The sequence below is a fragment of the Arthrobacter sp. 05N429 genome (assembly GCF_056397045.1).
The window spans coordinates 1-99,153 of record NZ_JBFTMQ010000012.1 but is presented as its reverse complement, the minus strand read 5'-3'; the positions used below and the strand labels follow the sequence as shown (position 1 = coordinate 99,153).

At 65.0% G+C, this 99,153-nt stretch carries 83 protein-coding genes, 1 tRNA gene, 3 pseudogenes and 3 riboswitches; of the genes and pseudogenes, 27 read left to right on the top strand and 60 right to left on the bottom strand.

The annotated features are described in order from the left end of the window. The 4 genes from AC1DF4_RS16555 to gcvP form a co-directional block, all read right to left on the bottom strand. A partial coding sequence (locus AC1DF4_RS16555) for a PLP-dependent aminotransferase family protein (RefSeq protein ID WP_476913896.1) occupies positions 1–531 on the bottom strand: 531 nt, incomplete at its 3' end. Continuing rightward, entirely contained in the window at positions 528–911 is a 384-nt protein-coding gene (gene gcvH / locus AC1DF4_RS16550) for a glycine cleavage system protein GcvH (protein ID WP_476913895.1), read from the bottom strand. The genes gcvH and AC1DF4_RS16555, both read right to left, overlap by 4 nt. Positions 912–986: 75 nt before the next feature. After that, positions 987–2,114, bottom strand: coding sequence for a glycine cleavage system aminomethyltransferase GcvT (gene gcvT, locus AC1DF4_RS16545; RefSeq protein ID WP_476913894.1), 1,128 nt, complete (start codon positions 2,112–2,114; stop codon positions 987–989). Positions 2,115–2,124: 10 nt separating this feature from the next. Beyond that, positions 2,125–4,977: an aminomethyl-transferring glycine dehydrogenase gene (gene gcvP / locus AC1DF4_RS16540; protein WP_476913893.1), complete on the bottom strand. Its 2,853-nt coding sequence runs from the start codon at positions 4,975–4,977 to the stop codon at positions 2,125–2,127. Between the two features lie 54 nt (positions 4,978–5,031). Beyond that, positions 5,032–5,138, bottom strand: a riboswitch (glycine riboswitch). A 1-nt stretch (position 5,139) separates the two neighbouring features. Beyond that, positions 5,140–5,237: riboswitch (glycine riboswitch) on the bottom strand. Positions 5,238–5,684: 447 nt separating this feature from the next. Here gcvP and AC1DF4_RS16535 point away from each other — a divergent pair. The 5 genes from AC1DF4_RS16535 to AC1DF4_RS16515 all read left to right on the top strand — a co-directional run bounded on the left by AC1DF4_RS16535 (position 5,685) and on the right by AC1DF4_RS16515 (position 10,085). After that, positions 5,685–6,290 (top strand): helix-turn-helix domain-containing protein, encoded by a 606-nt coding sequence (locus AC1DF4_RS16535; protein ID WP_476913892.1) that lies wholly within the window; start codon positions 5,685–5,687, stop codon positions 6,288–6,290. Then, entirely contained in the window at positions 6,283–7,023 is a 741-nt protein-coding gene (locus AC1DF4_RS16530) for a B3/B4 domain-containing protein (protein WP_476913891.1), read from the top strand. Before AC1DF4_RS16535 ends, AC1DF4_RS16530 begins: the two co-directional genes overlap by 8 nt. A 120-nt stretch (positions 7,024–7,143) precedes the next feature. Then, positions 7,144–8,001 carry an EamA family transporter gene (locus tag AC1DF4_RS16525; RefSeq protein ID WP_476913901.1) on the top strand — a complete coding sequence of 286 codons (858 nt, stop codon included), beginning with the start codon at positions 7,144–7,146 and terminating at the stop codon, positions 7,999–8,001. Positions 8,002–8,149: 148 nt separating this feature from the next. Next, positions 8,150–9,046, top strand: coding sequence for a dihydrodipicolinate synthase family protein (locus tag AC1DF4_RS16520; protein ID WP_476913890.1), 897 nt, complete (start codon positions 8,150–8,152; stop codon positions 9,044–9,046). Then, positions 9,024–10,085 carry an MFS transporter gene (locus AC1DF4_RS16515; RefSeq protein WP_476913889.1) on the top strand — a complete coding sequence of 354 codons (1,062 nt, stop codon included), beginning with the start codon at positions 9,024–9,026 and terminating at the stop codon, positions 10,083–10,085. Before AC1DF4_RS16520 ends, AC1DF4_RS16515 begins: the two co-directional genes overlap by 23 nt. Positions 10,086–10,217: 132 nt before the next feature. Here the strand turns inward: AC1DF4_RS16515 and AC1DF4_RS16510 are convergent, their stop codons facing one another. The 3 genes from AC1DF4_RS16510 to AC1DF4_RS16500 are packed head-to-tail and all read right to left on the bottom strand — an operon-like array spanning position 10,218 to position 12,422. Further along, the gene (locus tag AC1DF4_RS16510; protein ID WP_476913888.1) at positions 10,218–10,937 is read right to left on the bottom strand and encodes a GntR family transcriptional regulator; all 720 of its coding nucleotides are present in this window, start codon (positions 10,935–10,937) and stop codon (positions 10,218–10,220) included. A 52-nt stretch (positions 10,938–10,989) separates the two neighbouring features. Continuing rightward, positions 10,990–11,859, bottom strand: coding sequence for an HpcH/HpaI aldolase/citrate lyase family protein (locus AC1DF4_RS16505; RefSeq protein ID WP_476913887.1), 870 nt, complete (start codon positions 11,857–11,859; stop codon positions 10,990–10,992). Then, positions 11,856–12,422: a MaoC family dehydratase gene (locus AC1DF4_RS16500; protein ID WP_476913886.1), complete on the bottom strand. Its 567-nt coding sequence runs from the start codon at positions 12,420–12,422 to the stop codon at positions 11,856–11,858. Before AC1DF4_RS16500 ends, AC1DF4_RS16505 begins: the two co-directional genes overlap by 4 nt. A gap of 186 nt (positions 12,423–12,608) precedes the next feature. Between AC1DF4_RS16500 and AC1DF4_RS16495 the strand changes: the two genes are divergently transcribed. Then, positions 12,609–13,784, top strand: a complete 1,176-nt coding sequence (locus AC1DF4_RS16495; protein ID WP_476913900.1) for an acyl-CoA dehydrogenase family protein — start codon at positions 12,609–12,611, stop codon at positions 13,782–13,784. A 300-nt stretch (positions 13,785–14,084) separates the two neighbouring features. Here the strand turns inward: AC1DF4_RS16495 and AC1DF4_RS16490 are convergent. From AC1DF4_RS16490 to AC1DF4_RS16445, 10 genes and pseudogenes are all read right to left on the bottom strand, one after another. Next, positions 14,085–15,550: pseudogene (locus tag AC1DF4_RS16490) on the bottom strand (carboxyl transferase domain-containing protein); the annotation flags it as partial. A 383-nt stretch (positions 15,551–15,933) separates the two neighbouring features. Continuing rightward, on the bottom strand, positions 15,934–17,235 hold the full coding sequence (locus AC1DF4_RS16485) for an MFS transporter (RefSeq protein ID WP_476913885.1): 1,302 nt from the start codon (positions 17,233–17,235) through the stop codon (positions 15,934–15,936). Between the two features lie 100 nt (positions 17,236–17,335). Then, a complete protein-coding gene (locus tag AC1DF4_RS16480) occupies positions 17,336–18,148 on the bottom strand; it encodes an enoyl-CoA hydratase/isomerase family protein (protein WP_476913884.1) in 813 nt (270 codons plus the stop codon). Continuing rightward, on the bottom strand, positions 18,138–19,499 hold the full coding sequence (locus tag AC1DF4_RS16475) for an MFS transporter (protein ID WP_476913883.1): 1,362 nt from the start codon (positions 19,497–19,499) through the stop codon (positions 18,138–18,140). Before AC1DF4_RS16475 ends, AC1DF4_RS16480 begins: the two co-directional genes overlap by 11 nt. A gap of 4 nt (positions 19,500–19,503) precedes the next feature. Beyond that, entirely contained in the window at positions 19,504–20,799 is a 1,296-nt protein-coding gene (locus tag AC1DF4_RS16470; RefSeq protein ID WP_476913882.1) for a CaiB/BaiF CoA transferase family protein, read from the bottom strand. A gap of 48 nt (positions 20,800–20,847) precedes the next feature. After that, positions 20,848–22,161 carry an MFS transporter gene (locus AC1DF4_RS16465; protein WP_476913881.1) on the bottom strand — a complete coding sequence of 438 codons (1,314 nt, stop codon included), beginning with the start codon at positions 22,159–22,161 and terminating at the stop codon, positions 20,848–20,850. 32 nt (positions 22,162–22,193) lie between these two features. Then, positions 22,194–22,511, bottom strand: coding sequence for an EthD family reductase (locus tag AC1DF4_RS16460; protein WP_476913880.1), 318 nt, complete (start codon positions 22,509–22,511; stop codon positions 22,194–22,196). Between the two features lie 27 nt (positions 22,512–22,538). Then, positions 22,539–23,318 carry an enoyl-CoA hydratase/isomerase family protein gene (locus AC1DF4_RS16455; protein WP_476913879.1) on the bottom strand — a complete coding sequence of 260 codons (780 nt, stop codon included), beginning with the start codon at positions 23,316–23,318 and terminating at the stop codon, positions 22,539–22,541. 48 nt (positions 23,319–23,366) lie between these two features. After that, positions 23,367–23,924 carry an OsmC family protein gene (locus AC1DF4_RS16450; protein WP_476913878.1) on the bottom strand — a complete coding sequence of 186 codons (558 nt, stop codon included), beginning with the start codon at positions 23,922–23,924 and terminating at the stop codon, positions 23,367–23,369. 51 nt (positions 23,925–23,975) lie between these two features. Further along, positions 23,976–25,403: an aldehyde dehydrogenase family protein gene (locus tag AC1DF4_RS16445; protein WP_476913877.1), complete on the bottom strand. Its 1,428-nt coding sequence runs from the start codon at positions 25,401–25,403 to the stop codon at positions 23,976–23,978. A 290-nt stretch (positions 25,404–25,693) separates the two neighbouring features. On the opposite strand from AC1DF4_RS16445, the gene AC1DF4_RS16440 reads away from it, so the two are divergent. Further along, positions 25,694–26,869 carry a PucR family transcriptional regulator gene (locus AC1DF4_RS16440; protein WP_476913876.1) on the top strand — a complete coding sequence of 392 codons (1,176 nt, stop codon included), beginning with the start codon at positions 25,694–25,696 and terminating at the stop codon, positions 26,867–26,869. 927 nt (positions 26,870–27,796) lie between these two features. Here AC1DF4_RS16440 and AC1DF4_RS16435 read toward each other — a convergent pair. From AC1DF4_RS16435 to AC1DF4_RS16425, 3 genes are all read right to left on the bottom strand, one after another. Further along, positions 27,797–29,278 (bottom strand): NAD-dependent succinate-semialdehyde dehydrogenase, encoded by a 1,482-nt coding sequence (locus AC1DF4_RS16435; RefSeq protein ID WP_476913875.1) that lies wholly within the window; start codon positions 29,276–29,278, stop codon positions 27,797–27,799. 183 nt (positions 29,279–29,461) lie between these two features. After that, positions 29,462–30,322, bottom strand: a complete 861-nt coding sequence (locus tag AC1DF4_RS16430; protein WP_066438522.1) for an alpha/beta fold hydrolase — start codon at positions 30,320–30,322, stop codon at positions 29,462–29,464. An 18-nt stretch (positions 30,323–30,340) separates the two neighbouring features. Next, positions 30,341–30,748 carry a hypothetical protein gene (locus AC1DF4_RS16425; protein WP_026536895.1) on the bottom strand — a complete coding sequence of 136 codons (408 nt, stop codon included), beginning with the start codon at positions 30,746–30,748 and terminating at the stop codon, positions 30,341–30,343. A 217-nt stretch (positions 30,749–30,965) separates the two neighbouring features. On the opposite strand from AC1DF4_RS16425, the gene AC1DF4_RS16420 reads away from it, so the two are divergent. Next, positions 30,966–31,928, top strand: coding sequence for a LysR family transcriptional regulator (locus tag AC1DF4_RS16420; RefSeq protein ID WP_476913874.1), 963 nt, complete (start codon positions 30,966–30,968; stop codon positions 31,926–31,928). A gap of 91 nt (positions 31,929–32,019) precedes the next feature. Here AC1DF4_RS16420 and trxA read toward each other — a convergent pair whose 3' ends face one another. Genes trxA through dnaK form a run of 6 tightly spaced genes read right to left on the bottom strand, consistent with a single transcriptional unit; the run spans position 32,020 to position 38,784 of the window. Beyond that, positions 32,020–32,448 carry a thioredoxin gene (gene trxA, locus AC1DF4_RS16415; protein WP_476913873.1) on the bottom strand — a complete coding sequence of 143 codons (429 nt, stop codon included), beginning with the start codon at positions 32,446–32,448 and terminating at the stop codon, positions 32,020–32,022. Further along, positions 32,445–35,081, bottom strand: a complete 2,637-nt coding sequence (gene clpB, locus AC1DF4_RS16410) for an ATP-dependent chaperone ClpB (protein WP_476913872.1) — start codon at positions 35,079–35,081, stop codon at positions 32,445–32,447. The genes trxA and clpB overlap by 4 nt, the downstream gene beginning before the upstream one ends. Next, positions 35,078–35,395 carry a chaperone modulator CbpM gene (locus tag AC1DF4_RS16405; protein ID WP_476913871.1) on the bottom strand — a complete coding sequence of 106 codons (318 nt, stop codon included), beginning with the start codon at positions 35,393–35,395 and terminating at the stop codon, positions 35,078–35,080. The genes clpB and AC1DF4_RS16405 overlap by 4 nt, the downstream gene beginning before the upstream one ends. Further along, complete coding sequence (locus tag AC1DF4_RS16400) at positions 35,392–36,342, bottom strand: DnaJ C-terminal domain-containing protein (protein ID WP_476913870.1); 951 nt, start codon at positions 36,340–36,342, stop codon at positions 35,392–35,394. The genes AC1DF4_RS16405 and AC1DF4_RS16400 overlap by 4 nt, the downstream gene beginning before the upstream one ends. After that, positions 36,335–36,877 (bottom strand): nucleotide exchange factor GrpE, encoded by a 543-nt coding sequence (locus AC1DF4_RS16395; RefSeq protein ID WP_476913869.1) that lies wholly within the window; start codon positions 36,875–36,877, stop codon positions 36,335–36,337. Before AC1DF4_RS16395 ends, AC1DF4_RS16400 begins: the two co-directional genes overlap by 8 nt. Positions 36,878–36,885: 8 nt before the next feature. After that, positions 36,886–38,784, bottom strand: coding sequence for a molecular chaperone DnaK (dnaK, locus tag AC1DF4_RS16390; protein WP_476913868.1), 1,899 nt, complete (start codon positions 38,782–38,784; stop codon positions 36,886–36,888). Between the two features lie 795 nt (positions 38,785–39,579). Here dnaK and AC1DF4_RS16385 point away from each other — a divergent pair. From AC1DF4_RS16385 to AC1DF4_RS16365, 5 genes are all read left to right on the top strand, one after another. Further along, complete coding sequence (locus AC1DF4_RS16385) at positions 39,580–39,843, top strand: UBP-type zinc finger domain-containing protein (RefSeq protein ID WP_476913867.1); 264 nt, start codon at positions 39,580–39,582, stop codon at positions 39,841–39,843. Between the two features lie 22 nt (positions 39,844–39,865). Further along, positions 39,866–41,593 carry an FAD-dependent oxidoreductase gene (locus AC1DF4_RS16380; RefSeq protein WP_476913866.1) on the top strand — a complete coding sequence of 576 codons (1,728 nt, stop codon included), beginning with the start codon at positions 39,866–39,868 and terminating at the stop codon, positions 41,591–41,593. A gap of 1,406 nt (positions 41,594–42,999) precedes the next feature. Beyond that, on the top strand, positions 43,000–43,914 hold the full coding sequence (locus AC1DF4_RS16375; protein ID WP_476913865.1) for a PucR family transcriptional regulator: 915 nt from the start codon (positions 43,000–43,002) through the stop codon (positions 43,912–43,914). Between the two features lie 132 nt (positions 43,915–44,046). Then, positions 44,047–45,156 (top strand): hypothetical protein, encoded by a 1,110-nt coding sequence (locus AC1DF4_RS16370; protein ID WP_476913864.1) that lies wholly within the window; start codon positions 44,047–44,049, stop codon positions 45,154–45,156. Positions 45,157–45,701: 545 nt separating this feature from the next. After that, positions 45,702–46,748 carry a helix-turn-helix transcriptional regulator gene (locus AC1DF4_RS16365; RefSeq protein WP_476913863.1) on the top strand — a complete coding sequence of 349 codons (1,047 nt, stop codon included), beginning with the start codon at positions 45,702–45,704 and terminating at the stop codon, positions 46,746–46,748. Positions 46,749–46,778: 30 nt separating this feature from the next. Here AC1DF4_RS16365 and AC1DF4_RS16360 read toward each other — a convergent pair whose 3' ends face one another. The 4 genes from AC1DF4_RS16360 to AC1DF4_RS16345 form a co-directional block, all read right to left on the bottom strand. After that, on the bottom strand, positions 46,779–47,081 hold the full coding sequence (locus AC1DF4_RS16360) for a DUF4193 domain-containing protein (RefSeq protein WP_476913862.1): 303 nt from the start codon (positions 47,079–47,081) through the stop codon (positions 46,779–46,781). A gap of 113 nt (positions 47,082–47,194) precedes the next feature. Then, positions 47,195–47,923: a hypothetical protein gene (locus tag AC1DF4_RS16355; RefSeq protein ID WP_476913861.1), complete on the bottom strand. Its 729-nt coding sequence runs from the start codon at positions 47,921–47,923 to the stop codon at positions 47,195–47,197. A gap of 110 nt (positions 47,924–48,033) precedes the next feature. Then, positions 48,034–49,257 carry a sensor domain-containing phosphodiesterase gene (locus tag AC1DF4_RS16350; protein ID WP_476913860.1) on the bottom strand — a complete coding sequence of 408 codons (1,224 nt, stop codon included), beginning with the start codon at positions 49,255–49,257 and terminating at the stop codon, positions 48,034–48,036. Positions 49,258–49,657: 400 nt separating this feature from the next. Further along, positions 49,658–49,876 carry a hypothetical protein gene (locus AC1DF4_RS16345; RefSeq protein WP_476913859.1) on the bottom strand — a complete coding sequence of 73 codons (219 nt, stop codon included), beginning with the start codon at positions 49,874–49,876 and terminating at the stop codon, positions 49,658–49,660. 525 nt (positions 49,877–50,401) lie between these two features. On the opposite strand from AC1DF4_RS16345, the pseudogene AC1DF4_RS16340 reads away from it, so the two are divergent. The 3 genes and pseudogenes from AC1DF4_RS16340 to AC1DF4_RS16330 all read left to right on the top strand — a co-directional run. Next, positions 50,402–50,626, top strand: a pseudogene (locus AC1DF4_RS16340) (type I restriction enzyme subunit R domain-containing protein); the annotation flags it as partial. Positions 50,627–50,835: 209 nt separating this feature from the next. Next, the gene (locus tag AC1DF4_RS16335) at positions 50,836–51,999 is read left to right on the top strand and encodes a low temperature requirement protein A (RefSeq protein WP_476913858.1); all 1,164 of its coding nucleotides are present in this window, start codon (positions 50,836–50,838) and stop codon (positions 51,997–51,999) included. A 1,370-nt stretch (positions 52,000–53,369) separates the two neighbouring features. Beyond that, positions 53,370–53,666 carry a hypothetical protein gene (locus tag AC1DF4_RS16330; protein WP_476913857.1) on the top strand — a complete coding sequence of 99 codons (297 nt, stop codon included), beginning with the start codon at positions 53,370–53,372 and terminating at the stop codon, positions 53,664–53,666. Between the two features lie 213 nt (positions 53,667–53,879). On the opposite strand, the gene AC1DF4_RS16325 is transcribed toward AC1DF4_RS16330, so the two are convergent. Both AC1DF4_RS16325 and AC1DF4_RS16320 read right to left on the bottom strand, forming a co-directional pair. Beyond that, complete coding sequence (locus tag AC1DF4_RS16325) at positions 53,880–56,369, bottom strand: ATP-dependent Clp protease ATP-binding subunit (protein WP_476913856.1); 2,490 nt, start codon at positions 56,367–56,369, stop codon at positions 53,880–53,882. 1,346 nt (positions 56,370–57,715) lie between these two features. Then, on the bottom strand, positions 57,716–58,615 hold the full coding sequence (locus AC1DF4_RS16320; RefSeq protein WP_476913855.1) for a response regulator: 900 nt from the start codon (positions 58,613–58,615) through the stop codon (positions 57,716–57,718). A gap of 428 nt (positions 58,616–59,043) precedes the next feature. On the opposite strand from AC1DF4_RS16320, the gene AC1DF4_RS16315 reads away from it, so the two are divergent. The 7 genes from AC1DF4_RS16315 to AC1DF4_RS16285 all read left to right on the top strand — a co-directional run bounded on the left by AC1DF4_RS16315 (position 59,044) and on the right by AC1DF4_RS16285 (position 66,864). Next, positions 59,044–59,592: a hypothetical protein gene (locus AC1DF4_RS16315; protein WP_476913854.1), complete on the top strand. Its 549-nt coding sequence runs from the start codon at positions 59,044–59,046 to the stop codon at positions 59,590–59,592. A 5-nt stretch (positions 59,593–59,597) separates the two neighbouring features. Continuing rightward, positions 59,598–60,737 carry a DUF4331 family protein gene (locus tag AC1DF4_RS16310; protein WP_476913853.1) on the top strand — a complete coding sequence of 380 codons (1,140 nt, stop codon included), beginning with the start codon at positions 59,598–59,600 and terminating at the stop codon, positions 60,735–60,737. A gap of 2 nt (positions 60,738–60,739) precedes the next feature. After that, positions 60,740–62,080 (top strand): Dyp-type peroxidase, encoded by a 1,341-nt coding sequence (locus tag AC1DF4_RS16305; RefSeq protein WP_476913852.1) that lies wholly within the window; start codon positions 60,740–60,742, stop codon positions 62,078–62,080. A 26-nt stretch (positions 62,081–62,106) separates the two neighbouring features. Further along, positions 62,107–62,973, top strand: a complete 867-nt coding sequence (locus AC1DF4_RS16300; protein WP_476913851.1) for an enoyl-CoA hydratase/isomerase family protein — start codon at positions 62,107–62,109, stop codon at positions 62,971–62,973. Positions 62,974–62,998: 25 nt separating this feature from the next. Further along, positions 62,999–64,078, top strand: a complete 1,080-nt coding sequence (locus tag AC1DF4_RS16295) for a sulfite oxidase (RefSeq protein WP_476913850.1) — start codon at positions 62,999–63,001, stop codon at positions 64,076–64,078. 157 nt (positions 64,079–64,235) lie between these two features. Continuing rightward, positions 64,236–64,907, top strand: a complete 672-nt coding sequence (locus AC1DF4_RS16290; RefSeq protein WP_476913849.1) for a GAP family protein — start codon at positions 64,236–64,238, stop codon at positions 64,905–64,907. Positions 64,908–65,628: 721 nt separating this feature from the next. After that, a complete protein-coding gene (locus AC1DF4_RS16285; protein ID WP_476913848.1) occupies positions 65,629–66,864 on the top strand; it encodes a DUF2254 family protein in 1,236 nt (411 codons plus the stop codon). A gap of 1,438 nt (positions 66,865–68,302) precedes the next feature. Here AC1DF4_RS16285 and AC1DF4_RS16280 read toward each other — a convergent pair. Next, positions 68,303–68,384, bottom strand: a tRNA-Leu gene (locus AC1DF4_RS16280). Positions 68,385–68,589: 205 nt separating this feature from the next. On the opposite strand from AC1DF4_RS16280, the gene AC1DF4_RS16275 reads away from it, so the two are divergent. Then, a complete protein-coding gene (locus tag AC1DF4_RS16275) occupies positions 68,590–69,195 on the top strand; it encodes an ANTAR domain-containing response regulator (RefSeq protein WP_024368455.1) in 606 nt (201 codons plus the stop codon). Positions 69,196–69,260: 65 nt separating this feature from the next. Here AC1DF4_RS16275 and AC1DF4_RS16270 read toward each other — a convergent pair whose 3' ends face one another. The 3 genes and pseudogenes from AC1DF4_RS16270 to AC1DF4_RS16260 form a co-directional block, all read right to left on the bottom strand. Further along, a complete protein-coding gene (locus tag AC1DF4_RS16270) occupies positions 69,261–69,644 on the bottom strand; it encodes a DUF202 domain-containing protein (protein ID WP_476913899.1) in 384 nt (127 codons plus the stop codon). Further along, positions 69,644–69,787, bottom strand: a complete 144-nt coding sequence (locus AC1DF4_RS16265; RefSeq protein WP_476913902.1) for a hypothetical protein — start codon at positions 69,785–69,787, stop codon at positions 69,644–69,646. Before AC1DF4_RS16265 ends, AC1DF4_RS16270 begins: the two co-directional genes overlap by 1 nt. Positions 69,788–69,860: 73 nt before the next feature. Continuing rightward, positions 69,861–69,956 (bottom strand): annotated as a pseudogene (locus AC1DF4_RS16260) (DUF202 domain-containing protein); the annotation flags it as partial. A gap of 213 nt (positions 69,957–70,169) precedes the next feature. Between AC1DF4_RS16260 and AC1DF4_RS16255 the strand changes: the two are divergent. Beyond that, a complete protein-coding gene (locus AC1DF4_RS16255) occupies positions 70,170–70,610 on the top strand; it encodes a DUF302 domain-containing protein (RefSeq protein ID WP_476913847.1) in 441 nt (146 codons plus the stop codon). A gap of 87 nt (positions 70,611–70,697) precedes the next feature. Here the strand turns inward: AC1DF4_RS16255 and pyk are convergent, their stop codons facing one another. The 11 genes from pyk to hisI all read right to left on the bottom strand — a co-directional run bounded on the left by pyk (position 70,698) and on the right by hisI (position 86,170). Then, positions 70,698–72,197, bottom strand: a complete 1,500-nt coding sequence (gene pyk / locus AC1DF4_RS16250; protein WP_441407004.1) for a pyruvate kinase — start codon at positions 72,195–72,197, stop codon at positions 70,698–70,700. Positions 72,198–72,269: 72 nt separating this feature from the next. Then, positions 72,270–73,727, bottom strand: coding sequence for a glutamate synthase subunit beta (locus AC1DF4_RS16245; RefSeq protein WP_476913846.1), 1,458 nt, complete (start codon positions 73,725–73,727; stop codon positions 72,270–72,272). After that, on the bottom strand, positions 73,720–78,330 hold the full coding sequence (gltB, locus tag AC1DF4_RS16240) for a glutamate synthase large subunit (protein ID WP_476913845.1): 4,611 nt from the start codon (positions 78,328–78,330) through the stop codon (positions 73,720–73,722). The genes AC1DF4_RS16245 and gltB overlap by 8 nt, the downstream gene beginning before the upstream one ends. A gap of 265 nt (positions 78,331–78,595) precedes the next feature. Further along, entirely contained in the window at positions 78,596–79,939 is a 1,344-nt protein-coding gene (gene lgt, locus AC1DF4_RS16235; RefSeq protein WP_476913844.1) for a prolipoprotein diacylglyceryl transferase, read from the bottom strand. 4 nt (positions 79,940–79,943) lie between these two features. Continuing rightward, on the bottom strand, positions 79,944–80,777 hold the full coding sequence (gene trpA / locus AC1DF4_RS16230; RefSeq protein ID WP_476913843.1) for a tryptophan synthase subunit alpha: 834 nt from the start codon (positions 80,775–80,777) through the stop codon (positions 79,944–79,946). Continuing rightward, complete coding sequence (gene trpB / locus AC1DF4_RS16225; RefSeq protein ID WP_476913842.1) at positions 80,774–82,096, bottom strand: tryptophan synthase subunit beta; 1,323 nt, start codon at positions 82,094–82,096, stop codon at positions 80,774–80,776. Before trpB ends, trpA begins: the two co-directional genes overlap by 4 nt. Positions 82,097–82,193: 97 nt before the next feature. Further along, entirely contained in the window at positions 82,194–83,012 is an 819-nt protein-coding gene (trpC, locus tag AC1DF4_RS16220) for an indole-3-glycerol phosphate synthase TrpC (protein WP_476913841.1), read from the bottom strand. A 2-nt stretch (positions 83,013–83,014) separates the two neighbouring features. Next, the gene (locus AC1DF4_RS16215) at positions 83,015–83,305 is read right to left on the bottom strand and encodes an HGxxPAAW family protein (protein ID WP_476913840.1); all 291 of its coding nucleotides are present in this window, start codon (positions 83,303–83,305) and stop codon (positions 83,015–83,017) included. 87 nt (positions 83,306–83,392) lie between these two features. Beyond that, positions 83,393–84,028: a Trp biosynthesis-associated membrane protein gene (locus tag AC1DF4_RS16210; RefSeq protein WP_476913839.1), complete on the bottom strand. Its 636-nt coding sequence runs from the start codon at positions 84,026–84,028 to the stop codon at positions 83,393–83,395. After that, a complete protein-coding gene (locus AC1DF4_RS16205; protein ID WP_476913838.1) occupies positions 84,025–85,590 on the bottom strand; it encodes an anthranilate synthase component I in 1,566 nt (521 codons plus the stop codon). Before AC1DF4_RS16205 ends, AC1DF4_RS16210 begins: the two co-directional genes overlap by 4 nt. Before the next feature lie 88 nt (positions 85,591–85,678). Then, entirely contained in the window at positions 85,679–86,170 is a 492-nt protein-coding gene (hisI, locus tag AC1DF4_RS16200) for a phosphoribosyl-AMP cyclohydrolase (protein WP_476913837.1), read from the bottom strand. A gap of 154 nt (positions 86,171–86,324) precedes the next feature. Between hisI and AC1DF4_RS16195 the strand changes: the two genes are divergently transcribed. Next, positions 86,325–86,969, top strand: coding sequence for a TIGR03085 family metal-binding protein (locus AC1DF4_RS16195; protein ID WP_476864488.1), 645 nt, complete (start codon positions 86,325–86,327; stop codon positions 86,967–86,969). A 10-nt stretch (positions 86,970–86,979) separates the two neighbouring features. On the opposite strand, the gene AC1DF4_RS16190 is transcribed toward AC1DF4_RS16195, so the two are convergent. The 13 genes from AC1DF4_RS16190 to def form a co-directional block, all read right to left on the bottom strand. Next, positions 86,980–87,318 carry a hypothetical protein gene (locus AC1DF4_RS16190; protein ID WP_476913836.1) on the bottom strand — a complete coding sequence of 113 codons (339 nt, stop codon included), beginning with the start codon at positions 87,316–87,318 and terminating at the stop codon, positions 86,980–86,982. 16 nt (positions 87,319–87,334) lie between these two features. After that, positions 87,335–88,111 (bottom strand): imidazole glycerol phosphate synthase subunit HisF, encoded by a 777-nt coding sequence (gene hisF, locus AC1DF4_RS16185; RefSeq protein ID WP_441407017.1) that lies wholly within the window; start codon positions 88,109–88,111, stop codon positions 87,335–87,337. 44 nt (positions 88,112–88,155) lie between these two features. Next, positions 88,156–88,998 (bottom strand): ATP phosphoribosyltransferase, encoded by an 843-nt coding sequence (gene hisG, locus AC1DF4_RS16180; protein ID WP_476913835.1) that lies wholly within the window; start codon positions 88,996–88,998, stop codon positions 88,156–88,158. Positions 88,999–89,103: 105 nt separating this feature from the next. Continuing rightward, positions 89,104–89,367: a phosphoribosyl-ATP diphosphatase gene (locus AC1DF4_RS16175; protein WP_024367461.1), complete on the bottom strand. Its 264-nt coding sequence runs from the start codon at positions 89,365–89,367 to the stop codon at positions 89,104–89,106. A gap of 128 nt (positions 89,368–89,495) precedes the next feature. Continuing rightward, a complete protein-coding gene (gene ribH, locus AC1DF4_RS16170) occupies positions 89,496–89,981 on the bottom strand; it encodes a 6,7-dimethyl-8-ribityllumazine synthase (RefSeq protein WP_441407019.1) in 486 nt (161 codons plus the stop codon). A gap of 85 nt (positions 89,982–90,066) precedes the next feature. Beyond that, positions 90,067–90,765: a GTP cyclohydrolase II gene (gene ribA, locus AC1DF4_RS16165; RefSeq protein ID WP_476913834.1), complete on the bottom strand. Its 699-nt coding sequence runs from the start codon at positions 90,763–90,765 to the stop codon at positions 90,067–90,069. An 11-nt stretch (positions 90,766–90,776) separates the two neighbouring features. Beyond that, positions 90,777–91,424: a 3,4-dihydroxy-2-butanone-4-phosphate synthase gene (ribB, locus tag AC1DF4_RS16160; RefSeq protein ID WP_476913898.1), complete on the bottom strand. Its 648-nt coding sequence runs from the start codon at positions 91,422–91,424 to the stop codon at positions 90,777–90,779. Between the two features lie 83 nt (positions 91,425–91,507). Then, positions 91,508–92,176: a riboflavin synthase gene (locus AC1DF4_RS16155; protein WP_476913833.1), complete on the bottom strand. Its 669-nt coding sequence runs from the start codon at positions 92,174–92,176 to the stop codon at positions 91,508–91,510. After that, a complete protein-coding gene (ribD, locus tag AC1DF4_RS16150; protein WP_476913897.1) occupies positions 92,176–93,246 on the bottom strand; it encodes a bifunctional diaminohydroxyphosphoribosylaminopyrimidine deaminase/5-amino-6-(5-phosphoribosylamino)uracil reductase RibD in 1,071 nt (356 codons plus the stop codon). Before ribD ends, AC1DF4_RS16155 begins: the two co-directional genes overlap by 1 nt. Before the next feature lie 257 nt (positions 93,247–93,503). Further along, positions 93,504–93,654, bottom strand: a riboswitch (FMN riboswitch). 81 nt (positions 93,655–93,735) lie between these two features. After that, positions 93,736–94,392, bottom strand: coding sequence for a ribulose-phosphate 3-epimerase (gene rpe, locus AC1DF4_RS16145; protein ID WP_476913832.1), 657 nt, complete (start codon positions 94,390–94,392; stop codon positions 93,736–93,738). Positions 94,393–94,467: 75 nt separating this feature from the next. Further along, the gene (locus AC1DF4_RS16140; protein WP_476913831.1) at positions 94,468–96,096 is read right to left on the bottom strand and encodes an RsmB/NOP family class I SAM-dependent RNA methyltransferase; all 1,629 of its coding nucleotides are present in this window, start codon (positions 96,094–96,096) and stop codon (positions 94,468–94,470) included. Next, positions 96,093–97,013 carry a methionyl-tRNA formyltransferase gene (gene fmt / locus AC1DF4_RS16135; RefSeq protein ID WP_476913830.1) on the bottom strand — a complete coding sequence of 307 codons (921 nt, stop codon included), beginning with the start codon at positions 97,011–97,013 and terminating at the stop codon, positions 96,093–96,095. The genes AC1DF4_RS16140 and fmt overlap by 4 nt, the downstream gene beginning before the upstream one ends. After that, positions 97,010–97,606, bottom strand: a complete 597-nt coding sequence (def, locus tag AC1DF4_RS16130) for a peptide deformylase (RefSeq protein ID WP_476913829.1) — start codon at positions 97,604–97,606, stop codon at positions 97,010–97,012. The genes fmt and def overlap by 4 nt, the downstream gene beginning before the upstream one ends. A gap of 594 nt (positions 97,607–98,200) precedes the next feature. Between def and AC1DF4_RS16125 the strand changes: the two genes are divergently transcribed. Next, on the top strand, positions 98,201–99,153 hold a 953-nt coding region (locus tag AC1DF4_RS16125), incomplete at its 3' end, for a DUF222 domain-containing protein (RefSeq protein ID WP_476913828.1).

The window sequence follows — 99,153 nt, the reverse complement described above, 5'->3', positions numbered from 1 at the left end:
CACCTCGGCCATGTCGATCCGGTGGTCCTCTTCGCGGACCTGGTACGGGATGACGTTGTAGAGGCGGCCGGAGAAGTTGATCTTCATGCCGTGGGTGAGGTGCCCGCCGTGGGCCAGGTTCAGGCCCATGATGGTGTCGCCCGGACGGATCAGGGCGTGCATCACGGAGGCGTTGGCCTGCGCGCCGGAGTGCGGCTGGACGTTGGCGTACTCGGCGCCGAACAGGGCCTTGACCCGGTCGATGGCGAGCTGCTCGATGACGTCGATGTGTTCGCAGCCGCCGTAGTAGCGCTTGCCCGGGTAGCCCTCGGCGTACTTGTTGGTCAGCACGGAGCCCTGCGCCTGCATGACGGCCCTGGCGGTGTGGTTCTCCGAGGCGATCATCTCCAGGCCGTCCCGCTGGCGGGTCAGCTCGGCGTCGATCTTCGCGGCGATCTCCGGATCCAGCGCGGACAGGTCCGCGTCCAGGGAAGGGGAGACTACCTGCTCGAAGCTGACGGTGCTTGTGCCTGCGGCCGCCGCGGCGCTCACAGTTCGCCACCGTTGGCTTCGGCGTATTCCTGCGCGGACAGCAGCGGACCCTCATCGGTCACGGTGACCTTGAAGAGCCAGCCGGCGCCGTAGGGGTCGCTGTTGATCACTGCCGGATCGCTGACGACGCCGTCATTGACTTCCGTGACCTCACCGGTGACCGGGGAGTACAGGTCCGAGACGGACTTGGTGGACTCGATCTCACCGCAGGTCTCCCCCGCGGTCACGGTGGAGCCAACCTCGGGCAGGTCCACGTAGACGATGTCGCCCAGGGCATCGGCGGCAACAGCGGACACACCGATTACGGACGGGCCAGAGCCATCAATGGCGATCCACTCGTGCTCGGCGGAGTATTTCAGTTCAGCGGCAACCTTGGCCATTTGTGTGTTTCCTTAAGTTTTGGAGTGCAATGGTGAGAGGGCATGGGAGAGGTGGTACCGGACTCAGTGAGGTCTTTACTTCTGTCGCTTGTAGAACGGCAGAGCGACGACTTCGAAGGGTTCTGCTTTGCCGCGCAGATCGATGTCCAGGGCGGTGCCCAGTTCGGTGACCTCGACGTCGACGTAAGCCATGGCGACCGGGTAGCCCAGGGTCGGGCTGGGCTGGCCGGAGGTGACTTCTCCAACCACGTTGCCGTCCTTCAGGACTGGGTAGCCGCCACGGCCGGCACGGCGGCCGAGACCCTTCAAGCCGACCAGCTTGCGCTTTGAACCGGCCTCCTTGTCTGCTTCCAGGGCGGAGCGGCCCACGAAGTCGCCTTCCTTGCTCTTGAGTGCCACAACGGGGCCCAGGCCGGCGTCGAACGGTGAGCGCTCGAGGGACAGCTCGTTGCCGTACAGCGGCATGCCGGCTTCGAGGCGGAGAGAGTCGCGTGAGGCTAGGCCGCACGGGACAATGCCGAACTCAGCCCCCGCTTCGGCGACAGATGCCCACAAGGGGGCAGCGGCGTTGTTGGCTACAAAGAGCTCGAAGCCGTCCTCGCCGGTATAACCGGTGCGCGCCAGAATGACGTCGTGGCCGGCCACGGTGAGCTCGTTGAACGCGTAATACTTCAGGTCGGTGACAAGCGCGTGCTGGGCCTCATCAGTCAGCTTGAGCAGGATGGCCTCAGCCTTGGGACCCTGCACGGCTACGAGGGACATCTCCGCGGAGACGTCCCCGACAATGACGTCGAAGCCACCGTCTTTGCCGGAACGGGCCCGTTCTGCCAGGGCAGCAGCGACGGTGGGTGCGTTGCCCGCGTTGGGGACCACCAGGTACTTCTCGTCACCGAAACGGTAGGTGATGAGGTCATCGACGATGCCGCCGTCGGCGTTGCAGATGAGTGAGTACTTGGCCTTGCCATCGGCAATGGCGGAGAGCTTGCCTACCAGGGCGTAGTCCAGGAACGCACCGGCTTCCGGGCCAGTGACCCACACTTCGCCCATGTGGGACAGGTCGAACAGGCCAGCGGCGTTACGGACGGCGTGGTGTTCGGCCAGCTCGGAGCTGTACTTCAGGGGCATCTGCCAGCCACCGAAATCGGTGAAGGAGGCGCCGAGTTGCTTGTGCTCTTCGTAGAGAGCCGTGTACTTCTCAGACATGTCGGGATCCTTAGTTTTCAAACTCGGAAAGCGGCGGGCAGGAGCAGATCAGGTTCCGGTCGCCACCGGCGCCGTCGATCCGGCCGACCGGGGGGAAGTACTTGTCCTGCTTGAGGTGGTGGACCGGGAAAGCGGCCTGCTCCCGCGGGTACTGGCGGGTCCAGTCAGAGGACACGACGGCGGACGCGGTGTGGGGTGCGTTGCGTAGCGGGCTGTCCTCGACGGTGAAGTCACCGGCGGCTACTTGGTCGATCTCGGCGCGGATGGTGATCATCGCGTCGATGAAACGGTCGATCTCCGCCAGGTCCTCGGACTCGGTGGGCTCCACCATCAGCGTCCCTGCCACCGGAAACGCCAAGGTGGGGGCGTGGAAGCCGAAGTCGATCAGGCGCTTGGCCACGTCTTCCGCGGTCACGCCGGTCTTGGCCGTCAGTTCGCGCAGGTCCAGGATGCACTCGTGCGCCACGAGACCACCTTCGCCGGTATAGAGGACGGGGAAGTACTCGTTGAGACGGGCGGCAACATAGTTAGCTGCCAGGAGCGCGGACTTGGTGGCCTCGGTCAGGCCTTCGGCGCCCATGAGCTTCACATACGCCCAGGAGATCGGGAGGACGCCTGCGGAGCCGAAGTTGGAGGCCGAGATGGCCACGCCGTGACCCTCTTCGTGGGCTGCCTTGTTCGCGTCCCCTGGCATGAAGGGTGCCAGGTGGGCCTTGGCCGCGACCGGGCCGACGCCTGGTCCGCCGCCGCCGTGCGGGATGCAGAAGGTCTTGTGCAGGTTCAGGTGCGAAACGTCGCCGCCGAACTTACCCGGCTGCGCCAGGCCCACGAGGGCGTTGAGGTTGGCGCCGTCCACGTACACCTGGCCGCCGGCAGCGTGCACTGCCTCGCAGATTTCTGTGACGTCGGCGTCGTACACACCGTGCGTAGACGGGTAGGTGATCATGATCGCCGACAGACCGTCCTTGTGCAGCTCGATCTTGGCGTTCAGGTCAGCGTGGTCGATGGTGCCGTCCGGAGCGGTGGCCACCACAACAACCTTCATCCCGGCCAGGACAGCGGACGCGGCGTTGGTGCCGTGCGCGGAGGCCGGAATCAGGCAGACGTTGCGCTGGGCATCACCGCGGGAGCGGTGGTAGCCGCGGATGGCCAGCAGGCCCGCGAGCTCGCCCTGGGAACCGGCGTTCGGCTGCAGGGAGACTTGGTCGTAGCCGGTGATCTCGGCAAGGTCAGCTTCCAGCCCGCTGATCAGTTCGCGCCACCCGACGGTCTGGGATTCCGGGGCGAACGGGTGAATGGAGGCGAACTCCGGCCAGGATATGGCTTCCATCTCCGCCGTGGCATTCAGCTTCATGGTGCAGGAGCCCAGTGGGATCATGGTGCGGTCCAGCGCGAGGTCCCGGTCGCTCAGCTTGCGGATATAGCGCAACAGTTGGGTCTCGGAGCGGTGCGTGTTGAACACCGGATGCTGGAGGTACTCGGAGGTGCGGAGCACCGGTTCAGGCAGTTCAAAGCCCTTCGCTTCAGCAACCGGACCGGCACCGAAAGCGACGGCAATGGCGGAGAGGACCTCTGTCGTCGTGGTTTCATCAGCGGAGACGCCGATGGTGTCCGCGTCGATCCGGCGCAGGTTGATTCCACGAGCCTCTGCGGCCGCGATGACCTTGGCTGCCTTGCCGGGGACGCGGACGGTGACGGTGTCGAAGAAGGTCTCGGTGACCAGTTCGCGGCCGGCGATCTGGAGCGTGGTGGCCAGGGTGCGGGCGTTGTTGTGGACGCGCTCGGCAATGGCCTTCAGGCCGTCAGGGCCGTGGTAAACGGCGTAGAACGAGGACACGATCGCCAGCAGCGCCTGCGCGGTGCAGATGTTGGACGTGGCCTTCTCCCGGCGGATGTGCTGCTCACGGGTCTGCAGCGCCAGGCGGTACGCCGGGACTCCGGCGAGGTCCTTGGAGACACCGACCAGACGGCCGGGCATGGACCGCTCCAGGCCCTTGGCAACGGCCATGTAGGCCGCGTGCGGGCCGCCGAAGAATAGCGGGACGCCGAATCGCTGGGTGGAACCGACGGCGATGTCGGCGCCCTGCTCGCCGGGCGGGGTGATGAGGGTCAGCGCGAGCAGGTCAGCGGCGACGGTGACGAGGGCGCCGCGTTCCTTGGCATCGGCGATCACGGCGGTGTGGTCGAACACGCGGCCAGAGACGCCGGGCTGCTGCAGGACGATGCCGTTGATGACGCCCTCAGGCAGTCCCTTGGAGAGGTCGGCAACCTCGACCTCGAAGCCGAGGGCCTCGGCGCGGCCCTGGACGATCGCGATGGTCTGCGGCAGGCAGTCGGCGTCGAGGACGGTCTTGCCGTCGTGGGCCGTCTTGTTTTTGTTGGCGCGGCGCATCATCAGCACGGCCTCGGCGACGGCGGTGGCTTCGTCCAGCAGCGAGGCGTTGGCGATCGGGAGGCCGACGAGGTCCTGGACCATGGTCTGGAAGTTCAGCAGCGCCTCGAGCCGGCCCTGGGAGATCTCCGGCTGGTAGGGCGTGTACGCCGTGTACCAGGCGGGGGCTTCGAGGATATTGCGGCGGATCACGGCCGGGGTGACGGTGTCGTAGTAGCCCTGCCCAATCATCTGGACCGCGGTCTTGTTCTTGGCGGCAAGCCGGCGGAGCTCGGCAAGGACCTCGACCTCGCTGAGGGCGTCCTTGAGGGCCAGCGGCTTGGCCTGGCGGATGGAATCAGGGACGGCGACGTCCACGAGGCCGTCAACGCTGTCATAGCCCACGGCCTTGAGCATGGCGCCAATATCGGCCTGGCGCCGCGCACCAATATGCCGATCGGCAAAGGTTAAAGGGGACGACTGGATGGTCATGAAGGAACTCCATAATTCAGGTGGCGCATTGGGTGCGCCACATTGATTTGGGTTCCTCCCCGCTCTGTATTGGACCTGAGAGTTTCCGCGCCCCCTGCTGTTAGCAGGGTGACCCTTGCACCGTCGGTGAGTCCGAATATCCGGACTGCTTTCCAGAGTTGCCTTGCCGCGGCGGTACGTGGGCCTGAGAGATTCCTGGGGAGGATTTGCTCCTACGGCGCCTGCAGAACGTACCGGCAGGACTCTCCCGCCGCAGATCATCAGCACATGTCACTTGGTTGGTGACACGCCTCACACTTTAGCCTTTGCTCGGACAGGGACGCAAGAACCGACTCCGAATGTGTCTTTTGCCGAGCTGCGGTGAACCGCCACTAGGGAATTGCTGGCCACGTCAGAGAAATGGCATCGCCTCCCGCAGCCTCGCCAGCCGCTGGAAGCACCTCGTGGATCCACCGGCCCCCTGACATTCACCGCCATGGGCCTTCAGCCCGTGGACTCATTCGGCGGAGTCCGTCGTCGGGCGAGCAACTGAAACTGGCCCCAAACGGTGACGATCGTGACGGTCGAAAAACGAGCCACGGTTACAGCTATCCCGTGGGATCAGGGGGAGCCGCATGCGCTGCCCCATAAGACGATGAGGGACCGCGAGCTGGACAGCGCATTTAGGTGTTCTAGATAATGCACTCACAGTGCACTATGATGCACTTATGGATCAGAGTACAACGAGCTTGGCGCTGGCAATTGGCGCCCGGGTTAAGCAGGAGCGGCAGTCGCGGGGCTGGACGCTTGATCAGCTGGCGGAGTCTGCAGGGGTAAGCCGCAGGATGGTCGTCAACGTGGAGCAGGGTGCCGCGAATCCCAGCGTGGGAACGCTGCTGAGGATCAGCGACGCGCTCGGTGTGGGGCTGCCGGCGTTGGTCGAGCCGCCTCGGCAGAAGCCGGTGAAGGTCACCCGCAGTGGTGAGGGCGCTGCGTTGTGGAATGGTGAGTCCGGGGGTCGCGGGGTGTTGGTGGCCGGCACCGAGCCGCCGGACGTGGTTGAACTGTGGGACTGGACCCTGGGTCCCGGTGACCGTCATGTGAGCGAGGCCCACATGCCCGGCACCAAAGAGCTTTTGCAGGTCCAGCAGGGCACGGTCATGGTGGAGGTCGCAGGCCAATCGGTCACCCTCGAAGCAGGCGACGCGGTGACGTTCCCGGGCGACGTGGCACACTCTTACTCCAATCCGGGCACGGAACCGGCCAGGTTCTCCCTGGCCGTCTTCGAACCGGGCGTAGGGACAGGACACCGGCCGGAGGCGTCCGATGCCTGAGCAGGGCATGCTTCAGGAATTCCTTGACGGCGGCCGGGTTGACGCCGCCGTGTTCGCGCTCCGGCCCGACTACCGGGCCTTGCTGCTGGCCGTGGACGGACTCGTCCCGGGCCCGAGCGACCAGGCCGGTGACAAGATGCTCCAGGCGGCGGCGACCGCAGCCCGCGAGTTGCTCGGCGACCGGCCAGTCGAGCAACTCCCGCACGTGGCTGCTTGGCGGCAGGCTTACCAGGGCTTCGGAGCCAAACCGAACCGCACACGCAACAGCCTGGAGGCGCTCCTGCGCCGTGCGGTGTCCGGGCTGCCCCGGGTGAACCGTCTCACCGATCTCTATAACGCGGTCTCGGTGCTCCACCAGATCCCGCTGGGCGGGGAGGATCTCACCCGCTACATCGGTGCGCCACGGCTGGTCCGCGCCACCGGCAAGGAACCCTTCGATACCGCCGCCGACGGCGCCGCGGTGATCGAACACCCGGAACCCGGCGAGGTCGTGTGGTGCGACGACGCCGGAGTGACCTGCCGGCGCTGGAACTGGCGCCAGACACGCCGCACCCAGCTCGGCGAGGACACCACCTCCGCGCTGTTCATCCTCGACGCGCTCGAACCCATATCCGACGAGGCGCTCCACGCCGCAGCCGAGGACCTGCTCGCCCGGCTGACCCGGCTCGGTCCCGACGTCAGGGCCGCCCGCCGCCTGATAACCGCCGCCACAATCATCGATGAAGGACACTGACATGCTCATCCGCTCCCGGCCACGCGCGATCGGTGACCGGCAGCCCCGAAAGGGCCAGCCGTGAGCCAGCGCGTCCCCAACAATGTTCCCGTGCCGCCGTGGGGGCTAGCCGTGGCCGCCATGCTCTCCGTCCAGCTGAGCTCGGCCCTATCAGTAGATCTGATTGCAACGGTGGGGCCGGCCGGAACCGCCTGGCTCAGACTCAGCGTGGGAGCACTCATCTTCCTGGCCATCGCCCGACCCCCATTGCGCACGCTACGCCGCCACGACGTCCCCGTTCTCCTGGGGCTGGGCGTCGCCACCGGACTGATGACCATCGCCTTCCTCGCCTCCATCGAACGGATCCCGCTCGGCACCGCCGTCGCGATCGAGTTCCTCGGTCCGCTGACCGTCGCCGCGGTGCGCAGCCACAGCGCACGGGCGCTTATCTGGCCAGCCCTGGCGCTGCTCGGAGTCGTCCTGCTGACCGAACCCTGGGCCGGCGACATCAACCTCGCCGGTATCGGCTTCGCAGGACTCGCGGCCATCGGATGGGCCGCCTACATCGTGCTCACCCAACGGATCGGCGACCGCTTCACGGGCATCGGCGCACTTTCACTCACCGTTCCCGTCGCCGCCGCCACGGCAGCTGTCGTCGGCATCCCGCAGTCCGCAGGACACCTCAACCTCGGTATCCTCGCCGCCGCCTTCGGACTGGCCGTCCTGATGCCGGTGCTGCCGTTCGTTCTCGAGATGCTCGCCCTGCGCCGGATGACGCCCACCGCGTTCGGTACCCTAATGGCCCTCGAACCGGCCATCGGCGTGCTCCTCGGGCTGCTCGTGCTGCACCAGCAACCCTCGCTCACCCAATTCGGCGGCATCACGCTCGTCGTCCTCGCCGGCGCCGCCGCGCAACGCGGCGGCCGACGGCAACCGCACACCCGCGAACCCGCCGCCGCCCGCACCGACCCCGACCTCATCGGCCAAGGACCAAAGTAGGCCACAGTCCTCCAAATAGGCGCGTCCGACAGAACTGTCGCTGCGCGGGAAATACCTGCTGACAGTTGCCCCCGCAGATCAGCCCGCCCAGCAGCGGCAGGTGGCTCAGACTTTGCTTCCCCGCTATTCAAACAAAGGAGTTATACCCATGTTCACCGGCTTGAGCGCCTTCCCCCTGACCCCTCTGGCACATGATGCTGTTGACGAGCATGCCTTCGTTCGTCTGATCGAACGGCTCTCGGAGGCGAAGGTTGACTCCATCACCGCGCTCGGATCCACCGGCTCCTACGCCTACCTGAGCAGCGAGGAACGAAGCCGTGTCGCCCGTCTCGCCGTCGAACACGCCGTCGAAACACCCGTGTTCATTGGTATCGGGGCCTTGCGGACCTCACACGTCCTCGCGAACGCTGAAAAGGCAGAACAGGCGGGAGCGTCCGGGCTCCTGCTTGCTCCCATGACCTATCAACCCCTCACCGACGATGACGTGTTCGAACTCTTCCAAACCGTCACCGCGAACTCGTCGCTGCCCGTCATCGTCTATGACAACCCGGGCACCACCCACTTCACCTTCACGACCGAGCTCTACGGACGCATCGCGGAACTGCCCGGAATCGCTTCCATCAAAATCCCCGGCGTGCCGGCCGATCCGGCGCAGGCGCAGGCGCTGGTGCAGGAAATCCGGGCAGCCGTCCCTGCGCACGTGACCATCGGAGTTTCCGGTGACGCCAAGGCCGCCGCCGGACTGGCTGCCGGGTGCGATGCCTGGTACTCGGTCATTGGCGGCACTTTACCCGCCCTGGCGATGCGGATCACCCGGGCCGCCCTGGAAAGGCGGGTCTCCGAAGCGTCCGCCGAGTCCGAACGACTGGCACCGTTGTGGCAGCTATTTGCCGAGTTTGGCGGGAGTATCCGGGTTGTTGCGGCAATAGCGGAACAGCTGGGACTGGCATCACCATCGTGCCTGCCGCTTCCCCTCCAAGGATTGACCGAGAAGCAACGTGCCCGTGTTGGCAGGATTGTCGATGAGCTCGGGCTCAACCCGTAGCGCTGGCCTCGGCGTTCCCTGCAGGGAGGACCGCCGGGTAGGGGCGTTGGCCCGCTACGTCTTCGCCGCGACTCTGGTTCGCAGCGCCGACGGCGGCGCAGTAGTCGCCGTCGTGCTGCTCGCGAACGCCTGCGGGATGCCGGGCTGGCTGGCCGGACTCCTGGGAGCATCAATCACCGCACCCCACCTGCTCGGCCCGTTCATCGCACGACGCCTCGATAAAGCACGTGACGGACGCAAAGTGATCGCGTGCTCCGCCGTCCTCCACGGGTTGCTGCTTGCTGCTGCTGCACTGCTCCTGCCCGTCGCCTGGCCGGTCTGGCCAGCCATGCTGCTCGTTGCCTCGGGCATCTTCGGGCCGATGCTCACCGGCGGGATCAGTAGCCGCCTGCCCTCTATCGCCGGCCCCGGGCAGCGCAGCCAACGCAGAGCACAAGGCTGGGACGTCGCAAGCTACGGGCTCAGCGGCACCCTCGGCCCCGCAGCAGTGGCATGGATCGCGGCAGCCTCTGACGCACTCACCGCGACGCTGGTTCTGGCCGGAGCCGCCGTCGTTGGTGCGGGAGCCGTCCTCGCACTCCCCAGGCAAGAGCCACTCGACAAGGCAATTGACGTGCCGTCGCCTGGTCGAACACTGAGACTCATATGGAAACGCGGTCCGCTGCGCCGCACACTCGGGCTCACCGTGACCGTCGCATTCTCGGTCGCCGCGTTACCGATCTACGCCGTTGCCACAGCTCCCGCGCTCGGCGGGGCCGCAGCCGCCGGAACACTGGTCGCAGCCTACGGGATAGGAAATCTTCTCGGATCAGCAGCGCTTATGGTCCGGCCCCTTCGCCGCGACGCAGACCCTCTCATGAGCTCCCTCGCCGCACTCGTCGCGGCAGCACTGATACTGGTGATGCTTACTCCGGCACTCCCCGCATCCCTCATGGCCTTCTGCCTGGCAGGGATCGCCAACGCGATGTTCTTCGCGGCAACCCTCGCCGCGCGCAGTGAATACGCAGGTCAGCGCGTTCCTGTCCCGGGACATCCATAGGCGCCGCTTGCCAGGCACTGGGCATCCCCAGAGCCGTGACCAGGCGGCGTTGTCTACGTCCACTGTTTGGGCGTCGGTGGCTACCGAACCTTGGCCAAATCCGCTCAACCGCTATTTCTCCACTGAACGGGGTCAGGCGGAAGTGAAGCCCACGGCTTCAGTCTTTTCCGCATCCCTTTCCGCAGCTGCGACGCGCGCGTCGAAGTGGGCAGCCAGCAGCTCGCCGGCGTGGACGATGTGCTGGTGCATCGCGTCCCGGGCCGCCTCCGGGTCTTTGGCCTGGATGCCGTGGAGCAGTTCGGCGTGGTCCTCCATGGTGGCGCGGGGCCAGCCCGGGATGGAGGAGTAGAACTGCCTCGGGACGTACCGGGTGACCAAACCCAGAACCCAGACGGTCTTCCGGGAGTCGGCCATCAGGTTGATCTCGCGGTGGAAGGCGTGGTTCTTCTCTTCGAGCCGGTCGTGGTCATTTCGGGCGGCGGCCGCGATCAGCTCGTGGTGCAGTGCCTCTAGTTCGGCCACGTCCTGCTCGCTCGCGTTGGCCGCGGCCCGGGCGGCGAGTTCCCCGCCAATAAGGGCCTGGACCTGGAAAAGGTCCCGGATGTCCTGGCCGGTCAGCGGCGCCACGACGAACCCGCGCCGGGGCACCAGTTCCAGGAAGCCCTCCACCCGCAGGGCCTGCAACGCCTCTCGCGCTGGCGTGGTGGAGATTCCCAGGTCCTCGCCAATGGCCTCGGGACGGACCAGGGCCCCGGGCCGCAGCTCACCGGACATGATCAGGCCCCGGATATGGGCGGTCGCCTTCTCGCTCAATTGCGGGCGTGCGCTGCTGCGGGGACTGCGGCTGGTCATGGTCTGCGGCTCTTTCTGATCATTTTCCCACCCAACATACGGCAACCGGAGCCTAGCTGTACTGTTCCCTTCCCGCGCGCTGCAGGATCCGTTTGGCCCGCTCGGTCACGGGCCGGTCGATCATCTGGCCGTCCACCTGCACGGCGCCGCCTTCGGCACCGATCACGGACAGCGCCCACTCGACGTCGGCTTGGGTGGGTGCGAAGGCCCCGCGCACGGCGGGCAGCTGGGCCGGGTGGATGCACAGCTTGCCGCCGAAGCCGAAGTTCCGGGCGAGCCGGGCCGAGTCCGCCACCTTGCCGGCGTCCTTGATGTCGGTGGAGGGCGAATCCAGCGGCGCGGCTATGCCGGCAGCGCGGGAGGCGAGCACCAGCTGTGCCCGGGCGTGGTCCAGGAACCGGTCACCGCCGTCGGCATCGATGTCCAGGGCGAAGTCGATGGCGCCAAAAGCCAGCCGGGTCACGCCGGGCACCCGGGCCAGCTCCAGTGCGTTCACCACGCCGAGGGCGGACTCGACCAGCGGAACCAGGGCCAGGTGTTTCGGCATGTCCGCGCGCAGCTGCCGCAGGGCTCCGGCGCCTTCGGCCTTCGGCACCACGATGCCGAGCAGACCGGACCCCGGCGCCTCGGCACCAGCGAGCAGCGCGGTGGTCTCTGCGTCGTAATACTGGGACTCGACCGGGTTCACCCGTACCAGAGCCTGCACGCCGCCGGGGGCCAGAGCTTCCAGCACCGCGGCCAGCGCGCCGGCCTTGGCGTCCGGGGCGACGGCATCCTCCAGGTCGATGATCACGACGCCGGCACCCGCGGCGGCGGCCTTGGCGAACCGCTCGGGACGGTCACCGGGGACGAACAGGGCGGTGTCCGCGGAGGCCACGGTGTCCGCCCCGGTTGCGGCGGCGGCCTGCGCGGACGCGGTCACGCGAAGTCCCCGATCGAGGGCAGGGTGGACTCGTCCGGGCGGGCGGACTCGACGCCGGGCAGGTGGCCCTGCCGGTACACCATGAAGGTGCGGCGGTAGCTGATCACGATTTTGCTGTCCTGGTTGAAGCCCTCGGTAGCCACGGTCACCAGCCCCAGGTTGGGGCGGGAGTTGGATTCGCGGACGGCGAGGACCTTGGAGCGCGAATAGATCGTGTCGCCCTCATAGACCGGGTTGGGCATGCGGACCTCGTCCCAGCCTATGTTCGCGAAGACGTTCATGGACAAATCGATGGTGGACTGTCCCGTGACCAGTGCCAACGTGAAGGTGGAATTGACCAGCGGCAGGCCGAACTCGGTGCCCTTGGCGAAATTGGCGTCCACATGGGTCTTGGCCACATTCTGCGTCATCAGCGTGAAGGACTGGTTGTCCGCCTGGGTCACGGTCTTGCCGAATGGATGGTAGTAGATGTCCCCGGGGGAAAAGTCCTCGAACAAACGGCCCGTCCAGCCCTCTACTACCCGGCTCTCGTCCGCCGCTGCCTGCGTCGCTTCGTCGGTCATCACTGCTCTCCTTGGCTCAATATATTAATTGCTTCCCGCAAGCCTGGGCGTGACATCGGCCTATTGTCAAGGTTTTTGGCCACTTATGGATGTGACAGTTGCCTGTTGCCAATTGCTAATATATTGACGTATCGTCCAATCCCAGCGGGGACACAGGGTCGCCCGGACCGATTTCAAGGAGCAACGATGCCCACCCTGACTGCCGAATTGGAACAGCTGCGCGAGAAGACCCGCCTCCTGTGCGCGGGATTTCCGGACGAGTACTGGCGCGAAACGGACCGGAACCGCCGCTACCCCCAGGAGTTTGTGGACACGCTCACCGAAGCCGGCCTACTGTCCGCGCTGATCCCGGCCGAATACGGCGGCCTGGGACTGGGCCTGACCGAGGCTTCCGTCATCATGGAGGAAATCAACAAATCCGGCGGCCACTCGGCGGCGTGCCATGCGCAGATGTACACCATGGGCGCCCTGCTGCGGCACGGCAGTAACGCGCAGAAGCAGGAATACCTGCCGCAGATCGCCGCCGGCACCCTGCGGCTGCAGGCCTTCTCCATCACCGAGGACAAGGCCGGCTCGGACACTACCAGCATCGAGACCGCAGCCGTGCGCGACGGCGACGATTTCATTATCACCGGGCACAAGAGCTGGACCAGCCGGATCGAGGAAACCGACCTCGCGTTCGTCCTGGCCCGCACCTCGGCCAAGCCCGAGGGCAAGGGCTCGGACAAGACCCACGGCCTGACCTTGTTCCTGGTGGACCTGCGCCAGGTCCGCGAAGAACAAGCCGAATCCCTCAAAGTGGTCAAGGTCCGCACCATGTTCAACTACGCGACCAACCAGGTCTTCTACCAGGGCATGCGCGTGCCGGCATCGGCCGTGATCGGCGAGGCCGGCAAGGGCTTCCGCTACGTCATCGACGGCTGGAATGCCGAGCGCATCCTCCTGGCCTCCGAAGCCATCGGCGACGGCTATTGGTTCACGCGACGCGGGGTGGACTATGCCAACAGCCGCGAGGTGTTCGGCCGGAAAATCGGCACCAACCAGGGCGTGCAGTTCCCCATCACCGATGCCTACATGAAGGTCCGGGCCGCGGACATGATGCGCTATGAAGCCGCCCGCCTCTTCGACGCCGGCCAGCCCTGCGGGGCCGAGGCCAACATGGCAAAACACCTCGCCTCCGAGGCCAGCTGGGCCGCAGCCAACGCCTGCCTGGACACCCACGGCGGCTATGGATTCGTGGACGAATACGACGTCGAACGGAAGTTCCGTGAGACCCGCATGTTCCAGGTTGCACCCGTCAACAACAACTTGATCAAGAGTTTCGTGGCCACTAAAGTTCTCGGCCTGCCCCGGTCCTACTGACCGGTTGTGGACGCCCCCGCCAATCCATCTCGGTAGCGGGGGCAAACCCCTCATCAGCACCAGCCGGACGCGGAACCGGCGCCGGACCCGGGCGCACCAACGGGGCCAGCACCCAAAAGGGCTTGTGGAACAAAATGGCGCGGCAGGCACCTCCCCAATGCTCCCGGGCCGGCCACCGCCCCACAGACCGTCTTGCATCCGGCGGGATATGAGACAGTCCGGCGAGACAGTAGTGCCATCCCGGAACTCCACGGCACCGGGTGTCTTGCACCATGTATCCCAGCCTCCTGCCAGTTTTGGCTGGTCCTCGTACTGGGCTTTGATGGGGGCTTTGAAGGCTTCCTCGTCCTCGGCGGACCAGTCCTGGCCGGCGGCCTCGTACTGGTCGCGTTTGACGGTGGCCAGGACGCTGGAGGCCTGGTTGCCGCCCATCACCGATATCCGGGACGCCGGCCACATCCAGAGGAACCGCGGTGAGTAGGCCCGGCCGCACATGGAGTAGTTGCCGGCGCCGAAGGACCCGCCGATCACGACGGTCAGCTTGGGAACCCGGGCGGTGGCGACGGCGGTGACCATCTTGGCGCCGTTCTTGGCGATGCCGCCCTGCTCGTAGTCCTTGCCGACCATGAAGCCGGAGAGGTTCTGCAGGAAGATCAGGGGGATGCCGCGCTGGTCGCAGAGCTCGATGAAGTGGGCTCCCTTGAGGGCGGATTCGCTGAAGAGCACGCCGTTGTTGGCCACGATCCCGACGGGGTGGCCATGCAGCTTCGCGAAGCCGGTGACCAGGGTGGTGCCGTAGTTCTTCTTGAACTCGTGGAAGCGGCTGCCGTCCACCAGCCGGGCGATGACCTCGCGGACGTCGTACTGCGCGTTCACGTCCACCGGAACCACGTCATAAAGTTCGTCCGGGTCCGCCAGCGGCGGCAGCACGACCCCGGCGATGTCCCAGGCGGGGGCGGCCGGCTGGGGCAGGGTGGCGACGATGTCCCGGACGGTCTGCAGGGCGTGCTCGTCGTTTTCGGACAGATGGTCCGTGACCCCGGAGATCCGGGAATGGACGTCCCCGCCGCCGAGCTCCTCCGCGGTGACGATCTCCCCGATCGCGGCCTTCACCAGCGGCGGCCCGCCCAGAAAGATCGTGCCCTCGTTGCGGACGATCACCGTCTCATCGCTCATCGCCGGGACGTACGCGCCGCCGGCGGTGCAGGAGCCCAGCACGGCGGCGATCTGCGGGATCTTCGCCGCCGACATCCTGGCCTGGTTGTAGAAGATCCGGCCGAAGTGCTCCCTGTCCGGGAAGACCTCGTCCTGCCTGGGCAAAAACGCGCCCCCGGAGTCCACCAGGTAGATGCACGGCAGCCGGTTCTCCAGCGCGATTTCCTGGGCCCGGAGGTGCTTTTTGACCGTCAGCGGGTAGTACGTGCCGCCCCTGACCGTGGCGTCGTTGGAGACCACCAGCACTTGGCGGCCGTGCACCAGCCCGATCCCGGCGATCACCCCGGCGCCGGGGGACTCATCGTCATAGATGCCGTGGGCGGCCAGCGGCGCGATCTCCAGCAACGGGCTGCCCTCATCCAGCAGCCGGTCGATCCGCTCCCGCGGGAGCAGCTTGCCCGCGCCACATGGCGCCGGCGGGACGCCTCGGGCCCGCCCAGCGCCGTGGCCGCGAGCCGTTCCTTCAGCTCCCGGGCCAGGCCCAGCTGGGCCTCCCGGTTCGCGGCAAGGGCGGAGCTTGCCGCGTCCACGCTGCTCGTCATTGTATTCATGTGTCCTCTTTCCAGTGTCGGGTGGGCAGATCCGGGGATCAGCACCAAGTCGTTAGGCCAGACTGCGTTGGGCGGTGGCGGTGGTGTGGTTTCGCTGTCGAGTCCGGTGGGGAGCCTGACGTAGTCGATTCTTTCCAGTGCCGAGGGGTCGACGGAGAGGATTTTGCAGGCCAACCCGACGAAGAACCACTGGACGGCGGGTTGCTCAAGACGGCCGTGTGGTTCGATACCTGTGGGCCACGCCGGTGCCCATTCCATGATGGCCAACTGGGCCACGCGTTGGCCGGGTTCCAAAACTTGGGCGAAGTGCCCAATGGCATCGGGGGACGAACGGCCCCTCGGACAGAGACGTGAATGGCCGCCTCCAGACGCACAGCCCGGCCTCAGCTGTCGTTGCCATTGCTGCCACCACCAAGGGGGAGGACGTCTTTGGCCCGTCGGTCCATGTGGGTTTGTGGTCCTGTATGCCGGGCCGGGATGTGAGTTCGCGCTTCAAGATTCCCTTTTCGGTTCAGGGCGTGCATTGAGACCGCGCCTACCACCGGTCCGACCGCCAGCAGCAGGAAGGCGTATTTCCAGCCCAGAAGATCTGCAAGCATTGGCACGATTTGAATGGTAATCACAGTCACGAAGAATCCAATCGCTGTCTGAGCGGTGAGGGCTGTGCCGAGATAGCGGCTATCCGAGATTTCGCTGAGCGCTGTAGAAAAGACTCCGGAGTCCGCAATGGCAGATGCCCCCCAAATCAAGGTGAAAGCTAACATGGTCGGCCAAGGGGCCGAGAACATGACCGGCGAGACCAGGCAGCATGTGCCGCTAACGGCTAGTGCGGCAACCGCGGTCGGTGCCCTTCCGAAACGATCCGAGGCCCATCCTCCGAACAGGCAGCCGGCGACACCCGCTATGCCTATCGCTGCGAACAGCCAGAGTCCTATTCCCGAATCGCGAGACTCTGCTTCGCTGCCTTGGCTAGCCATAATGAAAGACGGAAGCCATGTCCACAGGGCATAGAGCTCCCACATATGGCCAAAGTATCCAAGATTCACCAGCCTGGAGCCGCGGTCCCGGAAGATCTCAAGCAGATGTTTGGGCTTGAGCCGGACGGGGTTCGCATTAAGGTACGGTCCCTGCCGGACGCCCAGCAATGCCATGAGGGCGCCAGTCCCGGAGATAATTGCGGCCGTACCCATGACGTATTCCCATTTCAGGAAGCCAAGCCCGCTGATCAAGTGGGGCAGAGCGGATCCGAGGGTCAGCGCCCCCAGTAACAGACCGAACGCCATTCCGCGACGGGCAGAGGGCGACCATGACACCATCAACTTCATGCCCACCGGATAGATCCCTGCCAGGAACAGACCGGTGAGGAACCGGAGCGGTATGGCTGAGGAGACGGTATGGACAACGAGAGCGAGAACCCCCGTGCACGCAGCTGCACAGAAACCACTCAACGCCAATAGCAGATGGGGCGCCATACGGTCTGCGAGATTCGTCAGGGACGAAACTATGGCCCCGACCACAAACCCGATCTGCACCGACGCTGTCAGCCATACCGCCTCGGCCGAGGTCATCCCCCACTCCAACCGGAGAGTGGGAACTACGGCAGAGGCTGAGAACCAGACCGAAAGCGATAGAACCTGAACGAGCGCAATAAGTCCACGCTGCCGATTCCCTCTTGAGCCCAGCATTTTTCCTCACTCTGAATGACAGTCCGGCCAGAGACTGGGAAGCGGTTGATCGTCGCCCTGGCATCGGTGGCCCCACGCGAATCGGGGCCACCGACGTTAGCTAACCGAGGGTTTGAGTGGAACCGGCTGCTGCTGTGGCACGGGATCTGAACCTGCCGGCGTAGGCAGCGCCACTGGCTTGCGACTCCGGATCTAGATTTGCCGCCATGAGGGCAACCAACTCGTTGCGTTGACCGGAGAGAATGTCGTCCGATGCTTCCCGAATTTGCCTGACGGTCTCCATCAGCATGAGCGGTGAACGGGAAGCAATGACGGCCGCGACTTCTGAGACACGTTCTTCCAAACTTTCCGGTCCGACCACTTCGTTGAAGAACCCGCTCTCCTTGGCCTCGGCTGCCAACATTGGCCGTCCGGTGAGAACAAGATCGGCCGCCCGGGTCAGTCCTATGAGGCGCACGAGTCTGGGAAATCCACCCATGGAAAAGGGAGCGCCAAGGTCAAGCTCTGACACCCGAAGCGCTGCATCCGGAGACGCATACCTGAGCTCGCACAGCGCAGGCAGGACGAGGCCGCCTCCTACAGCGTGTCCATGGACTTGGGCGATTTTGACAACGGGGGCTCTTTCGATGTCGAGGAACATCTGCTGGAACTGGGAGTATTCCAGCAACCGATCCCTGGCAGTCTCGGCCCGCCACGGCGCACCAAGGTCGTGTCCGGCGCAGAATGATCTGCCTTCGCCGCTGATGATCATGACCTTCGCGTCGCTGCGGTAGGCGTAGTTCTTCACCGCGTAAGAAATGTCGCTGCCCATCTCCAAGCTGAGCGCATTGAGCCTCTCTGGCCTGTTCAGTCTGAGCCTGACAATGCCGTCATCGATGCTGACCAATACGTTTTCCAGGGTCTCAGCGTGCATTAGTCGCCTCCTCGGGAGAAGAGAAGACTGAGAGCTGAAGGTCTCTGCCGTTGGTTTCGGGTATTTTTTTGACAACGACAATGACGATGAGGCAAACGGCGATCAGGTAGAACGCCGGTGCAATATGTGATCCGGTTGTGTCCACCAGAATCTGGCTGATGAACGGCATGGTCCCGCCAAAGATTGCGTAGCCGAGGTTGTACGAGAGGCCAATACCCGTCGACCTCACACTCGTGGGAAAGAGTTCGTACAGCGTGACGTAGCCGCCACCCCCGAAGACCGCGACACCCACGGCAAGGAGCATCTGTGCTGCTACGGCGCCTGCGAACGTACCTGTGGTGCACAGGAAATAGGCGGGGAGCGCTGCTGCTGCGAGGTAAATGGTGCCGACCAACATAAGAGGCCGCCGTCCGACGCGGTCCGCGAGCTTACCGCAGGGGGGCAAAAGAACGACCACGGCGAGGACCGAGAGCGAAGTGCTCAGCATCGCCGGCACGGTGTCCATTCCTATGGTCTTTACCAGATAAGTGAACATGTAGCTGTGGACTGTATAAGCGCCAAGGGCCAGAACGCTAATGATGAGGCAAACGAAAACGATGGCTTTCTTGTGATGGGATGTGGCTTCACGGACTGGTTGCTGGGAAATCGAGCCTTCGTGAGCCAGGGCAGTAAATTCGTCTGATTCCTCCACCTTGAGTCGAATGATCAGCCCAACGACGGCCATGACGCCGCCGAGGATAAACGGGACCCTCCAAATTCCTTCGTTGTAGGCGGTTGTGCCGAAGACGCCATTCAGGCCGAGAATGAAAAAGCCAGCGAACGCCGACGGTAGAAAACTCGCAGCGAACGTAATGCCGATCCACAACCCTCGTTTCGACTTGGGCGCCGATTCGATGACGAGGGGCCCCATGCTGGAGGCCTCGCCTCCTGCTGAGAATCCCTGCACCAGTCGACAGATAAGCAACAATGCGGGTGCTGCCAAACCGATCGAGGCGTACGTCGGAAGCAGACCACAGGCCAACGTTGCTGCACCCATGATGAGGATAGTTATGGCGAGTACGTTACGCCGTCCGAGCCGATCACCGTACCGGCCACAGACGATGCCGCCGAGGGGACGCATCAGGAAGCCTGCCCCGTAGACCGCGAACGTACCCAGCACTGCGGCTGACGGGTTGTCCGAGGGGAAAAAGTTTACGGCAAGGACCGGCGCCAGTGCGGCGTAGACCAAAAAGTCATACCATTCGACGAACTGCCCGACGGCGGCGCCTCGGATAACGCGCTTTTCGCGGAGGCTCATGCCGGGCGAAGGGCTGGGTGTGAGGTCTTCCTGGGCCTGTGATGCTGTGGTCATCCACTTACTCCTGATCTTCTTTGAGAGGGGTGAGGATCTCTTCATTGTGTTCACCGATGGCCGCAAAACCATCGGCGTGCGACATGGATCTCGGCTCGATGCGAATCGGGTTTCCGGCCAGCTGGATGGACGACCCCGCGCTCACCTTCATGTCCACCACCATCTCTCGGAGAGCGGCCTGGTCAGACTCAAGAAGGTCTTCCGCCCGCTGCAACGACGACGAAGGCACGCCCGCTTCGGCCAGGAGCTTCGCTGTTTCGGCACGGGTCCTTGTTGACAACCAACGTTCAATTCCGGGTTCCACGAGGCTCTTCAAATTCTGCGCCCGCCCGCTTCCATGCTCCAGCCGAGGATCCGCGGCGAGGTCCTTCATCCCGGCTACCCGGCAGAGCGCCTGCCATTGGTCATCGCTGATGACGCAGATGCAAAGCCATCCATCCGCGGCCTGAAAGAACCCGAACGGAGCGAACCACTGATGATGGTCTGCACCAAGTTCAAGGTCAATGTCGGCCCCGGACTTGATGGCGATGCTCCATTCGTTCATGGACAGCATCGCATCGTACATTGCGATATCCACTCGGGAACCGACTCCTGTGATCGCGCGCCGAACGAGAGCCATGGAAATCCCGGCCGTCGCGTATACAGAAGAGATACTGTCTCCGAAAGGGAGACCGACAGCCTTCGGCCGACCCCCATCTGTCGGCAGCTGGCTGACGACCCCAGCCATGGCCTCGGCAACGAGGTTGAATGCCGGCCACTCGCGGTAGTCGCTCTTCGTATGTCCGAATCCGCTGATAGAGGCATAGATCAGCCGCGGGTTGATCCTCTGCAGGTCTTCCCAACCAAGCCCCCAGGCCTCCATCGCACCAGGGCGGAAGTTCTCCACCAGGACGTCCGCTGACTTGATGAGGGCCTCGACCAGTGGCCTCTGCTCCGGAGAACGGATATCCAAGGTCGTCGATTTCTTGCCGCGGTTGTGGCGCAGGAAGTAAATACTGATCTCTTCGTCATCAGGAAGTGACATCATTTGGGGTAACCCACGATTGACTTCACCCTTAGCTGGCTCTACTTTAATGACTTCGGCACCGGCATCGGCCAGGAGCATTGTGCAGTACGGACCGGAAAGATACCGGGTCAGATCAAGCACGCGGATGCCTTGGAGGGGTGGGGAGGCGGGATCCACTTGCGGGTTCTCTAATTGCGTGGTCATGCGCTGAAATCCTTTCACGTCGTTGTGAACAACACTGAAGATCAAAGTCAAATTTGCCGCTTCGGTTTTGTTGTTGCTGATGTCAATCATGATTTGCATCACATGGCCAGTCACTGGCGTGCTGATCAGACACCGTGCCTATTTCCTGTGGAATCTCACAGTTCGACGTCGCGGCAGCATCCGGGAGTCCCTGTGCTCCTTACCGGCAGGTTGGAGAACTTTTCCCCGTGATCTGCCCTGCTCCCGAAAATTCCCGTAACTGGGAAGATGTCTGCGGTAGTTGATAAGAACGGACACCACCGAGCCCAGGCACAGAACGGCGACGGCGAGAATCAACGATTTTCTGTCGAACCAGTTGCCCAGGAATGCCAGTACAGTCGGAGTCAGGAAACCAATGTAGACAATCGAATAGTAGATGCCGGTGAGCGCCCCGAGTTCCTGCGGGGGTGCAATCCGTTGGACCTCCAGCAGTCCTGTCACGAAGGCCAGCCCGTAACCTGCACCCAGCGCAGCAGCGGCCGCGGCGCCGACCCATGGATCCTGCATCACCGCAGCCAGGAACGCCATAAGAAGCCCTACCAAAGTCACCAGAAGTGCGGTCAGGATTCCACGCCCCGACTCTGCTGTGTCCAGCCGGCGGGCAACTGTCTGGACCAGCAACCCCGCGCCCAGAGTCAGTGTCACAACCCCCGCAGCATAGGGCAGCTGGCCGGTCCCTGGCTGTTCCGAGAGCAGCGGAACGACTGCATAGCCGATGGTACTGGCCGCGAAAGCCCAGGGCGCCACCGGACCCACGACCCGACTAAAACGCGGGTGCCGTGCCGATGATGCTCGCCATCCTGCCGGAATTGACGACCTTGTCCGCCTTTGCAAGGTTTCCGGCAGGCGCCTTACAAGGATTAGGAACGGCGCCAACAGGAGAATGTGAAGGACGTATGGCAGCACCTCCGGCAGGGGTGCCACCTGAGCCAGAACCGCGCTGATCACCGGTCCGATCAGGAATCCGGTCGCCATCAGCAGCGACGAACGGCGTGCGCCCGCGCCGGCCGACGCGTGCAGATCATACGGGGGTTGGGACAGCTCCTTGATCCACCCGGTGGTCGCCGCCATCGCGATGCCGGTGGCGACTCCGGCGATCAACCGTCCCGCGTAAATGGCTTCTGCAGCCAGACCTCCGAAAGCCATAACGAAGCTGGCAAAGAGTGAGAGGACCACCGCCAGCAGAGTCAGGCTGCGGCGCCCGATCCGGTCAGACAGCGGACCGCCCACTAAAAGACCCGGCATGAGGCCGAGTACGTAGATCCCCAACATAGACGCCACTGCCAGCTCGGTGAATCCGTGTTCTACGCGATAGAGGGTCATCAAGGCTGCAAATTGATTGGCGCCCCATCCCACAAGCATCAGTGACAGGGCCGCCGGGAGCCACGGCTTCATCGGCTTCATCGGCTTCATCCCGAACAATCCCTGATCCAGGACCGAATTCTTCAGGCCGCCCGGAACTGCGAAACCTCCGTCGCCATGAAGGAGAGGTGCTCAACACTATATGCTGTCTCGATGTGTTGGGCGTCGGCAGCAACTGCCTGCCCGGCACCGGATTCCATGGCGGCGCGGAGCGTTGCCGCATCCTCAAAATGCAGTTCGGCCATCCTCGAATAGACCTTGGACCGGAGCTCATGAGTGACAATTCCCAGGAGTCCGGGCAACTGACGTGCCAAGTGCAGATGACGGGTGAGGTAGTACCTGTTCATGGATTCAGGATCACTGGGAATTGCCCAGAGTACGACTAATTTTACAGTCGGCATTTCAGAAGCTACCTCTCAAGTTTTCACCTAACGACCGTGGTAAACAGGTTCACGCTTTTCACTGAAGGCGGTGCTTCCTTCAACGGCATCTTGCGTCCGCATAATGGCTAGGAAGTGTCGATATTCGTTTTTTAGTCCCCGGGCCAGGCCCTCCGCTTCGCCTTCAAGTACAGCTTGGCGGACGGCCCGCACCGCCAACGGTGCTCGATGGGCGATCCTCTTGGCTAGATCCATCGCCTCAGACGTCAGATCGTCCCGGGGAAGGATACGATTTATGAGACCCCATCGCAGGGCGTCCTCGGAGCCAATCGGGTCTCCGGTCAGCAGCATCTCCATTGCGGGCCCGGATGGCATGGCACGCGGCAGCCTTTGGCTCCCCCCTGCGCCAGGGATCACCCCCCACTTCGTTTCTGCCAGCCCAAATGTCGCGTTGTTCGATGCCAAACGAATGTCACACGCAAGCGCCAGTTCCAGGCCACCGGCCAAGGCATGCCCGTTTATTGCGGCGATGATTACGATTCGATCCACGTCGTGGCCGGTAATCCCACCGACATTCCACTCGGGCGATTCTCCTGCGCGGATACGGTCCCGCCTGGGTGGAAGAAACGTTTTCAGGTCGACGCCCGCGCAGAACGACGAATTCCCCGCGCCCGTGATGACTGCTGCACGAATTTTTCTGTCAGCGTTCAGCCCGGCAATGGCCGAGGCCAGGTCTCCGTTATGCTCATCATCCAGAGCATTGCGTGCCGAGGGTCTGTTGATCGTAACCAAGGCAACTGATTCATCCCTCGTGACATCAATACTCATGACGATTTCCTTTCCCAAGCGTCAACAGGCCCTCAGCGGCAACCATGGTTAGGAGATATGTAGCGTCGTGACGACGTCGACGGCCCGGGTTAGCGTGTCCCGAATAGGGGACCTCTGTTCCAACAGAGTGATCAGTTCGCGCAGTTGCAGGGAGTCGCTACCCGGCGCATCCAGCGTCACCTGGGCACGAATCTGACGCGCACCCACAGGCGTATTGGTCTCTATACCCAGAAAGGCCCGAAGATCAAAATCGACTTCAATATCGAGATCCATTGATCGCAACTCGATGCCCAGTGCGGCGGCGTTTGCCGCCAGTGTCACGGCATAACAGCCGGCCAGGGCCTGGGCCAGGTACTCGGCGGGCGAGACTGCGGTGTCTGTCCCCAGTAACGCGGCGGGTTCGTCGCTGGACATCTCGAACCGCTGCGTTCGGGTCTCGTCAAGGATGCCGGCCTGACGCAACGCGCCAGTGGCAGAATTAAGGCGAAATCCTCCGGCCCATTTCCCTGCGACCGCGAAGGTAACCTGCCCCAGCGGCGGATTGTCACGTACCGCTTCGATAGTCTCCCCGAGCGCGATCAAATTGATGTCATTTACTACAGTCACGGTGTCCTCTTATCTGATTAGTGATTATTGGTTTGTAAATATCACGGTGAGCTAGAGCTGAATTGACTTGATCTCCAGAAACTCTTCCAACCCTTGGCGTCCCATTTCACGCCCGTTGCCGGACCTCTTATATCCGCCAAAAGGTGCCTTCGGATTGTACTGACCGCCGTTAATATCGACCGATCCGGTGCGCATTTGCCGGGCGAAGGACATAGCCCGCCCCTCGTCCCTGGACCAGACCGCGCCGTGAAGTCCGTACTGGGAGTCGTTGGCGATCGCCAGAGCATCATCGTCGTCGCGATACTTCATGATGGCCAAGACCGGCCCGAAGACCTCTTCTTGGGCAAGGACCGATGTCCGATCGACATCGGCCAACACGGTGGGGCGCACAAAGTACCCTTTGTCCATGCCGGTCGGAGAAGCCGACCCGCCCGTGACCAATCGGGCACCGTCTGCCAGGGCGTTGTTGATATAGTCCCGCACCCGCACCATTTGGGCTCGGGACGCAAGCGGTCCGAGCTTTGTCCCGGGCTCAAGGGGATCCCCAACCACAAAGCTGTCAGCGACTTCGGCAGCTTGGCGCACTGCTTCTTCGTATTGATCCTCGTGGACGAGCATCCGGGTCCACGCATTGCAGGTTTGTCCGGAGTTCAGGAATGCGTTTGCGACGCCGACCTTGACGGCGGCAGCCAGGTCCGCATCGTCGAGAATCACGTTAGCGGACTTACCTCCAAGTTCCAGCACGACCCGGGTCACGTTGGGCGCAGCCACCTGTGAAACTCTGGTTCCAGCACCAACTGAGCCCGTGAAGGAGACAACGTCAATGTCCGCATGGGCTGCGATTGCCTCCCCGACCACGGCTCCATAGCCTGGCACCAGATTTAAGACTCCCGGTGGAAAACCGACCTTGTGAATGGCTTCAAAGAGTTCGTAGGCAACCAGGGGAGTAATCTCACTCGGTTTCAGCACGACAGTGCACCCTGCAGCCAATGCCGGAGCAAGTTTGGCAACAATCTGATGCAGCGGATAGTTCCACGGAGCGATGGCTCCAACTACTCCCGCAGGCTCCCGAACGATTCGGCTATTTTCGACCTGTCCTTCGAAAGGATATTCCTCGATCAGCTCCGCGTAATAACCCAAAACCGTCTGCGGCAACGCGGCCTGGATCCGGGTCGACATCCGGATAGGGCAGCCCATCTCCTCGGTGATAATCCTTGCAACATCTTCTTGACGGACAGCCAGTTCGTCTCGCAGCAGGCGCAACAGATGGGCCCGTTCGCCTACGGAAGTGGCAGCCCACGCAGGGAATGCCCTGCGCGCGGATTCCACCGCACGATCCACATCCGCAGTCGTGCCCTCCGGAATGCGACCTACGATGGTCTCATTGGCAGGATTTTCAACCTCGATGACGCCCATGCCTGATGAGCTAACCCACGCACCGTCAATATAAATCTTTGAGTGACTGCGGAATTTATCCACGTTCATCAATCTCCCGTCTCGCAGGGTGTTCGCTCACTTCACCAGCACACCGGGTCTTCGGCTGCCTGCTTGAATTCAGGCCGGTTGCCTCAGATGCCGCTGATCACGGCCGCTAGCTCGTTCCCCTGCTAAGTCTGTCCCGCGTACGCCGATGCGTCCTTGGTGTCCACCCAAGACATTTAGCGCTCTTATTGGGAAACTCCACAAAAGAGTGTGGCGCATCTCGTCTGGAGTCACCCCGCCGGCGTCACAGACCGCTACCCCTGCTTCTGCCATGCGACACTCCTTATGTGACTGATCACACACGCGCCGAACTGTTGGAAGCGATACGCCGCCATATCCCTGACATATCCCAAAGGATTGTGGCAGCCACGATGGCAATCCCGGCCTATGCAGGCTTCGAAGACGAGCTCCGAGCGACGACACCGCTGACCATCGATAGCTTCCTACAGCATGCCAAGGGCATCCGGAAGGAGCTCGATCCCCGGCTCATTGAAAACGCTCGGCGCCGGGCGCGCCAAGGTTTCGACGGGAGTACCATGACGCACGCCTGGCGAGTTGTTAACCGTCAGCTGTGGAATTGGCTCACGACAGAGTGCCCTGTCGAGTTTGACCTTCGTGGCGCCGGGTTGATCGTGTGGAACGATTTTTTGGACATGTCAGAGCGCTATGTCAGTGCCATCATGGACGCCTTTTTCGCAGCGCAAAGCGAGCTCCAGGCAGGCCAGCTTAATTCTCGAAGGGCAGCGTTGGATGTCCTACTCGACGGACGGTCGTCCGACCAAACCGGCAAGATCTTGCATGGCATGGGAATCCGGTCAGAGCGGATCCTTATCGCTGCCTGCTCCTTCTCCGGCCACGGTCCGGCTGATCTGGCTGAGCCGTCGTTCGCGTTTGAGTCACTGCTGCGGGAAATGAAAGCGCACATCCGGCAGCTTCCCTGGACGGTGTTTCACAAGCGGCTGATCCTGTGTCTTCCATACAATGCGCACACTCGGGAAAGTCTCGCCCAGTTGCCCGATCGGTTGGAAACAACAATGCACATTGGCATCAGCCGACCATCGCCCATCACGGGAAGTCTTAGGATCCCGACTAGGCAGGCCGAACTTGCTCTTCGTGGAGCTGATGGAGCGACACGTTTGGTAGATTTCGGCAGGCTGTCATTAGTACAAATTGGCGCGCTACAGGCCGACCTGCAAGTGAGTGACGTGCCTCCTGACCTTGAGGCATTCATAGCCGAGGATGCCAAGGGCGGGCACGAATGGGTCCGAACGGCTCAAGCACTGACAAATTCGCAAGGCAACATCTCGCATGCAGCAAGCTCCCTACAGGTCCACCCCAACACCATCTACTACCGCCTCACAGCCGCCCGGGAAATCTGTGGACTGGACCTTCGAAGCCCGAGCGTATTAGCCGATATCCAGTTCATCCAAGCGTGTCGTGATTTTGGGACATACGTCCCCTGACTTCGTGCTAGCTCCGCACCCATCTGGGACGCGACGTCGAGGAACTCGGCAACGCTCAGGGTTCACTGGCCGGAAGAGGCAAAGGACCGGGCGGCCGTCAGACGATCCGCGCATGCTTTCCGAGGTGGTGGAATGGCAGTATCTCAACTGCCTCTTCACATTTGGGAGCAGCACCGCTCCCCCTTGCCAGCGTCCTGTCATGCAGTTAGCGACCCTCCCCGCCATGAACAGATAACCAGCACCAACGCCACCAAAACACGAAAGGAGGCAACGGCCCACCAACAAAAATAGGCCCCGAAGGGGCCCATCAGTGAACAGTTTGTGCACACTCAGAGGCCCACAAGCCCCTGAACAGGGAAAACACGTGCCCGAGGTGGGACTCGAACCGGGTTCCCTCCCCCGCAAACACTGGACTCCCGCCGAACATACGGAATCCGGCCCAGTCCGGGACCCAAAGTGTGGACACTGTCCACACCCCATTTCTCCCCACCAAAGACCTCCCCCAAACAGCCGCACACGGATCGAAAGAGTGCGGCAATTCTCGGTCGCGACAAAGTTGAACAAGCCGTAGGACTCCACGAGCGGCAGCGACCTGGTCCTGCCCAGGCTCATTGCGGGCTCTTGGGCTGACCGCAGGGCTGTAGGTCGCTAGCCGCCTCATGACTATTCCACCTCCGTTCATCCCCTTCATGGTCCGTAGCGTCGAGAGCCGCATGACCGGGTGGTGCCCCTCAGACAAATGCATTGTAGGTGATGGGCGCGTGCAGCTTGTTGAGTCCAAGACTCTTTTTAGTGCGCCACCTTTTACCGTTTCACGGCTATTTGTGGCCCGCACTCGATGTCCAGAACCGTGTACGCAGCAAAGGGCCTCCCATGTTGCGGGGACGGGAGACCCTTGCGGTTTGGGGTGTAAGGCGGCCGTCGTGGTCAGCCGGCGAAGGGGTCGGCGATGCCGATGTACTGGGTGTAGAGGTATTCCTCGATGCCTTCGGGGCCGCCTTCGCGTCCGAGGCCGGACTGCTTGACTCCGCCGAAGGGCGCCGCGGCGTTGGAGATGACGCCGGCGTTCAGGCCCAGCATGCCGGTTTCGAGGCGTTCGCCCATGCGGATGCCCCGGTTCAGGTCCCGCGTGAAGACGTAGGCCACCAGGCCGTACTCGGTGTTGTTCGCGAGCCGGATGGCCTCGTCCTCCGTGTCGAAGGTGATGATCGGGGCGACGGGTCCGAAGATTTCTCGGGACAGGATCCGGGCGCCTTCGCGCACGTCGAGGAGAAGGGTGGGTTCGTAGAAGTATCCTGGACCGTCCACCGGTGCCCCGCCTGTAATTAAAACGGCACCATCGATCACGGCGTCGGTGACGAGCTCGTGGACCTTGTCCCGGCTCTTGGCATCGATCAGAGGACCGACCTTGGACTCCGGTTCGGTGCCGCGGGCGATGGTCATCTCTGCCATCCCGGCGGCGAACTTCTTGGCGAACTCCTGCGCGACGGACTCATGGACAATAAACCGGTTCGCCGCGGTGCAGGCTTCGCCCATGTTCCGCAGCTTCGCCAGCATGGCCCCCGCGACGGCGGCGTCGACGTCGGCGTCCTCGAACACCACGAACGGCGCGTTTCCGCCGAGCTCCATCGAAGTCCGCAGCACCGTCTCGGACGCGTCCGAGAGCAGCCGGCGGCCCACCTCGGTGGAACCCGTGAAGGAGAGCTTCCGGAGCCGGGAGTCCTTGATCAGGGGCCCGGTGGTGGCACCGGCGGTGGACGTCGGGATGACATTGAGCACACCGGCGGGCAGCCCGGCCTCCAGCATGACGGCCGCGAACAGCTGCGAGGTCAGCGGGGTCAGGTTCGCGGACTTCAGCACCATGGTGCAGCCGGCGGCGACGGCCGGGGCGACCTTGCGGGTGGCCATGGCCAGCGGGAAGTTCCACGGCGTGATGAGCAGGCACGGGCCCACCGGCTTCTTCGTCACCAGCAGCCGGGACTTTCCGTCCGGGGATACCGAATACCGGCCGAAGGCGCGCACGGCCTCCTCGGAGAACCAGCGCAGGAACTCCGCACCGTAGGTGACCTCGCCGCGGGCCTCGGCCAGCGGCTTGCCCATCTCCAGGGTCATCAGCAGCGCGAAGTCCTCGGCCCGTTCGGTAACGAGTTCGAAGGCGCGGCGCAGGATTTCCCCGCGCTCCCGCGGGGGAACCTTCGCCCAGGAATCCTGCGCGGCGGCCGCGGCATCCAGTGCCGCCGCCCCGTCTTCCGGCCCGGCGTCGGCAAGGCTCAGCAGGACCTTGCCGGTCGAGGGATCCTCCACGTCAAAAGTCTTGCCAGACGCGGCCGGGCGCCACTGACCATTGATCAGCAGGCCCGTCGGGACAGAGGCCAGCAGGGCGCGCTCATGCTGGGCGTTTGTTGACATCGTTAACTCTCCAGGTGTTTTGAAGGAAGCCGTGGCTGTGTGCAGCACGACCTTCAGCAGTTTCGTGCGGTAGGGCCGCCAAAAGCAGTGCATGAGAACGTCAAACCTTCTGGCGCCTCTTGCACCCATTGGCGTCGGCGCCGACCCTCTTGGGTCGGCACCGACGCCTTAGGTGAGAATCGGCTAGGCTCCGACCGTTGTCTTGGTGCGGATCAGGTCCAGAGCCTGAACGAGGTATCCCTTGAAAACCGGGTAGTTCTCGCTCATCGGGAAGTGCCCGATGGCCTTCATCTCGATGAACTCGGCACCCGGGATCTGGCTGGCCGTGCGGGCTCCGTCTTCGGGGGTGGTGAGGTAGTCGTACTCGCCGGTCATCAGGACCACCGCGCATTTGTCGGTCTGGATTTCGCCCAGTTTGCCGCGCAGATCGTGGTCCACCGAGTAGAAGTACAGGTCACCCTTGAACGCCTCGGAACCCTGAGTGTAGTAGAACCACGTTTTCCAGCGGTCCGCCTCCGGCGATTGCGGGGCCATGAGGTCCCAGGTGCCGCTGCCGCACACCTGCGCGGCATTGGCATGGGGGTGCTGCCACCAGTCGAGGTAGAAGCCCGGTGAGTGGTCCGCTCCCTCCACGGGGATGACGGCGTCGAACCTCTCCGGGAAGCGGTGGGCGAGCTGCAGCGCTATGTTGCCGCCGAAGGAGGATCCCATGAAGATGGGGTCAACCAGTTCCAGTGCATCGACGAGGGCGACGATGAAGTTAGCGAAGTGGTCCGCGCTGAGCTGGTACTCCTCAGTCCACCACTCCGTGTTTTCAGGGGGGTCGGATTTGCCGTGGCGGGGGAGGTCGTAGGCGATGACGCGGTACTTGGCGGTGATCTCCGGGTCCTCCAGCAGACCGCGCCACTGGTGGTTGTGGGCTCCGGCGGTGTGCTGGCAGACCAGGGGCTGGCCCTGGCCGTTTTCGAGGTAGAAAACCTTGTATTCGAGGCCGTCCACGTCGACGGTGACGTAGTGGCCGGTGACGGGGGAAATTTTGCTCATGTCAGGAACTCCTATGGTCTAGACGGGTGCGCCGGTGGAGCGCAGCAGTTCGATTTGGCGGGTGAGGCAGCGCAGGTTCTGCATCAGGACCAGAACATCGCCTTCCAGCTTCATGTCGCGCTGGAAAGTGGCGGCCCAGATGCCGTGGTACATGGGAGCCGGGACGGGCTTGCCGAATTCACCCCAGGTGTGGGCGCTGGCTCGGATGGCGAACTGGTAGGGCACCTCGATGGGTCCCGGGTCCACGGAAATCTGGGCGATGGTGCCGGACACCACCCGGACAACAAAGGTGTGCGCCTCCATGTCCAGCAGGTAGGAGCAGGTGAAGTACTTTCCGTGGGCCTGAATTTCCGGGTCCTGGTTGTTGGCCTCGGTGAAGCTCTGAACCCAGGATTCTACAGAAGGGGCACGTGTTGCGACCGTCATTTCGTTGTTCCTCTCATTGGTCTCGCGGAGGGTCGGGCTTCTCTGTCCGAGCCTCGAAAGCGGGGTTCCTGGAGCGCCTTTGCGGCTGTCTCCGATGGCAACCCTTCGCTGGTTCCATTGCAGCCCCCGTTGCCCCGAACGGTCCAATACCTGTGCCCTATCCACCAATAGGCCGAAACTATTGGACCCCGATTGTGGCGGAGCTTAGAGTTGAACGATGCAGCAGCCACAGCTCGACCTGCGTGTCCTGCAGTACTTCGTCGCCGTTGCGGAAGAGCTGCATTTCGGGCGAGCCGCTGCCCGACTTCATATCGCGCAGCCATCCCTCAGCGTCCAAATACGGAAGCTTGAACACTCACTCGGCACTCCCCTGCTGATCCGGACCAGCCGAAGTGTCTCCCTGACCAGCGCAGGGGATGTCCTGCTGGGTGAAGCTAAGCGCCTTTTATCCGCCGCGGAGCGCGCCGTTTCGTTGACGCGTGAGGTCGCGAGCGGTGTGCGGGGCACGCTGATAGTCGGCTTCCAAGCCAACGCGGCCGCCGAACTGACCCCGCGAATCCTCGCCGCGTTCAAGAACAACCACCCGGAAATTCACGTGCAGATGAGGTCTTTCGATTTCGCTGATCCCACAGCGGGGTTGGCCGATGGAAGCGCTGACGTGGCATTTGTGCGGCCGCCCCTGCCGGCGGCTGACTGGCTCGCCATGGAAACACTGTTCATTGAGCCGCGGGTCCTCGTAGTTGCCAGCAGTTCCCGTTTTGCCGGGCTGTCTGAGGTGTCGGTGGAACAGGTCGTTGATGAGTCCTTCGTCGCCCGCAAGGCTCCGGATAAGTGGAGGGATTTCTGGCTCGCAACCCAGGCCCGCGGCGGGCAGCCGGTCCGTCTGGGCACTCAGGTAGCCACCGTCGACGAGTGTTTCGAAGCCATTATGGGTGAGCGCGGCATTGCGTTCACCCAGGCCTCCACCCAGCGTTTCTATGACCGTCCGGGGCTATCTTTCATCCCGGTCAGAGACGTCCCGCCCTCTCCGCTGTCGATTGCATGGCGCACTGATGTCAATGACGGGCTGGCACGTGAGTTCGTGGAGACCGCCCGGACCTTGGCCTCCTTCGGGGGCGTACCAAACCTCGTCGACTCCCCTCCGCCTGCCTCGCTGTCCTCTTCGCTCCAGTCCAATTAGCGCCACTGACGATCGCAGTGCGGCCAAGAAATGCCGCCGATTTTGCCAACGCCGGGCGGGAAACCGCTCGGCGTCGTCCGCTGTTCTTTAGCTACTTCGTGAGGGCCCCCTCCAACCAAGACCTCAGCACCGGGGCGGGAGCTGCGCCGGCCTGCCTCGCGACGATCTTGCCGTCGACGATGACCATCAACGTTGGAACTGCCTGAATGGCGAATCTGGCGGAGAGCTGCGGCGAGTGGTCCACATCGACTTTCACTAGTTTGATCTGCCCCGGGCGTTCGTGTGCCAACTGGTCCAGCACGGGGCTCACCATCCGGCAGGGTCCGCACCACACCGCCCAAAAGTCGACCAGTGCTGGAACGCCGGACCGTTCGGCGATCTCGCTGAAGTCGTCGTCGCCCGCTTCAACCACCCAGGGAAGCTCCCGGTGGCAATTCCCGCAACGCGGCCGGCCGTCGGCGGCTGCCGGAACGCGGTTGGATTTGGCGCAGTGCGGACATTTGATAATGGCCTTGTTCATGCGGTTCCGGCCCCTTCCAGCTCCATTGTGGTGTAGTCAACCACCAGTTCCCCTCCGGATGCGGTCACCGTGACCACTCCGCCCTCGGCGATGCTGCCCCGCAGCAGGGCCCGGCCCACCTGCGTTTCCACCACATGGGAAATATAGCGGCGCAGAGGCCGGGCTCCGTATACCGGATCGAAGCCCCGTTCGGCTATCAGAAGGCGCGCCTCCTCGGTTAGTTGCAGCTCTATTTGCTGCTCGGCCAGCCGCTGCCGCAGCTGTTGGAACTGCAGATCAACGATGCGTTCGATTTGCGGCAGTCCCAGGGGTGCGAACAGGACCGTATCGTCCACGCGGTTGAGGAACTCGGGGCGGAAATGCGCTCGGAGCTCACCCATCACCATGCCGCGCGCTTCCTCAGTGACCGCCCCGCCCTCGGCCGAACCCTCCAGGAGATACTGGGAGCCGATATTGGAGGTCATGATGATGACGGTGTTGCGGAAATCGACGGTCCGGCCCTGCGAGTCCGTAATCCGTCCGTCGTCGAGCACCTGCAGCAAGGTGTTGAAAATGTCTGGATGGGCCTTTTCCACCTCGTCGAACAGCACCACCGAGTACGGCTTCCGGCGTACTGCCTCCGTGAGCTGTCCTCCTTCGTCGTAACCGATGTAGCCAGGAGGTGCCCCCAGCAGGCGGCTCACGGTGTGGCGCTCCTGGTACTCACTCATGTCCAGCCGGATCATTGCGTTCTCGCTGTCGAAGAGCGCCGCAGCCAGAGCCTTGGCAAGCTCGGTCTTCCCGACGCCGGTCGGGCCGAGGAAGATGAAGGAGCCGATGGGGCGGCGGGGATCCCGGATACCGGAGCGGGCGCGGATGATGGCGTCCGTCACCGCGCTAATCGCTTCTTCCTGCCCCACGACGCGGGTGCGCAGGATTTCATCCAGGTGCAGGACTTTTTCACGTTCGCCCTGCTGCAGCCGTGCGACCGGTATGCCTGTCCAGGCCGCGACAATGTCGGCGATCTCGTCTTCTGTCACCACCTCGCGGAGCAGGCGTTTTTCACCCTGTTTCGCGGTTAGCCGTTCCTCCTCGGCGTCCAGCCGCCGTTCGAGGTCGGCAAGTCGGCCGTAGCGTAGCTCCGCTGCCCGGTTGAGGTCGTAGTTCCGCTCGGCTTCCTCAGCCTCCAGCCGCACCCGCTCCAGTTCACTGCGGATTTCCTGCAGCTTGTGGATCGCCTGGCGCTCGGCTTCCCATTGGGCCCTCTTCGCGTCGGCCTCGGCGCGCAGGTCCGCCAATTCACGCCTCAGCTCCTCGAGCCGGGTCTTGCTGGCCGGATCGGTCTCCTTGGAGAGTGCCGCCTCTTCGATTTCGAGCCGCGTGACCTTTCGGGTGAGTTCATCCAGTTCCGCCGGCATCGAATCAATTTCCGTCCGCAACCGGGCGCACGCTTCATCCACGAGGTCAATGGCCTTGTCCGGAAGAAACCGGTCAGTGATGTACCTGTGGGAAAGGGTGGCCGCGGCTACCAGGGCGCTATCCTGAATCCGCACACCGTGGAACACCTCCAGCCGTTCCCGCAGCCCGCGGAGGATGGATATGGCATCCTCGACGTCGGGTTCCTCAACAAGGACCGGCTGGAAGCGGCGTTCCAGGGCCGCGTCCGACTCGATGTGTTTACGGTATTCGTCGAGGGTGGTGGCCCCGATCATGTGCAGCTCCCCGCGGGCCAGCATTGGCTTCAGCATGTTCCCGGCGTCCATGGACCCCTCGGACGCGCCCGCCCCGACGACGGTGTGCAGCTCGTCCACGAAGAGCAGGATCCGGCCTTCTGCCGCCAGCACCTCGGCCAGCACCGCCTTCAGCCGCTCCTCGAATTCGCCGCGGTACTTGGCACCGGCCACGAGGGCGCTCAGGTCGAGGGAGAAGATGGTCTTGTTCTTCAGGCCTTCCGGCACATCCTGCCGGACGATCCGCTGGGCCAGTCCCTCCACAATGGCGGTCTTGCCGACTCCAGGCTCGCCGATCAGTACCGGATTGTTTTTGGTCTTGCGTGAAAGTATCTGGACGACCCGCCGGATTTCCGCGTCGCGGCCGATGACCGGGTCCAGCTTTCCGGTGCGGGCGTCCGCCACCAGATCGCGGCCGTACTTCTCCAGCGCCTCGTAGGTCTGCTCCGGTGTTGCCGACGTGACGCGCTGGTTTCCCCTGACCTGGGCCAGGACCGAGAGGAATGCCTCGCGGGTGATGCCGTGCTCGGCCAGCACCCTGCCGGCCGCCGTGGACCGGCCTTCCTCCGCCAGCGCGACCAGCAGGTGTTCCACCGAGACGTACTCGTCCTTGAGCCGTTTGGCTTCACGTTCCGCGGCATCGAGGAGTGTGCCGAGCCTGCGGCTCACGTACACCTGCCCTGGCGCTGCCCCCGGGCCGGTGACCTTCGGCTTGCGCCGCAGCTCGGTCTCGACCGCGCTTTTCAGCTCGTCCACGTCAACCTGCATGCCCACGAGTAGCCGCGGGACGAGGCCCTCCTCCTGCTCCAGCAGGGCCGCCAGCAGATGCTCACCGTCGGTCTCGGTATGGCCGTGTTGCTGGGCGATCCGCTGGGCCCCTGCCAAGGCCTCCTGCGACTTCTGGGTCAAACTCTCCATATTCATCGCGAAGTAGTCCTTTCCACTTGCGTGATTTCAACCAAACGTCGTTCCAGCGTGTCCACCCGCGCCAGCAAGTCCAGTACCAGCGGGATTGCCGCATAGTTCAGCGCCAGCTCCGAATGCAGCCGCAGGACGCGCGCGATCAGTTCCGGGGCCCGCGGACTGAACCAGGGGCCGCCCGGAGCATCGCCTCCTAGCGGCCGAATCAGATCCAGCTCTACGAACCGCCTGACGACGTCGGGGTGGACACCGCTGCTGCGCGCCACCGCCTCGAGATTCAGGCGCCACGGGTAGGCGAGCGCATACACTTCGCTCATCGCTCCTCCCTCGGATTAAAGTCGGAGATGCTGGCGAGTTTCTCGTACAGCTTGCGCTCCTCCTTGCCGAGGCTCGGGGGGACCATGATCTTGATCTCCGCATACAGGTGCCCCGGTAAGCCCCGCGGGTTGGGCATGCCCTGTCCTCGCAGCCGCAGCCTGCGGCCGCTGGAGGAGCCCTCGGGCACGGTGATCGTGACTGTCCCGGTTGGCGCCTGGGTCTTGATCTTGGCCCCGAGTGCCGCCTCCGACGGCGTGACGGAAAGCTCGACGTGAATGTCCCGGCCCGCGAGCCGGTATCTGGCGTCGGGCTGGATGCGTACGGTCAGGAAAAGATCCCCCGGCGGAGCACCGTTGCGGCCTGTAGCGCCCTCCCCGGCCAGACGGATACGCTGCCCCTCCAGCACACCCGGGGGCACGTCGACGTCATAGTTGCGGGTCTCCCCGTCCGGCGGAGCCAGCCTGACGGTGCGCCTTCCGCCACGGACAGCTTCCTCGAGGGTCAGCCAAAGCTCGGCTTCGTGGTCCGCTCCCTGGGCCGGGCCCCCTGCCTGTTGCCGGAACCAGCCACCGAGCAGATCCTCCCAATCGACGTCGCCTCCCATGTCGACATTGGCGTTGCCGTACGCGCCGCGTCCCGGGCGCTGGCCCGGCCGGGGGCCGGGGCGCGGGACGCCGGAACCCCACCGCGTGCCGCCGCCCCCCGGGCCAGCCCCGCTGCCGGCGTACTGCCGGTAATCGGCGCCGAACCGGTCATAGCGCGCCCTGTTTTCGGGATCCGACAACGTATCGTATGCCTCGCCGATCTCCTTGAACTTGTCGGCGGCATCCGGCTCCCGGTTGACGTCCGGATGGTATTTTCTTGCCAGTTTGCGGTAGGCGCGCTGGATTTCGTCAGGCTTCGCCGTGCGCGGTACGCCCAGAACTGAGTAGTGATCCTTAGCCACGATCCGGGGTCACCGCCCGGCTCACGACGACGGCGGCTGGCCTGAGGATGGTGTCCGTGCCGCCGTAGCCCGGGCGCAGTACGGTCAGCACAGTCCCGGGGGGAGCCTCGTCCGTTTCCGACACACTGACCACCTCGTGAATCCGTGGGTCGAAGGGGACGTTGTCGGCGTCGATCCGCGGATAGCCCAGGCGGGTCAGAGTATCGATGGCCTGGGATCGTATAGCGGCAATGCCATCGACGAGCGGGTCCCCGGCAGACGGGGCGTGGGTCAAGGCCAGTTCCAGGTTGTCCAGGACGGGCAGCCACGCCAAAGAGACCGCTGCGCGCTCCTGTGCCCTCAGCTGTGCGCCGTCCCGGGCGGCGCGCTTCCGAACGTTATCTGCGTCGGCTAGCGCACGGCGCCACTGGTCCTCCATTTTGGCCAGCGCTTCCGCCTGTGCAGCCGCTTCGGTTTCCTTTTCCTTGGGTGCGGTGGCCTCTGCCTCGTCACTTCTTGAATTGGCTTGGCCGGCCGGCCCTGCCTGGTCGCTCATGGCCGTTCCTAGCCACGGTCGAATTCTGCATCGACGATGTCATCGTCATCTACATCGTTGGTCGCTCCGGGCTGTGATGCGGATCCCTGGCTGGCCCCTGCAGTGGCCGCGGAGGCAGCGGAGGCACTCAGCGCCGACTGCAGTTGCTGAAGCTCGGAAATTAGATCCCTCGCGGTGCCAACGTCCGCCTGGTTGCTGACGGCGTCGCGCGCCTGGCCAACCAGCAGTTCCGCTCGGGCCTTATCATGTACCGGGACTGCGCCACCAAGCTCATTGACGGCCCGCTCAACACGGTAGGCAACCGCATCGAGTTCGTTCAGGGCGTCGATCCGCTCCCGGTTCTGCAGGTCCTCGCTTCTGTGGGACTCGGCCTCGGCGATCATGCGCTCGACTTCCTTGGCGTCGAGGTTGGAGCCTTCGCTGATGGTGATGCCCTGTTCCTTGCCCGTGTCCTTGTCGCGGGCGGTGACGTTCAGAATGCCGTTTGCGTCCACGTCGAACGTGACCTCGACCTGCGGTTCTCCGCGGGGCGCTGGCCGGATGTCGGTCAGCTGGAACCGGCCCAGCACCCGATTATCCGCCGCCAGTTCCCGCTCCCCCTGCAAGACCACCACGTCCACGGCGGGCTGGTTGTCGTCCGCGGTGGAGAACACTTCGCTGCGCCTTGCGGGGATGGTCGTATTGCGCTCGATAATCTTTGTCATCACACCGCCGCGGGTCTCGACACCCAGGGAAAGCGGCACAACGTCTAGTAGCAGTACGTCCGAGACCTCTCCCTTGAGCACCCCGGCCTGGATCGCCGCACCGATAGCCACGACTTCGTCTGGATTGACGCTCATGTTGGGATCTTTGCCGCCCGTCAGACGCCGAACGACGTTCTGTACCGCGGGAATGCGCGTGGAGCCGCCGACCAAAATCACTTCATCGATGTCGTTGGCGGTAACCTTGGCGTCCGTCATCGCCTGCTTGACCGGATCCATGGTGCGTTCCACCAGGTCATGGGTGATGTCTTCAAAAACCGAACGCCGAACGGTGGTCGTCAGATGCTTGGGTCCCGTGGCGTCGGCGGTGATAAAGGGAAGGTTGACCTGGGTCTGGGTCACAGAACTCAGCTCGACCTTCGCTTTCTCGGCCGCCTCGAAAAGGCGTTGCAACGCCTGGGCGTCCGACCGGAGGTCGATGCCCGCCTCCTTCTGGAAGTCGTCGGCCAAGTAATCGACAAGTCGGCGGTCAAAATCGTCGCCGCCAAGGTGCGTGTCACCCGCCGTCGAGCGGACCTCCACAACCCCGTCCCCCACGTCCAGCAGACTCACATCAAATGTTCCGCCGCCAAGGTCAAAAACCAACACCGTCTCATGCTGACGTTTGTCGATGCCGTAGGCCAGGGCCGCTGCAGTAGGTTCGTTGATGATGCGCAGGACTTCCAGTCCGGCAATCTTGCCCGCGTCCTTGGTCGCGGTGCGCTGTGCATCGTTAAAGTACGCGGGAACCGTAATGACGGCCTCCGTCACCTTTTCGCCCAGCTGCTTGGCGGCGTCGTCCACCAGCTTGCGGAGAACGAGCGCACTCACCTCTTCCGGTGCGACCTTCTTGCCCTGAACTTGAAAACGCGCCACGCCGCTGTCGTCCGCTACGACGTCGAAACTCACGGCCTTGGCCTCATCCGTGATCTCGTCATAGTGTCTGCCAATAAACCGCTTGGCCGACGTGATGGTTCCCTTGGGGTTGAGAATCGCCTGCCGGCGGGCCAGTTGCCCCACAAGCCGTTCCCCGGTATCCGTGTACGCCACAACTGACGGAGTGGTCCGGGCCCCTTCCGCGTTGGGTATGACGCGGGCCTCCCCGCCTTCCCAGACGGCGATCACCGAGTTGGTTGTTCCGAGATCAATTCCTACTGCTTTGGCCATGACTCACTCCGGTCCTAGTGGGCGCGACCGGTCCTGTGGCGACGTCCGCCCGAGGTTGCACCGCATGACGCACGCCGTGTCCCACTGGGCCATGAGGTTCAAGGGCGTTGCCATGGGGCCTAATAGGGTTTAGTCTGCCCCCTGGATGGGGCGACGGCATGACCCTCGAGGGTCAAAAATGCTCCAAGCAATTGACCTCTCAGGACGAGGTCCACAGGCTAATCCTCCAAGACGCCGAGATAATTTGAGGATCAGCCGTCGCACACATTTCGCCCACAATCGAGTCCCTCAGCTGCGGATTGCCTGCAGGTCCAACAAATGCTCCATCCGCTAAGGGCCGGGGAGATTCCCGCCAAGGCCGTGCATTCTCTTTCTGCACTGGCGCCAGCAGAGGACTGAACGCGTGCCTGGTCTGTATGCCGGCACCCGCTCCGAGTCCGTCCCAGATGATCGAGCTGCGCCCGATGGCCGGAACAAATGACCCTCGCCAGTACGCGAATTTTCGCGGCGCGGGCTGCTTGTTGACTCGGGTACGGGACTCGCTGCAATTCAGTAGACAAGGCACGACGATGACGGCGGGAGGGTCCCGCCGTCGTCTACTTCCCTGCTCGACGCGGGTTTCCCGGATGCACCACTTGACAGGCCAATGAGCCGGGTCTACTACTGTGCTTTATCTGGTGCACCCCGCTCGCCGGGCCGAATCGTACCCACGCCGCCGGTCAGTGCCGACGCAACCCTTATTGCCGACTGTCACGGCGGGGCCGGCTCCATGGACGGACCGACATAGGAGCCAACATGATTCCTCGATTACCTGACCCCCATCTCACGCAGATTCATCCGGTTCGTGTGCGCACACCGCACGGCTGCGAGGAATGTCTGATTTTGGGCACTGCATGGGTTCATTTGCGTGTGTGTCTCACCTGCGGCCATGTCGGGTGTTGTGATGCCTCACCCATGCGGCACGCCCGAGCTCACGCCACCGAGTTGCATCCAATCGTTCGCTCCTTGGAGCCCGGTGAGGACTGGCGCTGGTGCTATCCACACGAGGCATTCGTCTAGTGCCGGCGAGCGCAATCAGCTGATGGAACCTACCGCAGACTCGACGCCGGTCGAAACGCCGGATGTCTTCGGCGCCTATCCACGGCTCGGCCAAGCCCAGATCGAATTGTTGGGCCGTGCCGGCACCAGCCGGGCTACCTCCGCCGGAGAAGTCCTCATCCAGGAGGGAAACTTCGACAGTGACTTCTTCGTCATACTGCAGGGCACGGTACTGGTCGTTGAGGGGCTGCATGACGCCCGTAACAGACAGCCTGCTGAGCTGGGACCCGGCACGCGGATCCTCGAAGTTCACGGTCCGGGACGGTTCCTCGGGGAATTAGGCCTGGTCGAGGGGCAACCGGCCTTTGTCAGCACTGTGTCCGCCGAAGCGTGTGAAGTGCTCCAGATCAGCGGGGACGATCTGCGCCGTGTGGTTCTGACGGACGCCGCGGTGGGCGAGACCATCCTGCGGGCATATCTTCAGCGCCGAATCCTGCTGATCAGCGCGGGCGCGGGCATCCGCATCGTTGGATCCCGCTTCAGCCGTGACACCCTTCGCCTCCTGGAATTTTCAGCCGCCAACCGGCTGCCTCACCGGCTGGTTGATCTGGAGGATGACGAGCAGGCGCAGGCCATCCTGGACCGGGCCGGGATCCTCGCAAGTGACCTGCCCGCAGTGGTGCTAAATTCTTCGCAGGTCCTCAGAAACCCATCCAACGCAGACCTGGCCCTCGCCATGGGCCTGCGAGCAGTGAAAGAGCATTCGGCCACGTACGATCTCATGGTGATCGGGGCCGGTCCGGCCGGCCTGGCGGCCGCCGTCTACGCAGCGTCAGACGGGTTGTCGGTCGTCCTTAAGGAAGGCTTCGGATTAGGTGGGCAGGCCGGCACGTCGCCGCGGATCGAGAACTTTCTCGGCTTCCCCGCCGGAATCTCCGGCGGCGAACTCACTGAAAGAGCGATCCTTCAGGCACGCAAGTTCAGAGTCCAGATAAACGTCGCCTGCCAGGCGCGCATCATCGAGTTGAGGGCCGGCGAGTTCCGCGCCGAGTTCAGCGAGAGCGGCCCTGCCTCCTCACGGGCCGCGCTGCTAGCAACCGGGGTCCGCTACCGCCGGCTGCCGGTCCCCGGGCTGGAGGAATTCGAGGGAATCAGTGTCTTCCACGCCGCCACAGTCCATGAAGCCAGGCTCTGCGGATTGCAGCCAGTAACCGTCGTCGGCGGCGGAAACTCCGCGGGACAGGCCGCGCTTTTCCTGGCTGGCACGGGGGCACCAGTGCGGCTGGTGGTGCGCGGGGCGGACCTCCGCGCCGACATGTCGAGGTACCTTGCGGAACAGATCGAAGCGCACCCTGGCATCGACGTACTGCTGAGGGCCAACATCATCGGCGTGGACGGTTCAGGAACCCTGGAACGGATCGTCGTCGATCTGGCGGCCACCGGCGAACAGCGCATCTTCGACTCCCGGTACCTCTTCATTTTCATCGGAGCCAAGCCGCACACGGAATGGCTCCAGGGTACGCTCGCCCTGGATGACCACGGCTTCGTTCTCACCGGGGCCGATCTCGAAGACCTTCCCCCGGAGTTCAGCCATCTGGGACGCAGACGGCTGCCACTGGAAACCAGCGTTCCCGGGATGTTCGCGGCCGGCGATGTTCGGCATGGATCGGTGAAGCGCGTAACGGCTGCCGCCGGTGAAGGCTCGACAGCCGTCGCCATGATCCACGAGCACCTGCGCCTCCTCCGGGATGGACCGGGCGGTGGGCGATGAAGTGCGCCACAGTGACAGCCCAGGAGGACACGGTCCACAACTGATTACGACGTTCGACGGCAAGGTACCAATTTCGCGATTTTTCATCACTTCACCGTGGCCCACAACGAGTGTCTCTTCGAGATAGACGGTCGAAACGCAGATCCGGCCCGCGGCCAAGGATGCGCACCTGCCGCGGCCGAGGAACTGGACTATTCGGCGGAAACATCCTGGCGTCCCGAAATACCGTTGAGCGTCAGGCGCTGAACGGCAATCTTCAGGGATATGACGAGAGCTTAACAACGTCGACATACGGGCGTAGTTTTGGTGGTGTTGGAAAGCCGATTCCGGCCTCGCCGCATCGGCCTCACAGTTGGCCGGGCGCCGCAAGAGACGACTCACCGGTATCCGGGCCACATACGGCGTTGGACAACCGACGTTAAAAGGTCACGTTCAGGACGGCATACCGTGGGACCCGAGGTCTTTTCCAGAGGGATAACCATCGAGGGGAACCTTCGTCCTGAGAAGCCACCGCCCGGAGCAAACGGAGTAATGTACCGTCAGCTCGTTGCCGGCCGCCCGGCATTTGCCGACGACGACACCACAGTTTTGATCTCCGCAGCCCTCGAACACAGAGGGCAACGGACTCTGGTCTGCGTAGGCGTGGATCCCCTGTAAGACCCCCCTGGTTGTGGACGGAGGCAAAGATCCCTATGTTCGATCGACGTGTGGCAGAGGAAATCCTCAACACGGCCGCGCAGGCGGTGTTGGAGCTGTCGTTCTGTGAGGTCAAGGACCGTTACCTCGCGGTGAATGGGCAGTTGAACCCCGTCCTCGAACGCGCGGCTTTGCCTCAGGATCAGGACGTCCGGCGCCTCAATGGCAGGGACTCCGTTCTCCCGTGCGCCAGGCCGGGCTGGCGATATGCGCTGTTCACCGTTAGCGACGGTGGCGAGCTGAACGGGTGCCTGGTGCTGTCGGCCGCCGACCCTCCGGATCTCCCGCAGCTGATGCAACTCCGGACAGTTGCGGGGACAACGGCAAAGACTCACGCGAGGGGATCGCCCGGGGAACCCCCGAATGACGCAATCAGTCAGCCGCTCCGCCGTGACAACATGGACCAGCGTCTCCTGTCCCTCTCGGTGAGAGTCCTGGAGCTTGAAGAACACGACAGGGTCCGGGATGCCTTGGATCAGGGTGCGACTCGCGACCTCGAGGACAGCGACTCCAGGGAGGGGCTCCTGGCGGAGGTCCTTTCACGACTGACGGGGCGGCCCATCTGTATTGAGGATGCATTCGGGAATATTAGAGCGGCGACTGGAATCGGGTCCAACCGCCCTTACCCCAGACTTGGCGCAGCGGCCAGGTCGCGGACTGCACAGCTCTGGCTTGCGTCCGGCTCACCAGTCCGAGAACCGCGAAGGATCGTGGCCCTTGCCCTGTCGCACGGCGAGGTGTTGGGGGCTATTTGCATGCTGGAAACCGACAGGCCGGTCACAGCTGGCAACGTCTTCGCTTTGAAGTACGCAACGCGGCTCCTGGAAGTCGAGTTGTCCCACCGCCGCGGCCTTGCCCGGTTGGAATTAAGGCTGGGGCGCGACCTCGTGGACGAACTCGTGTCCGGAATGGATGGCGCGACCGCAGGCGTTCGTACCGCGGCATTGGGATATGACATCAGTGGTCCGCAGCACGTCATCGTGGCGCAGTGGCAGCCGCCAAGAACTGACGATACCGTCGTGGTCGCACTGCGCAGGACGTTCATGGAACTCCGTTCATCCGCGCTCGTTTCACGGCGCTCGGACATGGCCATTGCCGTGGTACGTGGAGATCCGTTGGGTGCCGAGGTCTTTTCCGTTGTCGCCAAAACCCTGCGAAGTGCCACCGGGTCCGTGGGCATCGGCGGTCCAAGCCTGGAAATTGCCCAAATTCCGCGCTCCTTCTCGGAAGCCCTGCACGCGCTGCACATTCGGGCCGGTTCAACCGATCGCTACGGTGTCACCCGCTTTGATCAACTGGGGATATACCGCATCTTGGACACAGCTGGGGGTGGACCGGATCTGGCCGGCTATGTCGACGAGTGGCTCGGTACCCTTCAACGCACCGACGACAGCCGGGGGTCTGACCTGGTGCAAACCCTGGCGCAGTACCTGGACCACGGCGGCAACTATGACAGTACGGCCGAAAGCCTGACGATCCATCGAAGCACCCTGCGTTACCGCTTGAAGTCCATCCGGCAGATCACCGGCTTCGATCTTGCCGATCCCGACACCCGCCTGAACCTGCACGTCGCAACACGCGCTTGGCGCCTTCGTCCGCACGGCGCCCCTTTGCACGTCCCATAGCCAATGCTCAATCGGCCAAATAGTCGGGGTCAGCGCGCCGGGCCCACGGATTCGGGCATCGGGAACCGATGTCCACGGCGACGGTGACATACAGTTCGCTGGTCATAGACACTGAACCATAGGAGGCCGGGCGTGCCGGAACATTCGGGCGACGTGAAGCCCCGCAGTGCCCGCACGCTGGGCGTGCTCGCCGAACCGGAGGTCACCGCCGAGTTTGCCGAACGCAACGGACGCGAAGTGGGCCATCTGCTCAACCTTGCCGATGAGCGCCACGACTGGTCCGTGGTGATCGAATACCAGGATTTTACGGCCGGCAATGGGTTGGCGCCGATGCTGGACTCCTTGGCGAAGCATCGGATCCGCCGCGCATGGGATGTCATGGTCTGCCTGACCGACCTTCCGATTCGTTTGGAGGGCCGGACCGTGGTCGCGGAAGTTGCGCTTGGAGAGCCGGTCTCCCTGGTTTCCTTGCCCGCGCTTGGCGCCGTCAACATCGACCGCCGGGTCCGCACCGCCGTCGCCGACCTCGGCTGGGCGATGCACCGCCACTTCGATCCCGAGGATGACGCCGTGGAATTCGGCCCGCCCTCGCTGCACCAATCCAGGCGTATTGAGACCGCTGTTCTTGTCGAAGGGCCGATTGGGTTCCGCTACGTCTCAGCAACCCGCCTCGGCCGGGGACGGTTGCTGGCGGGCATGCTGCGGGCGAACCGTCCTTGGCGGCTGGTCTTCGGATTGAGAAGCGCAATGGCCGCCGCGATCGCCACGGGCGCCTTTGGGCTCGTCACGAACACTATCTGGCAACTCGCAGACCTGCTGGGCACGCCGAGGCTGACGTTGCTGATGATCCTTTCGATCAGTTCGATGGTGTTCTGGATCATCACCCAGCACGATCTGTGGGAAAGCCCCAGGCGCAACGATCCCCTCGAACGATACAAGGCGTCCTTGTACAACATCTCGACGGTGTGGTCATTGATCATCGGCGTCGTGATCAGCTACGTCCTGCTTTTCGTGGCCGTGCTGCTGGCCGCGGCGTTCACTATCGACGACGCCCTATTGGCACTGACCCTGCAACATCCCGTGACTGTTTGGGACTTTGCGGAAGTCGCCTGGATGACCACATCGGCGGCGCTCATCGGTGGTGCGTTGGGCTCGGGATTCGAGTCAAAGGACGACATTCTTCGGGCGGCGTACGGCCAACGGGAACGTCATCGCCGCCAGTCGGTCGACGAAGGCGAATGATCCGGCCTTACCGGAGGGGCCCGGCCTATCCTTGTTTCGTTTCTCCCACCGTCGCCTTCACGGCGGTGCCCAGCGGCGCTGAAGCTCGACAGCGGGTCGTTGGCCGGTGTCGTCGGGCTCTATAGAAGAACCGGACGCGATCAGCGACGTTATCCGGCGGACCGATGCGGCTGCAGTCAGTGCCCTGCGACAGGCCGATCGGGACCTAGGCGACGCCCTCGTAGGGAGCATCCACCTACTTCCAGAGAATCTGGTGTTGGCCAGTTTCAGGACAGGGTCTCCCGCGACCGGGATTGCACTTCGAGCCATAGACGCCGGACTGGCCGTGGAACCAGTGGGCCGTTTGCTGTCGGCTCCACCTAACCTCAGCGGACAACAGATCTGTTGGCCAGCACCGCGAAATTCTACCGATCGCCAGCGGGCACACCAGCTCATCGCCCGCGGGTAGAATCTTATGACGATCGACAACCCGTACAACACGGTCGCTCTTTCTCTTGGAGCGACGGGGCATGTTGAATCTCGGTTTAGCCAGAAGGTCCCAACCCATGGAATATGTTTCTCCCGACAGCGTCGGTGCCGGCGGTCCGGGCGGGTCATCGCAGGACCAGATCAGACGCTACAGTGTTCCGGCCGGGTTGAGCCCCGAAGAAAAATTCGAACACTGGCGGAGCTGGTACGGCAGCGCCATTGACGCTCCCGTTCGGTTGGAAAAAACCGAAAAGCTAGTGCGTCCGAGTTTCAATCCGACCGCCCTGAGCCTGGACGGTCCCGGGTTCAGCCTTGTTGATGTCACGAATGAACCCGCCAGTTGCTACTGGACCGGGGATACAAAGCCGAGCGACTGGCTCGTGTACTTCCGGACTTCGTGTGACAAGTTCAGCTTCTCTGGACGCTCCGAGGCCGTCTCTCCCGGTACGGTCAGGTTCTTTGATCTTTCCTTGCCGGGCAACTTCTATGCGCCGGCTGGCTTAAGCGCGGTGCGGGTCCATTTCGATCGGGGTCTGCTGGGCTTGGACGACAGATCAGTGAAACGGCTGCAGGGGTTGGCCGACATCAGAGATAACCCCCTTATACGTGGATTGATTCTTCCAGCCTTGTCTGGCTGGCAGCGGACAGTCATAGCGCAGGAGATGCAGCGTCTCCAACCCGTTGTCCGGTCGATGATGACGGCCCTGATCAGCTCCTTGCTCGAAACCACGGCCGATCCCGGCGATCTAAGACTGGCCCGCATCGCAACGATCAAGAAATTCATGCGCAAGAACTTCAGAAACCCTGCCCTCACTGTTGACGAGGTCGTGGCGTACTCATTTCTTTCACGCCGCGCCCTCTACTCCCTCTTCGAAGGCGAAGGGCTCCAGATCAGCGGACACATCCGCGCCCTGCGGACCATGGAAGCCCTCGAGCTCCTCGCCGAAGAAACCGCCTGGAAACGATCCCTGACGGATATTGCAGCCGCCAGCGGGTTCACGAGCCTGCAAGCCATGCGCCGTGCCGTCAGGGAACTTACGGGCCTCTCGCTTAGTGACGCGCACGAGACCCCGGAACTCCTGCGGATTCAAGTCGCCGAACTTAGGAAACAGACCGAGCTGTGAAGATTGGACAGGATCTCGGGGGCATATTGCCTAACCTTCGCATTCAAAACAGTAAGCGTGGCCGCTCGTTTCGCGGAAGATTTGGGAACGGTGCCGGACCAGAAAGCAGGAGTAGCAGGTGAATTCGTCCTCGGCCTGGGGGACAATCTCTACGATCAATTCCTCGGCGACAAATTCCCACCCAGGGGCGATGGCGTCGTCCATGGTGTCAGCGTCATCCAGTTCACGGATGACGCTGAGTGCATCCGGGGCGCTTGCGGATTGGAGTGCCTCGAGGGAGCTGTCCTGTGCTTCCTTGAGGTCGGAGCGTACTTCGTCGTAGTCAGTTGCCACTTACGTCGTTCTCATTCTGTCGTTCGTATCTGCCCGGGTGGAAAAACGGGGCCGCCCCGCGGCACATGCGGCAAGTTCGCCGGGCCAGCGTCCAATCGAACGGGACTCTGCCGTCATGGATTTCGGGGGCCCGGGGCCACACTGTGCCCCACGGAGGAGGGTACGAAGCGGGCCCGCTCCTTCCCTTCTTCCCTGTAACTTTTGACAATGCCGTGGCCTTCCCCATGGCCGAGCCGTGAAATTACGATCGGGCCTGCGGACAGGGCGACCCGGAGGATCTCTCCGGTGATCCTCTTCCCCAGCGACAGCGTTTCGATGGATCCGTGCGGGGCATCAAGGAGTGTTCGCGAGCCGAGGCCGGACGCTTCGATGACGAGAAGGCGCCTGGTCGTGAGGACGACGTGCCCTGCAGTCTCATTCAGGTGCCCCACCCCGATAGCTCGGACGGTTTCGTCTCGAGCCAGCGCGCGAACGATGACACGTAACGTGGTTGGTCCTCCCAAGGAGAGACCTGCCCGCAACGCGGCGTCCTCAAGCCCGTGGTAATACATGACACCCGCGGGCAGCTTTTCCTCGATACTGGCCAGATGATCGTGGTTCAGCGGGCCGGGATCTCCTGTCCAGGCTAGGTCCGCCCCACGCGCGGACGGCCGCACGGTAGCGGTAAGCTTCGCGGCTCGGCGTCGCTTGCGGAGGGAAAATGGTATCTCGATATTGATACTGTCCTCATCGAAGGACGTATCCCTGAAACCTGATTCAACCGCAGCACCGCGGATGTGGTCCCGGGCGGCGTCTGCGCTTGTAAGCATCGTCCAAAAGACGGTTTCGGGAGCTGATGTCATCTGAATACTTTCCGTATAGTCGTGGCGTTGGTTCTCCGAGCCGGGCAAAGCCCGCAACTCGCCCGGCAGGAACACTGCTAGGGAGACTGGCCGACTCCGAGCGATCGGCCCTAGTTATCGTCATTCCCACTCGGTGACGACCGGTTCCACGGCATCCAATAGGACCAGTCCGACGGAAGCACAGACGGCCGACCCAAGAGGTAGCCCTGCCCGGTGTTCACTCCCATTTCGGTAACGGCGATTAGTTCTGCATTGGTTTCGATTCCCTCGGCGACCAGGCTTGCCCCGATTTGTGATGAGAAGCTGACCATCGCCGCGCATAGGGCTCTCTGCTTGGGGTCGTTGTCGATTCCCGCAACGATGGTCCGGTCAAGTTTGATCAGTTCTGGGCTGAGCCTCAGGATGTGGCGCATGGACGAGAACCCGGCGCCGACGTCGTCGACCGCTATGCGCAGGCCAGCGCTTCTAAGCGGGGCCAGTGCCGCTGCGAGACGAGCATAGTCAGCAACGGGCGAGCGCTCCGTCAGCTCCACGACGATTCGCCCGGGATTCAGACCGGAATCCCTCACGATGTCACTTAGCCTCGGGTCAAGGCATGCCGATGGGGAGAGATTTACGGCGATATAGAGATGGGCGGGAAGATCCGCTGCGGCGAGCATCGCCGTTTCCAGGGCCAGGAATTCGAGTTCGAGGCCACGTCCGATTGAATCTGCCTCGTCGAACCATTGATCCGGAGACCTGAAGGGAGAGCTTACGAACCGAGTGAGCGCTTCGGCACCGACAATCTCGCCGGTTCCCAAATGACAGATCGGCTGAAACGCCGCGATCAGTGTCCGGGTGGTGAGCAGGTGATCAATTCGCGCGCTGATTTCCTGGTCCTCCGGGCTCTCTGCCCCGGAGATATCCAGGGGCCGTGCGATTCCCTCGAATCCTGCCCCCCGGCCTTCCCTGTCGAATCGGCGCCGGCCGACGACCTCGACGCTCAGTCGCCGCCCACCCCGGTGGCGGGCGGACAGCAAAAGCCCTTCCCGGCCCACGCCTGCATCTGGTTTCCGGGCGGTCTTGAGGTCGGCAAGGTCGATGACGAGACTGCAGGGGCGTCCCACCAGGTCGGAGGGCTCATAGCCTAGTAGTTCCTGACTTGCGCGGCTTGAGAAGGTGAACCGACCGTCTGCTCCTACAGCCCAAAGCCATCCCCCGGTCGTGCTCAGGACCGTGTCCATGAGGCTGGCGGTAGTGAACGCCTCGATCCGATCACGGCGCTGTTGCCGAATAAGGTGCCAGGCGGCATGAAGAACAACCGGAAGGAGCAGGATCGAGGCGAGGGTGGACACCCTGGCGGGGACCTCGCGGCCGCCCCACGGCTCAAGACCAAACAGGAGAGGCAGGAGTATTGACAACGCCGATCCCAACTGGAGGGACAAGACGGCCAGCAACCGTCGACCGCCCGGTGTTGTCTGAGGTTGGCCGTGGTAAGTCGGCGGTGGAGACGTCACCGTCGAGCGTCGACGAAGTGATGTTTCCAAGAACGGGTTATGCCGCTGCATCAGTCGTGAGGGCACTGCGTTGATGTATCGCGTCTGGTGACATGAGAGTCTTCATCTTCCGTGCTCAATTCCGGTATTGGTCAGCTGGGGTCAGCATCGGCGGACATCCGCCTGCCGCCTGCCGACAACGTGGCGGGGCATGTCCAGGATCGGACTGGCCGGACAACGTTCTTGGCCTTGTTCGGTCTCAGGCGAGATCGCGTTCCTGGGTGAACCCGTAGGGAACGTCGGCGCTCAGGGTTACTGTGAACGAAGTCGGCCCATGCCGCGTCACGAGAATCCCGTGATTGCCCTCCCTGAGAGCCCGCTCCTGAGCCAATTTTTCAGCGGCCTCGAGGCGTTCGGCGATGAGCTGGGGCTCATCTGCCGTGACGTGATAAGTAAGCCCGGTTGTGGCGGTAATCATGGGTCGTTCCTGTTCTGGTAGCACTCATATGCAGTTGGCTCTCGCCGCAGGTATCCCCGGACCAGAGCTGCGCGGCGCGGCTTGGAAGGGTCTTTTGGTTCGCGGGGTGCGGGCCTCGCGGCACGAACGGCCCAACTCTGCTGCCGGAAGTTGCCCGGTCGGAAGCCGTGTAACCGCTTCAAAAATCCTACGGTTGATGGTCGTTCAAGGAAGGGGGCATTGCTCCAAAGTGTGCATTCTTTGATCCCGAACCGCTCACTTCGTGCAGGAGCCTCGTCAACCGAGCCTGGGGTCATTGTGCGTCCCTATGCTCTGAACTCGATCTCAGGGAAGTCTTCCGAGTCCGGGGCGCACCCGGGCACCGCGGGCGCTGAGGATGCAGCCAACTCAGCACGCTTCGGCAGAAGGGCGGCCTGCAGAGTTACCCCAGCCGGTCAATGGATCCTGACACGGTGGACTTTTCCACCGGGAGTGTCGGTATCGGGGCCACGGCCACCATCTGGGGGGCCATGTCACACCGCTTCCTCCGACCACGTACGCCGCGACTCTGCGAACGCCACGGTCAGGGAGCGGCTCAAGCATGCGGACGACGAGCCGGAACTGGTGATTGTCAAGGACATGATGCTGGCCGGCTACGACTCCCCCGCGGCTGCATAACCTGTATCTGGAGCCGCCGCTCAAGGGGCGCTACTGATTCAGACGCTGGCCCGCGTGAACCGCACGTTCCGCGGCAACGAGGACGAGCTGCTGGCGAATCGCCTCGTTAAGGCCGAAGTGAATCCGGGGCCATTGAACCTGTAAAGAGGCCCGGCGGCGTGTACCGGTTCCATGACGCCGCCTGCCGGTGCACCGTTCCACCTCTCCGGCGAGTTCCCCCTTGACTTCTCTGATGACCGTCGTCAGTCTTTTCGACAACAGGAGGGGGCATCCGTCCGCTCCTAGCCCAGTGGAGGATACTGATGTTCCGTGCCAGGTCGCTGATGCGTTCCGCGACCTCCGGAGACCGAGTTACGCGCCTTGAGCTATTCTTCGATCTGGTCTTTGTTTTCGCGCTATCGCAGCTATCCCATCATCTGCTGGAGTATCCGTCATGGGTGGGGGCCGGTGAGACATTTGTTCTTCTTCTTGCGGTCTATAAGGTGTGGGTGTACACGACTTGGGCTGCAACATTGCTGGACACTTCGCGGCTTGAGGTGCAGTGGATGCTGCTGATCGTCATGCTTGTCACACTATTCATGAACGCCTCAATCGGCTCAGCGTTTGGCTCCTTCGGCTGGCTCTTTGCTGCGAGCTATCTCCTGGTCCAGCTGGGCCGGGGTACGTGGATGCTCACTGTCGGACTTGACCGGACCACCCACAACCATTTCGTGCGCGCGCTGATCTGGGGGTGTATGAGCGCGCCGTTTTGGATTGCCGGCGTCTTTGTCGGTCCGGGGCCGCGTTTGATGTTCTGGGGTGTCGCTGCCGCGATCGATCTGGGCGGCCATATGCTGGCGCACCGGTTGCCCGGCCGGAAAACCGAAGGAAGCCGGGTCCCGCTCCCGGGAGAGAGGATATTTGAGCGGTTCGGGTTGTTCTACCTGATCGCGCTCGGCGAGACGATTCTTTCAACCGGCCTGGCGATTGCAGGCAATCTGGAGGACCCCTTGATATTTCTGACCGGGACCGTAAGTTTGGCCGGAAGCGTCGCGATCTGGTGGTGCTACTTCCATGGCCTCGAACAAGACATTCTGGACAAGCTTTCTTCTGTCAATGATCAGTTCCGGCCCGGCATTTTGGCGGGCAACACCTTGGTCGTGTTACTGGCAGGCCTGATCCTGGTGGCGGTTGGCGATCAGCTCGTGATCAGCGATCCGGCCGCCCGCCCCGATCTGGCCACTGTTCTGCTTCTTTTTGGTGGGCCGGCTCTCTTCCTTGCCGGCCGGGGCTTCTTTATTCGACAGGTACTGGGCCAACGCCAACCATCTGATCTCGTCGGCATCGGAGCATTGGTGGTGCTGGCAAATTTGAGCTTTCTCCTTCCAACCTTCATTGCCGCTATGGGGGCCGTTCTTCCCCTCGTAGCCGTAGCAGTTTCCGACGCCGCGAACCGCCACCGCCGAACGCAACAGGGAGCCCGCTGACGGCCTATTGGATGCCAGGGAACGTATCCTGTGCCGGCGTTGACAGCCTAAGGAGGCTTCTGCCAGTCCCTCTCACTATCCCGCGTTGCACCGTTACATCTTTGGCAGCCCGGTGCTGCTGCACAAGACGTATCAAGTCATGCACTTACCTGGCATCGTCGCTATGAACAGTCATGACATCAAGAAGTGCAAACCAGCAAAGGCAGCACCGCTCCCCCAGCCAGCGTCCAGTCATGCAGTTGGTGGCACCCCGGGCCATGAACGAGTCAGCAGCGCCACCGCTGCCCGAACCCAGAGGGAGGAGCCGCCGGCCACAGTAACGGCCACCAACAAAAAAGGCCCCCGAAGGGGCCCATCCGTGAACAGTTTGTGCACACTCAGAGGCCCTCAAGCCCCTGAACAGGGAAACACGTGCCCGAGGTGGGACTCGAACCGGGTTCCAGCCCCTGAATTTCCGCCGCTCCCCCGAAAACCTCCGCAATCCGGCCCAGTCCGGCACCGGTACGACTCGATCCGAAGCCCAGGGTGTGGACACTGTCCACACCCTATCTTTGCCCACTTTCGGCGCCCCCCGACCAGGCTGCTTATATGGCCGTTCGTGCGGGGCGGTTGTGTCTTGCGCGCGATTTCACTCCCATAGGAAGAGTTGGTCCCCTGACCCAGCCCCGAACAAGTACCGCGCCAGGGAGCGGCCCTCATGCTGAAATCGATGACAATTATGGCGACGGGTACTCCTTTCCCAACATCTCATGGAGAAGCGAACGGCAACCTGCATGACAAACCAACAGCCCGGTCCTCCACGAAGCGAGCACGCACCACCAACGGCGCAGCGCAGCCCGCCGCAGCCAGCGCCACAACTCACATTGCGGAACTCCGCCCGATACCCCGGGGCATAGTCAACCTCCTTCCACGAGCACTCGCTCACTAGGTCAAAGAGTCAACAAGACCGGGGGCAGTCCCAAATGGCCGACGGGGCCCTTGAGATCGCGACGTTTGACTCTCTGGGCTCCAATACGACGATCGCAGCCGGCGGCACCTGCCTCTACAGTGGCCGATCTTTTGGATGCAGACGATTGTTTCCACCGAGTCTCCGTTCGACGACGGACACTCGCGCGCCGGCGTTACTGGCCTGGCATCTGCCAGTCTTGTTCTCAGGAACGTTCACCGTTCCGGAGACACCTTTCGGCGCCAACGCAACCCGCGCGAACCGGGCTGCTGTTCCGGGGCGACACTGGTGCCGTTGCTCTCTGGTTGTGTTGTCCCGGCATCTCCGGGATGTGTTGACGAAACTTCCTGCCGGGCGTAGACCGGGCCATATCGGTTCATTCGCGGGCCGTCCATGATGGTCTGCTTGTTGTGAGGAGAAGGCCATGGCAGTCGCAATCATTATGGAATTCACCGGCGCCACCTTGGCGCAGTACGACGAGACCGTCAAAAAGATGGGCCTGACCCCTGGAGGCCCCGGTCCGTCCGGCGCCATATCCCATTGGGCAGTCGCTACAGAGAACGGACTGCTCGTCACGGATGTCTGGAAGTCCCGCGAGTTGTACGACGCCTTCGCCAAGGAACAGATCGGCCCGATCACGTCCGAGGTAGGTTTTCCGGATGCTCCAACGGTGACCTACTACGACGTCCACAGCTACTTCACTCCCGGCGCCGACGCCTGATCCCTCGAGCCATGCTGTCCGGCGGGCCAGCCGCGTGATCGCGCCGGTCTCGTCGTCGAATTCCGCTCACCTGGACGGCTAAGGAAGCCCGGCTACGCTACGCCGAACCCCTGGGCTGAAAATGCCGGTTCCTCCTGATTGGAGATGGACCGGCCCGGATGAATGGCGCCGCCGTATTGCCCGCCCCGGCGGTAGCCAGCGGCGGGTTCCCGTCTAGCTCGCGGCGGGCAGTGCATCCGGAATGCGCGGATTGGTGTGGCCGGCGAAGGTGAACTTGGCGTCGTCGCCTTCGCCGTCCACATCCACTACGACGATGTCGCCGGCGTGGATTTCGCCGAAGAGGATCTTCTCGGAGAGCTGGTCCTCGATTTCGCGCTGGATGGTCCGGCGCAGCGGCCGGGCACCCATGGCGGGGTCGTAGCCCCGGGTTGCCAGCAGGATCTTGGCTGCGGGCGTGAGCTCGATGCCCATGTCCTTATCCTTGAGCCGCTGCTCCAGGCGGCGGACGAACATGTCCACGATCTCGATGATCTCGTCCTGGGTCAGCTGCGGGAAGACGATGATGTCGTCAACACGGTTCAGGAATTCGGGGCGGAAGTGTTGCTTGAGCTCCTCCGTGACGCGGGCGCGCATCCGGTTGTAGCCGGTCTGCGTGTCGGTGCCGGACTGGAAGCCGGTGGCGACGCTCTTGGAGATGTCCCGGGTGCCGAGGTTGGTGGTCATGATGATCACCGTGTTCTTGAAGTCCACCACGCGGCCATGGCTATCGGTCAGGCGGCCGTCTTCCATGATCTGCAGCAGCGAGTTGAAGAGGTCGGCGTGCGCCTTCTCCACTTCATCGAACAGGACCACGGAGAACGGACGACGGCGGACCTTCTCGGTCAGCTGGCCGCCCTCGTCGTAACCGACGTAGCCCGGAGGGGCACCGAAGAGACGTGACACCGTGTGCTTCTCCGAGTACTCGGACATGTCCAGGGTGATCAGGGTGTCTTCCTCGCCGAAGAGGAATTCGGCCAGGGCCTTGGCGAGTTCGGTCTTGCCGACACCGGTGGGGCCGGCGAAGATGAACGAACCGCCCGGACGCTTCGGGTCCTTCAGGCCTGCACGGGTCCGCCGGATCGCCCGCGAAACCGACTTGATCGCCTCGTTCTGGCCGACGACGCGCTTGTGCAGCTCGTCTTCCATCTTCAGCAGGCGCGAGGACTCTTCCTCGGTCAGCTTGAAGACCGGGATGCCGGTGGCATTCGCCAGGACCTCGGCGATCAGGTCTTCGTTGACTTCGGAGATCTCGTCCAGCTCGCCCGCTTTCCACTGGCGCTCCTTCTCTTTGCGCACGCTCAAGAGTTTCTGCTCCTTGTCGCGCAACGACGCGGCACCCTCGTAGTCGGAGGCGTCGATCGCGGATTCCTTCTCCAACCTCATGGCGGCGATCTTCTCGTCCATGACCTTGAGCTCCGGCGGGGCAGTCATCCGGCGGATCCGCAGCCGGGCGCCGGCCTCATCGATCAGGTCGATCGCCTTGTCCGGCAGGAACCGGTCCGAGATGTAACGCTCGGAGAGACTCGCCGCGGCGACCAGAGCACCGTCGGTAATGGTGACGCGGTGGTGCGCCTCGTACCGGTCCCGGAGGCCCTTGAGGATCTCGATCGCGTGAGCGACGGAGGGCTCCTTGACCTGGATCGGCTGGAACCGGCGCTCCAGCGCGGCATCCTTCTCGATGTGCTTGCGGTAGTCATCCAGCGTGGTGGCGCCAATGGTCTGGAGCTCGCCGCGGGCCAGCATGGGCTTCAGGATCGACGCCGCATCGATGGCGCCCTCTGCCGCACCGGCACCCACGAGGGTGTGGATTTCATCGATGAACAGGATGATGTCGCCGCGGGTGCGGATCTCCTTGAGGACCTTCTTCAGCCGCTCCTCGAAGTCACCGCGGTAGCGGGAACCGGCCACCACGGAGCCCAGGTCCAGTGTGTAGAGCTGCTTGTCCTTGATGGTCTCTGGAACGTCGCCGCGGGCAATCGCCTGGGCGAGGCCTTCGACGACGGCGGTCTTGCCGACGCCGGGCTCACCGATCAGGACCGGGTTGTTCTTGGTGCGGCGGGAAAGGACCTGCATGACGCGTTCCATTTCCGATTCGCGCCCGATGACCGGATCCAGCTTGTTCTCGCGGGCGGCCTGGGTCAGGTTGCGGCCGAACTGGTCCAGGACGACGGAACCGGAGGGAATTGCTTCAACGTGATTCTGGTCGGCTCTGGTGGTTTCCTTGCCCTGGTAACCCGAGATGAGCTGGATGACTTGGTGACGGACCCGGCTCGGATCCGCGCCGAGCTTGACCAGCACCTGGGCGGCCACGCCTTCACCCTCGCGGATGAGGCCGAGCAGGATGTGCTCCGTGCCGATGTAATTGTGTCCCAGCTGCAAGGCCTCGCGGAGCGAGAGCTCCAAGACCTTTTTGGCGCGCGGGGTGAAGGGGATGTGTCCGGACGGGGACTCCTGGCCCGGGCCGATGATCTCCTGCACCTGCTCGCGCACGCCGTCGAGCGAAATACTCAAGGATTCAAGGGCCTTGGCAGCAACACCTTCACCCTCGTGGATCAGACCCAACAGGATGTGTTCGGTGCCAATGTAACCGTGATTCAGCATGCGTGCCTCTTCTTGGGCAAGCACAACTACGCGACGGGCACGGTCCGTAAATCGCTCAAACATTTCGCCACACTCCTGGCCGCCCCCATACCTTGATGCTACGTCGCCGCAGGCACGCTTGGGGCGTTCGCCGGAGGCAGGATATTAGTGAGCCGGATTCATCTGACGTCCCCCGGGTAACCGGCCGTGTTCTATGGCATGTACTACCAGGTTCCCGAGATGCTCAAGGCCGGCGGCGGTGTCATCGTGAAGACCTCCTCGATTCTCGGACTCGTCGGCGACGCCAAGACGGTTCCCTAGTAATGGCTCAGCACGGAGTCACCAGCCAGGCAGCTCTTACCCCACTTCGGGACATCGCGGCAACAATCCACAGCGTCACTTAGCAGACGCCGGAGGCATCCACGAACAGGAATCCACGGAAAAGTCCTCGATCCAAGGGAAGAAGGGGGGGTGAGTTTCATGGGCTACATGTACGGCTATGTGGGCTCACTGTCGGCCACGGTAACCCGTGTCAGACAGCGTGTGGGTGTCCGGCGGCACCGATTCCCTACCGGTGGGCCACAAGTTATCTCGCCCGCCCCCGGACCCACCATGAAGACGCAGAACAGACCCAAAAAGCCGAGGAGGAGGCTGGTGAACAACCAGCGTCGAGCACAAAAGAATTTGACCCCGGATTGTTCAGGTCATGTTGCCCAAGCCAACGGGGTCCATGAACAGGTACCAAAGGACAAACGCCCGCCCTCAGGGAAGAAAGGAGACCCTCGGCCACAGCAACGGGCCCGGCAACAAAAAAGGCCCCCGAAGGGGCCCAGCAGTGAACAGATTGTGCACACTCAGAGGCCCACAAGCCCCTGAACAGGGAAAACACGTGCCCGAGGTGGGACTCGAACCGGGTTCCAGCCCTTGACCTTCCGCTGCTCCCCCGAAATCCTCCGCAATCCGGCCCAGTCCGGCCGACATACGAGCCGATCCGAAGCCCAGGGTGTGCACATTGTGCACACCCTCATTCTTGCCCGCCTTCGGCCCCAACCAGGCTGCATATGGCCGTCCGGGCGGGGCGGTTGTGTCTTGCGCGCGATTTCGCTCCTTTAGGAAGAGTTGGCCCCCGGCCCCGGCCCGGACAAGCACCGCACCCGTGAGCTGCCCTCATGCTGAAATCGATGGGCAAGCAGCGCGGTGGATTGTGTGAGGAAATAAGCGCAGCGCCGAATACAGGCCGTCGACTGCGCGGCCGTCCGCAAGACGGTTGAGCCGGCGGAGCGGGCACGTACGATCCGCAGGACAGCAGCAAAAAAAAGGAAAAAGAATGCTTGTGCTGCCCGAGCGCAGCGAGGCCCGGTTTCTGGTGGCGGATACTGACGGCTTTGGAGGTGGGAGTGTCAGAGAGGTCTTGCCGGGGGTTCGGGCGCCTAATCGCGGCTTGGCTGCGGGCGGCGGCTCGTCAGCCCGGTCCGGGTTGAGACAAGCGCGTCGGCAAGCCGCCGGGCGGCCTCTGCCTGTTCGGCGTCCGTGGGAGGTGCGGTGCGTGCCTCGCTGGTGCAGTTCAGTAGTGCTGCCGTGACTTCGGCGATTAGATCCGGGAACGGGCTGTTCCGGTAGCCGCCGTACGTGGGGTTTTCCTGGTGATGTAGCGCTCGGGCGATGAACACGGCGGCCTGGCTCCTGCGCGTCATGCCGAGTTTCGTCAGCACGGAGGAGACCATGTTCTTTACCGTCCTTTCCGCCAAAAACATCTCCCGGCTGATCTGGCGGTTCGTCAGCCCTTTCCCGAGGCCGATGGCGGTATTCATTTCCTGTCGCGTGAGCGTCAGGAGTCTCTCTTCCGGGCGTTTTGGCCCGAGCCGGGGAAACGGGGCCGGGAGCGCCGGCTGGAAACGGCCGCTGTACGCGGTGTGCCCGGCCAGTGCGCGACGGATGAGCCGGAGCAGTTCACTGCTGTCATCCTGTTTGGACAGGCACCCCCACGCGCCGACCATGATGGCCTCGATCAGCACTGCTTCTTCGGCATCGCCGGTCATCAGCACGCACCGGGTGGTTGAGCCGGCCGCGGCGAGGGCCCGGCACACCGCGACACCGGAACCGTCGGGAAGATCATCGTCCAAGATGACCAGATCCGGGCTAAGGGCAGGGATCCGCCGGACTGCTTCCCGGGCTGACCATGATTCTCCGGCGACGCTCAAACCATCCGATTCCAACAGGTGCCGCAGTCCCCTCCTCACGACCTCGTGGTCGTCCAGCAGATACACGTTCCGGCCGGTCAGAAGGTGCGGCGGGGGAATTTCCGGGTCAGCCATCATTTTCTGTTCCATTCCTTCGCCCTCTGAGACCCGAGGGCGCTGGCACTGAATGGTCGATACCGACCCTGCCGCGGCGAAGACGCATCCCGCCGGACCCCACCCGGCACTCCCCACCAGCGCGCATTCACGCACACGGACGAGGCACCCCCACGATAGAGCTAATAGCTTCCGGGAATCAATGCCCTGAGCCCTAGATTGCAAAATGCCCGGGGCAGGGCAGAGGGCCGCGATCATCAGCTCAGGCGGCAAGTGGCTGACGTCGCCGGCACGGGAGGGTAAGCGGTGCCGTCCGACCGCTCCGCGGCCCAAACCTGCATTGTCGCCGCGAAGGTGACGCCGGCCGGGCCGGCGGCACCGGGTTACCACCTCACCCCGTTTGGGTGAGGTGGTAACCCGGGCGGTCGTGCCACGCTTGCGGAACATCGGCGAAGGAGCGTGGAATGGCGACATCGGCTGCACAGTCTTCCGGTCCGGGCGTCAGCGTTGGCCCGACGAGTGAGTTCAGTTTGTTCTTCCGGGTCAAGCCCGGCGAGAGCGAATCGTTGCGGGCCGCGCTGAATGACCTGCAGCAGACCCCGGGGTACCGGCCAGGGGACTACGGAATGGCGATCACGACAATCCACGAGGCGCGGTTCGTACTCTTTGACGACGACACCCGACTCGCGTTCATCACAAGTTTCGACGGGCCCTGGGATGCGTACATGGAGGATTTCTTCAACTCGGGACCGACGCTCGCGCTTTTCGATGTCATCTTCCGGCATGCGGAGGGCTACGACGGTCTGCCCGACCTCGCCGCCGAGAAGGCGTTCATTAACGGCGCGCAGCAGAGTGCTGCTGCGTACGCCCGCAACTACCCCGGCACCGTGAAGGAGATCCGCAAGGCGCAACGCGTGAACGCGGCATTCCAGCGCGTGCTCGACCACCCCGACGCCGCAGCAGCGCTGCAGCACCCTGCCCTGCAGCCCCTACTCGACGAAGCCGGGGACTGACGCCCATGTCCGATCACATCTCGGGCCCCCGGGCGCTGGCCAACGCGATCGCCGACATCACGGATGTCTTCGCGTTTCCGAGCCCGGACCGGGCGAATCATCTGGTCCTCGTGATGAACACCCTGCCGTTCGCGAAGGTTTCCAACGCGTTCTCGGAGGGCCTCATCTACCGGTTCCGGCTGCGACCCCTCACGGCAAATACGGCCGGCGATCAGGCGCCGTTCTCAGCCGGCCCCGAAGTGGGCGCCGAAGAGTTCGTGTTCGACTGCGTGTTCTCCCCGCCGACCAGCGCGGACGCGCAACCCTTCGAGCAGGAGGGGACCTGCACCACGCCCTCCGGCGAGTCCGTCTCGTTCCGCGTCAATGACGAGGATGGCGGATCCGGACACGGCGTGCGGCTGTTCGCCGGCGCGCGCTGGGATCCGTTCATCCTCGATGCTCCCGCTGCCCTGAAGACGGTCGCGACCGGCCAACTCGCCTTCGCTGAGCTCGGGGCGATCTACATGGACGGCAAGAACGTCCTCGGGCTGGTCGTCGAGATCGACACTGCGCTGCTGGGGGGCGCCACGCTCGTCGGCGTCGTCGCCGAGACGCTGACGCGTGGCACGTTCAACGTGCGTATCGAACGCGTCGGGCGCCCCGAGGTCAAGAACCTGATGCTCGGGCCCAAGCAATTCGATCCGGTCAATCAAGACCTCGAGATCCGCGACCTGTACAACATGGAGGACGCGTTCCACATCCAGCACGGCTACGAAGGTGCCTACCGGGCACGGCTTAACGCCAACCTCGCCTTCTGGGACGGCCTCGATGGGAGGACCGACTGGCCGACGAACGGCAACGGCCATCCGCTGACCGAACTCGTGCTCGCCGACTACCTGGTCCTCGACCTCACCAAGCCCTACCAGGAGAAGGGCTCATTCCTCGAGATCGAACTCGCCGCCCGCCAGGGCCGGGCCCACGAGACCTGTGGTGGGCGGGCGATTAATGACGACGTCATGGACAAATTCTTCACGACGCTGATCAACGCCGGCAACGGACCGGTCATCAGCGATGGAGTCGATAAGTCCTCCCGGCCGGCCTCGCGCAGCTTTCCCTACCTCTCCCCTCCCAACCCCGACCCGCCCGAGAAGCCGGAACACCACTGACCATGCCCGGGAACGACAGGGTCACCCTCGAGCTCGACGACATTCAGAGCGGTGCACTGCACGAGCGCCCCTCACCGTACGTCGGCAGCTACCTGCTGCTGCGGATCGATGACCGCCCCGCCGGGCGTCAACTCGTCCGGCGGCTGCAGGCGGTCGTCGACACGGGCACGCCATCGCCCGATCCCGCGCACGACGCGTGGATGACCGTCGCGTTCACGTATCCCGGACTCAAGGCGCTCGGGGTACCGCAGAGCTCGCTTGACAGCTTCCCGGCTGAGTTCCGCGAAGGGATGGCTGCGCGCGCGACGGTCCTCGGAGACGTCGGCGAGAGCAGCCCGGAGCATTGGGAGAAGCCGCTCGGCACGGCCGAGGTCCATGTCGCCATAGCGGTGCTCGCGCCTGACCTCGCCCGGCTCGAGGCCGTCGCCGAAAGGGCCCGCCGCGCCCATCAGGAGCTGGACGGCATCACGGTCCTCTGGCGCCAGGACTGCTACCAGCTCCCGACCGGGCGTACCTCGTTCGGCTTCAAGGACGGTATCGGCCAGCCAGGGGTCGAGGGCAGCGGCAGGGCGCCATCGAACCCGCACGACCGGCCGCTGAAGGCGGGAGAGATCATCCTCGGATACCCGGACGAGACGGGCGATTTGCCGCCGATGCCGACCCCGGACATCCTGGGCCGAAACGGCACCTATGTCGTCTTCCGGAAGTTGCACACGAAGGTCGCTGCATACCGGCAATACCTCCGCGCGAAGGCCGCGGACCGCGAGGACGAAGCACTACTCGGTGCGAAGATGGTCGGGCGTTGGCAGGGCGGAGCCCCGCTGGCGCTCTCCCCGCAGCGGGACGACCCGGAGCTCGGCAGCGACCCGCGGCGGAACAACGACTTCCTCTACGGCGACGATCCCCGCGGCTTCAAGTGCCCCGTGGGCGCCCACGCACGCCGAGCGAACCCGCGCGACGCCCTTGAGAGCGACGGCAGCGTCGACGTCCGCCTACACCGCATGATCCGGCGCAGCACGAGCTACGGCCCGGCGCTTCCCGATGGAGTGCTGGAGGACGACGGCGCGGACCGCGGCATCATCTTCGTGTGCGTCGGCGCGCACATCAAGCGCCAGTTCGAGTTCGTCAAGACCCAATGGCTCAATGACGGGATCTTCATCGGCGCCCCGAATGAAGCGGACCCGTTCGTGGGCTCGGGCGATGGCACAACCAGCTTCACGATTCCCCGGCGGCCGATCCGGCGCCGGCTGCAGGACCTTCCCCCCTTCGTGACCGTGCGCGGGGGTGAGTACTGCTTCGCCCCGAGCCTGTCGGCGATGCGCTGGCTGGCGGAGCTACCGTGACCCGTCCCGACAAAGGAGAGCACGCCATGAGCACGACCCCCGCGGGCACCGATCGCTGGAAGAAACTCGATTTCGCCCGGCCCGCCGCCGATGCCGAGGAACCCGAGGCTTCCGTCCTCGTCGACTATCGCAAGGACAACCAGATTGCGGTGATCACACTCAACCGGCCGCACGCCGACAACGCGATCACGACCGAGATGGGCGCCCGCCTGACGGAGATCGTCGAAACGATCGCCGTCCGCACCGCCGTGCGGGTCGTCGTACTCACAGGCGCCGGTGACCGGGCTTTCTCCGTCGGCAGCGACCTGCGGCAGCGCAACAAGATGACCAAAGAGGACTGGCTGCGCCAACGGCAGGCTTTCGATCGCACGCTGTACACCGTGAGGCAGCTGCGCAAGCCGCTCTTCGCCGCCGTGAACGGGATCGCCTACGGAGGCGGGTGTGAGCTCGCCCAGAGCTGCGACTTCGTCATCGCCTCCGAGAACGCCACCTTCGGGCAACCCGAGGCGATGCTCGGCCTCTCGGCGGGCGGCGGCTCACCGGTGTTCCTGCCGCGACTCCTCGGACCCGGAAGGGCCATGCAAATGCTCATGACAGGAGACCCGCTAACAGCGGCCGAAGCGCACCGCCTGGGCATGGTCAACGAGATCCATCCGCAGCACGAGCTGGCGGACGCGGCGGAGCGGATTGCGCAGAAGATCGCGAGCAACTCCCCGACCGCTGTCCAAGCCGTCAAACGGGCCGTGCAACTCGCGGAGGGGCAGCCGGTGGAGCAGGCCATCGCGATCATGATGGAAGCGCACTGGCGCTCGGCCGTCCATCCCGACCGCATCGAAGGCATCGGCGCCTTCAACGACGATCGCGAACCCGTCTTCCGCGACGCAGACTACTGACCAAGACCCACGAGGAGGATTAGCCATGGAAATGACCGACGATCTCCGCGCCGCGCGTGCCGCTCTGCAGATGATCAACCCCGCACCGTACAACGCCGAAGCGCCGCCCGCGGCCCTCGCCAGCGAGATCACCCCCACAGAGCTCCACTACGTCCGCAGCAACTTCGCGCTGCCCGCCCACGACGGAACGCTCGAGATCGGCGGCGCGGTGGGCCACCCCCTGACACTGACGCTCGACGAGCTACGGGCCATGCCGGCGCACGAACGGGCGGTCACGCTCGAATGCGCCGGGAACGGGCGGCTGGAAATGCGTCCGCTGCCCACCGGTGAACCCTGGGGTGACTACGCCGTATCGACCGCGCGCTGGAAGGGCGCCTTCCTGCACGAAGTACTGGCACAAGCGCATCCGGCCGCCAACGGCGTCGACGTACGCTTCGAGGGCGCCGACCACGGCGCCTACCACCTCACCCCGGTGCTCGCCGACACCAGCAAGGACAACCTGAGTTTCGCCCGCGCGCTGCCCCTGGCCCACGCCGCCGATCCGGCCGCCGAGATACTCATTGCGTACGAGATGAACGGCGAGCCACTGGGCCAGGACCACGGGTCGCCCTTCCGACTCATCGTCCCTCACTGGTATGCCGTGGCCTCCGTGAAGTGGCTCAAGCGAATCGATGTCCTAACCGAGAGGTTCGTCGGCGAGTTCCAGACCGGGCACTACATGTACGAATGGGCAGACCGTTCACCGGAACCCGTCGACATCATGCGCGTACGGGCGCGCATCACCGCTCCGGCCGCCGGATCGACCATCGCCGCCGGCACGCATACGGTGCGGGGCAAGGCCTGGTCCGGTACGGGCCCGGTGACACGCGTCGATGTCAGCCTCACGGGCGCAGGCGAGTGGTACGCGGCCACCCTTGAACCCCCGTCAGGCCCCTACCAGTGGCAGGAATGGTCGTTCGACTGGAAGGCCCACGACATCGGACGCCACACCCTGCGCGTCAGGGCTACAGACGCGGCTGGAAACGTCCAGCCAGAAGTCCCGCCGTGGAACCGGCTCGGCTACGGCAACAACGCCGTCGAGGTGGTCTACGTCGACGTCAACTGACTTCGAGGCGCCGATGGTCCCGGGGCGGGGCAAATGATTGTGAGCGAAAGCGTCCGCTGCTACCCGAGCGGGACACCGGCTATGTCGTCCCTGGTCGCGGCTCGCCCTGGGTTCGAGCTGTCACCGACTGTCGCCGACCGCGCGAAGGGAAGCTTTCATGGGAACCGTAATCGGGGAGATTCTCCCTTTGGCGCTCGGCATTGCGATAAGCCCCATCCCGATCATCGCCGCGATTCTCATGCTTCTGTCCCCGAAGGCGAAGGCCGTGAGCGTGGGCTTCCTCGTCGGCTGGGTCGTCGGCATCATCGCCGCCGTCGCAGTCTTCACCCTGCTCAGTGGCCTCATTCCCGAGGAAGACCCAGCAGCCTCCAAACCGATCGCGGGGACCATCAAGATTCTCCTGGGCGCTGGACTTCTCGTCCTCGCGGTACGGCAATGGCGCAGTCGCCCGAAACCCGGCGAAAAGACGACACTTCCCAAGTGGATGGCGGCCATCGATACCGTGACGCCCGGGCGCGCGACCTTCCTCGGTTTCCTCCTGGCAGCGGCAAACCCAAAGAACCTTCTGATGGCCATCGCGGCCGGGCTCGTCATCGGCGCCGGCGGACTCACCGGCGGCGAGGAATCCCTGGCAATCGCCATTTTCGTGTTCATCGCGGCCAGTACTGTAGCAACCCCGGTGATCGCGTACCTCATTGCGTCGAAACGGATGACTGCGCCGCTCGAATCGCTGCGTGACTGGCTCGTGCAGAATAACCCAACAGTCATGACGGTCCTTCTGCTCGTGCTCGGCCTGGTGGTCATTGGTAATGGGATCGGAAGCCTCTGAAGCGAGGGAACTGGGACTACATGAGGCGCCCCTATCCGGCCGCGGACTCGGGGTCTCCCGCATTGCTCTCCAACCCAGACAGCCACCGCAGGGCACGCAGACCTGGGACGAAAATGTACTCGCCACCTCGGTGAAGACCAGACGGGGTACGTCTTAGAGCCGCCGACTGATGGATTAGTGCGGGCTGTTGAACGGCCCGCTGCCATCGTTCGGCCCGGCCGTCGGTCCTTTCCATCGGGAGCAGCGACGAACAGACCCTCGTAGAGCCACTCGGTCCTGACGAACTCGAATTGCCGTTTGAGGTGGGTCCTGACGGCGACAAAAATGATGCCGCGGTCGACACCGTCGTCCTCGGGTTCGCCTTATTGGAAGCATCGGGCCGTAGCTCGCGCCCCGTCAGATCATTCGGTGCGGCCGGGAACTCCATCGATCGTGGCGTCGCGCCGGTTCTCCCTAGGGCGTGGGCTCCGACCGGACGCTTGAGGCCAACGGGGTCATCGGCTCCGTAGAGAAAGACGTGACATGCAGCGGGTCGGCGCCAAAGGTCCGGACACGTGACTTGGCCTGCCGAGAAGGCCAAGATTCTAAGTTCCTGACGTGGGACACTGGGGAGGTTCCATGCATTCCCGTCGAACGCGCGATCCGCGCGCCAGCCGGTCAGACTGATTGCGGGTCCCTGGGAGGTTGTGATGCCCGTCCTGCACCACAGGGCCACAGCGCGATGATCGGCCGCGACGGCCCGGCGAGGGCGTTCTCGTCCCGCGGTGCCCCCCGGCGGTTGCTGCGTGCACGGCGCCGACTGCGTGCCGGCCTTGCGCAACTGTTCTGCGCGCTGACCGGACTGGCCCTGGGCCTTGCGCTGCCCCGGGTATCCGGTGGACCCACCGTGGACGGAAACCGGCTCTCCGAGCTTCTGTTCACCCTCGGTATCGGGGTGATCGGCGTGGTCAGTATTGTCTTCGCGCTGCTCTTCGGGGCAGTGCAATGGTCCGCCAGCAGCTTCTCGCCACGGTTGAACCTCTTCCACGGTGACCCCCTCGTGTGGCGCACCTTCGCGTTGGCCGTCGGCGTCTTTACCTTCGCCGTGACCGCCGGTGTGGTCAGCATCAACTTGGGCGAAGTGACCGCCCTCGTACCGGGCACAGCGATCCTCGCCACGCTTGTCACTTTTGGGCTGATCCGGGCATTGCAGATTCGAGCATTTCTGTCGCTCCAGCTGGCATCTGTGCTGGACGCCGTGACCTCGCGCGGCCGCGCCGTGATCGCTGCTGTTTACCCGTTGCGATCCGTCCCGAAGGCCGCGACCGACGAGCCTTCCGCGCAGCTGCCGGAGCTGCGGCGCACCGTTACCTGGGCCGGCGCGCCCGGTGTTGTTCAGCAGCTTGAGCTACGGCGGCTGATTGATGCGGCCGCGCGAGCGGACGCGCTGGTGGTGTTCTGCGTCGGCGTGGGAGACACCGTACATGATGACTCGCCGCTTGCCGACGTCCACGGAGGTGAGCTGAGCGACCAGGTAGTGCGGGCGTCAGTGGTGCGCGGGGCCGAGCGGTCCTTCGACCAGGACCCGATGCTGGCTTTCCGGTTGCTTGCCGATATCGCGCTACGGGCGCTGTCCCCCTCGGTCAACGACCCGGCGACCGCGGTGGACGCCATCGACGCTACCGAGGGGCTGTTGCGGGCGGTGGCGAAGAGGGAGCTGGCAGTCGGGGACGTGACTGATGCCGCCGGTGATACGCGGGTACGACTGGTGCTGCCCACCTGGGAGGACTATCTGCGCATCGCAATCGAGGATCTTTTGCAGTTCGCGACACCGTTCACCATGGTGCTCGATCGCCTTCGGCGGTTGCTGGTCAATCTGCTCGAGGTCTGGCCTGCCTCTCACGCTCCCCTCCTCCAGCTCCAGGGCCAAGTCAACGCCGCCCTTCTCACAGCGCAGCCGAAGGCGCCACGAGAATGAGTGGCACCCCCGGTCGATCCCCTCATGGAGGCTCATCGCTGTCGCTGAGGGTGCGGCAGCATGACCATGCGGAGTCTCATAGCTACTCCATAGGGCGTCTGGCCGAGAAACTGGTGCTGGCCCGTTACCTCCAAAGGCTGATCGAGGCGCAATCGACACCTTGCAGGGGACTCGATTCGCGAATAAATCGTCTCGGTAGCCGAACCCTCAATGGATCAGCATCGTGTCTTTCGGGCTTCGATCAATGGTTCAGCTGGCGGCGCTTATCGAATCTGCGGCTGACTTCCAAGCAAACAACCCATAGGGCCACGACGAGCAAAGTGTCTCTGTTCCGTTCGCAGCCATCCTGAACGAGGCAAGGATGTATGGAAATGCGAATACCAAGAAGGCGGTACCGACGAGGGCGGTGATAGTAGCCCTAGCGTTCATCTTGTATCCTCTCTACGCTGGCCCACTCCTGGGCGCCCTCGCGAACTTCGTATCCACTGCTCACAGCGTATCGCCGCGCGTCAAGACCCCTTCGGCCAGCATCATCGCCAACGGGTGTCCCCTTTAGAGCCCTCCAACGGTCCTGTGAGCCGGTCCTTCACCGGCGCAAGTGCCAGCCAGAATTTCCAGGTCACGATCGCCGGGTTCCCGCGGTCGGTCGATTCCCATAAGACCCGCCCGCAAAATGCCCGGTGAGGGGGGCGAAACGGAACATTCAACACGATGACCGGACTCCTCACCTGATACGCCCTCGTATCCTCGAACGACCACCTCGATGGCACCGGCGATCGGTAATGATCCGGTCTGGGTTGTCGCCGCGCTGCTCGCCCAGCACGCGTTGACACCGCGGAGGCCAAGATCGTCGGGATCTGATTGAGGGCAACGTGGCCAGCCCCAGCGCCAAAACAGCGAGGGCAGCGATGCCGGATACCAGAAGCCGGATGCGGCGATGACGGGAAAACGATGGCTGCGGCGGCGGGTTAACTTTTTGGGAAGACCGTGGCGGCGAAGCCCACCGGTTCCTGCAAATCGCCCTCGAGGCCGGCCCGCCTACTCACCGGCCAGGCTTAGCGAGCTCGTGATCAGCTCCGGATCGGTTGCCATGTCATGCCGTTCCCTCCGCATTCCTGCATGAACAGGTATCAGAGCGGAAATTCCGGACCGGCCGCAACCCTCGGTCGGTCTAAAGAACAATCAGCAAGTCATGTTGTACGCGGCCCTAGCCACCATGAAGTGGTGAAGACGAAAGCCCAACGGAAGGACAAACGAGAATGAACACCCAGAAGAGACCCTGCAAAGGGGCACCCGGTCCGCCGTAGAGAGCAGCTCCCCTACACAACCGAATAGGCCTTCCGGGTCCCCACACACCCGGAAAATCAGATCAGAGGCGGGAGTGTGCACAATGTGCACACGAAAAACATCCAAAAAGCCCCTGAACAGGGAAAACACGTGCCCGAGGTGGGACTCGAACCCACACACCTTTCGATACCGCATTTTGAGTGCGGCGCGTCTGCCAATTCCGCCACTCGGGCGCGGAGTACACCGGTGTAACAATCACTCAGCCACAGTGCTGTGAGCAACGCGATCGCTTCCAGTGCGCGAAATTACTCTACATGCAGATAGGCTGAATTCCAGAATCGCGCCAGTGACGCCGCATCGAACATAACCGGTCCAAGTACACCAGCGGACAGAACCTAAGATGGTCCTGTTCCCGCCGTACCTTTCCAAGGAGTTCCCGTGTCAGAACAGACGGAGTCAAACCCCACGTCCAAGCCGGCGCGCCGCGTGGTTGTCGCCGAGGACGAGACCCTCATCCGGCTCGACATCATCGAGATCCTGCGGGGCGAGGGCTACGACGTCGTCGGCGAAGCGGACAACGGCGAAAAAGCCGTGCAGCTCGCCGAAGAACTGAAGCCGGACCTCGTCCTCATGGACGTCAAAATGCCCGTCATGGACGGCATCTCCGCCGCCGAGAAGATCGTCAAGGCCCGGATCGCCCCCGTGGTCCTGCTGACCGCGTTCAGCCAGAAGGAACTCGTCGAACGCGCCCGCGACGCCGGCGCCATGGCCTACGTGGTCAAGCCGTTCACCCCCGCCGACCTCATCCCCGCCCTGGAGATTGCGCTCTCGCGCCACGAGGAAATCAAAGCCCTCGAAAGCGAAGTGACCGACCTGCAGGAGCAGTTCGCCACCCGCAAGCTCGTCGAGCGCGCCAAGAGCCTCCTGACCACCAAGATGGGCCTGACCGAGCCTGAGGCGTTCCGCTGGATCCAGAAGACCTCCATGGACCGCCGCCTCAGCATGCGCGAGGTCGCCGAGACCATCATCAACCAGGTCAACTAGCTCACAACTCTCCCCGGGACCCGGGAGGCTGCACCCGCAGCCTCCCGGGTCCCGGCCGTTTAACGCTAGTGCGCCAGATGCTCGCCGAGACGCAACGCGGCAACGAGCGCCATGATTCCGCCGGCAAAGGTGGCCCCGGCCATCAAGGCCGGCAAGACTCCCCCGCTGAGCGCCACCCTGTCGCTCCCGGATGACGTAAGCATCGTGTGGATGCGGCGGTAGCGCCGGTGGGTGAGAACAAGCGCCACCAATGACACGCCAGCCCCCAGCGCGGCCGGAATGAGCGCCCACGAGCCCAAAACCTCGGGCAGGATGCGCAAAGCCGCCAGGGATGCGACGGAGACGGCCAGCGCCGTCCGGCGCCAGGCCAGAGCGGTCCGTTCCGGCTGCAGTCCCGCGTCGAACGGACGGCTGCCTTGGCTGCGTTCGGACTCAGCACCGCCGGCCATCAGGCGAGGACTACGCCGAGGAAGACCAGGATCCCCGCCACCGAAACGGCGGCCCCGATCGGGAATGTGAGCCGGGCGGCCGGCAGCGGCCTGTCGAGGCGCAGTGCGCGCTCGATCTGCATCCAGCCAAACCAGGCCTGCACGGGCGCCGCAATCCCCGGCGGCGATGAGGACAATGGACGCCGAAAGGCGCAGCCCGTCCTGAAGATTCAGTCCCAGCGCATCCAGGGCGACGCCGCTGGCAATCAGCGCCAGTGAGGTCCGAATCCAGGCCAGGAAGGTGCGTTCGTTGGCGAGGCTGAACCCGGGCATCCGGATCTGATCCCTGGGAAAACAGGGCCGCCGGAAATCGTCGTGTTGCGTCAGTCATGGCGCTTTCTGGTTGAAGGGGTGCCCACCGGGCCGCTGATGCCCTTTCGGGCCGGATCACCTGGGACCCGTCGAGCATTGCAGATACCACCCGGGGCAGTCAAACACCCCCGGGGGTATACACTGAGACATCGAAGACATCGAAAGGAGCACCGCATGAGCTACACCCACACCGTGACTCTCCCACTTCCCTGGGAAGAGTCAGTACAGCGGACCCGCGACGCCCTGGCCGAACAAGGCTTCGGAATCCTGTCCGAAATCAACGTCCGCGCGACCTTCGAGGCCAAGCTCGGCGCTGACGCGGCCGCCGCCGTCGGCGACTACGTCATCCTCGGTGCCTGCAACCCAGCCCTGGCCAGCCGTGCCCTCGCCGCCGAACCTGAACTCGGCGCGCTGCTGCCCTGCAACGTTGTGGTCCGCCGCGGCAAGGACGACGCCGTAACGACCATCAACGCCATCGACCCCCAGACAATGGTCCAGCTCAGCGACAGCGCTGCCGTCCGGGACGTGGCAAACGACGCAGACACCCGGCTCCGGAAGGCCCTTGCCGGCCTCGCCGAATCCGGGGCAGCGGCAGGTGCCGCGCCCCGGCCGTGACCGGCCGATTACCAAAGACAAAAAGGGAGGGTCCCCGCCGCGTGTGAAACGTGGCGGGGACCCTCCCTTTTGTCTGAAACTGAGCCGCTAAGCCTTAGCGCTCTTCTTCTTCTTTTCCGGCCAGGGGCCGAGCTTGTCCTTGGCGACCTCGGCTTCGCCGGTGCTGCCGGCGTCGGCCAGGTCGCCCACCTTGTGGACCTTCAGCATGTTCGTGGAACCCGCCTTTCCGGGAGGCGATCCGGCGGCGATGACCACCATGTCGCCGTCCTCCACGACATCGAGGCTCAGCAGGCTGCGGTCGACCTGCGCGGTCATCGCATCGGTGTGGTTCACCATCGGGACCAACACCGGCATGATGCCCCAGGTCAGCGCCAGCTGGTTCCAGACCTGCTCCACCGGCGTGAAGGCAAAGACAGGCCGGATCGGACGCAGCCGCGAGAGGCGCCGCGCTGAATCACCGGACTGGGTGAACGTACAGATGTACTTCGCATCCAGCTGGTCGGCGATTTCGACGGCGGCACGGGTGATGGCGCCGCCGCGGGTCTTGGGCTTGGTGCCCAGCGGGGGGACGCGCTCCAAGCCGTGGACCTCGGTGGATTCGATGATCCGGGCCATGGTCTTGACGGTCTCGATCGGGAACTTGCCCACGCTGGTCTCGCCCGAGAGCATTACGGCGTCGGCGCCGTCGAGCACGGCGTTGGCGCAGTCGGAGGCCTCGGCGCGGGTCGGGCGCGGGTTGTCGATCATGGACTCGAGCACCTGGGTGGCGACGATGACCGGCTTGGCCCAGCGGCGGGCCAGTTCAATGGCGCGCTTCTGCACGATCGGCACTTCCTCGAGGGGAAGTTCCACGCCGAGGTCGCCACGGGCCACCATGATGGCGTCGAAGGCGTCGATGATCTCGGGGAGCTGCTCGACTGCCTGCGGCTTTTCGATCTTGGCGATCACCGGGACGCGGCGGCCTTCTTCGTCCATGATTTCGTGCACGCGCTTGATGTCCGAGGCGTCCCGGACGAAGGAGAGGGCAACCATGTCCACGCCGCGGCGCATGGCCCAGCGCAGATCGTCCTCGTCCTTTTCGCTCAGCGCCGGAACGTTGACCGCAACGCCGGGCAGGTTGATGCCCTTGTTGTTCGAGACGTACCCGCCGACGATCACCTGCGCGACCACCTTGACGTCGTCGACGTCGATCGCGCGGAGTGCCACCTTGCCGTCGTCGATCAGCAGGGCGTCGCCGGGGTTGACGTCTTCGGTGAGGCTCTTGAGCGTCGTGGAGCAGATGTCCTTGGTGCCCGGGACGTCTTCGGTGGTGATGGTGAAGGTGTCACCGACGGCCAGCAGGTGCGGTCCGTCCACGAACCGGCCAAGGCGGATCTTCGGCCCCTGCAGGTCGGCCATGATGGCGACGGGCTTACCGAGCTGTCCTGCTGCCTTGCGGACGTTCTCGTACGTGGTGTCGTGCACCGCGTACTCGCCGTGGCTCATGTTCATGCGGGCCACGTCGACGCCGGCTTCCAGCACCGCGAGAGTGTTCTCGAAGCTCGCGATTGCCGGTCCGAAGGTGGCCACTATTTTAGCGCGTCTCATATACCTACCCTAGTAGTCGATTGCATGGATGAAGTTGTTGGTGGGTGTGACCGGCGGCCGCAGGGAGGCGGCCTAGAGAACGGCCATGGCCCGGTCGGTCGGCGCCACGGGGGCCGGAAGGATGGTGCTGCCCATCAGGAACTTGTCCACCGCGGCGGCGCAGGCGCGTCCCTCGGCGATGGCCCAGACGATCAGCGACTGTCCGCGGCCGGCGTCCCCGGCGACGAAGATGCCTTCCGTGTTGGTCATGTAGTAGCCGTCGCGGGCCACGTTGCCGCGGCCGTCGAACTCGGCGCTGACCTGCTCGGTAATCCCGGCCGGCTCCGGTCCGGTGAAGCCGAGGGACAGGAAGACCAGGTCCGCGGGGATGATCCGCTCGGTGCCGGCCTTCGGGAGGCGCTTGCCGTCGACGAATTCCGTCTCGGCCACCTTCACGCCCGTGAGCTTGCCGTTCTCGCCAACGAACTCCACGGTGGAGGCGAGGTAGGTGCGTTCGCCGCCTTCCTCGTGGGCGCTGGCAACTTCGAACAAAGTGGGGAACGTCGGCCACGGCTGGTGGCTGGCGCGTTCCGCCGGCGGCTGCTTGCCGATCGCCAGCGTGGTGACCGACGCGGCCTGGTGCCGGTGCGCGGTGCCGAGGCAGTCCGCGCCGGTGTCGCCGCCGCCGAGGATGACCACGTGCTTGCCGGCGGCGTTGATCTGGTTTTCCACCGTCTCCCCCGCCACCACGCGGTTGGCCGGGACGAGGTAGTCCATCGCGTAGTGCACGCCCTCGAGCTCGCGGCCCGGAATGGGCAGGTCACGCGGGACGGTGGCGCCGGTGGCGACCACGACGGCGTCGTACCGGCGGCGGAGCTGCTCCCACGTCACGTCGGTGCCGACGGCGACGCCGGTCCGGAAGCGGGTGCCTTCGGCCTTCATCTGCTCCAGCCGGCGGTCCACGTGCTCTTTTTCCATCTTGAAATCGGGGATCCCGTACCGCAGGAGGCCGCCGATCTTATCGTCGCGTTCGTAGACGGCGACGGTGTGGCCCACGCGGGTGAGCTGCTGCGCGACGGCGAGCCCGGCGGGTCCGGAACCGACGACGGCGACCGTCTTGCCGCTGAGGCGGGCCGGCGGCAGCGGGTTGACCCAGCCGTTCTCGAACGCCTGGTCCACGATCGAGACCTCGACCTGCTTGATGGTCACGGCGGGCTGGTTGATGCCGAGCACGCAGGACGCCTCGCAAGGTGCCGGGCAGAGGCGCCCGGTGAACTCGGGGAAGTTGTTGGTGGCGTGCAGCCGCTCCATCGCTTCCTCGCCCTTGTCCCGCCAGACCAGGTCATTCCACTCGGGAATGAGGTTGCCCAGCGGGCAGCCCTGGTGGCAGAACGGCACACCGCAGTCCATGCAGCGGCCCGCCTGTGCCTTGAGGACTCCCTTTTCCTGGGCCTCATAGACTTCCTTCCAGTCCATGATGCGGACCGGAACGGGACGGCGGGGCTGGGTTTCGCGCTGACGTACTTTCAGAAATCCGCGTGGATCAGCCACCGGTCACCTCCAGGATTCGAGACCAAACTTCTTCGCCGTCGGGGTCAAGGCCCTCTTCGATGGCGTCAAGACGGGTTTGCAGGACGGCCGCGTAGTCGCGCGGCAGCACCTTGGTGATGCGGGCTGCGGTGTCGTCGAAGTTCTCCAGCAGCCGGGCCGCGAGCAGCGACTCGGTCTCCTCGGAGTGCTTCACCAGCAGTCCATGGACAATGTCACGGTCCTCGGCGTCCAGTTCGCGCAGCTGCAGCTCACCGGCCTCCAGGGCCTGCTTGTTGACGCGTTCGGTCTGCAGGTCCAGGACGTAGGCCGTGCCGCCCGACATGCCTGCACCGAAGTTGCGGCCGGTGCGCCCGATGATGAGCGTCTGGCCGCCGGTCATGTACTCGCAGCCGTGGTCCCCGATTCCTTCGACCACCGCGGTGGCGCCGGAGTTGCGGACCATAAAGCGTTCGCCGACCTGGCCGCGCAGGAACATCTCGCCACTGGTGGCGCCGTAGCCGATCACGTTGCCGGCGATCACGTTGCGCTCCGCCGGGAAGACGTTGGTGCGGTCGGGCCGGACGATGATGCGTCCGCCGGAGAGGCCCTTGCCGACGTAGTCGTTGGAGTCACCGAACATCCGCAGCGTGATGCCGGCGGGCAGGAACGCACCGAGCGACTGGCCGGCGGTGCCGGTCAGTGTGATGTCGATGGTGTCGGTCGCCAGCACGTCCGTGCTGAACGTCTTCGTGACCACGTGGCCGAGCATGGTACCGACGGAGCGGTCCGTGTTGATGACGTCGACGGCGATCTTGACCGGGCTGCGGTCGCTCAGGGCTTCCGCGGCCATGCCGATCAGGCGCTGGTCGAAGTGCTTGTCGAGCTCGTGGTTCTGGCCGGTGAGGTTGCGCAGCGGGGCGTCGTCGTCGAACTCGAGTCCGTGCAGGATCGGGTCCAGGTCCAGCCCTTCGGCCTTCCAGTGGTTGATCGCCTCGCGGGCGTCGAGCATTTCGGCGTGGCCGATCGCTTCCTCGATGCTCCGGAAGCCCAGCTCGGCCAGGATCTCGCGGACTTCCTCGGCGAGGAATTCGAAGAAGTTGACCACGAATTCGGGCTTGCCGTTGAAGCGGGAGCGCAGCTCCGGGTTCTGCGTCGCGACGCCCACCGGGCAGGTGTCGAGGTGGCAGACGCGCATCATGATGCAGCCGGAGACCACCAGCGGGGCGGTGGCGAAACCGAACTCCTCGCCGCCGAGCAGCGCGGCGATCACGACGTCGCGGCCGGTCTTGAGCTGGCCGTCCACCTGCACCACTACACGGTCGCGCAGGCCGTTGAGCATAAGGGTCTGTTGCGTCTCGGCGAGGCCGAGTTCCCACGGCACACCGGCATGCTTGAGCGAGTTCAGCGGCGAGGCGCCGGTGCCGCCGTCGTGCCCGGAGACGAGGACGACGTCGGCCTTGGCCTTCGTGACGCCGGCAGCCACCGTGCCGATCCCGACCTCGGAGACCAGCTTGACGTGAACGCGGGCGGAGGGGTTTGCCCGCTTCGCGTCGTAGATCAGCTGTGCGAGGTCCTCGATCGAGTAGATGTCGTGGTGCGGGGGCGGAGAGATGAGCCCGACGCCGGGCGTCGAGTGCCGCGTCCGGGCCACCCAGGGGTAGACCTTCTGAGCCATCAGCTGGCCGCCCTCGCCGGGCTTCGCGCCCTGCGCCATCTTGATCTGGATGTCGTCGGCGTTGGTCAGGTACAGGCTGGTCACGCCGAAGCGGCCGGACGCGATCTGCTTGACCGCGGAACGGCGCTCGGGATCGAGCAGGCGGTCCACGTCCTCGCCGCCTTCACCGGTGTTGGACTTGCCGCCCAGCCGGTTCATGGCGATCGCCAGGGTTTCGTGGGCCTCCTGGGAGATGGAGCCGTAGCTCATGGCACCGGTGGAGAACCGCTTGACGATGCTGGAGACGGACTCGACTTCCTCGAGCGGGACCGCGGGGCGCAGCCCGGCCTTGAACTTCAGGAGCCCGCGCAGGGTCATGAGGTTCTCGGACTGGTCGTCCACACCGCGGGTGTAGGACTTGAAGATGTCGTACCGGCGCTCACGCGTGGCGTGCTGCAGCCGGAACACGGTCTCCGGGTTGAACAGGTGCGGTTCGCCGTCGCGGCGCCACTGGTACTCGCCGCCGCCCATCAGGGCCTGGTGGGGCTGCTCGATGCCGTTCTCGGGGTACGCCATCCGGTGGCGCGCCGCGACCTCGGCCGCGATGACGTCGAGGCCGACGCCGCCGAGCTGGGAGTGCGTGCCGGAGAAGTACTCGTCCACGAGGTCCTGGCCGAGGCCCAGGGCTTCGAAGGTCTGGGCTCCCGTGTAGGAGGCCACGGTGGAGATGCCCATCTTGGACATGATCTTCAGGACGCCCTTGCCGAGGCCCTTGATCAGGTTGTAGACGCCGTCCTGCGGGGTGACCCCAAGAACGTCGCCGGTGGAGATGAGCTGTTCCACGGATTCCATGGCCAGGTACGGGTTCACCGCGGAGGCCCCGTAGCCGATCAGCACGGCCACGTGGTGCGTTTCGCGGACGTCGCCGGCCTCGACCACCAGGGCGGTCTTGGTGCGGTTGGCGCTGCGCAGCAGGTGGTGGTGCACGGCGCTGACAAGGAGCAGGGACGGGATCGGCGCCCACTGGGCGTTCGAGTCGCGGTCCGAGAGGACGACGTACTGCACGCCGCGGTTGATGGCGCCGGAGACCTGCTCACAGATTTCGGTGAGCCGGGCACGGAGGGCGTTCTCGCCGCCCTCGGGGCGGTAGAGGCCGCGGACCTTCATGGCGACCTTGTCGCCGTCGGCGTTCTCGATGTTCGCGATCTTGGCGAGCTGGTCGTTGTTGATCACGGGGAACGGCAGCGAAACCTGCGGCTGGCGGACCTGCTTGGTGTCCAGCAGGTTGCCGTTGGGGCCGATCGCGCAGGTCAGCGACGTGACGAGTTCTTCGCGGATGGCGTCCAGCGGCGGGTTGGTGACCTGCGCGAAGGACTGCACAAAGTAGTCGAAGAGCAGCCGGGGGCGCTTGGAGAGCACGGCCACCGGGGTGTCCGAACCCATGGCACCGAGCGGCTCGGCGCCGGTGCGGGCCATCGGGCCGAGCAGGATCTTCAGTTCCTCGGTGGTGTAGCCGAAGGTGCGCTGGCGGATGTTGACCGAGGCGGCGGTGTGCACCACGTGCTCGCGCTCGGGCAGGTCCTTGAGGTCGATGAGGTTGTCCTTGAGCCACTCGGCCCAGGGGTTGGCCGCCGCGACCTCGGCTTTGACCTCGGCGTCGTCGATGATCCGCCCGGCGTCGGTGTCCACGAGGAACATCTTGCCGGGTGAGACACGGCCCTTCTTGACCACCTTGGAGGGTTCGACGTCGATCACGCCGACTTCGGAGGCGAAGACCACCAGGCCGTCCTCGGTGATCCAGTACCGGCCGGGGCGCAGGCCGTTGCGGTCCAGGGTTGCGCCGACCAGGCTGCCGTCGGTGAAGGAAACGGCGGCGGGGCCGTCCCACGGTTCCATGAGCAGCGAGTGGTACTCGTAGAAGGCACGGCGGGCGGGATCCATCGTGGCGTGGTTTTCCCAGGCCTCGGGGATCATCATCATGATCGAGTGCGTGATCGGCCGGCCGGAGAGCCAGAGCAGTTCCGCGACCTCATCGAAGGAGGCCGAGTCGGAGGCGCCGGGCGTGCAGATCGGGTACAGCTCTTCCGGCGAGTCCCCCAGCAGCGGGTTGGCGAGCTGGGACTGGCGGGCACGCATCCAGTTCCGGTTTCCCTTGACCGTGTTGATTTCGCCGTTGTGGGCGATGGTCCGGAACGGCTGGGCCAGCGGCCAGGACGGGAAGGTGTTCGTGGAGAAGCGCGAGTGGACGATCGCAAGCTTGGTCTTGAACCGCTTGTCTGAGAGGTCCGGGTAGAACGGCTCCAGCTGGGCTGTGGTCAGCATGCCCTTGTAGACGATGGTCCGGGAGGACAGCGACGGGAAGTACACGCCGAACTTGTTCTGCGCGCGCTTCCGGATGCGCCAGGCGCGGGAGTCGAGTTCGTTGCGCTCCAGCACTTCCCCGGTGCTGGAGGCAAAGAACGGCTGGGAGAAGTACGGCATGCAGGCCCGGGCCATCGCCCCGACCAGGTCGGCCACGATCGGCACTTCGCGCCAGCCAAGGACGGTCAGGCCCTCGTCCGCGGCGAGGCCTTCGATGCCGGCCTTGGCGGCGTCGGACTCGCGCTGCTCGGACGGGAGGAACGCCGTGCCCACCACGAACTGGCCGGCGGCCGGGAGTTCGAAGTCGGTGACGGCTCGGAAGAATTCGTCCGGGATCTGCATGAGCAGTCCGGCCCCGTCGCCGGTACCTTCGTCGGCGCCCACGGCACCGCGGTGCTCCAGGTTGCGCAGGGCTGTCAGGGCGGCGTCAACGATGTCGTACCCCGGCTCCCCCCGCAGCGTGGCGATGATGGCGAGGCCGCAGGCGTCCTTCTCCTGCTCCGGGTTGTAGAGTCCGGCCGCTTCGGGAAGCGCCGCGAAACGCTTGAAAGGTGACATGGCGGGCTGCTGGGGCTCGGACCAACTGGGGCTGTGCAGGGTTTGGGTCATGGGAGACGTCCTTCCTCCTGATCGTGCGTATGGGAGGGACAACATTGGCCCGCATCGGTGCGCCGGTGTGACGGGCACAACAAAGTGTTTTTTCTTATTCGAATTGTAGGTCAGAGCCGCCTTCTGCACTAACAGTTACGCGGCCGCCGGCCCGGGTTTGCGCGAACAACAACTGTCTGCTGTCCACTGCCTTCCCTACTGCCACGACGCTGTGGAAACGGGCTCTGCGAGGGGTGACTCCGCGGCCCGGTTTGCCGGGGCTGAGCTACTTGGTGCCCTCAGCTTCCGGCGCGGTTCCGGTGCCCTGGTGGCCGGTGGTTCCGGCCGCCGGTGCTCCCGTGGCGGGCTTGGTGCCGCCAGTGGATTCCTTTGACGCTTCAGCTGGGGCGGAAGCGCGGCCGGGACCGCTTTGGTTATCAGGGAGATTATCACGCGATTCACTATCTGAGACAGCAGAATCCGAATGCTGGACAGCGCCGCTGTGGGCAGAAACAGCGGCCGGAACGGTGGCCGGCTGCTTGACTGCCGCATCGTTCCCGGCCTCAGCGCGGGCACCCTCGGCCTCGTCATCTGTATCCGTTGATGCGTTCCCGTCGACGGCGGCCGCCGGCCCTCCGACGTCGTCGGCATCCCGTTCTTGGTCAGCATGCGCGGCGGCAGCTGCGTCGGCGTCGGCGTCGGCGTCGGCGGCAGGCTCAACCTCGGACGGTTCGCGGCCCGGGAGGTAGACGGTGTCGGGCTCGGTCCGCTTGCGCAGGCCGAGGATGATGAATGCGGCCAGCGCGCCCAGCAGGACAAAGATGCTGGTCCACACGTTCAGCCGGGTGGTGATGCCGAAGAGGTTGATCTGCTCGGCGTCGTCGATCCGCATCGCTTCGATCCAGACCCGACCCAGCGTGTAGTAGACCGCATAGAGGCAGAACAGGCGGCCGCGGCGGAAGCGGAACTTGCGGTCCAGCAGCAGCAGGATGCCGACGCCGGCCAGGTTCCAGAGGGATTCGTAGAGGAACGTCGGGTGGAAGAGCGTGTCCGCGGCCATGCCGGGCGGGAAGTTCGGGTTGTCGGCGTCGATCTGCAGGCCCCAGGGCAGGGTGGTGGGGCCGCCGAAGAGTTCCTGGTTGAAGTAGTTGCCCCAGCGGCCGATCGCCTGGGCCAGCAGCAGTCCGGGCGCCGCGGCGTCGAGGAAGGCGCTGAGCTTGACGCCCGCCCTGCGGCAGCCGATCCAGGCGCCCACGGCGCCCAGCAGCACGGCGCCCCAGATACCCAGTCCGCCGCGCTGGATCTGCGGGATCAGGGACAGGTCGCCGGTGCCGTCGAAGCCGGGGCCGAAGTACGCGTCCGGGGAGGACACGACGTGGTAGAGCCGGCCGCCGATGATGCCGAAGGGGATGGCCCAGATGGCGATGTCCCAGACGCTTCCCTCCGGGGCCCCGCGCTTGGCCCAGCGGACCGACGTGAGCCACAGTCCGGCGATGATGCCGAACAGGATGCACAGGGCGTAGGCGTGGATGCGCAGTGACCCCCACGGCAGCGGGATGTCGAATCCGGACCAGTCCGGGCTCGGAATGCTCGCGGGAATCATCGCTGCCGCGTGGAGGACTGACTGCATGTGCTTAGGCTTCTTCCTTGGTAAGGCCGGTGCTGAGGTCTTTCGTCAAGGACGCTACCGCATCCACGCCGCCGTCGCCGATGGCCACGACGAGGGCGGTGCCGACAATCACGCCGTCCGCGTAGGCGGCGATCTCACGGACCTGGTCGGCGTTGGACACGCCGAGGCCGACACACACCCGCTCGGCGCCGGCGGCGTGCGCGGCGGCAACAACATCCTTGGCCGCGGTGCTGACCGAGGTGCGGGCGCCGGTGACGCCCATGATCGAGACGGCGTAGACGAAGCCGCGGCTCGCCTCAACGGTGCGTTTCATGCGCTCCGGCGAGGACGACGGCGCCACGAGGAACACCCGATCCAGGCCGTACTTGTCCGAGGCCGCCATCCATTCGGAGGCTTCGTCGGGAATGAGGTCGGGGGTGATGAGCCCGGCTCCCCCGGCATCGGCCAGCCGGCGCGAAAATTCGTCCACGCCCATCCGGACCACGGGGTTCCAGTAGGTCATGACCAGCACGGCGGCGTCGGTCTTGCTGGTGATGCCGCGGACGACGTCGAAGACCTGCTTGACGTGGAAGCCCTTGGCGAGGGCCTCGGTGGTGGCGGCCTGGATGACGTGGCCGTCCATGACGGGATCGGAGTACGGGATGCCGATCTCGATCAGGTCGGCGCCGTTCTCCGCGAGGGCGATGCCGGCCGCGATGGTGTCCTCGACGGTGGGGTAGCCCGCGGGCAGGTAGCCGATCAGGGCCGCGCGGCCCTGGGCCTTGGCCCGGTCGATGGCCGCTGCCGATTTGCTGGCGCCCTGTGTGTCCTGGCCGGTGCTCGGTTCGACGTGGTTCACAGCTGTTCCCCCTCTTTGGCGATTTCGTGCTCGGGTGAATCCTTGTCCAGCAGGTCGAACCATTCCGCGGCGGTGGCCACGTCCTTGTCGCCGCGGCCGGAGAGGTTCACGATCACGATCTTGTCTGTGGCCTCGCCGGAGCCTTCGGCGGCGAGCCGCTGGCCGACCTTGATGGCGCCAGCCAGGGCGTGGGCGGATTCGATGGCCGGGATGATGCCCTCGGTGCGGCACAGCAGCCGGAATGCGTCCATGGCCTCGCTGTCAGTGATGGGCTCGTAGCTGACGCGTCCGATGTCCGCGAGGTAGGAGTGCTCCGGGCCGACGCCGGGGTAGTCCAGGCCCGCCGAGATGGAGTGCGATTCGATGGTCTGGCCGTCGTCGTCCTGCATGAGGTAGGAGCGGGCGCCGTGCAGCACACCGGGCTTGCCGAGCGTGATGGTGGCGGCGTGGCGGCCGGTCTCGACGCCGTCGCCGCCGGCCTCGAAACCGTAGATCCGGACCGAGGGATCGTCCAGGAAGCCGTGGAAGATGCCGATCGCGTTGGAGCCGCCGCCGATGCAGGCGCAGACGGCGTCGGGCAGGCGACCGGTCTGCTCCAGGATCTGGGCGCGGGCTTCCTCGCCGATGACCTCGTGGAAGTAGCGGACCATGGCCGGGAACGGGTGCGCCCCGGCGGCGGTGCCCAGCAGGTAGTGGGTGTTGTCCACGTTGGCCACCCAGTCGCGGAGCGCCTCGTTGATGGCGTCCTTGAGGGTCTGCGAACCGTTGGTCACCGGGATGACGGTGGCTCCGAGGAGCTCCATCCGGGCCACGTTGAGGGCCTGCCGGCGGCAGTCTTCGGCGCCCATGTAGACGACGCATTCCAGGCCCATGAGGGCGGCGGCGGTGGCGCTGGCGACGCCGTGCTGGCCGGCGCCGGTTTCGGCGATGACCCGGGTCTTGCCCATGCGCTTGGCGAGGAGCGCCTGGCCCAGCACGTTGTTGATCTTGTGTGATCCGGTGTGGTTGAGGTCCTCCCGCTTGAGGAAGATCCGCACGCCGCCGGCGTGCTCGGCGAAGCGCTTGGCCTCGGTCAGCAGCGAGGGCCGGCCGGAGTAGTTCTTGTTCAGTTCCGCGATCTGCGCGGTGAAATCGGGATCGGCCTTGGCCTTCTCGAAGGTGTCCTCGAGCTCATCCAGGGCCGCGATGAGTGACTCGGGCATCCATCGGCCGCCGTAGGAGCCGAAGTAGGGCCCGGGGGCGTGCCGCAGGGATTCTCCACCCTGCAGGAACGCGTCCACGGCGCTTTCGTCTGAGCCGGCTGCTGGCGCATCGACCATCAGTCTCACCATCCTGTTCCACTGCTAACTAGATCTTTGGTGCCACACGGAGGCGCTGCCGGCGTCCGGCCCGGGCGTTGCCCGGCCGGAGCGCGGGTCAGGAACGTGCGGCGATTTCTTCGGCTCCGGCGGACATGAATTCCGCGATCCGCTCCCGCGGGGTCGCGTCGCTGACGAGTGCTTCGCCGACGAGGACCGCGTTGGCGCCGTTCGCGGCGTAGTGCCGGACGTCGTCGACGCCGCGCACGCCCGACTCCGCGATGACGAGCGCGCCGGCGGGGATGCCTCCGGCGAGTTCGGCGAAGAGGGAACGGTCGACGTCGAGCGTCTTCAGGTTGCGCACGTTGACGCCGATGATCCGCGCTTCCGCGGCAACGGCCCGCTCGATTTCCTCGGCGGTGTGTGTCTCGACGAGCACGTTCATGCCGAGCTCGCGGCTGAGGGCGCTGTACTCGCGCAGTTGCGTGTCGGACAGGGACGCCACGATCAGCAGGATCAGGTCGGCCCCGTGTGCCCGGGCTTCCCAGATCTGGTACTCGTCGATCATGAAGTCCTTGCGCAGCAGCGGGATGTCCACGGCTGCCCGGACGGCGTCGAGATCGGCGAGGGAGCCGTTGAAGCGGCGCTGTTCGGTCAGGACGCTGATGGCAGCTGCGCCGCCGTCGGCATACTGCACAGCGAGGGAGGCCGGGTCCGCGATGCTCGCGAGATCGCCCTTGGAGGGGCTGCGGCGCTTGATTTCGGCGATGACCTTCAGCTGCCCGCGCGTGTCCGAAGGGCCGCCCAAGGCGGTCCAGGCGTCGCGGGCCGGCGTGGCCGCGGCGGCCCGCTCCTTCAGTTCCGCGAGAGTGACGAGGCGCTGACGTGCCTCCATATCCTCCCTGACACCGGCGTTGATGTCATCGAGAACAGTCACGCCTAGTGGCCGGAATTCTTCAGCTTGCTGCCGCCCACACCGTAGCCGGCCTTGCGCATGACGAAGCCGATGATCAGGCCGACCAGCATCACAACGCCGCCCACGATGAAGATCGTGGTGTTGGCGATGACGAAGGCGATGGACATGACGAGCGCGCCGGCGAGCATAACGAACACGGTGGTCCAGGCTGCCGGGCTGTTGCCGTGGCCGGTCGGTTCGCTGTGATCGATGTCGTCGTAGGAGTAGCCGGTTCCGGCAGCGGGCTTGGGGGCGGAAACAGGTGCGTTGCTCATTGAAATCTCCTCAGGGTGAATACTGCTTACATTCTGCCATTTATTGCCGGTCTTATTTGCCGGGTACTGGCCGCGCCCGGCATCGGCTCAGGTGGGATCGTCACCGCGGGACAACCGGTCCCAGCTGTCGATCTCGTCCGCCGGCCCGGCGGGCGCCGCGGAACCGCCGGCCTGCGTACCTGCTGCTGCGGTGTCATATTTCGTGCGTGACTTCCAGTAGCGGCCCGCCGGGATGATCAGCAGCGCGCTGAGCCCCAGCAGGGCCCCGGCGACGACGGCGAGGGCCGGGAAGACGGTGACGTCCACTTTTACGTCGCTGCCCGTGATGCCGGTGGCGGCGGCGATCGAGCCCTGGGCAGCGGCAAGCGGGTCCGCAATCACCACCGCGGCGGCGCTGACGATGCCGGCGGCGGCCAGCAGGATGAGCGCCGTGATGACCCAGCGGGCGATGCGGCCGGCAATCGACGCGGCCAGCCCGCCGGCGAGGGCCACCAGCGCCAGGGCCGTCACCGTGGTGGCCGCCTTGCTGCCCTGGACCTGCAGGCCGTCCTGGCTGTTGACGGCCTGGCCGAGCTGGGCCGGGTCCAGGTGGACAACCAGCCAGGTCTGCGTTGTGGTGCCGAAGACGGCCAGCGCCAGGGCGGCAATGGCCAGGACGAGGGTGGATTTCCGGGCCCAGCGGGGAACGGCGAGGCTGGTGCTCTTGACCGTGGCGCCGCTCATGACTGCGTCCCGGCATCGGAAATGGACTCGGCCGTAATGTTGCGCAATGACTGGGCCGTGTGGACGGCCCGCATCGGGGCGGCGGCCTTGTTGACGGTTTCCAGTGCCTCGGTGGCGTTGACGGAGTCGGCCACGATGCCGCCGCCGGCCTGGACGTAGGCGCGCCCTTCCCGCAGCAGGGCCGAGCGGATGGCGATGGCCATGTCCATGTCCCCGGCGAAATCGAGGTAGCCCACCACACCGCCGTAGATTCCGCGGCGGTGCGGCTCCAGCTCGTCGAGCAGGCGGAGGGCGCGGGGCTTGGGCGCGCCGGACAGCGTTCCGGCGGGGAAGGTCGCCTTCAGCACGTCGTAGGCCTTGGCGGCGGGCGCCAGTTTGCCGACGACTGTGGAGACGAGGTGCATGATGTGGCTGAAGCGCTCGACTTCCATGAACTGGGTGACGTCGACGGAGCCGGCCACACAGACCTTGGAGAGGTCGTTGCGGGAGAGATCCACCAGCATCAGGTGTTCGGCGCGTTCCTTCTCGTCGGCGAGGAGTTCCTCGGCCAGGGCCTTGTCCGCCTCGACGGTTTTGCCGCGCGGCCGGGACCCGGCGATGGGATGGGTGATGACCTCCTCGCCCGTCACGGCCACGAGCGCCTCCGGGGAGGAACCGACGATCGAGTACTGCCGGCCGGCGGCGTCCTCCAGACTGAAGATGTACATGTAGGGGCTGGGGTTCGTGTTCCGGAGCACCCGGTACACGTCCAGCGGGTCCGCGCCGCATTCCATTTCGAAGCGGCGCGAGATGACCACCTGGAAGACTTCGCCGTCGACGATCGCTTCCTTGCTGCGGTCCAGGGCGGCGAGATAGTCCGTCTCGTCCCAGCGTTCCTGCACGCTGGAGGCGAAGTCCAAAGCCGCCGGGTCCAGCACGGAGACCGGCTGCTTCACGGGCGTGCTGATCTGGGCCAGCAGTGCTTTGACGCGCGCGACGGCGTCGTGCCAGGCCTCGTCGACGCGGTCGGAGCTGTTGTCGAAGTTGATCGCGTTGGCGATCAGCAGCACGGTGCCGTCCATGTTGTCGTGCACTGCCATGTCGGTGACGAGGTTCAGCGCCATTTCGGGCAGGTCCAGGTCGTCCTCGGGCGGACTGGTGAGCTTCTCCCAGTGCCGGACGGTTTCCCAGCCGAGGAATCCGACCAGGCCGGAGGTGAAGGGCGGCAGATCGTCGAAGCGGTCGGTGCGGAGGGCCTCGACGGTGTCGCGGATCGCGTCCACCGGGCTGCCGCCCAACGGCACGCCGACCGGCGGTTCGCCGAGCCAGTGCGCCTGGCCGTCCTTGGTGGTCAGTGTGGCCCGGGACCGCGCGCCGATGAAGGAGTACCGGGACCAGGAGCCGCCGACGGCCGCGGATTCCATCAGGAACGTGCCGGGCTGTCCCTGGGCGAGCTTGCGGTACAGCCCAATCGGGGTTTCGGCGTCAGCGAGCACCTTCAGCCGGACTGGGATGACACGGCTGTGGCCTGCGAGTTCACGGAACTCCTCCAGGCCCGGGCTGATGATTCCAAGGTCCTGCATGGCTGTGGTTTCCGCCTGTTCTTTCAATGGTTCCGGAAGCTTCGGTCCCGAAGCCTCAAATGCTGTGCGTGCTGGTTCAGCCGGCAGTTCAGCTGACGACGACGTCGAGGTCCCGGCCGTCGAAGCAGGTGCGGGTTCCGGTGTGGCAGGCCGCGCCGACCTGGTCCACGCGGACCAGCAGCGCGTCGCCGTCGCAGTCCATCGCCAGGGACTTGACCCACTGCACGTGGCCGGACGTGTCCCCCTTGCGCCAGTACTCCTGCCGGGAGCGGGAGTAGAACGTCACCCGCCCGCTGGTCATGGTGCGGTGCAGGGCCTCGTCGTCCATCCAGCCCAGCATGAGCACCTCGTTCGTGTCGTACTGCTGCACGATTGCGGCGACCAGGCCTGCGCTGTCCCGCTTCAGGGCTTCAGCCAGGCCCGCGGGGAGCGGGCTTGCGGGCGCGTGCGTTATGGGTCCGGGGACGGTTCCATCAACAGCGTTTCCACTGGCGGCGTTTCCATCGAGGCGGGTTCCGTCGATACGGGTTCCGTCAGTAGGTGTTCCGTCAATACGGGCGGGGGCGGGCTGCTCAGACATCGTCTCAAGTCTAGTGCCTCGCGGAGGGGCGCCGCCCAGATCCCCGGCGCCCTGCTTAACATCGGCGTCACCACGGCATGAATCGCCTTCCCGGCGCCGAATGACGGCGGTTCAGGTGCACACGCGCCGTCGTCTCGTGCTAGTTTCACAAGTGATGCATTTCGTCGATCCGTCCCGAGAAGTTCTGGCCGAAACCTTACTGGCGGCCGGTCCTGACTCCCCCACGCTCTGTAAGGGCTGGCTCACAAGGGACCTTGCCGCCCACCTGTACCTGCGCGAGCGGAAAGCCGCCGTCGGACTTGGCCTGCTGATCAAGCGCCTGTCCAAGGCGTCGGACCAGGCCACGGCCGATCTGGCAGCCAAGCTTAAGACGCCGGAGGACTACAACAAGCTGGTCAATTCCTTCCGTGCCGGCCCGTCTGCGTTCTCCCCCATGAAGATCAAGGCCCTTGACGAGAGCGCCAACCTGATCGAATACTTCGTCCACACCGAGGACGTCCGCCGGGCCGTGGACCGCTGGGCGCCCCGTGCCCTCGACGAGGAATATTCCGACGCCCTCTGGGATGAACTGGTCAAACGGGCAGCCATCCTCTACCGTGGCGTGGACCTCGGGATCGTGCTGGTGCGCCCCTCCGGACCCCGGCACGTCGCCAAGCGCGCTCCCGTGTCCGTCGCGATCGTCGGCGAGCCGGGCGAACTCCTGATGCACGCCCACGGCCGCACCCGCCACGCGCTGGTGACCTTCGAAGGCCAGCCGGACGCCGTCGCGCTCCTGCAGTCCGCCGAAGTCGGACTCTAAGCTCCTCGAATCAGGGCTGCGGTATCACGTAGTGGGCGGCAACTGTCAGAACCAGGATGACCGGCACGGCGAAGACGACACGTCGGTACATACCGCCCAGCAGGCCGTTTGCTCGGGGCCGAAGCAACACCCCGACGACGACAGTCGCGAGCAGTGCGAAGAGGATGCCTGCGCTGATCAGCGATGCACGAACCGGCAGCAAATGCGGAGCGCACATGGCCTGAAGACTGACCGCACATCCCCAACCGGGCAGGACCGGCTGCGCCATCCAAAGAACGAGCATGCCCAGAAGGACGACGCCGGCAGCGACTACAGGTGAGCGCGTCGCGCCGCGTGTCTGAATGGGCATGTTGCCAGACTACCGATCAGCGGACCTCGAAGCCTGCTTCGCGGATCGCGGCCTTGACCTGGGCGATCATGTCCAGCGGGCCGAAGTGGAACACCGACGCGGCGAGCACCGCGTCAGCCCCTGCAGCCACGGCCGGCGGGAAGTGCTCCGGCTTGCCGGCACCGCCGGAGGCAATGAGCGGAACCTTGACCCCGGCCCGCGCGAGCCGGATCAGTTCCAGGTCGAAGCCGTCCTTGGTGCCGTCGGCGTCGATCGAGTTGAGCAGGATTTCACCCACTCCGCGGTCGGCCGCCTCACGGGCCCAGGCGATGGCGTCGATCCCCGTGCCCTGGCGGCCGCCGTGGGTGGTGACCTCGAAGCCGGAGGGGGTGGGCTGCGAACCCGGACGCGTGCGGCGCGCATCGAGGGACAGCACCAGGACCTGGGAACCGAAGTGCCGTGTGATCTCATCGATTACGTCGGGACGTGCGACGGCGGCGGTGTTGATTGCCGCCTTGTCCGCGCCGCAGCGCAGGAGCCGGTCCACCTCGGCCACGCCGCGGACGCCGCCACCGACGGTCAGCGGGATGAAGACTTCCTCGGCGGTGCGCCGGACGACGTCGAACGTGGTTTCCCGGTTGCCCGAGGAGGCCGTGACGTCCAGGAAGGTCAGCTCGTCGGCGCCGCCGTTGTCATAGCGATGCGCCAGCTCGACGGGATCTCCGGCGTCGCGGAGACCTTCGAAATTGATGCCCTTGACCACGCGGCCGGCATCAACGTCCAGGCACGGGATAACGCGGACGGCTACAGCCATGACTTCTCCTGGTATTCGCTTGCGGAAGGTTTACGCGCGCCGGGTCAGATGCGGCAGGCGTGGATGGTGCTGACCAGGATGGCGCGGGCGCCGAGGTCGTACAGCTCGTCCATGATCCGGTTGGTCTGCCGCTTGGGCACCATTGACCGGACGGCAACCCAATCCGAGTCGCGCAGCGGGGATACCGTGGGCGATTCCAGGCCGGGCGTGAGGGCTGCGGCTGCTTCCACGAGCTCCTTGCGGATGTCGTAGTCCATCATGACGTACTGCCGCGCCACGAGGACGCCCTGCAGACGGCGGATCAGGACCTCGGCGGCCGGGTTCTGCTCGCCCTTGCGGCCGATCAGGACGGCCTCGGAGTTCAGGATGGGCTGGCCGAAGATCTCCATACCGGCCGCCTTGAGCGTGTTGCCGGTTTCGACGACGTCGGCGATCGCGTCCGCGACGCCGAGGCGGACCGAGGATTCCACGGCGCCGTCGAGGCGGACCACTTTGGCCTTGATGCCGCGATCGGCGAGGTAGCCGCGCAGCAGTCCGTCGTAGCTGGTGGCGAGTCGCTTGCCCTCGAGCTCCTCGACCGTGGTGAAGTCGCCCACCGGCCCGGCGAAGCGGAAGGTGGAGGCCGCGAAGCCCAACGGGAGCAGCTCTTCGGCTTCAACCTCGGCGTCGAGGAGCAGGTCGCGGCCGGTGATGCCGACGTCGAGCGTGCCCTGGCCGACGTAGACGGCGATGTCGCGGGGGCGGAGGAAGAAGAATTCAATGTCGTTGTCCGGGTCCACCATGACCAGCTCGCGGGTATCGCGGCGCTGGCGGTAGCCGGCCTCGGCGAGCATGGCGGAAGCGGCTTCGGACAGGGATCCCTTGTTCGGGACGGCAACTCTCAGCATTGGGGAGGTCTTTCTGGTTAGGAAGCAGTCGGTTCAGGCACAGCGGGCCACGTTATGCACCGGATTCGCAGGGCAGGGCCTGCGGGGGTTCCGGCGGGGACGTGGCTAGAGATGCTTGTAGACGTCTTCCAGGCTGAGTCCTTTGGCGAGCATCAGAACCTGCAGGTGATAGAGCAGCTGCGAGATTTCTTCAGCGGCGGCTTCATCGGATTCGTATTCGGCAGCCATCCAGACCTCGGCTGCTTCCTCCACGACTTTCTTGCCGATGCCGTGGACTCCGGAATCCAGTTCGGCGACGGTGCGGGAGCCCTCCGGGCGGACGGCTGCCTTCTCACTCAGTTCTGCGAACAGCGATTCGAAATTCTTCACACCCTCCAGCCTACTTGCTCGCGGGCGGAGGGCGCCTGCCGGGGGCTTGCATGACGGCGGGGATGTGAGTGATGACACAGCGAAGGGCACGGCCGGGCCCTCTTCGGGGCCCGGCCGTACCCCTTGGGTTAGCTGTACTGCTTGAGCGTCACCGCGGTGGCGAGGGCTGCGGTGACGGCCTCGTGGCCCTTGTCTTCGGTGGAACCCGGCAGGCCGGCGCGGTCGATGCCCTGCTGTTCCGTGTCACAGGTCAGCACGCCGAAGCCGACGGGGATGCCGGTGCGCACGGAGACCTCGGTCAGGCCCAGTGTGGCCGCCTCGCAGACATACTCGAAGTGCGGGGTTCCGCCGCGGATCACGACGCCGAGCGCCACGACGGCGTCGAAGTGCGGCGCCAGCCGGGCGGCGGCAACGGGGAGCTCGAATGTCCCGGGGACGCGGAGCACCGTAGGTTCGCTGATGCCGGCGTCCTTGGCCGCGCGCAGGGCGCCGTCCAGGAGCCCGTCCATGATCTGGGTGTGCCAGCTGGCGGCCACGATGGCCAGTTTCAGCCGGGAGGTTTCCTCCGGCTGGAAGGTGCTGAGGTCAATCTGTGGTGCGCCGTGTCCGCTCATCTGGGAATCCTTGTTCTGCTCAGTCGTGTGCTGTTAAGTCGTGTTGGCAATGTCAGCGTGCCCGTCCGGGCAGGCTGAAAGTCTTTCAGTCTTGTTCGTGGTCGAATCCGCGCGGACCGGCGACCGGGGTGGCCGGTTCCATGTCCAGGACCAGCCGGTGGTCCATCCGGTCCTTTTTGGTCTGCAGGTACCGGAGGTTCTGTTCGCGGGACGGCACCTCGGTGGGCACCATTTCCACGACGCGGACGCCGGCCTGGGCCAGCCGGTCCTGCTTGTCCGGGTTGTTGCTCAGCAGGCGGATCTCGGAAAGTCCCATGTCCGCGAGGATCTGGGCCGCGGCCTTGTAGCAGCGGGCATCCACGGGAAGGCCCAGCTGTTCGTTGGCCTCCACCGTGTCGAAGCCGGCCTCCTGCAGGGCGTAGGCCTTCATCTTGTTCGCCAGGCCGATCCCGCGGCCCTCCTGGCCGCGCAGGTACAGCAGCGTCCCGCCGAACTCGTTGATCAGCTCGAGGGCGTAAGCCAGCTGCTCACCGCAGTCGCAGCGGTAGGAACCGAATACATCTCCGGTGAGGCACTCCGAGTGCAGGCGGACCAACGGGGCCGTCCCGCCCACAGGCGGCAGCGGAGAGCTGACCGCCAGGTGCTCGGCGCCGGTGGCGAGATCTGTCCAGGCCTGCGCCACGAAGTCGCCGAAGGCGGTGGGCAACTGCACGATCGGGCCGGCGCTGACCGGATGCGGCTGGCGTTCGGCCGCCATCTGTTCTTGTGCTTCAGACGTCGTCATTGTTTCCTCCATCACGCGGGATCCGCTGCGTGTCCGGCGGGCTGCCGGGCCTCAAGATAAGCAACCAGGTCGGCTATCGAGATCAGCGGGCAGCCGTGTTCCCGCGCGAAGCCGCGAAGCCCGTCCAGCCGCATCATCTCTCCGTTGTCGTGTACTACTTCTGCGATCACACCAACGGGCTCGAGTCCGGCCAGCTGGCACAGTTCCACGGCCGCTTCGGTGTGGCCGGGGCGTTCCCGCACTCCCCCCTTAACGGCGCGAAGGGGGAAAACATGCCCGGGACGGGTCAGGGCCGCCGGCTCGCTCCCGGGATCGGCCAGGATCCGGGCTGTCAGGGCCCGGTCCGTGGCGGAGATTCCGGTGCTGACGCCCACCGCGGCGTCGCAGGACACCGTGTAGGCGGTGCCCTTGGCGTCCTCGTTGATTTCGACCATCGGCGGCAGCGCGAGGGTGTCGGCGCGGCCGCCGTCGAGCGGTACGCAGATGACCCCGGAGCTGTACCGGATGGTCCAGCCCATCAGGGCCGGGGTGGCGTGCTGCGCGGCGAAGATGATGTCGCCTTCGTTTTCGCGGTCCTCGTTGTCGACCACCAGGACGGGGCGTCCGGCGGCGATCGCGCTGATGGCGTCTTCGATCAGGTCGAGGCCTGCCGGCGGGATGACTGCGGGGGCAAGTTCCGCTGGAAGTGCGGCGTCGGCGGCGTCAGTGAGGAGAGGCCGGGCTGGGATGTCCTTGACGTTGTTCACGCTGTCGCCCCCTCTGCGCGTACTGGTGCTCCCCCGGCTGCCGCGCCGGCTGCTGTCCCGGAAAACGCGAGCAGGCGCTCAGTGTACTTCGCCAGGACGTCCACTTCGAGGTTTACCTGGCCGCCAATTGCTTTCGCGCCCAGGCCGGTGTCGGCCAGCGTGGTGGGGATCAGCCCCACTTCGAACCACGGCGCCTGGTCATTGGCCGGGCTCACGGCGGTGACCGTCAGGGAAACGCCGTCGACCGCGATGGAGCCCTTCTCAGCGATGTAGCGTGCAAGCCCTGCGGGAACGCCGAAGCGGAGCCGGTCCCAGTTGCCCAGCGCCTCGCGCTCAAGCAGCTGGCCGACGCCGTCGACGTGGCCCTGGACGACGTGGCCGTCGAGCCGCCCGCCGGCCGGAACACAACGCTCCAGGTTGACCGGGTCCCCCGCGGCGAGTTCGCCGATGGTGCTGCGGATGAGGGTCTCGCCCATGACGTCGACGCTGAAGTCCTTGCCGTCGATCTCCGTGGCCGTGAGGCAGACGCCGTTGACCGCGATGGAGCCGCCAAGGGCCAGCCCGTCGGTGCTGCCCGGCGCGTGGAGCCGGACGGTGGCGCTGATGTCGCCGTTGCGCTCAACGGACAACACCTTTCCCTGCTCGGCGATTATTCCGGTAAACATCAGTTGCCTCCTGCGGCGGTGTCCGCGCTGGCGCGGAGCTGGGTTGAAGCGGATGAAGTGTTTGTCAGGGCGGGGTGCAAATGCAGCCGGAGGTCGCGGCCGAGCTGCTGGACCGCACCGCCCGACGCCGCATCCCATTCCCAGCGCTGGGAGTCGGCCAGGGTGGTGATGCCGAGGTCCTCCAGCGCCGGGGTTCCGGAGCCAAGGAGGGTCGGGGCGAGGTAGACGATGAGCTCGTCGACGAGTCCGGCGGCGAGGAAGGCGCTGAGGATCCGGGAGCCGCCTTCGACCATGAGGTGCCGGACGCCGGCGGTGAAGAGCTCGTCCAACGCTTCCCGCGGGTCGCGGGTGGGCAGATGGAGGACCTTGCCGTCGTCGCCGTTGATCGCCGCGCCCTCGGGGATCCCGCGGTAGCCCATCACCACACGCAGCGGCTGCCGGCCGGCAGGTGCGCCGTCGGTGTTTCGGGCGGTGAGGCGCGGGTTGTCGACCAGAACCGTCTGCGTCCCGACCAGGATCGCGTCGATCCGCCCGCGCAGGGCGTGGTTGTCGGCGAGCGATTCCGGGCTGGAGATCCACTGGCTGGTGCCGTCGCTGGCGGCGATCCGGCTGTCGAGGGTCTGCGCGATATGCAGGGTGACGAACGGCCGTCGGCCGGCGACGGCATCGAACCAGCGCCGGTTCAGTTCCAGGGCGGCTTCGGCGCCGAGCCCGGAGCGGACGCGCACTCCCGCGGCACGCAATGTGGCCGCGCCGCCCGCCGCGGGGTCGTGCGGATCGTCGATCGCGTAGACGACGTCCGCGACGCCGGCCTCGATGATCGCCTGGGCGCAGGGCCCCGTGCGCCCGCAGTGGTTGCAGGGCTCAAGGGTGACCACCATGGTGGTGCCCCTGAGGTCGTGGCCGGCGGCTTTCGCCTGGTCAATCGCGTCGGCTTCAGCATGGGCGCTGCCGGCCCCGCGGTGGTAGCCGGTAACCAGGTGCGTTCCGTCGGGGGCGATCACGACGGCGCCAACCAGCGGGTTCGCGCCCCGCGGCCCTTGCAGGGCCGCTGCGAGGGCGGCATCCATGGCGGCGGCCTCGGCTGCGCTGAAACCCGCAGCGGTGAGATCCGCAGCAGCCAGGGCCGCGGCGTCGTCCGTCGTTTCGTGTGGAGAGTGCTTGACGCTCATCAACCTGCCACCGGGCCTTCGAGGACCGGAGTGGTGGTGAAGAGCCATCGCAGAGAGTACATGTGTGTGTCGTTCCTTCCCTCAAAAGCCGCGATGGCTCCGGGGGTATACGACAGCGAACTTCCGCGGCGCCACAGGGCTCCGCAGTAACAGCTGTACGTGCTTCTCTCATCCAGACTTTAACTGTCGGTACCGGAATTCCACCGGTTCAACCGTCTGCCGGCATTCCTCCCAAAGGAAGCGCCGGCTCGCGGGTCGCGGACTATAACCGCCGGTTCGGACTTACACCGACCCCGGAGCACGTATGTGTCTTGCTATTCTGGCACAACCGCCCGGCAGGTTTGGCTATTCCCGCGGGCGCGATGTTACGGCGTGCGTCATTTTCAGTTAGCGCTGGCCGGCGGCGCGGAGGCGCTCGATCGCCTCGGCCGGGTCCTCGGCACCGTAGATGGCGGAACCGGCCACGAAGACGTTGGCACCGGCGTCCGCAGCGCGCCAGATGTTGTCCGCTGTGATGCCGCCGTCGACCTGCAGTGACACATCCAGGCCGGACGCATCAATGGCCGCGCGGGCACGGCGGATCTTGGGCAGCGTGAGGTCCAGGAATTCCTGGCCGCCAAAGCCCGGCTCCACCGTCATGATCAGCAGCATGTCGATCTCGCCGAGCATGTCCAGGAAAGGCTCCACACCGCTGCCCGGCCGGAGCGCCAGGCCCGCCTTGGCCCCGCGGGCCCGCAGGTCGCGGGCGAGCTTGATGGGGGCAATCGAGGCCTCGGCATGGAACGTCACGGAGGCGACACCGGCGTCCGCATAGGCCGGAGCCCAGCGATCCGCATGCTCGATCATGAGGTGCGCATCCAGCGGCACGGGGCTGATTTCCTGCAGGCGGGCAACGACCGGCAACCCCAGCGAGAGGTTCGGCACGAAGTGGTTGTCCATGACGTCCACGTGGACCGCATCGGCGTTGCTGATTCTTCGCAGTTCGGCTTCGAGGTTGGCGAAGTCGGCGGAGAGAATGCTCGGGTTGATACAGCACTTGGCCATGTGAAAATCCTTGTCGTTCTGCTGAGGTGTCCTGTTGAAGGCGCGGGTTTCCAGTGCCCCCAGTATTCCCTGTGGTCAGGCCTTTTTGTGGATGAGCGCCAGGAACATGGCATCCGTCCGGTGCACATGCGGCCAGAGCTGGGCAGTGAGCTCGTGTCCGGCGTCGAGGTGGCCCGTCAGGCTGACGCTGTCCAGCACCGCGCCGGCGTCGAGCAGTTCAAGATCGTCGCGTTTGCGCAGCACGTCGCTGACGACGGCGGTCGTCTCCGCCGGATGCGGCGAGCACGTCACGTAGGCCACGACGCCTCCGGGCTTCACGGCTGCCAGCGCGGACTTGAGCAGCTCGCGCTGCAGCGGGCCGAGGTCCGTCAGGTCCTTGGGGGTTCGGCGCCAGCGCGATTCCGGGCGGCGACGGAGGGCGCCGAGACCGGTGCACGGCGCGTCGACAAGCACGCGGTCGAAGCTCTCCGGCATTTCCGTACCGACCTCGCGGCCGTCGCCGGTCCGAACGTGCCAGACCTCGTGCGGCACGGCGGCGAGGGCCTGCCGGACCAGTTTGGCGCGGTGCGGTGCCGGTTCGTTGGCCAGCAGCGTGGCGCCCTGCTCCCGGGCGAGGGCGCCGAGCAGGGCCGCCTTGCCGCCGGGGCCGGCGCACATGTCCAGCCAGCGTTCGGCCTTTTCAGGCGCGGGGCTGCCATCGCCGTCGGGCCCGTTGGTGCTGCTGGTGCTGCTGGTGCTGCCACCGAGATCGACGGCGGCCATGGCACGGGCGACCAGCTGCGAGCCGACGTCCTGGACGCGGGTGGTGCCTTCGCGGACCGATGCGAGCCGGCCGAGGTCGCCGCCGCTGGAGAGCGCCGACCCTTCGACGAGTTCACCGGGTGTGGCTCCGCCTTCAAGGGCCTCGTCCAGACTGCCGAGTCCGGGGAGTGCCACGAGGTTGACCACCGGCGCGGCGTTGTCCGCCTCGAGGAGGTCACTGATTTCGCTGACGGGACGCCCGTGGGCCACGAGGGACTGCCGGAGCGCCCGGACAATCCACTCCGGGTGGGCGTACCGGATGGCGGCCTTTTTCGTTTCGTCCGTCTCGTCGCTGAGCAGCAGGTCCAGCCACTCCTCGAGGGTTCGGGCTGAAACTTTGCGCAGCACGGCGTTGATGAGGGCGGACGGGCCGGCGCCAATGACGGCACGGGCCAGGCCAACGGTCTGGTCCAGCGCGGCGTGCGCGGGGACGCGCATTGCCAGCAGCTGGTGGGCGCCGATCCGGAGCGCGTCGAGGATTGCCGGGTCCAGCTGGTCCAGCGGCCGGTCCACGCAGCGGGCCAGGATCGCGTCGTAGGTGCCCTGGCCGCGCAGTGCGCCGTAGCTCAGTTCCGTGGCGAAGCCGGCGTCGCGCTTGTCCAGGTTGTGGTGCCGGATCCGGGCGGGCAGCACGAGGTTGGCGTAGGCGTCCTCGGAGGCGACGGCGCGGAGCACTTCGAAGGCCACCAGCCGGGCGGGATCGGCCCGGCGGGTACGCTGGGACGGCGCGTTCTCGGTAAAGCCGCGCTGCGGACCGCGGTTCCGTTCGCGGCCCTGCGCGTTCCGCATGCTGCCGTCCCGGCCCCTACCGCCTTGGCCGCCTTGGCCGGAGCCGCGCTGGCCGCCTGATCCCCCGCGCTGGGGGCCGTTGCCGCGGCCGCTGCCGCTCCCGGACTCGCTCATTCGAATACCACGCTTTCAAGTGTTGCCTGTCCGCGCGCCCAATCAGCGGCGGTCATCATCTTCTTGCCCGAAGGCTGGACCCGGGTGAGTTCCACCGGGTGGGAGCCGGTTCCCACGAGCACGCTCTTGCCGTCCACGGCGAGCTGCCCGGGCTTCAGGGCCGGTCCCCCGGGCCGCAGCACTACCGGTTCCAGCTTGATCCGCTGGCCGTCGAGGGTGGTCCAGGCGCCGGGCTCGGGAGTAACTCCACGCGCCCGCCGTCCGATCGCCAAAGCGGGCTGCTTCCAGTCGAGGCGGCCGTCCTCGAGGGTGAGTTTGGGGGCCAGGCTGACCTCGCCCTGCTGCGGCACGGCGGTGGCCCGGCCGGCGTCGACGGCGGACAGCGTTTGGGTCAGCAGCACGGCGCCGCTGTGCGACAGCCGGTCCAGCAGCGCGCCGGCGGTGTCGTCGGGCTGCACGGCTTCGGTCAGGGTACCGAACACGGGGCCGGTGTCCAGCCCCTCCTCCAGCAGGAAGGTGACGGCACCGGTGACGTCGTCGCCGGCGATCAGCGACCGCTGCACGGGGGCAGCGCCGCGCCAGGCCGGCAGCAGGGAGAAGTGCAGGTTGATCCAGCCATGGCGGGGAAGGTCCAGGGCCGGCCGGGGAATGAGCCCGCCGTAGGCCACGATGGCGGCGACGTCCGGGGCGGCGGCCGCAATCTGCTCAGTCACCCCGGCGTCGACTTTGGCGGCGCGGATGATGTTGATGCCCAGTTCCCCGGCCCGGGCGGCAACGGGCGACGGCGTCAGCACACGCTTGCGTCCCAGCGGCGCGTCCGGGCGCGTAAGGACGGCGATGACGTCGAACCCTGCTGCGACGAGCGCGTCCAGAGACGGCACTGCCACAGCCGGCGTGCCTGCGAAGAGAACCCTCACTGGGCGTTTCCGAAGGAGCCGAAGCTTCCCGAACCTGCAGTGCCGGAACCAAAGCTGGTGCCGACCGTTTTGGCGCGCTTCGCCGTCGTCTGCTCAGTGATGGAGTCGTAGTTGGCGTTCCGGATGGCGCGCAGTGCGGTCTTCCTGTCCTCGCCTTCCAGCCGGTCGGTGAAGAGGATGCCGTCGAGGTGGTCGGTTTCGTGCTGGAAGGCACGTGCCAGCATGCCCTCGCCCTCCACAGTGACGGGGTTGCCGTGCAGGTCTACGCCGGTGACGCGGGTGTGCCGGTGCCGGCGGACCGGGAAGCCCAGCCCGGGGATCGAAAGGCAACCTTCGACCTCGTCGGGCTGGAAGTCCTCGCTGTTTTCCAGCACCGGGTTGATGATGTGTCCCTCGACGCCGTGAATGCGGTAGGTGAAAACGCGCTGGCTGACGCCGACCTGCGGTGCGGCCAGGCCTGCCCCATCGACGTCCTCCATGGTTTCGGTCATGTCGGCAACAAGCTTCGCCAGCTCAGGCCCGAATTCCGTCACGGGATCGGCAACTGTGCGCAGCACAGGATCCCCGATGATGCGGATATTCAAAATGGCCATGTGCAATCTGTCCTTACGGTGGGCGGCGGCGGGATCCAGTCCAGTTTAGTTGCACTCCGGGACTGGGCCGGGACGGGTCCGGTGAATCGGCCTGGGCGGGGGTGACCGGTGTCCCGGGTGGGTGCAGGTGGCGGGGCGGCAGGGCGGGTCGCGTGGCGCGGGCGGGTCGCGTGGCGGAAGCCTCGTGGCGGGGGCGAGTCGGACGGCATAGCCACGAGTGGTGCCGGTCGGGGCGGCAACCGATCTGCCCGACGACCGTGGGGACCGCCCGCATCTGTGCCCTCTCCCCCGGCTTGCGAACCCGGCTTTGGTGCCCTCAGAGGCTTCGATGACGAAACGATGCCGGTTTGGTGAGGAAGCTGGCTGGAATCGGGGCGGGTTCCTCTGGTCGCGAAAAATGTCGGTGCTGCCTGATGGAATGGTTCCATGAAAGCCGCCAAGGATTTCATCACCGTCGAGGATCCGGGCCGGAGAACGACTCCGGCCGGGCGCTCCGGTGCGAACGGTCCTATGCCGCTGGTAGAAGTCCGGTCCTTCCGGGGCGGGTTCCCGGGGGTGGCGTAAATTGTCGGTGCTGCCTGATGGAATAGTTCCATGAAAGCCGCCAGGGATTTCATCACCGTCGAGGATCCGGGCCGGGGAACGAATCCGGCCGGGCAGTCCGGCGCGGGCCGCGTTGAGGGATTGCACTGCGCGGATTCTCTGGTCAGCACGGACGGCCTGAAAATTGCGCTGGCCTTGCTGCGGGAGGCAAGTTCGACGGCGGTCGAGGATTCGGCGTTGCTGGGGTTCCAGGCCGCGGCGGATCTTGCGGGGACGGTGGAGGAGTTCTCGCGGGTTGTGGAGTATCTGCAGCTGGTGGCGGCCGGTGCCGTGGACCGGACCCGGAAACAAGCCACGGCCGCCGCCCCGAAAGCGCACACGGCGTGGACCACCGGCTGGCGCGATGACACCAGCTACGGGACCCCCGCCACGTCGAACCATGCTTCCGGCACCGTAGCCAGCGCCGCAGCCGAAGCCGAAGCCGCGAACACCGGTGCCGCCGAAACGGCGGGTTCCGTGGCGGATTCAGGGGCAGCGGTGGTGGATGACGGGTACCGGAACACTGCAGAGTTCCTCCGGGCGCGGCTGAGGATCAGTCCCGCCGAGGCCCGCCGCCGCCTCGCCCTCGGCGGGAGCCTGTTGCCGCGGCAGGGATTCGCCGGGGAACCCTTGCCAGCGGTCCATGGGGAACTCGGTGCCGCCGTCGCCGTCGGCGAGGTCGCGTCCAGGGCCGCGACCATCATCACCCTGGCCCTGGACCGGGTCCGGCACGCCTGCGACGCCGAGGCCGCGGCGCGGATGGAGCACGCCCTGACCCGCAGCGCGGCCGAGAACGACCCGGACTTCCTCTCCCGGATGGCCCGGTCCTGGATTGACGCGCTGGACCAGGACGGCGCCGAGCCCTCCGAGGAACTCCTGCGCCAGCTCCAGGGCGCCTTCATCCGCAAACCCCGCCACGGACTCCAGCACCTGGAAATCTTCGCGACCGCCGAACAGTTCGAACA

What these genes read in the sequence shown, in the direction of transcription:
- gcvH (WP_476913895.1), bottom strand. Translation starts at nt 911, where the DNA reads ATGGCCAAGGTTGCCGCTGAACTGAAATACTCCGCCGAGCACGAGTGG.
- gcvT (WP_476913894.1), bottom strand. Translation starts at nt 2,114, where the DNA reads ATGTCTGAGAAGTACACGGCTCTCTACGAAGAGCACAAGCAACTCGGC.
- gcvP (WP_476913893.1), bottom strand. Translation starts at nt 4,977, where the DNA reads ATGACCATCCAGTCGTCCCCTTTAACCTTTGCCGATCGGCATATTGGT.
- AC1DF4_RS16535 (WP_476913892.1), top strand. Translation starts at nt 5,685, where the DNA reads ATGGATCAGAGTACAACGAGCTTGGCGCTGGCAATTGGCGCCCGGGTT.
- AC1DF4_RS16530 (WP_476913891.1), top strand. Translation starts at nt 6,283, where the DNA reads ATGCCTGAGCAGGGCATGCTTCAGGAATTCCTTGACGGCGGCCGGGTT.
- AC1DF4_RS16525 (WP_476913901.1), top strand. Translation starts at nt 7,144, where the DNA reads ATGCTCTCCGTCCAGCTGAGCTCGGCCCTATCAGTAGATCTGATTGCA.
- AC1DF4_RS16520 (WP_476913890.1), top strand. Translation starts at nt 8,150, where the DNA reads ATGTTCACCGGCTTGAGCGCCTTCCCCCTGACCCCTCTGGCACATGAT.
- AC1DF4_RS16515 (WP_476913889.1), top strand. Translation starts at nt 9,024, where the DNA reads ATGAGCTCGGGCTCAACCCGTAGCGCTGGCCTCGGCGTTCCCTGCAGG.
- AC1DF4_RS16510 (WP_476913888.1), bottom strand. Translation starts at nt 10,937, where the DNA reads ATGACCAGCCGCAGTCCCCGCAGCAGCGCACGCCCGCAATTGAGCGAG.
- AC1DF4_RS16500 (WP_476913886.1), bottom strand. Translation starts at nt 12,422, where the DNA reads ATGACCGACGAAGCGACGCAGGCAGCGGCGGACGAGAGCCGGGTAGTA.
- AC1DF4_RS16495 (WP_476913900.1), top strand. Translation starts at nt 12,609, where the DNA reads ATGCCCACCCTGACTGCCGAATTGGAACAGCTGCGCGAGAAGACCCGC.
- AC1DF4_RS16485 (WP_476913885.1), bottom strand. Translation starts at nt 17,235, where the DNA reads ATGCTGGGCTCAAGAGGGAATCGGCAGCGTGGACTTATTGCGCTCGTT.
- AC1DF4_RS16480 (WP_476913884.1), bottom strand. Translation starts at nt 18,148, where the DNA reads ATGCACGCTGAGACCCTGGAAAACGTATTGGTCAGCATCGATGACGGC.
- AC1DF4_RS16475 (WP_476913883.1), bottom strand. Translation starts at nt 19,499, where the DNA reads ATGACCACAGCATCACAGGCCCAGGAAGACCTCACACCCAGCCCTTCG.
- AC1DF4_RS16470 (WP_476913882.1), bottom strand. Translation starts at nt 20,799, where the DNA reads ATGATTGACATCAGCAACAACAAAACCGAAGCGGCAAATTTGACTTTG.
- AC1DF4_RS16465 (WP_476913881.1), bottom strand. Translation starts at nt 22,161, where the DNA reads ATGAAGCCGATGAAGCCGATGAAGCCGTGGCTCCCGGCGGCCCTGTCA.
- AC1DF4_RS16460 (WP_476913880.1), bottom strand. Translation starts at nt 22,511, where the DNA reads ATGCCGACTGTAAAATTAGTCGTACTCTGGGCAATTCCCAGTGATCCT.
- AC1DF4_RS16455 (WP_476913879.1), bottom strand. Translation starts at nt 23,318, where the DNA reads ATGAGTATTGATGTCACGAGGGATGAATCAGTTGCCTTGGTTACGATC.
- AC1DF4_RS16435 (WP_476913875.1), bottom strand. Translation starts at nt 29,278, where the DNA reads ATGTCAACAAACGCCCAGCATGAGCGCGCCCTGCTGGCCTCTGTCCCG.
- AC1DF4_RS16430 (WP_066438522.1), bottom strand. Translation starts at nt 30,322, where the DNA reads ATGAGCAAAATTTCCCCCGTCACCGGCCACTACGTCACCGTCGACGTG.
- AC1DF4_RS16425 (WP_026536895.1), bottom strand. Translation starts at nt 30,748, where the DNA reads ATGACGGTCGCAACACGTGCCCCTTCTGTAGAATCCTGGGTTCAGAGC.
- AC1DF4_RS16420 (WP_476913874.1), top strand. Translation starts at nt 30,966, where the DNA reads ATGCAGCAGCCACAGCTCGACCTGCGTGTCCTGCAGTACTTCGTCGCC.
- trxA (WP_476913873.1), bottom strand. Translation starts at nt 32,448, where the DNA reads ATGAACAAGGCCATTATCAAATGTCCGCACTGCGCCAAATCCAACCGC.
- clpB (WP_476913872.1), bottom strand. Translation starts at nt 35,081, where the DNA reads ATGAATATGGAGAGTTTGACCCAGAAGTCGCAGGAGGCCTTGGCAGGG.
- AC1DF4_RS16405 (WP_476913871.1), bottom strand. Translation starts at nt 35,395, where the DNA reads ATGAGCGAAGTGTATGCGCTCGCCTACCCGTGGCGCCTGAATCTCGAG.
- AC1DF4_RS16395 (WP_476913869.1), bottom strand. Translation starts at nt 36,877, where the DNA reads ATGAGCGACCAGGCAGGGCCGGCCGGCCAAGCCAATTCAAGAAGTGAC.
- dnaK (WP_476913868.1), bottom strand. Translation starts at nt 38,784, where the DNA reads ATGGCCAAAGCAGTAGGAATTGATCTCGGAACAACCAACTCGGTGATC.
- AC1DF4_RS16385 (WP_476913867.1), top strand. Translation starts at nt 39,580, where the DNA reads ATGATTCCTCGATTACCTGACCCCCATCTCACGCAGATTCATCCGGTT.
- AC1DF4_RS16380 (WP_476913866.1), top strand. Translation starts at nt 39,866, where the DNA reads ATGGAACCTACCGCAGACTCGACGCCGGTCGAAACGCCGGATGTCTTC.
- AC1DF4_RS16365 (WP_476913863.1), top strand. Translation starts at nt 45,702, where the DNA reads ATGGAATATGTTTCTCCCGACAGCGTCGGTGCCGGCGGTCCGGGCGGG.
- AC1DF4_RS16355 (WP_476913861.1), bottom strand. Translation starts at nt 47,923, where the DNA reads ATGACATCAGCTCCCGAAACCGTCTTTTGGACGATGCTTACAAGCGCA.
- AC1DF4_RS16345 (WP_476913859.1), bottom strand. Translation starts at nt 49,876, where the DNA reads ATGATTACCGCCACAACCGGGCTTACTTATCACGTCACGGCAGATGAG.
- AC1DF4_RS16335 (WP_476913858.1), top strand. Translation starts at nt 50,836, where the DNA reads ATGTTCCGTGCCAGGTCGCTGATGCGTTCCGCGACCTCCGGAGACCGA.
- AC1DF4_RS16330 (WP_476913857.1), top strand. Translation starts at nt 53,370, where the DNA reads ATGGCAGTCGCAATCATTATGGAATTCACCGGCGCCACCTTGGCGCAG.
- AC1DF4_RS16325 (WP_476913856.1), bottom strand. Translation starts at nt 56,369, where the DNA reads ATGTTTGAGCGATTTACGGACCGTGCCCGTCGCGTAGTTGTGCTTGCC.
- AC1DF4_RS16320 (WP_476913855.1), bottom strand. Translation starts at nt 58,615, where the DNA reads ATGGAACAGAAAATGATGGCTGACCCGGAAATTCCCCCGCCGCACCTT.
- AC1DF4_RS16315 (WP_476913854.1), top strand. Translation starts at nt 59,044, where the DNA reads ATGGCGACATCGGCTGCACAGTCTTCCGGTCCGGGCGTCAGCGTTGGC.
- AC1DF4_RS16310 (WP_476913853.1), top strand. Translation starts at nt 59,598, where the DNA reads ATGTCCGATCACATCTCGGGCCCCCGGGCGCTGGCCAACGCGATCGCC.
- AC1DF4_RS16305 (WP_476913852.1), top strand. Translation starts at nt 60,740, where the DNA reads ATGCCCGGGAACGACAGGGTCACCCTCGAGCTCGACGACATTCAGAGC.
- AC1DF4_RS16300 (WP_476913851.1), top strand. Translation starts at nt 62,107, where the DNA reads ATGAGCACGACCCCCGCGGGCACCGATCGCTGGAAGAAACTCGATTTC.
- AC1DF4_RS16295 (WP_476913850.1), top strand. Translation starts at nt 62,999, where the DNA reads ATGGAAATGACCGACGATCTCCGCGCCGCGCGTGCCGCTCTGCAGATG.
- AC1DF4_RS16290 (WP_476913849.1), top strand. Translation starts at nt 64,236, where the DNA reads ATGGGAACCGTAATCGGGGAGATTCTCCCTTTGGCGCTCGGCATTGCG.
- AC1DF4_RS16285 (WP_476913848.1), top strand. Translation starts at nt 65,629, where the DNA reads ATGATCGGCCGCGACGGCCCGGCGAGGGCGTTCTCGTCCCGCGGTGCC.
- AC1DF4_RS16270 (WP_476913899.1), bottom strand. Translation starts at nt 69,644, where the DNA reads ATGGCCGGCGGTGCTGAGTCCGAACGCAGCCAAGGCAGCCGTCCGTTC.
- AC1DF4_RS16255 (WP_476913847.1), top strand. Translation starts at nt 70,170, where the DNA reads ATGAGCTACACCCACACCGTGACTCTCCCACTTCCCTGGGAAGAGTCA.
- pyk (WP_441407004.1), bottom strand. Translation starts at nt 72,197, where the DNA reads ATGAGACGCGCTAAAATAGTGGCCACCTTCGGACCGGCAATCGCGAGC.
- gltB (WP_476913845.1), bottom strand. Translation starts at nt 78,330, where the DNA reads ATGACCCAAACCCTGCACAGCCCCAGTTGGTCCGAGCCCCAGCAGCCC.
- lgt (WP_476913844.1), bottom strand. Translation starts at nt 79,939, where the DNA reads ATGCAGTCAGTCCTCCACGCGGCAGCGATGATTCCCGCGAGCATTCCG.
- trpB (WP_476913842.1), bottom strand. Translation starts at nt 82,096, where the DNA reads ATGGTCGATGCGCCAGCAGCCGGCTCAGACGAAAGCGCCGTGGACGCG.
- AC1DF4_RS16215 (WP_476913840.1), bottom strand. Translation starts at nt 83,305, where the DNA reads ATGAGCAACGCACCTGTTTCCGCCCCCAAGCCCGCTGCCGGAACCGGC.
- AC1DF4_RS16210 (WP_476913839.1), bottom strand. Translation starts at nt 84,028, where the DNA reads ATGAGCGGCGCCACGGTCAAGAGCACCAGCCTCGCCGTTCCCCGCTGG.
- AC1DF4_RS16205 (WP_476913838.1), bottom strand. Translation starts at nt 85,590, where the DNA reads ATGCAGGACCTTGGAATCATCAGCCCGGGCCTGGAGGAGTTCCGTGAA.
- hisI (WP_476913837.1), bottom strand. Translation starts at nt 86,170, where the DNA reads ATGTCTGAGCAGCCCGCCCCCGCCCGTATTGACGGAACACCTACTGAC.
- AC1DF4_RS16195 (WP_476864488.1), top strand. Translation starts at nt 86,325, where the DNA reads ATGCATTTCGTCGATCCGTCCCGAGAAGTTCTGGCCGAAACCTTACTG.
- AC1DF4_RS16190 (WP_476913836.1), bottom strand. Translation starts at nt 87,318, where the DNA reads ATGCCCATTCAGACACGCGGCGCGACGCGCTCACCTGTAGTCGCTGCC.
- hisF (WP_441407017.1), bottom strand. Translation starts at nt 88,111, where the DNA reads ATGGCTGTAGCCGTCCGCGTTATCCCGTGCCTGGACGTTGATGCCGGC.
- hisG (WP_476913835.1), bottom strand. Translation starts at nt 88,998, where the DNA reads ATGCTGAGAGTTGCCGTCCCGAACAAGGGATCCCTGTCCGAAGCCGCT.
- ribH (WP_441407019.1), bottom strand. Translation starts at nt 89,981, where the DNA reads ATGAGCGGACACGGCGCACCACAGATTGACCTCAGCACCTTCCAGCCG.
- ribA (WP_476913834.1), bottom strand. Translation starts at nt 90,765, where the DNA reads ATGACGACGTCTGAAGCACAAGAACAGATGGCGGCCGAACGCCAGCCG.
- AC1DF4_RS16155 (WP_476913833.1), bottom strand. Translation starts at nt 92,176, where the DNA reads ATGTTTACCGGAATAATCGCCGAGCAGGGAAAGGTGTTGTCCGTTGAG.
- ribD (WP_476913897.1), bottom strand. Translation starts at nt 93,246, where the DNA reads ATGGATGCCGCCCTCGCAGCGGCCCTGCAAGGGCCGCGGGGCGCGAAC.
- rpe (WP_476913832.1), bottom strand. Translation starts at nt 94,392, where the DNA reads ATGGCCAAGTGCTGTATCAACCCGAGCATTCTCTCCGCCGACTTCGCC.
- AC1DF4_RS16140 (WP_476913831.1), bottom strand. Translation starts at nt 96,096, where the DNA reads ATGAGCGAGTCCGGGAGCGGCAGCGGCCGCGGCAACGGCCCCCAGCGC.
- def (WP_476913829.1), bottom strand. Translation starts at nt 97,606, where the DNA reads ATGGCCATTTTGAATATCCGCATCATCGGGGATCCTGTGCTGCGCACA.